General features: G+C 59.8%; 108 protein-coding genes and 6 pseudogenes (2 of these 114 running past the window's edge). 47 read left to right on the plus strand and 67 right to left on the minus strand.

Annotated elements, in window-relative coordinates; all coding sequences use genetic code 11:
- The 3 genes in view from ACSQ9D_RS08960 to ACSQ9D_RS08970 are tightly spaced (each overlapping or abutting the next) and all read right to left on the minus strand, a layout consistent with a single transcriptional unit that may run on beyond the window.
- Positions 1-333 carry the 5' portion of a Fur family transcriptional regulator gene (locus ACSQ9D_RS08960; RefSeq protein WP_024312884.1) on the minus strand. It extends 66 nt beyond the left edge of the window, so the window shows 333 of its 399 coding nt (coding positions 1-333); it begins with the start codon at positions 331-333; the stop codon falls past the left edge of the window.
- Positions 330-1,145: a zinc ABC transporter permease subunit ZnuB gene (znuB, locus tag ACSQ9D_RS08965; protein ID WP_436281935.1), complete on the minus strand. Its 816-nt coding sequence runs from the start codon at positions 1,143-1,145 to the stop codon at positions 330-332. The genes ACSQ9D_RS08960 and znuB overlap by 4 nt, the downstream gene beginning before the upstream one ends.
- Positions 1,138-2,055 carry an ATP-binding cassette domain-containing protein gene (locus tag ACSQ9D_RS08970; protein WP_436281936.1) on the minus strand — a complete coding sequence of 306 codons (918 nt, stop codon included), beginning with the start codon at positions 2,053-2,055 and terminating at the stop codon, positions 1,138-1,140. The genes znuB and ACSQ9D_RS08970 overlap by 8 nt, the downstream gene beginning before the upstream one ends.
- A 101-nt stretch (positions 2,056-2,156) precedes the next feature.
- Here ACSQ9D_RS08970 and znuA point away from each other — a divergent pair, with 101 nt between their 5' ends.
- Together znuA and zigA are read left to right on the plus strand one after the other, a co-directional pair.
- Positions 2,157-3,143, plus strand: a complete 987-nt coding sequence (gene znuA / locus ACSQ9D_RS08975) for a zinc ABC transporter substrate-binding protein ZnuA (RefSeq protein ID WP_436281937.1) — start codon at positions 2,157-2,159, stop codon at positions 3,141-3,143.
- 75 nt (positions 3,144-3,218) lie between these two features.
- Complete coding sequence (gene zigA, locus ACSQ9D_RS08980) at positions 3,219-4,424, plus strand: zinc metallochaperone GTPase ZigA (RefSeq protein WP_436281938.1); 1,206 nt, start codon at positions 3,219-3,221, stop codon at positions 4,422-4,424.
- Positions 4,425-4,637: 213 nt separating this feature from the next.
- On the opposite strand, the gene ACSQ9D_RS08985 is transcribed toward zigA, so the two are convergent.
- The 10 genes from ACSQ9D_RS08985 to ACSQ9D_RS09030 form a co-directional block, all read right to left on the minus strand.
- Entirely contained in the window at positions 4,638-4,949 is a 312-nt protein-coding gene (locus ACSQ9D_RS08985; protein WP_436281939.1) for an RcnB family protein, read from the minus strand.
- A gap of 163 nt (positions 4,950-5,112) precedes the next feature.
- A complete protein-coding gene (locus tag ACSQ9D_RS08990; protein ID WP_436281940.1) occupies positions 5,113-6,726 on the minus strand; it encodes a glycoside hydrolase family 43 protein in 1,614 nt (537 codons plus the stop codon).
- A gap of 92 nt (positions 6,727-6,818) precedes the next feature.
- Positions 6,819-7,850 carry an L-glyceraldehyde 3-phosphate reductase gene (gene mgrA / locus ACSQ9D_RS08995; protein WP_436281941.1) on the minus strand — a complete coding sequence of 344 codons (1,032 nt, stop codon included), beginning with the start codon at positions 7,848-7,850 and terminating at the stop codon, positions 6,819-6,821.
- Between the two features lie 67 nt (positions 7,851-7,917).
- On the minus strand, positions 7,918-9,051 hold the full coding sequence (locus tag ACSQ9D_RS09000; RefSeq protein WP_436281942.1) for a Gfo/Idh/MocA family protein: 1,134 nt from the start codon (positions 9,049-9,051) through the stop codon (positions 7,918-7,920).
- A gap of 8 nt (positions 9,052-9,059) precedes the next feature.
- Positions 9,060-9,821: a sugar phosphate isomerase/epimerase family protein gene (locus tag ACSQ9D_RS09005; protein WP_436281943.1), complete on the minus strand. Its 762-nt coding sequence runs from the start codon at positions 9,819-9,821 to the stop codon at positions 9,060-9,062.
- 42 nt (positions 9,822-9,863) lie between these two features.
- Complete coding sequence (locus ACSQ9D_RS09010; RefSeq protein WP_436281944.1) at positions 9,864-12,329, minus strand: beta-mannosidase; 2,466 nt, start codon at positions 12,327-12,329, stop codon at positions 9,864-9,866.
- Between the two features lie 124 nt (positions 12,330-12,453).
- A complete protein-coding gene (locus ACSQ9D_RS09015) occupies positions 12,454-13,539 on the minus strand; it encodes an ABC transporter ATP-binding protein (protein ID WP_436281945.1) in 1,086 nt (361 codons plus the stop codon).
- Positions 13,540-13,542: 3 nt separating this feature from the next.
- The gene (locus ACSQ9D_RS09020; RefSeq protein WP_024312896.1) at positions 13,543-14,481 is read right to left on the minus strand and encodes a carbohydrate ABC transporter permease; all 939 of its coding nucleotides are present in this window, start codon (positions 14,479-14,481) and stop codon (positions 13,543-13,545) included.
- Positions 14,474-15,379 carry a carbohydrate ABC transporter permease gene (locus ACSQ9D_RS09025; protein WP_037119360.1) on the minus strand — a complete coding sequence of 302 codons (906 nt, stop codon included), beginning with the start codon at positions 15,377-15,379 and terminating at the stop codon, positions 14,474-14,476. Before ACSQ9D_RS09025 ends, ACSQ9D_RS09020 begins: the two co-directional genes overlap by 8 nt.
- 213 nt (positions 15,380-15,592) lie before the next feature.
- Positions 15,593-16,828, minus strand: coding sequence for an ABC transporter substrate-binding protein (locus tag ACSQ9D_RS09030; protein ID WP_436281946.1), 1,236 nt, complete (start codon positions 16,826-16,828; stop codon positions 15,593-15,595).
- Positions 16,829-17,299: 471 nt separating this feature from the next.
- On the opposite strand from ACSQ9D_RS09030, the gene ACSQ9D_RS09035 reads away from it, so the two are divergent.
- Positions 17,300-18,340, plus strand: coding sequence for a LacI family transcriptional regulator (locus tag ACSQ9D_RS09035; protein WP_037119362.1), 1,041 nt, complete (start codon positions 17,300-17,302; stop codon positions 18,338-18,340).
- Positions 18,341-18,409: 69 nt separating this feature from the next.
- Positions 18,410-18,967, plus strand: coding sequence for a cysteine hydrolase family protein (locus ACSQ9D_RS09040; RefSeq protein ID WP_436281947.1), 558 nt, complete (start codon positions 18,410-18,412; stop codon positions 18,965-18,967).
- A gap of 73 nt (positions 18,968-19,040) precedes the next feature.
- Here ACSQ9D_RS09040 and gndA read toward each other — a convergent pair whose 3' ends face one another.
- On the minus strand, positions 19,041-20,492 hold the full coding sequence (gene gndA, locus ACSQ9D_RS09045; protein ID WP_436281948.1) for an NADP-dependent phosphogluconate dehydrogenase: 1,452 nt from the start codon (positions 20,490-20,492) through the stop codon (positions 19,041-19,043).
- A gap of 125 nt (positions 20,493-20,617) precedes the next feature.
- Between gndA and ACSQ9D_RS09050 the strand changes: the two are divergent.
- The 3 genes and pseudogenes from ACSQ9D_RS09050 to ACSQ9D_RS09060 all read left to right on the plus strand — a co-directional run bounded on the left by ACSQ9D_RS09050 (position 20,618) and on the right by ACSQ9D_RS09060 (position 22,236).
- A pseudogene (locus ACSQ9D_RS09050) lies at positions 20,618-21,405 on the plus strand (helix-turn-helix domain-containing protein).
- Positions 21,406-21,474: 69 nt separating this feature from the next.
- Positions 21,475-21,873 (plus strand): polyketide cyclase, encoded by a 399-nt coding sequence (locus ACSQ9D_RS09055; RefSeq protein ID WP_047519588.1) that lies wholly within the window; start codon positions 21,475-21,477, stop codon positions 21,871-21,873.
- Positions 21,874-21,882: 9 nt separating this feature from the next.
- Positions 21,883-22,236 carry a VOC family protein gene (locus ACSQ9D_RS09060; protein ID WP_037123817.1) on the plus strand — a complete coding sequence of 118 codons (354 nt, stop codon included), beginning with the start codon at positions 21,883-21,885 and terminating at the stop codon, positions 22,234-22,236.
- Here ACSQ9D_RS09060 and ACSQ9D_RS09065 read toward each other — a convergent pair whose 3' ends face one another.
- The 13 genes from ACSQ9D_RS09065 to ACSQ9D_RS09125 all read right to left on the minus strand — a co-directional run bounded on the left by ACSQ9D_RS09065 (position 22,237) and on the right by ACSQ9D_RS09125 (position 34,408).
- Complete coding sequence (locus ACSQ9D_RS09065) at positions 22,237-22,956, minus strand: PAS domain-containing protein (RefSeq protein WP_436281949.1); 720 nt, start codon at positions 22,954-22,956, stop codon at positions 22,237-22,239.
- A 184-nt stretch (positions 22,957-23,140) separates the two neighbouring features.
- A complete protein-coding gene (locus tag ACSQ9D_RS09070) occupies positions 23,141-24,073 on the minus strand; it encodes a lipid A biosynthesis lauroyl acyltransferase (protein WP_436281950.1) in 933 nt (310 codons plus the stop codon).
- A gap of 4 nt (positions 24,074-24,077) precedes the next feature.
- Positions 24,078-25,106, minus strand: a complete 1,029-nt coding sequence (locus ACSQ9D_RS09075; RefSeq protein WP_436281951.1) for a zinc-binding dehydrogenase — start codon at positions 25,104-25,106, stop codon at positions 24,078-24,080.
- Between the two features lie 54 nt (positions 25,107-25,160).
- Positions 25,161-26,447 (minus strand): beta-ketoacyl-ACP synthase, encoded by a 1,287-nt coding sequence (locus ACSQ9D_RS09080; protein ID WP_037123809.1) that lies wholly within the window; start codon positions 26,445-26,447, stop codon positions 25,161-25,163.
- Between the two features lie 11 nt (positions 26,448-26,458).
- Positions 26,459-27,655 carry a beta-ketoacyl-ACP synthase gene (locus tag ACSQ9D_RS09085; RefSeq protein WP_436281952.1) on the minus strand — a complete coding sequence of 399 codons (1,197 nt, stop codon included), beginning with the start codon at positions 27,653-27,655 and terminating at the stop codon, positions 26,459-26,461.
- Positions 27,652-28,134: a 3-hydroxyacyl-ACP dehydratase FabZ family protein gene (locus ACSQ9D_RS09090; protein WP_436281953.1), complete on the minus strand. Its 483-nt coding sequence runs from the start codon at positions 28,132-28,134 to the stop codon at positions 27,652-27,654. Before ACSQ9D_RS09090 ends, ACSQ9D_RS09085 begins: the two co-directional genes overlap by 4 nt.
- Positions 28,135-28,247: 113 nt before the next feature.
- Positions 28,248-28,526, minus strand: coding sequence for an acyl carrier protein (locus ACSQ9D_RS09095; RefSeq protein WP_007533215.1), 279 nt, complete (start codon positions 28,524-28,526; stop codon positions 28,248-28,250).
- 171 nt (positions 28,527-28,697) lie between these two features.
- Positions 28,698-29,678: an adenosylcobinamide-phosphate synthase CbiB gene (cbiB, locus tag ACSQ9D_RS09100; RefSeq protein ID WP_436281954.1), complete on the minus strand. Its 981-nt coding sequence runs from the start codon at positions 29,676-29,678 to the stop codon at positions 28,698-28,700.
- Entirely contained in the window at positions 29,675-30,679 is a 1,005-nt protein-coding gene (gene cobD, locus ACSQ9D_RS09105) for a threonine-phosphate decarboxylase CobD (protein WP_436281955.1), read from the minus strand. Before cobD ends, cbiB begins: the two co-directional genes overlap by 4 nt.
- Positions 30,676-31,983, minus strand: coding sequence for a cobyrinate a,c-diamide synthase (locus tag ACSQ9D_RS09110; protein ID WP_436281956.1), 1,308 nt, complete (start codon positions 31,981-31,983; stop codon positions 30,676-30,678). The genes cobD and ACSQ9D_RS09110 overlap by 4 nt, the downstream gene beginning before the upstream one ends.
- Positions 31,980-32,816, minus strand: a complete 837-nt coding sequence (cobA, locus tag ACSQ9D_RS09115) for a uroporphyrinogen-III C-methyltransferase (RefSeq protein WP_197066015.1) — start codon at positions 32,814-32,816, stop codon at positions 31,980-31,982. Before cobA ends, ACSQ9D_RS09110 begins: the two co-directional genes overlap by 4 nt.
- 147 nt (positions 32,817-32,963) lie before the next feature.
- Positions 32,964-33,914 carry a nucleoside hydrolase gene (locus ACSQ9D_RS09120; RefSeq protein ID WP_436281957.1) on the minus strand — a complete coding sequence of 317 codons (951 nt, stop codon included), beginning with the start codon at positions 33,912-33,914 and terminating at the stop codon, positions 32,964-32,966.
- A gap of 74 nt (positions 33,915-33,988) precedes the next feature.
- Positions 33,989-34,408, minus strand: a complete 420-nt coding sequence (locus ACSQ9D_RS09125; RefSeq protein WP_436281958.1) for a cobalamin biosynthesis protein — start codon at positions 34,406-34,408, stop codon at positions 33,989-33,991.
- Positions 34,409-34,510: 102 nt separating this feature from the next.
- Here ACSQ9D_RS09125 and ACSQ9D_RS09130 point away from each other — a divergent pair, with 102 nt between their 5' ends.
- Positions 34,511-35,296, plus strand: a complete 786-nt coding sequence (locus ACSQ9D_RS09130) for a TSUP family transporter (RefSeq protein WP_436281959.1) — start codon at positions 34,511-34,513, stop codon at positions 35,294-35,296.
- A gap of 90 nt (positions 35,297-35,386) precedes the next feature.
- On the opposite strand, the gene cobO is transcribed toward ACSQ9D_RS09130, so the two are convergent.
- From cobO to cobU, 4 genes are read right to left on the minus strand one after another with little or no spacing between them, the layout of a single operon-like run.
- The gene (cobO, locus tag ACSQ9D_RS09135; protein ID WP_436281960.1) at positions 35,387-36,019 is read right to left on the minus strand and encodes a cob(I)yrinic acid a,c-diamide adenosyltransferase; all 633 of its coding nucleotides are present in this window, start codon (positions 36,017-36,019) and stop codon (positions 35,387-35,389) included.
- Between the two features lies 1 nt (position 36,020).
- Positions 36,021-39,788: a cobaltochelatase subunit CobN gene (gene cobN / locus ACSQ9D_RS09140; protein WP_436281961.1), complete on the minus strand. Its 3,768-nt coding sequence runs from the start codon at positions 39,786-39,788 to the stop codon at positions 36,021-36,023.
- A 9-nt stretch (positions 39,789-39,797) separates the two neighbouring features.
- Entirely contained in the window at positions 39,798-40,847 is a 1,050-nt protein-coding gene (cobW, locus tag ACSQ9D_RS09145) for a cobalamin biosynthesis protein CobW (RefSeq protein ID WP_436281962.1), read from the minus strand.
- Between the two features lie 5 nt (positions 40,848-40,852).
- A complete protein-coding gene (cobU, locus tag ACSQ9D_RS09150; RefSeq protein WP_436281963.1) occupies positions 40,853-41,377 on the minus strand; it encodes a bifunctional adenosylcobinamide kinase/adenosylcobinamide-phosphate guanylyltransferase in 525 nt (174 codons plus the stop codon).
- 769 nt (positions 41,378-42,146) lie between these two features.
- Here cobU and ACSQ9D_RS09155 point away from each other — a divergent pair.
- A complete protein-coding gene (locus ACSQ9D_RS09155) occupies positions 42,147-43,937 on the plus strand; it encodes a chloride channel protein (protein ID WP_436281964.1) in 1,791 nt (596 codons plus the stop codon).
- Here the strand turns inward: ACSQ9D_RS09155 and ACSQ9D_RS09160 are convergent.
- Positions 43,934-45,388 (minus strand): cobyric acid synthase, encoded by a 1,455-nt coding sequence (locus ACSQ9D_RS09160; RefSeq protein WP_436281965.1) that lies wholly within the window; start codon positions 45,386-45,388, stop codon positions 43,934-43,936. The genes ACSQ9D_RS09155 and ACSQ9D_RS09160 overlap by 4 nt on opposite strands.
- Before the next feature lie 566 nt (positions 45,389-45,954).
- Here ACSQ9D_RS09160 and ACSQ9D_RS09165 point away from each other — a divergent pair.
- Positions 45,955-46,953, plus strand: coding sequence for a glycine betaine ABC transporter substrate-binding protein (locus ACSQ9D_RS09165; RefSeq protein ID WP_436281966.1), 999 nt, complete (start codon positions 45,955-45,957; stop codon positions 46,951-46,953).
- Between the two features lie 180 nt (positions 46,954-47,133).
- Positions 47,134-47,480: pseudogene (locus ACSQ9D_RS09170) on the plus strand (hypothetical protein).
- Between the two features lie 7 nt (positions 47,481-47,487).
- Here the strand turns inward: ACSQ9D_RS09170 and ACSQ9D_RS09175 are convergent.
- Complete coding sequence (locus ACSQ9D_RS09175; RefSeq protein WP_007788385.1) at positions 47,488-47,643, minus strand: entericidin A/B family lipoprotein; 156 nt, start codon at positions 47,641-47,643, stop codon at positions 47,488-47,490.
- A gap of 92 nt (positions 47,644-47,735) precedes the next feature.
- The gene (locus ACSQ9D_RS09180) at positions 47,736-48,677 is read right to left on the minus strand and encodes a LysR family transcriptional regulator (protein WP_024312926.1); all 942 of its coding nucleotides are present in this window, start codon (positions 48,675-48,677) and stop codon (positions 47,736-47,738) included.
- A gap of 321 nt (positions 48,678-48,998) precedes the next feature.
- On the opposite strand from ACSQ9D_RS09180, the gene ACSQ9D_RS09185 reads away from it, so the two are divergent.
- The 3 genes from ACSQ9D_RS09185 to ACSQ9D_RS09195 all read left to right on the plus strand — a co-directional run bounded on the left by ACSQ9D_RS09185 (position 48,999) and on the right by ACSQ9D_RS09195 (position 51,690).
- Positions 48,999-49,805, plus strand: a complete 807-nt coding sequence (locus tag ACSQ9D_RS09185) for a class I SAM-dependent methyltransferase (RefSeq protein WP_436281967.1) — start codon at positions 48,999-49,001, stop codon at positions 49,803-49,805.
- A 320-nt stretch (positions 49,806-50,125) separates the two neighbouring features.
- Positions 50,126-50,353 (plus strand): hypothetical protein, encoded by a 228-nt coding sequence (locus ACSQ9D_RS09190; protein ID WP_436281968.1) that lies wholly within the window; start codon positions 50,126-50,128, stop codon positions 50,351-50,353.
- A gap of 182 nt (positions 50,354-50,535) precedes the next feature.
- Complete coding sequence (locus tag ACSQ9D_RS09195) at positions 50,536-51,690, plus strand: glycosyltransferase (RefSeq protein ID WP_436281969.1); 1,155 nt, start codon at positions 50,536-50,538, stop codon at positions 51,688-51,690.
- Positions 51,691-51,910: 220 nt separating this feature from the next.
- Here the strand turns inward: ACSQ9D_RS09195 and ACSQ9D_RS09200 are convergent, their stop codons facing one another.
- The 7 genes and pseudogenes from ACSQ9D_RS09200 to ACSQ9D_RS09230 form a co-directional block, all read right to left on the minus strand.
- Complete coding sequence (locus ACSQ9D_RS09200; protein WP_436281970.1) at positions 51,911-54,103, minus strand: putative bifunctional diguanylate cyclase/phosphodiesterase; 2,193 nt, start codon at positions 54,101-54,103, stop codon at positions 51,911-51,913.
- 274 nt (positions 54,104-54,377) lie between these two features.
- Entirely contained in the window at positions 54,378-54,638 is a 261-nt protein-coding gene (locus ACSQ9D_RS09205) for a DUF2934 domain-containing protein (protein WP_436281971.1), read from the minus strand.
- 463 nt (positions 54,639-55,101) lie between these two features.
- Complete coding sequence (locus tag ACSQ9D_RS09210) at positions 55,102-55,545, minus strand: YybH family protein (protein WP_436281972.1); 444 nt, start codon at positions 55,543-55,545, stop codon at positions 55,102-55,104.
- Positions 55,542-56,069 (minus strand): LysE family translocator, encoded by a 528-nt coding sequence (locus ACSQ9D_RS09215; RefSeq protein ID WP_436281973.1) that lies wholly within the window; start codon positions 56,067-56,069, stop codon positions 55,542-55,544. Before ACSQ9D_RS09215 ends, ACSQ9D_RS09210 begins: the two co-directional genes overlap by 4 nt.
- Before the next feature lie 59 nt (positions 56,070-56,128).
- The gene (locus ACSQ9D_RS09220) at positions 56,129-56,383 is read right to left on the minus strand and encodes an EamA family transporter (RefSeq protein ID WP_436283799.1); all 255 of its coding nucleotides are present in this window, start codon (positions 56,381-56,383) and stop codon (positions 56,129-56,131) included.
- A 12-nt stretch (positions 56,384-56,395) separates the two neighbouring features.
- Positions 56,396-56,534: pseudogene (locus ACSQ9D_RS09225) on the minus strand (DUF2277 family protein); the annotation flags it as partial.
- Positions 56,535-56,605: 71 nt separating this feature from the next.
- Complete coding sequence (locus ACSQ9D_RS09230) at positions 56,606-56,887, minus strand: GYD domain-containing protein (RefSeq protein ID WP_436281974.1); 282 nt, start codon at positions 56,885-56,887, stop codon at positions 56,606-56,608.
- A 435-nt stretch (positions 56,888-57,322) separates the two neighbouring features.
- Between ACSQ9D_RS09230 and ACSQ9D_RS09235 the strand changes: the two genes are divergently transcribed.
- Positions 57,323-58,513: an aminotransferase class I/II-fold pyridoxal phosphate-dependent enzyme gene (locus ACSQ9D_RS09235; RefSeq protein WP_436281975.1), complete on the plus strand. Its 1,191-nt coding sequence runs from the start codon at positions 57,323-57,325 to the stop codon at positions 58,511-58,513.
- On the plus strand, positions 58,482-59,498 hold the full coding sequence (locus ACSQ9D_RS09240) for a CHAD domain-containing protein (protein ID WP_436281976.1): 1,017 nt from the start codon (positions 58,482-58,484) through the stop codon (positions 59,496-59,498). Before ACSQ9D_RS09235 ends, ACSQ9D_RS09240 begins: the two co-directional genes overlap by 32 nt.
- 173 nt (positions 59,499-59,671) lie before the next feature.
- Here ACSQ9D_RS09240 and ACSQ9D_RS09245 read toward each other — a convergent pair whose 3' ends face one another.
- Together ACSQ9D_RS09245 and ACSQ9D_RS09250 are read right to left on the minus strand one after the other, a co-directional pair.
- On the minus strand, positions 59,672-60,994 hold the full coding sequence (locus ACSQ9D_RS09245; protein WP_436281977.1) for a TadE/TadG family type IV pilus assembly protein: 1,323 nt from the start codon (positions 60,992-60,994) through the stop codon (positions 59,672-59,674).
- Between the two features lie 453 nt (positions 60,995-61,447).
- A pseudogene (locus tag ACSQ9D_RS09250) lies at positions 61,448-61,683 on the minus strand (c-type cytochrome); the annotation flags it as partial.
- On the opposite strand from ACSQ9D_RS09250, the gene ACSQ9D_RS09255 reads away from it, so the two are divergent.
- Together ACSQ9D_RS09255 and ACSQ9D_RS09260 are read left to right on the plus strand one after the other, a co-directional pair.
- The gene (locus ACSQ9D_RS09255; RefSeq protein WP_436283891.1) at positions 61,670-61,849 is read left to right on the plus strand and encodes a hypothetical protein; all 180 of its coding nucleotides are present in this window, start codon (positions 61,670-61,672) and stop codon (positions 61,847-61,849) included. The pseudogene ACSQ9D_RS09250 and the gene ACSQ9D_RS09255 sit on opposite strands and share 14 nt — an antisense overlap.
- Positions 61,850-61,911: 62 nt before the next feature.
- Positions 61,912-62,229: a hypothetical protein gene (locus ACSQ9D_RS09260; RefSeq protein WP_436281978.1), complete on the plus strand. Its 318-nt coding sequence runs from the start codon at positions 61,912-61,914 to the stop codon at positions 62,227-62,229.
- A gap of 261 nt (positions 62,230-62,490) precedes the next feature.
- Here the strand turns inward: ACSQ9D_RS09260 and ACSQ9D_RS09265 are convergent, their stop codons facing one another.
- Positions 62,491-62,835, minus strand: coding sequence for a hypothetical protein (locus ACSQ9D_RS09265; RefSeq protein ID WP_436281979.1), 345 nt, complete (start codon positions 62,833-62,835; stop codon positions 62,491-62,493).
- Between the two features lie 486 nt (positions 62,836-63,321).
- Between ACSQ9D_RS09265 and ACSQ9D_RS09270 the strand changes: the two genes are divergently transcribed.
- Positions 63,322-63,501 carry a hypothetical protein gene (locus ACSQ9D_RS09270; protein ID WP_436281980.1) on the plus strand — a complete coding sequence of 60 codons (180 nt, stop codon included), beginning with the start codon at positions 63,322-63,324 and terminating at the stop codon, positions 63,499-63,501.
- A gap of 31 nt (positions 63,502-63,532) precedes the next feature.
- Here the strand turns inward: ACSQ9D_RS09270 and ACSQ9D_RS09275 are convergent, their stop codons facing one another.
- The 8 genes from ACSQ9D_RS09275 to ACSQ9D_RS09310 all read right to left on the minus strand — a co-directional run bounded on the left by ACSQ9D_RS09275 (position 63,533) and on the right by ACSQ9D_RS09310 (position 71,114).
- On the minus strand, positions 63,533-64,054 hold the full coding sequence (locus ACSQ9D_RS09275; RefSeq protein WP_436281981.1) for an EF-hand domain-containing protein: 522 nt from the start codon (positions 64,052-64,054) through the stop codon (positions 63,533-63,535).
- A 271-nt stretch (positions 64,055-64,325) separates the two neighbouring features.
- Positions 64,326-65,393 (minus strand): IS110 family transposase, encoded by a 1,068-nt coding sequence (locus ACSQ9D_RS09280; protein ID WP_436283783.1) that lies wholly within the window; start codon positions 65,391-65,393, stop codon positions 64,326-64,328.
- Positions 65,394-65,617: 224 nt separating this feature from the next.
- Positions 65,618-67,840 carry a copper-transporting P-type ATPase gene (locus ACSQ9D_RS09285; RefSeq protein WP_436281982.1) on the minus strand — a complete coding sequence of 741 codons (2,223 nt, stop codon included), beginning with the start codon at positions 67,838-67,840 and terminating at the stop codon, positions 65,618-65,620.
- The gene (locus ACSQ9D_RS09290; protein ID WP_436281983.1) at positions 67,833-68,510 is read right to left on the minus strand and encodes a methyltransferase family protein; all 678 of its coding nucleotides are present in this window, start codon (positions 68,508-68,510) and stop codon (positions 67,833-67,835) included. Before ACSQ9D_RS09290 ends, ACSQ9D_RS09285 begins: the two co-directional genes overlap by 8 nt.
- A complete protein-coding gene (locus ACSQ9D_RS09295; RefSeq protein ID WP_436281984.1) occupies positions 68,503-68,766 on the minus strand; it encodes a DUF2933 domain-containing protein in 264 nt (87 codons plus the stop codon). The genes ACSQ9D_RS09290 and ACSQ9D_RS09295 overlap by 8 nt, the downstream gene beginning before the upstream one ends.
- Before the next feature lie 56 nt (positions 68,767-68,822).
- Positions 68,823-70,298 carry a multicopper oxidase family protein gene (locus ACSQ9D_RS09300; protein WP_436281985.1) on the minus strand — a complete coding sequence of 492 codons (1,476 nt, stop codon included), beginning with the start codon at positions 70,296-70,298 and terminating at the stop codon, positions 68,823-68,825.
- A 110-nt stretch (positions 70,299-70,408) separates the two neighbouring features.
- Positions 70,409-70,786, minus strand: coding sequence for a hypothetical protein (locus tag ACSQ9D_RS09305; protein WP_436281986.1), 378 nt, complete (start codon positions 70,784-70,786; stop codon positions 70,409-70,411).
- A gap of 22 nt (positions 70,787-70,808) precedes the next feature.
- Complete coding sequence (locus ACSQ9D_RS09310) at positions 70,809-71,114, minus strand: hypothetical protein (protein WP_436281987.1); 306 nt, start codon at positions 71,112-71,114, stop codon at positions 70,809-70,811.
- A gap of 825 nt (positions 71,115-71,939) precedes the next feature.
- On the opposite strand from ACSQ9D_RS09310, the gene ACSQ9D_RS09315 reads away from it, so the two are divergent.
- Positions 71,940-72,773 carry a universal stress protein gene (locus ACSQ9D_RS09315; protein ID WP_436281988.1) on the plus strand — a complete coding sequence of 278 codons (834 nt, stop codon included), beginning with the start codon at positions 71,940-71,942 and terminating at the stop codon, positions 72,771-72,773.
- A gap of 82 nt (positions 72,774-72,855) precedes the next feature.
- Positions 72,856-73,668 (plus strand): universal stress protein, encoded by an 813-nt coding sequence (locus tag ACSQ9D_RS09320; protein WP_436281989.1) that lies wholly within the window; start codon positions 72,856-72,858, stop codon positions 73,666-73,668.
- Here the strand turns inward: ACSQ9D_RS09320 and ACSQ9D_RS09325 are convergent.
- A complete protein-coding gene (locus tag ACSQ9D_RS09325; protein ID WP_436281990.1) occupies positions 73,665-75,530 on the minus strand; it encodes a heavy metal translocating P-type ATPase in 1,866 nt (621 codons plus the stop codon). The two genes, ACSQ9D_RS09320 and ACSQ9D_RS09325, sit on opposite strands and share 4 nt — an antisense overlap.
- 138 nt (positions 75,531-75,668) lie before the next feature.
- Here ACSQ9D_RS09325 and ACSQ9D_RS09330 point away from each other — a divergent pair, with 138 nt between their 5' ends.
- Positions 75,669-76,115: a hypothetical protein gene (locus ACSQ9D_RS09330; protein ID WP_436281991.1), complete on the plus strand. Its 447-nt coding sequence runs from the start codon at positions 75,669-75,671 to the stop codon at positions 76,113-76,115.
- Here the strand turns inward: ACSQ9D_RS09330 and ACSQ9D_RS09335 are convergent.
- From ACSQ9D_RS09335 to ACSQ9D_RS09345, 3 genes are all read right to left on the minus strand, one after another.
- Positions 76,069-76,818, minus strand: coding sequence for a response regulator (locus tag ACSQ9D_RS09335; protein ID WP_436281992.1), 750 nt, complete (start codon positions 76,816-76,818; stop codon positions 76,069-76,071). The two genes, ACSQ9D_RS09330 and ACSQ9D_RS09335, sit on opposite strands and share 47 nt — an antisense overlap.
- Before the next feature lie 189 nt (positions 76,819-77,007).
- Complete coding sequence (locus ACSQ9D_RS09340; RefSeq protein WP_436281993.1) at positions 77,008-77,439, minus strand: ArsR/SmtB family transcription factor; 432 nt, start codon at positions 77,437-77,439, stop codon at positions 77,008-77,010.
- Positions 77,436-78,074, minus strand: a complete 639-nt coding sequence (locus ACSQ9D_RS09345) for a peroxiredoxin (protein WP_436281994.1) — start codon at positions 78,072-78,074, stop codon at positions 77,436-77,438. The genes ACSQ9D_RS09340 and ACSQ9D_RS09345 overlap by 4 nt, the downstream gene beginning before the upstream one ends.
- Positions 78,075-78,189: 115 nt before the next feature.
- Between ACSQ9D_RS09345 and ACSQ9D_RS09350 the strand changes: the two genes are divergently transcribed.
- The 11 genes from ACSQ9D_RS09350 to ACSQ9D_RS09400 all read left to right on the plus strand — a co-directional run bounded on the left by ACSQ9D_RS09350 (position 78,190) and on the right by ACSQ9D_RS09400 (position 87,214).
- Entirely contained in the window at positions 78,190-79,128 is a 939-nt protein-coding gene (locus ACSQ9D_RS09350; protein WP_436281995.1) for an MBL fold metallo-hydrolase, read from the plus strand.
- 6 nt (positions 79,129-79,134) lie between these two features.
- Positions 79,135-79,563, plus strand: coding sequence for a YeeE/YedE family protein (locus tag ACSQ9D_RS09355; RefSeq protein ID WP_436281996.1), 429 nt, complete (start codon positions 79,135-79,137; stop codon positions 79,561-79,563).
- Positions 79,563-80,003, plus strand: a complete 441-nt coding sequence (locus ACSQ9D_RS09360; RefSeq protein ID WP_436281997.1) for a DUF6691 family protein — start codon at positions 79,563-79,565, stop codon at positions 80,001-80,003. The genes ACSQ9D_RS09355 and ACSQ9D_RS09360 overlap by 1 nt, the downstream gene beginning before the upstream one ends.
- Before the next feature lie 37 nt (positions 80,004-80,040).
- Positions 80,041-80,832 carry a sulfite exporter TauE/SafE family protein gene (locus ACSQ9D_RS09365; protein WP_436281998.1) on the plus strand — a complete coding sequence of 264 codons (792 nt, stop codon included), beginning with the start codon at positions 80,041-80,043 and terminating at the stop codon, positions 80,830-80,832.
- Positions 80,833-81,049: 217 nt separating this feature from the next.
- Complete coding sequence (locus ACSQ9D_RS09370) at positions 81,050-81,316, plus strand: PepSY domain-containing protein (protein WP_436281999.1); 267 nt, start codon at positions 81,050-81,052, stop codon at positions 81,314-81,316.
- Between the two features lies 1 nt (position 81,317).
- Complete coding sequence (locus tag ACSQ9D_RS09375; protein WP_436282000.1) at positions 81,318-81,884, plus strand: cytochrome b/b6 domain-containing protein; 567 nt, start codon at positions 81,318-81,320, stop codon at positions 81,882-81,884.
- Positions 81,881-82,558: a response regulator transcription factor gene (locus ACSQ9D_RS09380; RefSeq protein ID WP_436282001.1), complete on the plus strand. Its 678-nt coding sequence runs from the start codon at positions 81,881-81,883 to the stop codon at positions 82,556-82,558. The genes ACSQ9D_RS09375 and ACSQ9D_RS09380 overlap by 4 nt, the downstream gene beginning before the upstream one ends.
- Positions 82,555-83,904, plus strand: coding sequence for a sensor histidine kinase (locus tag ACSQ9D_RS09385; RefSeq protein ID WP_436282002.1), 1,350 nt, complete (start codon positions 82,555-82,557; stop codon positions 83,902-83,904). The genes ACSQ9D_RS09380 and ACSQ9D_RS09385 overlap by 4 nt, the downstream gene beginning before the upstream one ends.
- Positions 83,905-84,275: 371 nt before the next feature.
- Positions 84,276-85,673, plus strand: coding sequence for a trypsin-like peptidase domain-containing protein (locus ACSQ9D_RS09390; RefSeq protein ID WP_436282003.1), 1,398 nt, complete (start codon positions 84,276-84,278; stop codon positions 85,671-85,673).
- A 350-nt stretch (positions 85,674-86,023) separates the two neighbouring features.
- Entirely contained in the window at positions 86,024-86,479 is a 456-nt protein-coding gene (locus ACSQ9D_RS09395; RefSeq protein WP_436282004.1) for a host attachment protein, read from the plus strand.
- Between the two features lie 45 nt (positions 86,480-86,524).
- Positions 86,525-87,214, plus strand: a complete 690-nt coding sequence (locus ACSQ9D_RS09400; RefSeq protein WP_436282005.1) for a CBS domain-containing protein — start codon at positions 86,525-86,527, stop codon at positions 87,212-87,214.
- 12 nt (positions 87,215-87,226) lie between these two features.
- On the opposite strand, the gene ACSQ9D_RS09405 is transcribed toward ACSQ9D_RS09400, so the two are convergent.
- Complete coding sequence (locus tag ACSQ9D_RS09405; RefSeq protein ID WP_436282006.1) at positions 87,227-89,131, minus strand: PAS domain S-box protein; 1,905 nt, start codon at positions 89,129-89,131, stop codon at positions 87,227-87,229.
- A gap of 13 nt (positions 89,132-89,144) precedes the next feature.
- On the minus strand, positions 89,145-89,885 hold the full coding sequence (locus ACSQ9D_RS09410; protein WP_436282007.1) for a Crp/Fnr family transcriptional regulator: 741 nt from the start codon (positions 89,883-89,885) through the stop codon (positions 89,145-89,147).
- 149 nt (positions 89,886-90,034) lie between these two features.
- Here ACSQ9D_RS09410 and ACSQ9D_RS09415 point away from each other — a divergent pair, with 149 nt between their 5' ends.
- Entirely contained in the window at positions 90,035-90,163 is a 129-nt protein-coding gene (locus ACSQ9D_RS09415; protein WP_436283800.1) for an ATP-binding protein, read from the plus strand.
- 336 nt (positions 90,164-90,499) lie between these two features.
- Complete coding sequence (locus ACSQ9D_RS09420; RefSeq protein ID WP_436282008.1) at positions 90,500-90,847, plus strand: c-type cytochrome; 348 nt, start codon at positions 90,500-90,502, stop codon at positions 90,845-90,847.
- A 1,046-nt stretch (positions 90,848-91,893) separates the two neighbouring features.
- On the opposite strand, the gene ACSQ9D_RS09425 is transcribed toward ACSQ9D_RS09420, so the two are convergent.
- From ACSQ9D_RS09425 to ACSQ9D_RS09435, 3 genes are all read right to left on the minus strand, one after another.
- Entirely contained in the window at positions 91,894-92,352 is a 459-nt protein-coding gene (locus tag ACSQ9D_RS09425; RefSeq protein WP_436282009.1) for a pyridoxamine 5'-phosphate oxidase family protein, read from the minus strand.
- A 1-nt stretch (position 92,353) separates the two neighbouring features.
- Positions 92,354-92,542, minus strand: coding sequence for a hypothetical protein (locus ACSQ9D_RS09430; RefSeq protein ID WP_436282010.1), 189 nt, complete (start codon positions 92,540-92,542; stop codon positions 92,354-92,356).
- A gap of 67 nt (positions 92,543-92,609) precedes the next feature.
- Entirely contained in the window at positions 92,610-93,260 is a 651-nt protein-coding gene (locus tag ACSQ9D_RS09435) for a BON domain-containing protein (RefSeq protein WP_436282011.1), read from the minus strand.
- Between the two features lie 222 nt (positions 93,261-93,482).
- Between ACSQ9D_RS09435 and ACSQ9D_RS09440 the strand changes: the two genes are divergently transcribed.
- Positions 93,483-94,130, plus strand: coding sequence for a BON domain-containing protein (locus tag ACSQ9D_RS09440; RefSeq protein ID WP_436282012.1), 648 nt, complete (start codon positions 93,483-93,485; stop codon positions 94,128-94,130).
- An 81-nt stretch (positions 94,131-94,211) separates the two neighbouring features.
- Positions 94,212-95,378 (plus strand): IS110 family transposase, encoded by a 1,167-nt coding sequence (locus ACSQ9D_RS09445; RefSeq protein ID WP_436282013.1) that lies wholly within the window; start codon positions 94,212-94,214, stop codon positions 95,376-95,378.
- Between the two features lie 541 nt (positions 95,379-95,919).
- Here the strand turns inward: ACSQ9D_RS09445 and ACSQ9D_RS09450 are convergent.
- Positions 95,920-97,470, minus strand: a complete 1,551-nt coding sequence (locus tag ACSQ9D_RS09450) for an AAA family ATPase (RefSeq protein ID WP_436282014.1) — start codon at positions 97,468-97,470, stop codon at positions 95,920-95,922.
- Positions 97,471-97,916: 446 nt separating this feature from the next.
- Between ACSQ9D_RS09450 and groL the strand changes: the two genes are divergently transcribed.
- Positions 97,917-99,533, plus strand: a complete 1,617-nt coding sequence (gene groL, locus ACSQ9D_RS09455) for a chaperonin GroEL (protein ID WP_436282015.1) — start codon at positions 97,917-97,919, stop codon at positions 99,531-99,533.
- Positions 99,534-99,670: 137 nt separating this feature from the next.
- On the opposite strand, the pseudogene ACSQ9D_RS09460 reads toward groL, so the two are convergent.
- Both ACSQ9D_RS09460 and ACSQ9D_RS09465 read right to left on the minus strand, forming a co-directional pair.
- Positions 99,671-99,793, minus strand: a pseudogene (locus ACSQ9D_RS09460) (phosphoribosyltransferase); the annotation flags it as partial.
- A 335-nt stretch (positions 99,794-100,128) separates the two neighbouring features.
- Positions 100,129-100,452 (minus strand): ATPase inhibitor subunit zeta, encoded by a 324-nt coding sequence (locus tag ACSQ9D_RS09465; RefSeq protein ID WP_436282016.1) that lies wholly within the window; start codon positions 100,450-100,452, stop codon positions 100,129-100,131.
- 537 nt (positions 100,453-100,989) lie between these two features.
- On the opposite strand from ACSQ9D_RS09465, the gene ACSQ9D_RS09470 reads away from it, so the two are divergent.
- The 8 genes and pseudogenes from ACSQ9D_RS09470 (at position 100,990) to ACSQ9D_RS09505 (ending at position 110,411) form a co-directional block, all read left to right on the plus strand.
- Entirely contained in the window at positions 100,990-101,514 is a 525-nt protein-coding gene (locus ACSQ9D_RS09470; protein WP_436282017.1) for an Hsp20/alpha crystallin family protein, read from the plus strand.
- 425 nt (positions 101,515-101,939) lie between these two features.
- Complete coding sequence (locus tag ACSQ9D_RS09475) at positions 101,940-102,305, plus strand: SPW repeat domain-containing protein (RefSeq protein ID WP_436282018.1); 366 nt, start codon at positions 101,940-101,942, stop codon at positions 102,303-102,305.
- A gap of 4 nt (positions 102,306-102,309) precedes the next feature.
- Positions 102,310-102,696 carry a DUF5335 family protein gene (locus ACSQ9D_RS09480; RefSeq protein ID WP_436282019.1) on the plus strand — a complete coding sequence of 129 codons (387 nt, stop codon included), beginning with the start codon at positions 102,310-102,312 and terminating at the stop codon, positions 102,694-102,696.
- 65 nt (positions 102,697-102,761) lie between these two features.
- A complete protein-coding gene (gene mgtA, locus ACSQ9D_RS09485; protein WP_436282020.1) occupies positions 102,762-105,386 on the plus strand; it encodes a magnesium-translocating P-type ATPase in 2,625 nt (874 codons plus the stop codon).
- A 189-nt stretch (positions 105,387-105,575) separates the two neighbouring features.
- Positions 105,576-106,511 carry an ABC transporter ATP-binding protein gene (locus ACSQ9D_RS09490; RefSeq protein ID WP_436283801.1) on the plus strand — a complete coding sequence of 312 codons (936 nt, stop codon included), beginning with the start codon at positions 105,576-105,578 and terminating at the stop codon, positions 106,509-106,511.
- 378 nt (positions 106,512-106,889) lie between these two features.
- The gene (locus ACSQ9D_RS09495; RefSeq protein ID WP_436283802.1) at positions 106,890-107,426 is read left to right on the plus strand and encodes a 3'-5' exonuclease; all 537 of its coding nucleotides are present in this window, start codon (positions 106,890-106,892) and stop codon (positions 107,424-107,426) included.
- Positions 107,427-107,756: 330 nt separating this feature from the next.
- Positions 107,757-108,296 (plus strand): annotated as a pseudogene (locus tag ACSQ9D_RS09500) (phosphoribosyltransferase); the annotation flags it as partial.
- A 186-nt stretch (positions 108,297-108,482) separates the two neighbouring features.
- The gene (locus ACSQ9D_RS09505) at positions 108,483-110,411 is read left to right on the plus strand and encodes an erythromycin esterase family protein (RefSeq protein WP_436283803.1); all 1,929 of its coding nucleotides are present in this window, start codon (positions 108,483-108,485) and stop codon (positions 110,409-110,411) included.
- A gap of 183 nt (positions 110,412-110,594) precedes the next feature.
- Here ACSQ9D_RS09505 and ACSQ9D_RS09510 read toward each other — a convergent pair whose 3' ends face one another.
- The 3 genes from ACSQ9D_RS09510 to ACSQ9D_RS09520 form a co-directional block, all read right to left on the minus strand.
- Positions 110,595-110,816, minus strand: a complete 222-nt coding sequence (locus tag ACSQ9D_RS09510) for a hypothetical protein (protein WP_436282021.1) — start codon at positions 110,814-110,816, stop codon at positions 110,595-110,597.
- Between the two features lie 94 nt (positions 110,817-110,910).
- Positions 110,911-111,294 (minus strand): phasin family protein, encoded by a 384-nt coding sequence (locus ACSQ9D_RS09515; protein ID WP_436282022.1) that lies wholly within the window; start codon positions 111,292-111,294, stop codon positions 110,911-110,913.
- Between the two features lie 39 nt (positions 111,295-111,333).
- A complete protein-coding gene (locus ACSQ9D_RS09520; protein WP_436282023.1) occupies positions 111,334-111,771 on the minus strand; it encodes a universal stress protein in 438 nt (145 codons plus the stop codon).
- A gap of 197 nt (positions 111,772-111,968) precedes the next feature.
- Between ACSQ9D_RS09520 and ACSQ9D_RS09525 the strand changes: the two genes are divergently transcribed.
- Positions 111,969-112,121, plus strand: the 5' end (the start) of a protein-coding gene (locus tag ACSQ9D_RS09525; RefSeq protein WP_436282024.1) for an ATP-dependent metallopeptidase FtsH/Yme1/Tma family protein. Its footprint extends 363 nt past the window's final position; 153 of the gene's 516 nt are visible here — the first part of the coding sequence; it begins with the start codon at positions 111,969-111,971; its stop codon lies beyond the right edge, outside the window.

Below are 112,121 nucleotides of genomic sequence, written 5' to 3' on the forward strand. Positions count from 1 at the left end.
GCCGCGGGTCCAGTTCATCAGGCGGTGATCGACCTCGTGGTCATGGAATTCCATGACATGCCCGCAGCTTTCGCAGATCGCGAAGGCGACGATGCCGTGGCTATGGCAGTTCTGGTCCGGATGGGCGCAGGCAACGAAGGCGTTGATGCTCTCCAGCCGGTGGACGACACCATACTCAAGTAGCTTCTCCAGCGCGCGGTAGACTTGCAGCGGTGCGCGAAAGCCATGGTCGCGCAGCTTGTCGAGGATCGTGTACGCGCTGAGGGGTCCGTCTGCCTTCTCGAGCACCTCGAAGACGAGCGCCTGGTTTTTGGTCAAAGCAGGTGCGTTCATGAACGTTGTCCTTCCAGGGCCTGCCCGCGCCCGCGCTTCGGCAGCAGGCTCGGGATGAAGAGGATCAGGGCAGCCACGACGATCGACGGGCCCGAGGGCGTATCATAGGTCAGCGAGCCGAACAGCCCGCCGACGACGGCGACGGCACCGATTAGCGAGGCGAAGACGGCCATGACCTCAGGCGTCGAGGCGAAACGGCGCGCTGCGGCCGCCGGGATGATGAGCAACGAAGTGATCAGCATGATGCCGACGATCTTCATCGCGATGGCGATGACGACAGCCATCAGCAGCATGAAGAAGAGCCGCGCCCGCTCGGGCTGCAGTCCCTCGGCCTCGGCAAGCTCGGGATTGACCGTAGAGGCCAGCAGCGGACGCCAGAGCCAGGCAATCGCCGCCAGCACGAGAATGCCGCCACCCCAAATCATGACAATATCAGTCTTCGAGACCGCAAGGATATCGCCGAACAGGAAAGCGATGAGGTCGATACGCACCCAGCTCATGAAGGCGACCATGACGAGGCCGATCGCCAGCGTCGCATGCGAGAGAATCCCGAGCAACGCGTCCGCAGATAGCGCCTGCCGCTTCTGCAGGAACAGCAAAAGGATCGACACGGTCGCCGCAACAAGGAACACGGCAAGCGTCAGATTGAACTGCAGGAGCAGCGAGAGCGCTACGCCGAGCAAGGCCGAATGGGCGATCGTATCGCCGAAATAGGCCATGCGCCGCCAGATGATGAAGCAGCCGAGCGGGCCGGTCGTCAGCGCCAGCCCGACGCCGGCAAGGATCGCGCGGACGAAGAAATCGTCAAACATGGCGTTCTCCTGCAGGCTGCCTGTGATCGTGGTCATGTTTGGGATCATCGGTATGATGATCACCGGCGGCATGGGTATGATCGTGGTCGTGGCCCTCGTGGCCGAGATGGTGCCCATCATCGGGATGGCAGTGATCGGTCACTGAGCCGTCCGAATGCAGCACACGGCCATCCGGCAGATGTGTGTGATCGTGGTGATGGCTGTAGACCGCGAGCGCCTGCGCTGCGCGGCTGCCGAACAGACGGACATACTCCGCACTCTGGCTCACCGCCTGTGGCGTGCCGCGGCAGCAGACATGGCCGTTGAGGCAGATAACGGTGTCCGTCGCCGCCATGACGACATGCAGGTCGTGCGAAATCAGCAGGATACCGCAGCCGGTCGTGTTGCGGATCGACCGGATCAGATCGTAGATCGCAATCTCGCCGGAGAAATCGACACCCTGAACGGGTTCATCGAGGACAAGGAGATCGGGCTTGCGGGCGATCGCCCGCGCCATCAAAGCCCGCTGAAACTCGCCGCCGGACAGATGCTGCACTTCCGCACCGAGCATATGCGACAGACCGACAGCATCGAGTGCAGCGGCCATGTCGCCTTCGCAGAGCGGCCCAGTCAGCGTCATCAGCCGGCGAACGGTGAGCGGCAAAGTCCAATCGATCGCCAGCTTCTGCGGCACGTAACCAACCTTGAGACCAGAGGCACGTTCCACCCTGCCCTCGTCCGCCTTCAGGACGCCGATCGCCGTCTTGACCGTCGTAGACTTGCCCGATCCGTTGGGGCCGATCAGCGTGACGATCTCGCCGCGCGAGACGGAGAAATCGACGCCGCGGACGAGCCAACGGCCGTCGCGTCGGACGCCGACATTGGAAAGCGACACCAACGGCTTCGCTTCGGAATTTGCAGGAAAGGACATCATTTTTCCGAATGTGCTGTTGCGACTTGCTATCGCACACGTTATAGCATAACGCAATTGATGTAATAACATTACAATAGCAATTCAAGCGGAGCACACAGATGAAACTCGCGACGGCCCTTATCCTCGCAGTCCCCGCCATCCTGTTTGCCGAGGCGGGCAGAACGGCCGATGCGCCTGTCGTCGTGACCTCGATCAAGCCGGTGCATTCCCTCGTATCGGCTATCATGCAGGGCGTCGGCACACCCGAACTGATCGTCGACGGTGCCGCCTCGCCGCATACCTACAACATGAAGCCCTCCAACGCGCGTGCGCTTCAGAATGCCAAGGTCGTCTTCTGGGTCGGCCCTGGGCTCGAAGCGTTTCTGGAGAAGCCTCTCGAGGCGATCGGGTCCGATGCGGTCGTCGCCGAACTCGACAAGGCTCCCGGTCTAACGAAGCTCAAATTCCGCGAAGGCGGTGCGTTCGAGCCGCACGATGACGGCGACCACAACGATGGAGACCACCACGACGGCAACGGGCACGACCACGCCCATGCGGATGAGGATCACGACCACGAGCACGGCGCGTTCGATACCCATCTCTGGCTCGATCCGCAAAATGCAAAAGCGATGGCAGCCGAGATCACTACTACTCTGGTCGCAGCCGATCCCGCCAATGCCCTTACCTATCAGGCAAACGCGAAGACGTTGGACGACCGGCTCGACGCACTCGACAAGGAGGTCGCCGGCATCGTGTCACCGGTAAAGGACAAGCCGTTCATCGTCTTCCACGATGCCTATCAATATTTCGAACACCGCTACAATGTGCGGGTCGCCGGCTCGATCACCGTTAGTCCCGAAACGATCCCAGGCGCCGAACGCATCGCGGAAATTCACAAGAAGGTCGGTGAGTTGGGTGCCACCTGCGTTTTCGCCGAGCCGCAATTCCAGCCGCGATTGGTCGACGTGGTCATAGAGGGCACCAAGGCGAAGGCCGGTGTGCTCGATCCCGAAGCGGCAACGCTTGATGCCGGGCCGGACCTCTATTTCAACCTCATGCACGGCATTGCAAACAGCATGAAGGACTGCCTCGCGCGAGAAAGCTGACACAGAAAAGGCGGGCCCGGAGCCCGCCTTTTCCAGCTAATCAAATGTAATATTATAACATATCGGAGATCAAAGATGGATAGGAGACTTCCCGTAACGGTCTTGTCTGGTTTCCTCGGAGCCGGCAAGACAACGCTGCTGAACCACATCCTCGCAAACCGGCAAGGCCTGCGCGTCGCCGTCATCGTCAACGACATGAGCGAGGTCAACATCGACGCAGCCCTCGTGCGCGACGGCGGTGCCAACCTGTCACGGACCGGCGAACAGCTCGTGGAAATGACGAACGGCTGCATCTGCTGCACGCTGAGAGATGATCTCCTGAAGGAAGTCCGCAACCTGGCGGAACAGGGGCGCTTCGACTACCTCCTGATCGAATCGACTGGCATTGCCGAACCTCTGCCGGTGGCGACGACGTTCGAATTCCGCGATGAGAACGGCGCCAGCCTCTCCGACGTTGCGAGGCTTGACACGATGGTGACGGTTGTGGATGCCGCCAACCTGCTCTCGGACTATGCATCCGCAGACTTTCTAGCTGATCGCGGCGAAACCGCGGGCGACGGCGACAATCGCACCATCATCGATCTGCTGGTCGAGCAGATCGAATTCACCGATGTGATCATCCTCAACAAGATCAGCACCGTGACGCCGGCACAACGCCAGGCAGTGCGTCAAATCATCGTCGGACTTAATCCCGACGCCAGGCTGATCGAGACCGACTTCGGCCAAGTGGATCTTGGTGAGGTCCTCGGGACAGGACGTTTCGACATCGATCGCGCCGAGACGCATCCGCTCTGGTACAAGGAACTGCACGGCTTTTCCGAGCACTTACCTGAGACGGAGGAGTACGGCATCCGCTCCTTCGTCTATCGGGAAAGACGGCCCTTCGACCCCACCAAGCTGCAGCGCTTCTTCGACTCTGCCTGGCCGGGCGTTGTCCGAGCGAAAGGGTTCTTCTGGCTTGCAACGCGCCCTCATCATGTCGGCGAAGTCAGCCAAGCCGGGGGGCTCCTGCGAACAGCGAGGATGGGGCTCTGGTGGGCGTCGGTGCCGCGTGAGCGATGGCCGGAGGACGAGCGCTTCCTGGCTACCATATCTCCCTATCTTGACGCGGTCTGGGGCGACCGCCGACAGGAGATCGTCTTCATCGGCAGCGATCCGATGGACGAAGATTGGATACGGCAAAGGCTTGACGGCTGCCTTGTGCCGGAAGAGACCTTTGCACCGGAAAAGTGGCGCGCACTGCCGGATCCGTTCGCGAGCTGGGGAGAACTCGCCGCGTGACGACAAAAGCCGCAAAAGCCTATCGCTGCCGTTGTGAGGAGTGTGAGCAGCTTCCCCCGATAGACGGACTGACGGCGCCGCCGCCGGTCGAAACACAGTCTGGCGCTGCAAACCTGCTGGCCGCTTTCGTACAGCGTCTGCTGGAGACCCGCAAACAAGCGTCCGATTGAATGAGAAGGGCGGCACCGGAGCCGCCTTTCCTGACGTGGCCGTTTAGCGAATGACGACGTTCGCGATCACACCGTTGACGGCGCCGATGAGCAGGAAGTCGTTATCGACCCGCACCCAGCGATAACCGCGTGGCGGAGCCGACAAGCGATAACGGTGATAGTCGCGCACGTCACGCATATGGCGGCGTTCGACGGGTGTCATGCGGTGACCGCGCGTCCAGCGATATTTCGTAACGTGAACGTCGCGCTCCACGACAACCGGCCGACGATGATCCTGAGCGCTCGCTTCGGTCGTTGCCAGCAGCGGAGCAGCAAGTACGGCAGCAACGAGAAGGACGGTGGTGAGCTTTTTCATGGGAGGTTCCTCGTGTTGAACACGGCCCGAACCTAGGCTCCAAATGATGAACTGAAACTGAAGTTTAAATTAAACTTCTGTAATAATAACATATGCTTAGAAGCATATTCTAAATTAAAGATTGCGACATCGCCCGGCATTTCCGGGCGATGTCGCATATCTATCAAAGCTCTTCGTAGTTGAACCAGTCGAAATCCGCTGTCTTCGCGCGGCCTGAGGTATCGAAGGCAAAGACCCCGGCGAATGCGCCGGTAAAGGAGCCATGCTCGCCTCGCCCGCCCTCATCGGAAACGATGCCCGCATCGAGCACCGGACCGATCGGCTGCCACGCGCCCTTCCCTTCCGTCTGCCAGAACAACTGCAGGTCGTTGTCTCGGATCTCCATGGAAAGCTGCACGCGTCCCTCGGCCGGAATGGCAACGCCGCTGCCGGCCGGGAAGCTGAGGCGGCTGTTCGGATAATCGCCATCACACGAAAAGACCGTGACACACCGTCCAAGCTTCTCGTGCAGGGTGACGCCGATCGCATGGAACTTATACCTGTTGTAATAGTGGGTCAGGCCGGCAACCTGCTGGTAGGTGTCGGGATCGAACTCCACGACAGTCTCCGCCCGGAAGCTGTGGTTCTCCTGGCGACGGGCAACGAGAGACTGTTCGAACCACGAGCCGATGCTTTCGCGCGCGATCAGTCGCAGATGACCTGCGCGATCGGTGAGGTTGAAGATGCGCTCAGGCTTTGGCGTTCGAAGCCACTGGAAATCTTCAGGCAGAGTGACACCATCGAAGGAGTATTCGCTGCGCACCGGCTTCTCGACAGGCACTGCACCAGTCAGTCCCGGCACGGTGACATCCGGAACAGTCGTGCCGTTTTCGAGATAAAGCCAGCCATCCTCCTTCCACACGCACTTCTGCAGGCTCGTTTCGCGGCCGAGCGTGCAGCGACGCTTGGGCGGCATCGGGCGGCCGCAGAGATGGGTGTGGTAGACCTGACCGTCCGGCGTCTCGACATACTGGCCGTGCCCTGCCCGTTGCAGAATGGCTTCGGGATGATCCCTTGACGTGATCAGGTGCCTGTTCGGATGCAGCTCGTAGGGGCCGTCAATCGTCCGCGAACGAGCCATCGTGACGGCATGATCATAGCCGGTGCCGCCCTCGGCGGTCGTCAGGTAGTAATAGCCGTTGCGCTTGAAGAGATGCGGGCCCTCGACCAAGCCCAGCGGGCTGCCGGCGAAGATGTTCTTGGTCGGCCCCTTCAGCGAATTTGTCGCCGCGTCCCACTCCTGCAGCAGGATGCCGTCGAAGGCCGGCGATTTCGGCGCACCGCCGAAGCTCTCGGTGCGATGGTTCCACTGCATGTTGAGGAACCACTTGCGGCCGTCCTCGTCGTGGAACAGCGAGGGGTCGAAACCGGAAGAGTTGACGTAGACCGGTTCGGACCACTCGCCCGCGATATCAGCCGAGGTGACGATGTAGTTGTGCGCGTCCTTGAAATTGCCGTCGAAGCGTTTGACGTCGGTATAAACAAGCCAGAACAAACCGTCGGCATAGGAAAGACAGGGCGCCCAGACGCCGCAACTGTCCGGATTGCCGCGCATGTCGAGTTGCGACTGGCGCTCAAGCGGACGCCGCACCATCGTCCAATTGACCAGATCGCGCGAGTGGTGAATCTGCACACCGGGATACCACTCGAAGGTCGAGGTGGCGATGTAATAATCGTCGCCGACGCGGCAGATCGACGGATCGGGGTTGAAGCCCGGCAAAATAGGATTGCGGATCATGGTGACATCTCCTCCCACACACGCTGGATTTGCAGCACGTACATCAAAATGCATATGAAAAACGCCCGGAAGATCGTTCCGGGCGCTAGGATTTATTCCCGTTCCGCAGACTTTGCCCAGAGATTGATGTCAGCCTCGCGGGCGTAGCCATCGATCTCCTTGAGTTCGTCTGCCGTGAATTCGAGATTATCGAGCGCTTTGACGCAATCGACGATCTGCGACGAGCGGCTGGCGCCGATCAGCGCCGACGTCACGCGGTCGCCGCGCAGCACCCAGGCAATCGCCATCTGCGCCAGCGTCTGACCGCGGCGTTCGGCGATCTCATTGAGCTTGCGGATATTGTCGATGATTGCGGGACGGATGAAGTCCTTCTTGAGGAAGTGGTTCTGCGCCGCGCGGCTATCCTGCGGAATACCGCCGAGATACTTGGTCGTCAGCATGCCCTGCGCCAGCGGCGAGAACACGATCGAGCCCATGCCCACCTCATCCAGCGTATCCAGCAGCTTGTCGTCCTCGACCCAGCGGTTGAGCATGGAATAGCTCGGCTGGTGAATCAGGCATGGCGTGCCGAGATCCTTGAGGATCGCTGCCGCTTCACGCGTACGCTGCGAATTGTAGGAGGAGATGCCGACATAGAGCGCACGGCCCGAACGCACGATATGATCGAGCGCGCCGCAGGTCTCTTCGAGCGGCGTATCCGGGTCGAAGCGGTGCGAATAGAAGATATCGACATAGTCGAGGCCCATGCGCTTCAGGCTCTGATCGCAGGAAGCGATCAGATACTTGCGGCTGCCCCACTCGCCGTAAGGGCCCGGCCACATGTCGTAGCCGGCCTTGGACGAGATGATCAGCTCGTCGCGCAGGCCGGCAAATTCGGTGCGCAGGATCTCGCCGAAGGCGGTCTCGGCGCTGCCCGGAGGCGGGCCGTAGTTGTTGGCGAGGTCGAAATGGGTGATGCCGAGGTCGAAGGCCGTGCGGCACATGTCGATCTTGCGGTCATGCGGCGTGTCGCCGCCGAAATTGTGCCAGAGGCCGAGGGAGACGGCCGGCAGCTTCAGTCCGGAACGGCCTGTGCGGTTATATTTCATCTTTGAATAGCGGTCGGAAGCCGGTTGCCAGCTCATAATTCTGATCCTTTAAGCAAAAAGGCGCGGGCTTGTCGCCCGCGCCGGACCATAGTCCTTTGGTCGCTTACTTCAAGAGCGCCTGCGCCTCTTCGATGCCGAGTGCGGCCGGCTGCGTGCAGGTCGTCGTCAGCTCTATGAAACGGCCATCCTCGCCCGACTTCAGGATCGAGGTCATGACATCGACGCCGTGCAGCGTGCGGTCGAGCGAGCAACGCGCATCGCGGCCCTCGATGATCGCCATCGCCATGTCGGCAAGACCTGCGGTGCGGTAGTTTGCGCGCGGTCCCTGCGGGCTCTCCTGGTTGAAGATGCCGAACGGATGCTCCCAGCCGACGAGCGCCTTGATCTCCTTGTCGCGGCCGCTGGCCTCGACGACGCCGCCGAAGAAGTTCGGATCCGGCACGTAAAGTGAACCGTCGGTACCATAGAGCTCCATGTTCGCATGGCGGTGAGACCATACATCCCAGCTCGCCGTCAGCGTGACGGTCGCGCCGCTCACAAATTCGAGGATCGCCTGGATCGTCGTCGGCGTCTTGACCGGGATGATCTCGCCGCTGCGCGCCGCACTGGTGATCGTGCGGGTTTCCGATGCCATGGAGGTCATGGCGCCGACACGCTTCACCGGACCGATCAGGTTGATCAGGTTGGCGATGTAGTACGGGCCGAGATCGAGGATCGGGCCACCGCCGGGCAGGAAGAAGAAGTCCGGGTTCGGATGCCACATCTCCATGCCCGGGCTCATGACGTAGCAGGCACCCGAGGTGACGCGACCGATGCCGCCTTCGTCGATGTACTTGCGGGCAAGCTGATGCGCGCCGCCGAGGAAGGTATCCGGCGCGCAACCGACGGAAAGGTTCTTCTCCTTGGCAATGCGTCGCAGCTCCTCACCCTGTTCGAGGGTGAGGACCAGCGGCTTTTCTGAATAGACGTGCTTGCCGGCTTCGAGGATCGCCTTCGAAACCGGAAAATGCGCGTCGGGGATCGTCAGGTTGACGATGACGTCGATCTCATCATTGGCAAGAAGCTCGTCGATCGTCTGCGCCTTGACGCCGTATTCTTCGGCGCGGGCCTGGGCAGCCTGCACGTTGATATCGGCGCAGGCCAAAACCTTCAGCCCCTTGAACAGGGGCGAAAGCGAGAAGTAGGTGGTGGAGATGTTGCCGCATCCGATGATGCCGACGCCAAGTTCCTTGGTCATGGTGTGCCTCAGTAGGTCTTGAAGGATGCAATCGAGCGGGTGATCAGGCGATCGACATCGGCCGGATTGTCATGCTCGACGACGTAGTGCTTGGTCGTGGTGTCCTTGAGTGCTGCGATGAGCTTTGCCCAAGGCAGTGTGCCGTGGCCGACATCGGCCCAGCCGTCCTCGCTCTTGTTCTCACCTGATGGGGCGATGTCCTTGACGTGGGCCGAGGTGATGCGCGAGCCGAGCTTTTCGATCCATGCGAAGGGATCGGCACCGCCGCGGACGACCCAGGCGATATCGGCTTCCCAGGAAATGTCAGGGGCGCCTTCGAAGATGCGCTCGATTGGCAGCGAGCCGTCGGCGAGCTTCACGAACTCGAAGTCGTGGTTGTGCCAGCCGAATTCATAACCGGCGTCCTTGTAGGGCTTGCTCATCTCATGCAGGCGCTTGCCGAATGCGAGCCAGCCGGCACCGTCGGTCGGGCGCTGATCGGCCGCCAGATGCGGAGCATAGATCGAGTCCATGCCGAGGATCTTTGCAATGTTCAGCGACTTCTGAACTTCGCCATCCAGGAAATCCGGGCTGAAGTGGCCGCTTGCCATCGTCAGGCCGTTCTTGTCGAGTTCCGCGCGCAGGCTCTTCAAGCCGGCATCGTCGAGATCCGCGTAGATGCCGCCAAAGCCTTCGACTTCCTGATAGCCGGCCTTGCCGAGCTTTTCGAAGATCGCCGAATAGGGCTGGAAGTTGCGGGCGCTGTAAAGCTGGAAACTCAGTTTCGTCATCATTCCTCCTCGGGCCTCGTGCCCATTGCATTTCAGTCAGGGTTAATCCACGGACTGACAAGATTGCAGGTCGTAGAAACGGAATTCCGGCAGTGTGCCGCCCTCGAGCGGCCTGGCCGGGGCGAAGGTGATGCGGCGCGTCTCGCCCGCCGCCAGATCGAAGGCGTTGTCGGAATACTTGCCCTCGGTGTCGGTCTCGATCATCACGAAGAGCGCAAGTCCCTTGGCGGTGACGTTGAGGCAGACGGAGCCGGCCTCCTCGACATATTCGTGCGTAACCATCAGGCCGGCGGGCTCGAGTTCCAGCGCCTTATAGGTGCCATGGACATAGTGCCCCTCGCCGCCCATGCCGTTCGACGCCGTGAAGCGCCACGCAAGCAGCGTGCCCGCAGGCAGATCTGCCACATCGATGGATGCGGCGGTAACCGCGGCATCCGGCGTGCAGACGGCCTGGACGTCCCTCAGGTGGTTGCGCTCGCCCTTCATGTCGAGGATCGAGATCGACAGGTCGACGCTGACTTCGGCGAGCGTATCGTTGACCAGCGAGAAGCGGATCTGCTTGCCATCCTCGGACGGGATCGCCGCGACCGCGACCGGCTGGAAGAAGCGCTTCACCAGATAGTGCATCGCCTTCCAACGCCCGCCGTAGTCGAGGCTCGACCAAGAGGCGACAGGCCATGTGTCGTTCAGCTGCCAGTAGATCGTGCCCATGCAATGCGGCTTCAGCGACCGCCAGTATTCCACCGCCGTCTTGATCGCCAGACCCTGCTGGATCTGTGAGAGATAGACGAAATTCGGAAAATCCTTCGGGAAGCGGAAGTATCGGAACATCGTGCCGGCTATGCGCTCGTTGCCGCCGGCATTCTTCTGGTGCAGCTCCATCACAGGCGAAGCGACGTTCATGTCCTTCGCGTCGGCATACGTCTTGATGACGGGCAGCGACGTATAGGACTGGAAGCCGAATTCCGAGCAGAAGCGCGGGCGCACGGTGCGGTAATTGTCGAACGACTTGTTCTCGTGCCAGACCGACCAATAGTGCATATCGCCGGAACCGTCGGCATGCCAGGCATCGCCGAAATCAAGATAGCCCGACGCCGGGCTCGACGGCCACCAGATGGCATCGGGTGCCGCCTTCTTCATCGCCTGCTCGATCGTCCGGTTGAGGCGATCGTAGGAAACGAGATAGCGGTCGCGGTCCTTCCTCGATTCCTCGAACCAGGTCAGTGCGCCAACCAGCTCGTTGTCGCCGCACCAGAGTGCGATCGAGGGATGCGAGGACAGCCGACGCACCTGATAATCGACTTCGAGCGTGACGTTGTCGAGGAAGTCCTCGGTCGAGGGATAAAGGTTGCAGGCGAACATGAAGTCCTGCCAGACCATGAGGCCGAGCCGGTCGCAGAGATCGTAGAAATGGTCGTGCTCGTAAAAGCCGCCGCCCCAGACGCGGATCATGTTCATGTTGGCGGACTTGGCCGACTGTAAGAGATCCTCGGTCTTCTCCGGGCTGGACAGCGAGAACAGCGCATCGGCCGGGATCCAGTTGGCGCCGCGGCAGAAGATTTCGCGGCCATTGACCTTCAGCGCAAAGCGGCTGCCGGCAGCATCGGGCGTCGTGATGAGTTCGACCGTGCGAAGGCCGATCTGCTTGGTCACCGCATCCGTTGGCAGATCGACCGTCAGTGCATAAAGCGCCGGCTCGCCGCTGCCGGCAGGCCACCAGAGCCGCGGCTTGTCGATCTCGAAGACATGATTGACCACCGTCTCGCCGGTACCGACGCCGACGTCGAGGCGAACGCGCTCGCCATCAAGCGAGAAATGTAGCGGCACGATGCCGGGGTTCTTGGCAAACAACGTCGCGCTGACCTGCAGATCCACGGAACCGTCGAGATTGTGAACCTGCCGCGTCGTGACGTGCTCGATGCGAGCCGTCTCGAGCTTGCGCAGGGCGATCGTGCCATAAAGCCCAAGCGGCGCAATCGCGATGTTCCAGTCCCAGCCGAAATGGCACTGCGGCTTGCGCAGCATGTTGCCGTTGGGGATCGGCGAATTGCCCGTCGAATAGGGAATGTAGAAAGGCTGCCTGGCCTGTCGGTCGGCACCGGCTGCAATGCCTGAATGCAGGACGACGCGAATAACGTTGTCGCCGGCCTTCAACTGGCCGCCGACGTCAGGTCGATAGCGCCGAAAGCTGTTATCTGCGAGCAGCACTGGCGAGCCGTTGATGAAGACGGCAGCCACGGTATCGAGATAGTCGATATCGAGAAACCAGTCGCCGTTTAGCTCCGACAGTGTGAAGCTACGCTCAAGCACCCAGTCGCGGTGCGCCACCCACTGAACGACCTCCTCGTTGCGGCCGAAATATGGATCGGGAATGAGCTCGGCGGCATGAAGTGCCGTGTGCACATCGCCCGGCAGCGTGATGGATGTCGTGACATCGCCCTCGGCTGAGGTGAGCGTCCACGATCCGGACAGGTCGAGGTTAAACCCATTTGTCGGCAAGGATGTCATAGCATTATCCCGATCGGGCTGCGCTTGGGAATGCCCGCACCCGCGGGCCGCAGCCGAACTTGGTGGCCTGATGGCCGATTTGACGAACGGGCGGAACCGGTGGCTCCGCCCGCATTTGCGGTTTCTAAAGGCGAAGCTCGGTCTCGGCATCGAAGATCGACGCCAGCGACATATCGAAGCCGAGCTTGACGGCAGAGCCAGGGTTGAAGCGGCGTGCGCCGTTGATGCGCACCGACATCGTGTGGCCGGCGTGCTTCAGCCACAGCAGGTTGTCGGCGCCCATGGGTTCCTCGATGTCGACGGTCGCATCGTGAACCTCGGCACCGAGATTCTCGTTGACCTTCACATGTTCCGGACGAACGCCGAGGATAACCTTGCGGCCGGCCCGCAGCACTTCGGGTGTGTTATAGTCTGCGACAGAGAAGTTTACGCCATTGGCAGAAAAGAACGTCTGGTCGCCCTGCTTGGTGATCTCACCGCGCAGGAAATTCATCGACGGCGAACCGATGAAGCCGGCAACGAAGAGATTGCGCGGCCTGTTGTAGATCGTCGTCGGATCGGCGAGCTGCTGGATGATGCCGCTCTTCATGATCGCGATACGATCGGCGAGCGTCAGCGCCTCGATCTGGTCGTGGGTAACGTAGATCATTGTGTTCTTCAGCGACTGGTGCAGGCGCTTGATCTCGACGCGTAGTTCCGACCTAAGCTTGGCATCGAGGTTCGAAAGCGGCTCATCGAAGAGAAACACGTCGACATCGCGCACCAGCGCACGACCGATCGCCACGCGCTGACGCTGACCGCCCGAAAGCTCGGCCGGCTTGCGCTTCAGAAGCGGCTGGATCTGCAGGATTTCCGAAGCGCGTGCCACGCGCTTGTCGATCTCGGGCTGCGGGATCTTGGCGACCTGCAGGCCGAAGGACAGGTTCTTCTCGACCGTCATCTGCGGATAGAGCGCGTAGGACTGAAACACCATGCCGATGCCACGATCCTTGGGTTCCTCCCAAGTGACGTTCTTGCCCTTGATGAAGATCTGACCGTCGGACGCGTCCAGCAGACCGGCAATGCAGTTCAGCAAGGTCGACTTGCCGCAACCGGACGATCCGAGCAGCACGAGGAATTCACCGTCATTGATCTCGAGATTGAGATCCTTGAGAACGCTCACCGCGCCGAAGTTCAACGACAGATCTTTGATGGAAACGCTCGAATTCATGGATCAGCCTTTCACTGCGCCAGCGGCAATGCCGCGGACGAAAAGTCGCCCTGACACGAAATACACAACCAACGGCACCAGACCCGTGAGGATCGTTGCGGCCATGTTGACGTTGTATTCCTTCACGCCCTGGACAGAATTGACGATGTTGTTGAGCTGGACGGTCATCGGATAATATTCCGGCCGGGTGAAGACGACGCCGAAGAGGAAGTCGTTCCAGATGCCGGTGACCTGCAGGATCATTGCGACGACGAAGATCGGCAGCGACATGGGCACCATGATCTTCAGGAAGATCTGCCAGAAGCCCGCGCCGTCGATGCGCGCCGCCTTGAACAGCTCCTGCGGCAACGATGCGAAATAGTTGCGGAAAAGCAGTGTCAGAATCGGCATGCCAAAGATGCTGTGGACGATAATCAGGCCGGTCAGCGTGCCGTAGATCCCCAGTTCACGCAGTACGATGACGATCGGATAGATCATGACCTGGTAGGGAATGAATGCACCGATCACGAGGATGGAGAAGAACAGCTCCGATCCCTTGAAGCGCCAGTTGGCAAGCGCATAGCCATTCACCGAAGCGATTGCGATTGAGCCGACCACGGAAGGAACCGTGATCCGCACCGAGTTCCAGAAGCCACGCGAAAGGCCGTCGCAGTTGAGGCCGGTGCAGGCTGTCGCCCATGCTTTGACCCAAGGCTCGAAGGTGATTTCGACCGGCGGTGAGAAGATGTTGCCAAGACGGATCTCGGGCATCCCTTTCAGCGACGTGACAATCATCACGTAGAGCGGCAGCAGGTAATAGGCCGCAGCGACGAAAAGGGTGCCGTAGAGCATGATATTGCGCGGAGAAATCACCCGCTTCGGCTTCGGGCCACGCGGCCCGGAAAGTGTCTTGTCCGTCACGATACCGGTATCCGTGTTCTTGAGAGCAATGGTGTCAGGCACGTTTACGCCCTCCCCCGAATTCCAGATAAGCCCAGGGAACGATGATAATTGCGACGGTCACAAGCATCATGGTCGATGCCGCGAAGCCTTGACCCAGATTCTGCGCCTGGAACATGTAGTCGTAGACGTACTTGGCGGGCACTTCCGACGAAATACCGGGACCGCCGCTGGTTTGCGCCACCACGAGGTCGTAGACCTTGACAATGCCGCTGGCGATGATGACGAGCGTGGTAATGAACACCGGCCGCATCATCGGAATGACAATGAACAGATAGGTCTTCCACATCGGGATACCGTCGACGCGCGAGGCCTTCCAGATATCCTCGTCGATGCCGCGCAGACCGGCGAGCATCAGGCACATGACAAGCCCGGTTCCCTGCCAGAGTGCTGCGATCAGAACACCGTAAATGACGATGCTCGGCGTATAGAGCGGATCGAAGGTGAAGCTCGTCCAGCCGAGCGAACGCACCACCGACTGGATGCCAAACTCCGGATTGAGAACCCACTGCCAAACGAGACCCGTCACGATGAAGGACAGGGCAAAGGGGTAAAGGAAGATCGTGCGGAACGTATTCTCGAACCGGATCTTCTGGTCCATCAGCGCCGCCAGCACGAAGCCGATGACAAGGCTGAAAATGAGCGAGAGAACGCCGTAGACGGCAAGGTTCTCGATGGAGACGATCCAGCGCGGAGCAGCCCAAAGGCGCTGGTATTGATCGAAACCGACGAAGTTCAACCGCGGAAGAAGCTTCGAGTTGGTGAATGAATAGAATACCGTCCAAACCGTGCCGCCGAGAAAGATAACGAGGGCGGTGAGGATCATGGGGATGGATGCAATCTTCGAATTCAGATTGCGCAGTAACTGATTTGGCCGGCCTGCTTTCGCTTGACCCGTCATTGTAATTCCTCCTGAATCGCAATTCCTCTGTGATCCAGAGCGGCGAACCTCCTGCCGGTCGCCTCCTCTTCTCACTCCCGCACCGAAACCGGTCGACCGTGCACAGCACGCGCCGGCATCGAGCGCTGCAGCCACCCGGATCACGATGGGAATTCCGGGCAAACCCGGCTCCGTTGAACGGAGCCAGGTAGCAACAGCGTCGGAATGCGACGATCAGTCGGCAGAAGCGATGATTTCGGCAAAGCGCTTCTGAGCGGCTTCCGGCGTCATCGACGGATTTGCAAAGAACTCGGAGAAGAGGTCTTCCTTCTGCTTCTGGCTGTCAGCCGACAGAAGTTGGTCCGTACCTTCGATCACGTTACCCTTGGCCAGAATATCGAGACCCTTCTTCATGCAGTCGTTGGCGGCTGCGAGGTCGACGTCGCCGCGCACCGGCAGCGAGCCCTTCTTCAGGTTGAAGGCAACCTGCGTTTTAGGATCGAGAAGCGTCTTGGCGAGAACGTCCTGCGCCTTCGACTTGGCTTCGTCCTTAAGCAGCGGGAAGTAGAAGGCATCACCACCCGTGGAGATGATCTCGTTCACGCCGAGGCCCGGAAGGCAGGTGTAGTCGGAACCGGCTTTCTGACCGGCCAGCTGGAACTCGCCCTGCGCCCAGTCACCCATGATCTGGCCACCGGCCTTGCCTGTTATGACGAGGTTGGTTGCCTGGTTCCAGTCCTGAACGTTGCTACCCTTCGACATCTTGCGAGCATCGTCGGCAGCCTTGAAGACCTTAGCGATCTCCGGACCGGCAGCCGTTTCAGCGTCCTTGTCCTTGAATACCTTATGGAAGGTATCCTTGCCGGCGATGGCAACCATCAGCACGTCGAACGCGCCGGCAGCCTGCCACGGCTGACCACCGACGGCGAGCGGGACGATGCCGGCCTTCTCAAGCGCCGGAGCAGCAGCGACGAATTCGTCCCAGTTCTTCGGTACTTCGACGCCGGCCTTCTTGAAGGCTGCATTCGAGAGCCACAGCCACTGCCAGGAGTGGATGTTGACCGGGGCGCAATAGATCTTGCCGTCAATCGTGCACGAATCGAGCAAGCTCGACGGACGGATGATGTCCTTCCAGTGCTCGGCAGTAGCGACATCGGTCAGATCGCGCATCAGCCCAGCCTGAACCAGTTCTTCCGCCTGGCGGCCGTGGTTGAACTGTGTCGCACCCATCGGGTCGCCGCCGGTGATGCGGCTGATCATGATCGGACGCGCGGTACCGCCGGAACCGGCGATTGCGCCGTCGACCCACTTGTTGCCGGTCGCATCGAATGCCTTTGCGAGTTCCGCCACGGCAGCAGCTTCGCCGCCGGATGTCCACCAATGGGTGACTTCAAGATCGGTCGCGTTCGCCGCACCGAGCGGCAGTACGACGGAAGCGGCAAGTGCAGCCGCCATCAAACGAAAATTCATGAGTTCTCCTCCCTCACTGAAACGTTGCCGGAAAAACTTAGTTCAATCGATATTTCGGCGCAACAGCCCGCCTCGAAAATTTTCCTCCTGGCGACCATTTGCTACCAGTGCCTGTTGGAATGTGCTGATTTTCGACAGGTCGCCTCAAAGGTGAGCAAACGGAACGAGCATTTGCACAATTTAACTATATAACTGATAAATATGAATTTTTATCAATCATGCGGCAACATTCCACCGGGCCGTCCTTCGCACATGCACAAAATTCGGGAAAAATTAGCGATTTCAACCAATACGGGCACCTATAATCTGCCCTCAATAAAAAGTGCTCGACATTTCAACTGTATCGTTACAGATTTTGCTTCTTAGAGGAGGAGCGGCTTTTGCGTTCTTCATGCTTACAGCGCTCCATGCTTACAGCGCTCCGAAAAGACACTATAAGCGGGACCAAATCGCGCGGGACGGTCTAGAGGGATGGAAAACAAAGCGAATTTTGCAGGAGCGGTCTCCGAGGCAACTCGAGAGCGGCCGACACTGAAAACGATTGCCTTCATGACCGGGCTCGGCGTGACGACGGTATCGCGCGCGCTCAAGGATGCTCCTGATATCGGTGCGGAGACCAAGGAACGCGTGCGCATGGTCGCCCGCCAGCTTGGCTACCAGCCGAACAGGGCCGGCGTGCGCCTGCGAACCGGCAAGACCAACGTCATTGCGCTGGTGCTGAGCATCGATGAGGAAATCATGGGCTTCAGCAGCCAGATGGTATTCGGCATCTCGGAGGTGTTGACCGGGACACCCTACCATATCGTCGTCACGCCGCACTCCCACAGCAAGGATCCGATGCTGCCGGTACGCTACATCCTGGAAACGGGGTCCGCCGACGGCGTCATCATCTCGCGCATCGAGCCCGACGATCCACGTGTTCGCCTGCTCACAGAGCACAATATGCCCTTTGCCACGCACGGGCGCACCGATGCCGGCCTCACCCATCCGTTTCACGACTTCGACAACGAGGCTTTCGCCCATCAGGCCGTCGAGAAGCTGGTCGGCAGGGGCCGCAAGCGCATTGCGCTGCTCCAGCCTCCAAGCAAGCTGACGTACTACACGCACACGCGCATCGGATTTCAGACCGGACTGCATGACTACGGAGCCGAGGAAGTGCCGTTACGCGTCACGATCGACAACCCGCTAGAGGAAATCCGCAATGCCGTCGAGGTGATGATGCGCGCGCCGAATGCGCCTGACGGAATCGTGTGCTCAGCCGGAAGCGCCGCCATCGCCGTCAACGCCGGTATCGAGGCCGCCGGCAAGCGACTTGGCCACGATGTCGACATGGTCTCCAAGGAATCGGCGCCGATCCTCAACTGGATCCGTCCCGAGATCATCACCGCCTATGAGGATGTCCGCCATGCCGGGCGGGAAATGGCCAAGGCGGTCATCGCGCGCATCGACGGAATCGAGCCGGAGCTGCTGCAAAGCATCAGCCAGCCCGTCTGGTCGCGGAGGAGCAGATAGACCATCGGCGCGCCAACCCTATCTGGTGGCGGTAGAGTGACAAGCAATCACAGCGGAGACGCACTGGATATGACGACGGCACTGCTGATCATCGACGTACAAAACGCCATCCTTGCGGGAAAAGGCACTCCCGAGCGCCAACCCATCATCGATGCTGCGCTGAATGAAACGGTTTCACGGCTCCAGTCGCTTCGTGCCGAGGCCCATCGCGTCGAGGCACCGGTCGTGCTCGTCCAGCACGACGGCGATCCCGGTCATCGACTGGCTGTTGGCACTGACGGCTGGGCCATCCGGTCGGAACTCTCGCCTGCCGAGGGCGACACCGTTGTTCACAAGAAGAGCTCGGACTCGTTTTTCGAAACGGATCTTGCCGACCGATTGGCAGAGCGAAATGTCACGCATCTGATCGTTGGCGGCTGCATGACGCAGTTTTGCGTCGACACGACAGTCAGGCGTGCGGTGTCGCTGGGCTTTGATGTTACACTGGTTGGTGATGGCCATACGACGGCCGATTCCGATACACTGAACTTCGCCGATATCGTCGCGCACCACAACGAAACGCTCGACGATTTCGATGCCGGCAGCGCCCGCATCCTGGTCCGCCCGATGGCGGATATTCGCTTCTGACACGGCATTCCCGGCGTACCAATCCTAGGAACGCCTGGCCAGCCGGGCAAACCCGGCTGGTCTTTTAAAAGACTTAGTACGTCGCCGCACCACTGCCCCACGGGCCATGGTGGAAGTCCTTGCCGTCGAGGCGATCAAAGCCGTGTGCGCCGAAGAAGTCGCGCTGCGCCTGGATCAGGTTGGCAGTGCCGCGGCCCTGGCGATAGGCATCGAAGTAGGTCAGAGCCGAGGTGAGCGCCGGAACCGGCAGGCCGGCCTGCAGTGCGGCACCAACCACGCGGCGCAGGGCAGGCAGCGATTCCTTGACCATCTCGGAGAAAGCCGACGTCACGATCAGGTTTGCAGCGTCCGGGGCCTTGGTAAAGGCCGAGGTGATCTCATCGAGGAACTGCGAACGAATGATGCAGCCGGCACGCCAGATCTTGGCGATAACAGGCATCGGCAGCGACCAGTTGAACTCGCGCGACGCTTCCGCCATGACCGCGAAGCCCTGCGCATAGGCACCTATCTTGGCGGCAAACAGCGCCAGTTCCAAATCCTTGTTGAGCTCCGGTCCGTAGGCGATCGGGAACTTGTATTCCGGCTTGCCGAAGATCTTCTCGGCGGCTTCGCGCTCGGTCTTCATCGATGACAGGCTGCGAGCGGCGACGGCGGCCTCGATCGCGGTTGCCGGAATGCCCATGTTCTGGGCTTCGATCGCCGACCACTTACCGGTGCCCTTCTGACCGGCCTTGTCGAGAATCATGTCGACCATCGAACCGCCGGAAACCGGGTCGGTCGCGGCCAGCACCTTCTCGGAGATTTCGATAAGATAGGAGTTCAGGCGGCCCTTATTCCATTCGCCGAAGATGCCGCTGATGTCCTTGGCGCTCTTGCCGAGACCGTCGCGCAGGATGCCGTAGATTTCGGCAATCATCTGCATGTCGGCATATTCGATGCCGTTGTGGATTGTCTTGACGAAATGGCCGGCGCCGTCATTGCCGAGCCAAGCAACGCAAGGGTCGTCGTTGTACTTGGCGGCGATCGAGGTCAGAACCTTCTCGACGCGCTTCCAGGAGTCTTCGGTGCCGCCGACCATGATCGAAGGACCATGGCGCGCCCCTTCCTCGCCACCCGACACACCCATGCCGATGAAGGTCAGGTCGGTGTTCTTCAGGCGCTCGAAACGTGCGATGGTGTCGCGGAAGTTCGCATTGCCGGCATCGATCATGATGTCGCCCTTGGAGAGATGCGGGCGCAGCGCTTCCATCTGCTGATCGACGGCCTCGCCGGCTTTGATCATGATGATGATGGGGCGTGGCGGGCGGATCGCGTCGACGAATTCTTCGATCGTCTTGCAGGGAATGATCTGCTTTTTGAGATCGCCGGCGCTTTCGTAGAATTCATCCGTTTTCTCAGGCGTGCGGTTGAAGACGGCAATCTTGTTGCCTTTTTCCGCAATGTTGAGCGCCAGGTTGGAACCCATAACGGCAAGGCCGATCAGCCCGATTTCTGCCTTTTCCACGATACACCTCCGATGAGTCATTTTGGACCGGTGTTGTGGCACTCTCTGGCTCAAACGGCAAGTTCGATTCGGCTTCGAATCGGCCTCGTATTGCCGGCACTGCAAACTAAGCCATATTCCCTCTTGGTCCCACAGGAAGAGAACGGATGAGCAGCGCAGCACCACAAGAGGATGCCGTTCTGGCCACACGCGCTGGCCGATACAGGGAGTATGCGCCCTCGCCTGTGCTTGGACCCCATTTTTGCTGCCTTTGGTCACATGATATCCGTGACGGAGCCAATCAGAGGATCGCGATCGTGCCGGACGCTATTGCGACATCGTCTGGATGGGCGGCAGGCTTGTGGTCGCAGGGCCGGACCGCAGCAGTGCTTTCCCGTTCCTTGCCGGTGGCGAGAGAATAATGGGCGCGCGCTTCGCCCCGGGCGCAGCGGCCGAGTGGCTCAAGGTGCCGCTCTGCGACATCGTCGGCCAGTCAATTCCTCTGGAGGATTTCTGGGGCGCGCCGGCGCTGAGATTGAATGAATTGCTGAGCGGCTGTGCCGAACCGCATGAACGGCTGCTGCAGTTGAAGGCGGCGCTCGAGCAGAAAGCCACCAAACGCCAGCCACCGGCAAGCGATATGGGCTCAGTATTTGCGCGGGCGAGCGATATTTCGAAGTCCGAGAACGTGGCCGATGTGATGCTCGACGAACTCTCCATCGGCGCGCGCCAGCTTCGCCGACGTTGCCACACTCATTTCGGCTACGGGCCGAAGACGCTCGTCCGAATTCGCCGGTTTCAGGGCATGCTCGGCCTCTGCCGGAGCAGCAAGGTCCTTCCGCTCGCGGCGTTGGCCGTAGCGGCCGGCTATGCCGATCAGGCTCATATGACCCGCGACGCACGGGAAATCTCCACGCTGACACCAATGCAGCTTCAGCAACAGATAGCCGGCTGAATGTCCGTTTTCTTCAATACGAAACGGTCTGTTCTGCTATCTCCATTTAGAGCAATACGGGAAAGCGCCATGTCTACGATGCCCGCAAGGATCATTCACCGTTCCATCGACAGGAATTGGCGTGACGTATATGCATTTGCCGCCGCCCCGGAGAATATGCCGCTCTGGGCGTCAGGATTGGCCTCAGGGCTGGAGCGCAACGGCGATGACTGGATTGCCACAGGCGCGCTCGGCACGGTGAAGGTCAGTTTCGTCCCGCACAACGAGTTCGGCGTCATCGACCATACGGTGACGATCGAGAGCGGATTGCGCGTCTACAACGCTCTCCGGATCGTGCCAAACGGCGACGGCTGCGAGGTCATGTTCACGCTGGTGCGTATCCCGGGCATGACGGATGAGCAGTTCGAGGCCGATGCCGCCCATATCGCGAAAGATCTCGCGGCATTGAAGGCATTGATGGAAGGATAGGAGACAATCATGACGGCAGCAACGGACGACCGACGCATCGACTATGTCGAATTCAACGTCGGCAATATAGAAGCCTCCAAGGCATTCTACGGCAGGGCTTTCGGCTGGTCTTTTACCGACTACGGCCCCGAGTACTGCGAATTCGATGACGGACGACTAAAAGGTGGCTTTACGACGCTGGGCACTCCGAGGCCTGGCGGACCGCTCGTGATCCTTTATGCGCACGATCTGGAAGCCGCCCTTTCAAGCGTGGAAGGTGCCGGCGGAAAAATAGTTCGCCCGATCACCGGCTTTCCCGGCGGTCGCCGGTTTCACTTCAGCGACCCGAATGGGTATGAGCTTGCCGTGTGGACGAAGAGTTGATTAGGCAGCGACGGTCGAGGCCGTCGCCCCCGCATGCTGGAGAATGATAAGCGCCCCGATCACGCCCCCTGAGGAATCGTGCAGCGGCGACATGCGACAGCGAACCGTCTTCACGGCGTCGCTGTCGCGGCGTTCGTAAGCGTAATCGCTCCCGCACCCGGCAAAACAAGCGTCGAGCTTCGCCTTCGCGCCCTCGTAAAAGCGCTTATCGCCAATGAACTCGATCACGTGACGGCCGATCATATCGATCGGCTTCCTGCCGAGATATGCCGAGTTGACCGTGTTGGAATAGAGATAGCGATAATCCCGCGTCAGCACCGCGACGCGGTCCGGTATCGCCTCCAGGATCGCGGCATTCAGGAAGTTGCCGTTGTCGACGTTCGGCGTAAACGCAAGGGGGGCAGCCACAGGCAGCCGCTCGACGGGCGGCATGCGCCAACGCGGTGTCGCTCCGCCGAAGTACTTTTCCAGAAGGTCGCAAAGCAGCGCGACATAGGCGCGCACAGATTCGCTGTCTTCAGAATACTGGTCGATAAGGCAGCCGACGAACTCGAGCTGCGTATGAACTTCGAGAATATTTGCGGCTTTGTATCCAAGGATAGCATCGACAAGAGGCTCGATTGAGCAATCGAGCGTGTTGACGCGCGCATCGTCGCCCGCAGCGATTGCTGCGTCGATCTGCGCACAACACAATGAGAACGCCCGAAAAAGCCCTAGCAAGACGCCTCCAATGCATTCCTTAAGGGAATGCGACCGAGAGATCGGCTGAGCTTGCGTTACGGAAGTTGAAACCGCCGACGCCTAGCCACTCGCCTTGATGGTAATCGGTAACATGACGCATGTTCATATTCAATGAACGCATGCCCCTCTTTTTCAATGATAAGATGTAGGGATCGACGCCGGCCTACAGCACGTCGTGCTTTATCTTCCAACGATCGTGATACCAGAGCCACTGTTCGGGATATTCCCGCACCCAGCTTTCCACCTTGTCGTTTAGGAGTTGCGCCGTCGCGACCATATCGAGATTGCCGTTGGCATCCCGAGGCATCTCAATCTTCGGCTCGATTTCCAGCCGATAGCGGTTGCCCGGCAGCCGGATGCAGCGCGCCGGATAAACCTCGCAGTTGAACTGGCGCACGAGCTTGCCGAGCAGCGGGTTGGTCTTCACATCGAGCCCGAAGAACTTGGTGTTCAGACCTTTGCGGAACTTCTGATCGACCAGCACGCCCACGCCCTGCCCGGCCTCCAACTGCCGCGCCAACGCAAAAGACGAGCCGGCGTGAGACGGCACCAGCTTACCCATTCGGGCGCTCCGAAAATCAAAAACTTTCTGCGCGACATACGGATTGTTCGGCGGACGGAAGAGGACGGACACATAGAGACCGAACGCCGCGCCGGCCACCGGCAGCAGTTCGAAATTGCTTGTATGCCCTGTGAAAACGATAAACGGTCGCGGATTGTCGCGCAGATCGAGGAAGATCGGTATCCCCGAGACTTCCACCCTGCCCGGTTCATTGCGTTCAGGATCGAAGTCGAACAGCCTGTCGAGGAATACATACTCGGCAGCAAGCCGCCCCATGTTTCCCCAACTCGCCAACGCAATCTCCTGGATCTCCGCCTCGCTCTTCTCAGGAAAGGCGTTGCGGAGATTGGCGAGCATCAGGCGGTGGCGCTTCATGCGTGGCCCGAGTTTGCGCGTCAGCCAATCCGCAAAGTTGATCGCACCGTCGGCGGGAAACAGCTTCAGGAAGTTCAGGAAACCGAACATGGTCTGCGCGATCAACCACTGGCGAAAGTGATCGAGCGCAAGGACGATCCGCGTGATGAAGAGCTTCAAGGGCTCAATCCATCTTGAGGATGATTTTGCCGAAGATCTGACGCGATTCCATCCGCTCCAATGCGCGGTCGATGTCAGCGAAGCTTACTTCGGTGTCGATGACAGGATGGACCAGTCCGCGCGCCATCTTCTGCATGGCGTCAGCCATGTTCTCCATACGGCAACCAAAGGAGCCGAGCAGCTTCAGCTGTTGCTGGAAGAGCATCATAAGGTTGATGTCGGTAGAAACGCCGGAGGTCGAACCGCAGGTGACAAGACGGCCGCCGCGCTTCATCGAGAGCATCGAACCGGCCCACGTATCCTTGCCGACGTGCTCGAAAACGACGTCGACGCCCTTCTTCTTGGTCAGCTTGCGGACGACGCCTTCGAAGCGGTCGGTGCGGTAGTTGATGACGTGATCGGCGCCGAGCGCCTTGGCTTTCTCGATCTTGTCGTCGGAGCCGACAGTCGTGATGACGGTGCAGCCGATCTTTTTGGCCAGCTGGATCGCCGCAGTGCCGATGCCGGAGCCGCCCGCGTGCACCAGGATGGTTTCACCCGGCTCGAGCTTTGCGTTGTCAAACAGCATGTGCTCGACCGTTCCAAAGGTTACCGGAGCAAGTGCCGCACCGATGGCGTCGACGCCGGGAGGTGCCGGAACGAGCAGGCGTGCCGGCAGGTTCACCTTCTCCTGCGCGAAACCATCGAGATGGAAACCATGAACGCCGGAAACATGTTCGCAGAGATTGTCGCGTCCCTCGCGGCACGGACGGCAGAGGCCGCAGGTGCGCGCGCCGTAGATCGAGACCAGCTGGCCAGGCAGGACATTGGCAACGCCGGGTCCGATCGATTCGACAACGCCCGCAGCTTCCGCACCGATAACGAGCGGCATCTTGCGTTTCGCAAACGCCATGCCGCGCCAGCCCCAGACGTCGATGTGATTGAGAGCCACTGCCTTGACGCGCAGTGTAACCTCACCTGCGCCCGGAGCCTCGGGTTCCGGCAGGTCGGTGATCTCAAGCTTGCGATCGTCAATCAGTTGCAAAGCGCGCATAGCAAAGTCCTTCGCCGCGAGGGCGTTCTATCTCGATGTTTTGTTGGGAACCGATTAAGCCGGTTCGAGCGCCATGACAAGGCTGGCGTTCTGCCCGCCGAAGCCGAAGGAGTTGGACAGTACGGCGCTGACCTGGCTCTCCCGCTTCTTGTTGGGCACCACGTCGATAACGATCGATGGATCGGGGTTGGTGTAGTTGATCGTCGGCGGCAACGTGCCGGTCAGCATCGTCTGCAACGAGAACACCGCTTCAACCGCACCGGCGGCCGTCAGCGTGTGGCCGATCATCGACTTGTTGGACGACAGCGGAATGGACGCCATCCGCTCACCGAATACCGCCAGCATGGAGGCATATTCCATCTTGTCGTTTTCAGGCGTCGAGGTGCCATGCGCATTGATGTAGCCGATATCGCCCTCACCCATGCCGGCATCGGCCAGCGCTGCGCGGATCGTCGCGATCGCCGGACCGCCATCCGGAGAGGAACGGGTGCGGTGGAAGGAGTCGGCCTTTTCGCCGGCGCCCTTCATGATGCCGAGAATCTTCGCGCCGCGCGCGACGGCCGCTTCGAGAGATTCCAGCACCAAGGTGGCGGCGCCTTCGGCGATGACGAAGCCGTCGCGATCCTTGCTGAACGGCTTGGAGGCCTTGGTCGGCGGATCGTTTTGCGTGGAGAGTGCCGAAAGCAGCGAAAAGCGGATGAGTGCCTCTGCGCTTACCGAGCCGTCGGTCGCGACAGCGAGTGCGCGCGAGGTGCGGCCCTGGCGGATTGCCTCGATGCCGAGCTGGATCGCCGTCGCCCCCGACGCACAGGCCGTCGACAGCGTTACCGGCAGGCCGCGTGTGCCGAACCGATCAGCAAGGCGTTCGGAAATTGCACCGAACAGCGATGCCTCATGGAAAGCAGCATCAGGACGCTGGCGCATGGCAGCCAGGAACCGGTCATAGGCGTCTCCGGCGTGATCGGCCGGCGGCGAACGGTCGGCGAGTTCGAAACGCGCACTCCATTCCGGTTCGATCGGCGGCGCGGCCAGGAACAGCGGTCCGTCAAAATCACCGCTGATACCAGCATCGGCGAGCGCTTCGATCGTGGTTTCCCGGGCGAACGCATAGGAGCGTTCGACAGCGTTTGCGACCGGAATGTCGATGAAATCGACGGTGCCAGCGATGCGGGTCGAAAGCCCCTCGGTCGGAAAGCGATTGATCGCATGAATGCCTGAGGTACCGGCCGTCAGTGCCGACCAGTTGTCCTTCAGGCCCTGCCCCAGCGAGGTAATGATACCGACACCCGTCACTGCGACGATCGGGCGGCCTAGGTGATCCTTGTAAGCCGAATCTTTCATTTGCACACTCCTCACGCTTCGGCGGAAAGAACCGCGACGCCTTCGCCGCGCTGATGACCGACTGTCGTAACGATGGCTGCCTTGGTCGCGGCGCCCATCGGCTTTTCGTGGGTCGGGTCGAAGACCGGGACCTTCGCCTTGCTGTCGATGGCCAATGCCGCCAGCGCCAGACCGAGCGTGAAATGCGCCTCAAGTCCATGGCCGGTAACGCCGCCGAAACCGCGGATAGCCGCGCCTGGCAGATGACGTTCGAGAACCGCCTTTTCGCGCCTCGCCAAGTCGGGAATACCTGTCGAGCCGGAGAAGATCGCCGTGGTTTCCGCCGGAACGTCGACCGCGGCTTCCAGCAATCGCTCGAGGCGCTTCTCAAGATTGCCGGGATTGCGATTGCCGCGATCGCCTTCGATGGAGGACATCGACGCGTAGATATGCGCGCCGCGTGCCTCAGCATGGGCGCGCGATTCCAGAACGAGGAATGCGCCGAGCGAGCCGGAAATGACACCGCCCTGGTCGCGCGACCAGAGCGGCTGCCATTCGTTGCGGCTGTGGGAGTTGATGGCTTCGAACAAGAGCACCATGTCCAGACGCTCCGCCGAGAAAGCTCCGCCAACCAGGGCGTGCGTCGATTCACCCGACTTGATACGATAGAAGGCCGTTTCGACTGCCGAAATGCCGGCAGATTCTTCGCCCATGAAGGTCCGCGAAGAGCCCGTTACCTTATGGACGATGGAAATGTTGCCGGCGAGCAGATTGGACAGCTGCGCCAGAAAGAGCGTCGGACGCAACTCCGTCGTCAGCTTCTCGTTCAGAAGAACCTCACGGTCGTTGCGCTTCAGGCCCTCGTCAACAATCAACGTATCGACGTTGATGTCGCGCTCGCCGCCGCCAGCCGCGACGATCATATCCATGCTGCCGCAGGCTTCCGCATCATCCTTGAAGCCGGCGTCATCGAGGGCGAGGCCGGCTGCAAAGACACCGATGCGCTGCCAGTTTTCCATTTGCCGCTGATCGCCGCGCTTGGCAATCTGCTGCGACCAATCGATCTCCGGCAGCGGGTGGACCGGATACGGCTTGAACTTCTCAAGCTCGACGATCGTCTGAGGCGCGCCCTCGGCGTTGAGCAACGCAACATGCGGCTCCTTGCCGACGCCCTGGCACGTTACAATGCCGACGCCCGTGATCACGACATCATTCTGAGCCTTGCTCATCCATTCACTCCCTGCGCAGCGATCGCATCCATCAGGCCAACTTCACCGGCACGTTTCTTGACGATATCCCCGAGCGGAACTTCGCTGAAAGGCATTGTCCGCAGCTTCAGCTGCGCGTCGCAAACCTTCTTGCCGCCGCTTGTGATCTTCGCCTTGGTTACCGCAAATCCCGAGCCGTCATGCTCCAGAAATGCCTCGATATCCAGTACCGCCTCCGGTTCAACGAAGGTACGCATCTTGGCGCCGTCGACGGACATCAGGAACGGCATGGCCGCAAAATCAGTGGCCGCCAGCACGAGCATGCCGGATGCCTGCGCCATCGTTTCGATCAGCAGCACGCCGGGAACCAGGGGCATACCGGGAAAATGACCTTCGAAGACCGGGCTTTTCGCCGGCACGACGGAGCGCGCCCTGAGCGTCCCCTTCTGAAGGTCGACCGCCTCGATGCGGTCTATCATCTGGAAGTATTCCAGTAGCATCGGATCCTCCGGCCACAAGGACACCTTGCCCCGCGGCTAGGCCTACTTAGGAACGAAACCGCCCGGCCGCCAGGTTAACAGCGGCAGGGCGGAGAAAAAGATGACGGTGCCGATCAGGCCTTGGCGGCGCGCAGCTCGTCGATCTTGGCACAGAGGTTCTTCAGCACGAAATATTCTTCCGTGGAAACCTTGCCTTCGTTGACTTCCTGTGTCCACTTCTCGAGCGGGATCTTGATGCCGAATTCCTTGTCGATCGCAAAGACGATATCGAGGAAATCGAGGCTGTCGATACCGAGGTCGTCGATCGTATGGCTCTCCGGCTTGATCGTATCGCGATCGATCTCGCTGGTTTCTGCAATGATGTCGGCAACTTTATCGAATGTAGCGGTCACGCCTTTACCTCATGAAATGACGATTTAACCCTCCTCATAGGCAAATCCATTTCAAAAGCCAATGCTTTCATCCGTCTCGGCACGCAATTTGCAAGACCAGTGTTGCTTAAACAGCAGTGCATAACGCGCCGTTTGTCGCGCAATGCATTGGCAAAACACCCCTGTTTGCGCTTAGAGCAGCACTAGGAAAAGAACCAAGGCGGCCGCGGCAAGGATTGAACAGCTCGCATAGAAGACCGAGACGCCATCTTCGATATCGGCCACCGTTGCCGAATCGCGCCCGCCACCGTTGATCATCGGCTCCATGACGACAACCCCGGAATAAACGCGTGGTCCGGCGAGCTGCACATTCAGTGCCCCCGCCATTGCCGCCTCCGGTCGCCCGGAATTCGGTGAGCGATGCAGGCCCCCGTCGCGCGCGGCAATGCGCAGCGCCTCCCGGCAGGCTGTGCTTCCTCGCCGCAGCCAGGCTCCGGCCGCAATCAGGAGAATCGAAATGCGCGCCGCCGGCCAGTTGGCGAAGTCGTCCAGGCGCGCGGCCGCCCAGCCGAAATCGGCGTATCTCTCGGATTTGTGGCCGATCATCGAATCCGCCGTATTCAGCATCTTGTAGGCGAAGAGGCCGGGCAAGCCAAAAACGGCATACCATAGAGCTGGAGCAACCACGCCATCTGAAAAATTCTCGGCAAGGCTCTCAATCGCGGCGCGGCAGACGGCGGGCTCGTCCAGTGTTTCCGGATCCCGCCCGACGATTCGCGAAACAGCCAGTCGGCCACCGCCGAGGCCTCCGGTCTTCAACCCAGCGGCAACAGCTTCCACATGATCGGCAAGGCTCTTCTGCGCCATGAAGACGGCAACGCAAATGACTTCCAGGAGGATTCCAGGAAGGCCGAACAGCGAGAAGAACCAATGCAGCACAAGACCAGCCACACCGCTTAGGAACAAGAGACCGGCGATCGACCAGACGCCGTTGCGCCGACGATCGCGTTTGTGGAGCTCGGCTCGATTGAACATCCGGTCGACGCGGGAGATCGCGTTTCCGAACAGCACGACGGGGTGCGGTACCCGCATCCAGAGCGCATCTGGATCCCCGACAATCCTGTCGAGCAAAAGGGCCAGAACCAGCACGAGAAGGTTATGGTCGAGTGTCATGACGTATAACTCTGCAATGCATCCGAAAGCCGTTGGTCGCCAGCCGTATCGGCGGTGAGACCAAAACGCAACCAACGCGGCTGATAGTCGAATTTGCGGACCAGAATATGATGTTGGCAGAGATGCCGATGTAACTGGGCGGCCTGCTTATGGTCGACAAGCGCAAAGAGATCGGTTCCGCCAATAATGCGCAGACCGCCTTGATCGAGAATCTTGCGCAGCGCACCGGCCCTGTCTGAGATCCGAAGCTGTATCGGCGCGATGTCCGATCGGAGGAGGTCTACTGCGATCGAGAGAGCAGGACCGGACACAGCCCACGGGCCAAGCAAGCCTTCGATGCGCTCCACGATCGGCAGAGCGGCCACGACAAACCCAAGGCGCAACCCTGCCAGCCCGAAGAACTTGCCGAAAGAACGGGAGATGAGAACGTTCGGCATTTTCGAGGCAAGAGGGACCAGGCTCATCTGAGGGCATGTATCCCCGAAGGCTTCGTCCACAATGACAACACCACCCCTAGCCTTCATCTCTTCGCTGAGTGCGACGAGCCTCTCCGGAGCGTAGATGCGACCATCAGGGTTGTTCGGATTGACGATGACGACAACTGCGTGATCGGCTCTGACGTCATCCAGACCGGCGATAAGATCAACGGAACAGCCTGCCATCGGGAACGCGCGCTCATATTCGCCGTAGGTCGGGGCGAGAATCGCAACCCGCTTGCCGCCCCCGTCGAAAAGCCGCGGCAATAGCTGGATGAGGGATTGCGTGCCGGGAACAGGCAGCGGGAGAATGTCGCCGCTGCGATAATAGCTCTGCGCCGCCGCGCGCGCCTGATCAATCAGATGCCTGTCGGGCAGCCGGTGCCAGGCGCGCATCGGGATCTCGGGCACAGGCACCGGGCACGGATTGATTCCCGTTGAAAGATCAAGCCAGTGTTCTGCCTCGCCGCCGTAGATTGCAGCGGCAGCGGTGATGCCGCCTCCATGAACGATCGGGGCGTTCATCTTGCCCCCTCGGCAAGGTCGATCAGATGCATGTATGATCCCGCAATCTGTCCACGCTGAAGGCCGGCTTGCCCGAGGTCGTTGCCCAACGCATCCGTCACCTGAAACAGACGATCGGCCCCGCCCTCGGAAACCACGGCCGAATAGTGGAACTCGTGCGCGGTCATCAGCTGTTCGAAGTAGGCAGCGTTCAACGGCTTGACTCGCCGATAGCCGAGATGCCGTTTGCGCTCCTCGTAGCTGGTGACTACGGGCAAGAGACCGAGCATCTGATGACGCTCGCCGGCGACGTCAACCAGCCCTTCGCCGAGAACCATGTATCCGCCGCACTCTCCATAGATTCGCACGCCCTTTCCCGCGGCGTCGATAACCTTTGCCCTGAAGTTGCTGGCAGACGCGATCCGCCCGCAATGAAGCTCGGGATAGCCGCCTGGCAGATAGATCGCGTCTGCAGCGGGATCCGGCGCCTCGTCGGCAAGCGGCGAGAAGAACGAGATTTCGGCACCGCGCCGACGCCAGCCGAGAAGCATGTGCTCGTAGGAGAAAGCAAAGGCGACGTCGCGCGCCACGGCGATCCTGCTGCCGAGCGGTGGCAACCGGGCGATGTTGGCAGTAGATGGACGATTGAGCCCTTGACGCGCGATGCGCAGCAGGAATTCGAAATTGCATTCATCGGACACCGCATCCGCTGCATGCTCTATGAAGCTCTCGAGCGTCTGATGTTCTCCCGCCTGGACGAGACCGAGATGCCTTTCGGGAAGGGCGATGTCATTGTCGCGGCGGACGACGGCAACGATCGGCATGCGGACCGCATCAAGCGCCTTGCGAAGCATCATCTCATGGCGTTCACCCCCAACCTTGTTGAGAATCACGCCGGCGATGCGAACATCGGCCCGGAAGCCAGCAAATCCAGTCACCAGTGCCGCCACCGACTGCGACATATGCGAGGCATCGACGACGAAAACCACGGAAAGACCAAGCATGGCGGCAAGATCGGCTGCGGTCCCCTTCCCGTCGGTCGCTCCATCGAAGAGCCCCATCATCGCCTCGATGACGAGGATGCGGTCGCCGGAGCGATGCAGGGTCGCATTGGCGGCAATCAGTTCCGGGCGCATCGCCCATGGATCGAAGTTGAGACAGGCAACGCCGCTCGCCGCGGCATGAAAGGCCGGATCGATATAGTCGGGGCCCGCCTTGCCGGGTGCTATCGCAACACCGCGCCTTCGAAGCGCCCGTAGAAGCCCCAGCGTCACCGTCGTCTTGCCCGATCCGGAGGACGGGGCCGCAATCAACAAACCACTCATGCCGTCTCCCTGCTGTTGGAGTCCCGGAACGGATCAGAGCGCAACTTGCGTCCCGCAAGAGCACCCAGCCAATCAAGCGATTGCCTCAGCCGCACCACCTCCCCGACCACAACAATCGCCGGCGGCTCGAGCCCCGAGGCCGCCAAAGGTGCCTCGCCAAGTGTCGTTTCGAGCACTTGCTGATCGCCCGTCGATGCGTTGCAGACGAAGGCGACCGGTTCTTCCGGGGACCGCCCCGCTGCAATGAGATTTCTGCTGATCTGGGCGATATGCTTCATCGCCATATACATGACGATCACAGGCGAGGCCTTGCCGATGGCCTCCCAATTGATGGCATCCGGCACGATGCCTGAGGAGTCATGCCCCGTGAGGAATGTAACCGCGTGGTTGACATCCCTGTGCGTTACGGGAATGCCGGCATAGGCCAATCCGCCGATGCCGGCGGTGATGCCCGGAACGATGCGAAACGGAACATTGTGCTCGACCAGCGTCAACGCTTCCTCGCCGCCACGCCCGAAGACGAAGGGATCGCCGCCCTTGAGACGCAAGACGCGCATACCGGCGCGGGCAAGTTCAACCAACCTCAACGAAATGTCGCGCTGCTTGGCGGACGGCTTTCCACCTCGCTTTCCGGCATATTCCAGCAACGCGTCCGGCCGCGCGAGCTTCAGGCAATCGGCGTTCACAAGTGCATCGTGAACCACCACGTCGGCCTCCGCCAGCCCCTTGGCGGCAAGAAGCGTCAGCAATCCGGGCTCGCCCGGACCCGCACCAACAAGCCAGACGCTGCCCGGCTCAAGAGCCGGCAGCTGTGAAAAGGCAGCTTCGATCATTGGCATGATCTATGCTCCGCAGGTGGCGAGGTCAACGCCGCTGGGCAACAGAAAGATGTGAAAGGCAAGCTCTCTCAAACCCCTCTGTCGGTCCAACGGACGCACAAAGATTCGCGGCCCGACCGCGGCGCGACCGGGCGCAAGTTCTCACGCGCGCAGAACCGCATCGCGTATGAGAGTGATCACCCTTTCGGAGTCGATGCCAGTGCAGACAACCTGGCTTGGTAGGCCGTCCCAACCACCTGGCGGGAAGCGGCGGCCGTCCGGTTTCACAATCGTCTGTCCGTCGGCAATACCGCCGCAAACGACGCGAACCGGACCATGGATGGTCGAAAACAGCTCGGGAGCGACGACGTAGACACATGCACAACTGTCGTGAACCATCATCCCGTCTTCGACGGCGTGCTTGTAGAAATCAATGTAGTCCTGCGAAAGATCGTTCAGCAGCTTCACGGCGCGGTCGCCCTTGGCCGCAACGTCGGCGAGGTAGCTGCGGCTCATCGTCGTGATCGCGGTCACGTCGAGACCAATGACGGCGACCTTCCAGGGCGCGGTCAGGACGATGTCGGCCGCTTCCGGATCGCCATGGATGTTGGCTTCCGCGACCGGCGACACGTTGCCCGGAACGTAGAAGTTGCCGCCCATGATGACGACGTCCTTCACGAGACCGGCAATCTCCGGGTCCTCTTTGAGCGCCACGGCCAGGTTGGTCATGCGACCGACGGCAACCAGCCTGACCTCGCCCGGATTGGCGCGGACCGTATCGATGATGAAGCGGTGCGCAGGACGCGGATCGAGCGGCAGATCGATCGTTTCAGGCACCTTGATATTGCCGAGGCCGTTCTCGCCATGCACGAAGGTCGGCCACGCCCCTTCCCGACGCTCCGGATCGATCGTCACGCTCGCCCCCTTGGCGACGGGAGCAGGAATGTTCCATTCACGCTTCAGGAACAGCGCGTTGCGCGTCGTCGTCTCAACCGACGCGTTGCCGAAGACCGTCGTGATGCCGATCAGATCGATCTCGGGATGGCGGTGAAGGAAGAGCAGAGCCATTGCATCATCGACGCCCGGATCCGTGTCATAAATGACCTTGTGCATGAGTGTGCCTCTTTTCGTTATTGTCGTAGGGCAGCCGGACGGCGCCACGAAATCGGCGGCCACCATAGCGCCCGCTAATCTTTCTGCAACAGGGCACACGCAATCGCCGCAGTGGCACGGCGCGACTTGATCTTCGGGACGATGAGCTCCGCATGCGGTCCGATCACAGCCAGCGCAGCCGATTCGGCGACGCCGTGACATCCGACGCGGGCAAACACGATCGCCGAGGGATTTTTCAGCCGCGGCGTCTCTTCTTCGAGCCGTGCGGCAGCGAAGAATAAGAGCGGCGCACCGAGGTCACGCGTTACTGCAACGATCGCGGCTTCATTGATGCGAGTGTCGATGGTGGCGACGGCCGCTAGCTCGACTTGGTCAATGCCCGCTGCCGCCAATGCCGTACGGGCAAGCTCGTTTACCTCGTCCTCCGACGTTCCGCGCTCGCAGCCCAGACCGAGCACGTACCGGCGCGTCCTATCAAATACAATTCCAGTCACGTGCGACAATGAAACCGGCCCCTGTGTCCCTCGAGCCATTGCAGCAAGGGACCGGAAATGCAACATGCGTGCGCCGCATACTGCATTCCAGAGTTTCCTCCCTTGTCCGACCTTGCCCCTCATCTGCTCCTCATGCTGGCCGCAGCCGGCTTTTTCGCTGGATTCGTCGATTCCATCGCTGGCGGCGGAGGCCTCATCACGGTCCCGGCGATGTTGATTGCGGGTATTCCACCGCTGCAAACACTGGGCACCAACAAGGTGCAGTCGGTGTTCGGCGCAGCCTCCGCCACGATCGCCTATGCCCGAAACGGACATGTTCATCTGCGTACGCAGCTACCGATGGCGCTGATGGCAATCTTCGGCGGCTCCCTTGGAGCCGCTTTGGCAACGATCGTGCCTGGTGACGTACTGCGGGCAATCATGCCGGTCCTTCTTGTGGCGATCGCGCTCTATTTTGCGTTGAAGCCAAACCTGAACGACGTCGACAAGCATCGCCGCATGAGGCCCTTCGTCTTCGGCCTGACGCTGGTTCCGGCAATCGGATTCTACGACGGCGTCTTCGGTCCGGGCACCGGCTCCTTCTTCATGCTATCCTTCGTGTCGCTGGCCGGCTTCGGTATGCTAAAGGCCACGGCGCATACCAAGCTCCTGAATTTCGGCTCGAACATCGGCGCGCTCGTCGTCTTCGTCTCCTTCGGCGCGATCCTTTGGAAGATCGGGCTAATGATGGGCGTCTGCCAGTTCCTCGGGGCCCAGCTCGGCTCGCGGCTTGCGATGCGCACCGGCGCGCGCCTGATCAAGCCGCTGCTCGTCGTCGTCTGCGTCGCCTTCACGATCAAACTTCTGGCCGATCCAGCCAATCCGATCCGCGTCTGGCTGGAGATTTGACGCTGGCGCCCGGTGTGCCGGCCTGGCTCCTAGAAGAGCGTGAGCAACAGCGTCCCGCCGGCGACCGGCGGCACCCCGAGGCAGTTCCTGTTAGAACTCCACGCCCGGCTGCCCCTTGATGCCCGAGCGGAACGGATGCTTGATCAGCTCCATCTCGGTGACGAGATCGGCAATTTCGATCAGTTCGTCCTTCGCGTTGCGCCCGGTCAGAACGACGTGAGTCATATACGGCTTTTCGGCCTTCAGAAATTCCACCACCTCGTTGATGTCGAGGTAGTCGTAGCGAAGCGCGATGTTGATCTCGTCGAGCAGCACCATCGAATTGCGCTCGTCCCGGATCAGCTCTTTCGCCTTCTCCCAGGCCGCGGATGCGGCGGCGACATCACGGGCGCGATCCTGCGTCTCCCAGGTGAAACCCTCGCCCATGGTGTGGAACTGGCAGATGTCGGAGAAGTGCTTCTCGATCAGATCGCGCTCGCCGGTCCACATCGCGCCCTTGATGAACTGCACGACGGCGGAGGGCTTTCCATGCGCGATATGCCGGAAAATCATCCCGAACGCCGAGGAAGACTTGCCCTTGCCTTTACCGGTATGGACGATGATGAGGCCCTTCTCATCGGTCTTTGAGGCCATGATCTTGTCGCGGCCGGCTTTCTTCTTGGCCATCTTCTCGGCGTGGCGTGCGTCGTCGTGGCCAGCCGGCTCAGTGGTTTCGTCAGTCATCTCAAATTTCCCCGGATGCAAGCTTGAATGTGTCTGAAAGATCGAACCGCGCCGAATTGCTGCGCGGCGTCCAAAGGCGGCGATCGATGGCCTCGAGCAGCCGCTCCTTCATGTCGTCGAAGGCGGCCGGATTTTTCTCGACCATGAAATCTCGCACCTTCGGATCGACTACGAAGGCCTGATAGACGGCTTCGAAATGATGATTGCCCACCGCGCCTGTCGTCGCAGAAAAGGCGAAGAGGTAATCGACGGTCGCGGCGATCTCAAAGGCTCCCTTATAGCCATGGCGCATGACGCCATTGATCCACTTCGGATTGACCACGCGGCCACGCACGACACGCCCGATCTCCTCTTCCAACGATCGGATGACCGGCTTTTCCGGTCGCGAGTGGTCGTTGTGGTAGATCGACGGTCGGTCACCCGAAAGCATCTCGGTCGCGGCAGCCATGCCGCCCTCGAACTGGTAGTAGTCGTCGCTGTCCAGAAGGTCGTGCTCGCGGTTGTCCTGGTTCTGCACCACCGCCTGGATCGAGCGCAGGCGCTCTTCGAAGACGCCGCGCTCCGCCTGGCCTTCCTCGCCGGCGCCGTAGGCATAGCTTCCCCATACGAGATAGGCTTCGGCGAGATCGGCCCGGTGTTCCCATCCCTTCTCGTCGATCAATGCCTGCAAGCCGGCACCATAGGCGCCCGGCTTCGAGCCGAAGATACGATAGCCGGCACGGCGTCGGGCTTGTGCCGCGTCCAGCCCGGCAGCCTCGAGCCGCGCCGCTTCGCCGCACATGCGCTCGGCAATCGGATTGTCCGCCGAACCCTCGTCCAGCGCACCGACGGCACGGATCGCCTTGTCGAAGAGCGCGATCTGTTCGGGAAACGCATCCCGGAAGAAGCCGGAAATGCGCAACGTCACGTCGACACGCGGGCGGCGCAGCAGCGCCGGCGGGATGATTTCGTAACCGGTGACGCGCCGCGAGGTCATGTCCCATACCGGCTTCACGCCGATCAGCGCCAGCGCCTGGGCAATATCATCGCCGCCGGTGCGCATGTTCGATGTGCCCCAGGCGGTCAGGCCGAAGGATACCGGCCATTCGCCGTGATCCTGCACATACCGGCGGATCAGCAGTTCGGCGGACTTTTTCCCGAGTTCGTAGGCCGCCGGCGTCGGAACCGCACGGCTGTCTACCGAATAGAAGTTCCGCCCGGTCGGCAGCACATCCGGGCGTCCTCGCGTCGGCGCCCCCGACGGCCCGGGTGGCACGAAACGACCGTCGAGCCCCCGCAGCAGGCCTTCGATCTCCGCGGCCCCGCATGCAACGATGGCAGGCTTGAGCCGCGTTTCGATCATCGCCAGGACGGCGCGCGTGGCTCCCCAATCTTCCGGGCAAGCGACTTCGCCGGCGACGAGCCGTGCCGCAAGCAGTTCGATCCGCTCGACCGCATCGCCATTCGTGCGCCAGACACCGTCCATGGCCGCCGCAAGGATATCCGGGAACGGCCCCGGCCAAGACCCGGCCATGTCGCAGTCGAGAGGGTCGAAATCCAAGCCTACATCGGCAGCAATCGCCCGCTGTAGGCTGCGGTCGCCACCCTGGCCAAGGCCACGCGGGACCCGAGCCAGCGCCACGGTCAGATCGGTCAGCAATCGACCCTGCGGCGAGACACCGAAGACGTGCAAACCATCGCGGATCTGCATTTCCTTGAGATCGCAGAGATAGGAATCGAGCTTCTTCAACGCCTCGTTTTCGCTCTCGCCCTTGTCGATACCAGCATCGCGGTCGAGACCGATATCTGCGACGAGATCGAGAATCTGCTTGCTGAGAAGCCGAATGCGGCGTGGATCGCCACCTGACGCCTCGTAGTATTCGTCGACCAGCGCCTCCAGATCCTTCAGGGGCCCGTAGCTCTCGGCACGCGTCAGCGGCGGGGTCAGATGGTCGATGATGACAGCCCCGGCCCGCCGCTTGGCCTGCGTTCCCTCGCCGGGATCATTGACGATAAACGGATAAAGGTGCGGCATAGGGCCGAGGATCGCCTCTGGATAGCATTCCTCGGAGAGCGCCAATGCCTTGCCTGGCAGCCACTCGAGATTGCCGTGCTTGCCCATGTGGATGACGGCGTGAGCGCCGAACTCGTGGCGAAGGAAAGCGTAAAAGGCGAGATAGCCATGCGGCGGCACGAGGTCCGGCGAATGGTAGCTTTCCTTCGGATCGATATTGTAGCCGCGCGCCGGCTGGATGCCGACGAGCACTTCTCCAAGCCGCAGGAACGGCAGTGCAAAAGCGCCGTCCAGCACATAGCGATCGGTCTCAGGCGCACCCCAACGCGTGCTGATTTCGTCCTGAATCTTTTTGGGAAGACTTCTGAAGAAGGCATTGTAACGACTCAATGAAAGCACTTCGCGTACAAGCTTCCCATCCGTACCGGAATTTGTCGGTCCTTCCATCAGGCGCCGGATCAGGGAGTCGCCATCATCCGGCACAGCCGCGACTGTGTAACCGGCGGCACGCATTGCCTTTAGCACCTCGACCGTGCCGGCAGGCGTATCCAGCCCGACGCCATTGCCGAGCCTTCCGTCTCGGTTCGGATAGTTCGCCATCACGAGCGCAATGCGCCGGTCGCCGGACGATGTCGTGCGCAGCTTCGCCCAGTTGGCAGCAAGCCGGGCTGTATAGCGCATTCGCTCGATATCGGGCTCGCTGCCGACGATGTTGGCCTCGACCCTCGCGTCATAGCGGGCAGCTGATTTGAACGAGACCGCACGGGCAAGCACCCGCCCATCAACCTCCGGCAGAGCAACATTCATTCCAAGGTCGCGCGCGGAGAGCCCCTGCGAGGAGGAAGTCCATGCCTGCCGCGACGACGCCGAAAAGATCGCCTGAAGCACAACCGCGTCGTTGGCCTCAAGCACGGTCGGCTTTCGATCCGCACCGGGCGCAGATACTGCAAAGCCGGTCGTGTTGATCACCACCTTGGGCTTGATGGCGTCAAAGACGCTTTCGAGAATGCCCTTCGAGACGGGATCCTTGAGACTATAGGCAAACACCGGCAGCGGCCGGATGCCCTCGGCCAGCAGCGTATCGATCAACGCTTCGACCGGCCGCGTCTCGCCGCTCTGCACGAGCGCGCGATAGAAGCTGACTGCCACAACTGGCGAATGCGGCACCTCCTGCAGGAATCGAACCCGCTCGTCGCACGCAGACTTCCACTCCTCGACGCCGACCACGCCCTTGCCCGGCCACCAGATCCCAGCCTTCATCAGCGGCGAAGCCGCCTCTGGCTTTTCCGCGCCTAAGAGCATCGCGCCGGCATAGGAGAGAAACGCACGCGAATTGGCGTCGCCACCTTCGATGAGATAGGCCCAGAGGGCATTTAACTCTTCAAGCGGCACATTCGAAAACGGTGTCAAACCCGCGTCCGGCTTCGAATCTCCCGGCAGTACGGCGATAAGCGCGCCAGAGCGCGCTGCCGCCGCATGAAGCGCCTCCAGCGCATAGTGAAAATAGCTGGCACCACCGAGCGCCCTGACGACTATCACCTTCGCGTGCCGGGCTGTCCGCTCGATATAGGCATCGACCGACATCGGATGTTTCAGGCTCATCAGGCTTGCGAGCCGCAGCGAAAAACCGGCGGCCGCACCATCATACGCGGCCGCCATGGCGGCAAGCTCGGTATCGGCGGCCGACAGGAATAGGACATCGCCGGGAGATTGACCGAGATCGATCGCCTCCTCGCCGTCGCTGATCGTTCCCTGCTGTGCCAGGAGCAGATGCATTGGTCTGCCTTATACCAGCGCTTCGATTGCCGTGCGAACTACCGCCTCGTCCATGTCGTGCAGGCCGATCACGACCAGGCGGGTTCCGCGTGCTTCGCCGGGTGCCCAGGCGCGATCGAAATAATGGTCCACACGGCTTCCGACCGCCTGCAGCTGCAGGCGCATCGCCTTGCCGAGAACATCGACGAAGCCCTTCAGCCGCAGCACGTCATGTTCGCCAATGACGCCCTTCAGCGCAGCCACGAACGCGGCAGGATCGGCAACAGGGCCGAGTTCCACGACGAAGCTATCGAACTCGTCGTGGTCATGCGGTACACCATCCTCGTGCTCGAGCTCATGGTGGGATTTGCGGTTGGCCACGTCATCCTCGGTGCCGACCCCGAGCCCGAGCAACACGCTTGCAGGAACCTCGCCGTTGCGCGCCTCGATCATCACCGGCTTGCGGGCGATACGGGACGCGACCTCATCGCGCACGCGACCGAGGCCTGCCGTGTCAAGAAGATCGGTCTTGTTGAGCACGATCAGATCGGCGCAGGTGAGCTGATCTTCGAAAAGTTCTTCGATCGGGCTTTCATGGTCGAGCGATTCATCCTCCACGCGACGGGCTTCCACGGCATCGTGATCGTCGGCAAAACGGCCGGCCGCCACGGCAGCGCTATCGACAACGGTGATGACGCCGTCGACGGTGACCTGCGTGCGAATGTCAGGCCAATTGAAGGCCGCCACGAGCGGCTGCGGCAGCGCGAGACCGGAGGTTTCGATGACGATGTGGTCGGGGCGCTGTTCGCGCTCCAGAAGCTTGGTCATCGTCGGAATGAAGTCGTCGGCAACCGTGCAGCAGATGCAGCCATTGGTGAGCTCGATGATGTCATCTTCGGTGCAATTCTCGGCACCGCAGCCCTTGAGCACCTCGCCGTCGACGCCGAGATCGCCGAATTCGTTGATGATCAGCGCGATTTTCTTGCCGTTCGTGTTGGAAAGCAGGTTGCGGATCATCGTCGTCTTGCCGGCGCCGAGAAAGCCGGTGATCACGGTCGCCGGGATTTTCTGCTGGTTCATGAAATTCAACCCTTCATCTTCAGCGGCAGACCTGCCGCGATAAAATACACGTCCGCAGCTTCCGCCGCGATCATTTGATGCAGGCGGCCGGCATGATCCCGGAACTCCCGCGCCATGCGGTTTTCCGGGACGATGCCGAGACCGACCTCGTTGGAAACGATGACGAGGCACGCGCGTGCCGTAGGCACGTAGGCGGCAAGCGAGGCGAACTCCACCCCCATGTCGCGCTCTTCCATCATCAGATTGGTGACCCAAAGCGTCAGGCAATCCACCAGGATCGCCCGTCCTTCGCCATCGATTGCCCGCAGGCATCCGACAAGATCGAGCGGCTCTTCATGGGTGTGCCAGAGATCGCCGCGGTCGGCTTTGTGGATGTCGATCCGGGAGCGCATTTCCTCATCCCAAGCCCGGCCCGTCGCCACATAGTGGCGCTCCAGGCCGCTCGAAACGACCAGTTGCTCGGCAAAGCGCGATTTTCCCGAGCGCGCACCGCCGAGAACGAAGGTCGTGCCAGATGATATCAGGCTCATGGAAAATACTGTCCGATCTGCGGACGCCTTCCGCACGGAACCGGAACGGCTGCACGCAGCCTTAAAATCTTACTTTCAGCCATGACAACCTCCGTGCTGGCAGCGGGCATCGCCCAGGGATGGGCTTTTCGCCCGGCACGATTGGCAGGTCTCCTGGCTCGCGGGTTTTGGCCGCGATCGGGGCAGACCGGAAACCGGTCGCCCCTGATCGTGCCAGCGGATTTTCCTCGTCTTCCCGGTTGCATTTCATGAAAAGGCGGACGATTCGTAGACTTGAGAGGCGTCCAGCCCCGGTTGATCATGATGCACTGCCAGTGACTTTTCCGTCGCCGCTTCCCCGCCGCCCGCCTGCACTGTTGCAGACTGTCAACCACGAGGAACCAACGCCGGACGGAAAACCCTGACCGCTCTACAGTCGCGGGGTCGGCTATGATGACGGCGCCCGGATTGGGTCCACCGCTTCACATTCCCTTTTCATCCGCACCGATTCAACCGGTCCGGAACCATCCGTTATGGAGTCATCGTTAGGCAAGGCCCCTGACGAAGTCAATCGTAAGCCGTCGTCTCGCATTATGACATCGCATGCCTGAAACGCGACCAAGGCGACCTTCTCTACCAACTTTATCGTCTTTTATCAGTAGCTTACGTCACAAATAATTGTTGCCGGCGCCGGTCTTTTGCCGCAATTGCGTCGCAAGCGGGTCGCGCCACTGATTTGCCCGTCCCTCACCGCACTTGATCGCGCCTACACCTGCCTAGTTTTCCTGTCATGCTCCTAAAAATCGATATCCGCCGTTTCGGTCCGTTTCATACCCTTCTCGATATCGGGCGGATGCGCGCTCTGCTGCGGCGCAGCGAGATGGGAATGGTCATCGCCGGCGCGATCGTCGGGGTGATCTCCGGCCTGGCGGTGACGGGGATGAGCCTCGTTTCCCGCGCAATGCACAGGCTGATCTTCGGAATCAGCGACGTCGAGAGGCTGAGCTCCTCCCAGATCGATGACAAGTTCTTGCTGCTGACGGCACCGGTTTGCGGCGGCATCCTGCTCGGTCTTCTGCTGTTCATCCTCGCCAAGACCCGTAAGAAGCCGATGGTCGACCCGATCGAGGCGAACGCATTACATGGCGGACGCCTGTCGCTGACCGACAGCATTCTCGTTGCCGTTCAGAACCTCATCTCGAACGGCTTTGGTGCCTCCGTTGGTTTGGAAGCCGGCTACACGCAGTTGGCAGCCGGTCTGGCCTCAAAGCTTGGCCTGAAGTTGCAGCTTCGCCGATCGGACCTGCGCGTTCTCGTCGGATGCGGCGCGGCCGGTGCGATTGCGGCGGCCTTCAATGCGCCACTGACCGGCGCTTTCTATGCCTTCGAGCTCATCATCGGCACATACACCATCGTCTCGCTGACACCAGTCGTCGTGTCCGCGCTGGTGTCGACCCAGATTGCGCGGCTGCTGGCCGGCAGTGATTTCCTAATCGATGTCGGGGAATTCGGCTCCGTCATGCCGGCCGACTATGTCCCGGCGCTGCTGCTCGGTGCCGTCTGCGCCGGCGTCGGCATTCTCATCATGCAGGGCGTCGCCGCGATCGAGGAACTGGCGCGCAGGAGTTCCATCGCAACACCGCTGCGCCCTGCCCTTGGCGGCATCGTCGTCGGTCTCCTCGCCCTTATCACGCCGCAGGTTCTGTCAGCGGGACACGGAGCGCTGCACCTCAATCTCGGGCGTGATGTCGCGATTCCCGTCCTCCTTGGGCTGTTTCTCCTCAAGGCCTTCGCCTCCGCGATCTCGATCGGCTCGGGTTTCAGAGGCGGCCTCTTCTTCGCGTCGCTGTTCATGGGGGCGCTGCTCGGCAAGCTATTTGCCTATTCCGCGCCCTATTTCGCCCACGCGACGCTGACACCCGTTATCTACGCGGTCGTCGGCATGAGTTCGCTCGCAGTCGCCGTTATTGGAGGCCCCCTGACGATGACGTTCCTGGCGCTGGAGATCACGGGCGACTTTCCGATCACGGCACTTGTCCTTGCGGCCGTCATTACCTCCTCACTGGTCGTGCGCAGCACCTTCGGTTACTCCTTCGCAACATGGCGCTTTCATCTGCGCGGCGAGAGCATTCGCAGCGCCCACGATGTCGGCTGGATTCGCAACCTGACGGTCGGGCGGCTGATGCGCGCCGACGTCAAAACCGCCAAGGCCAGCCTTTCGATCCAAGAGTTCAAGGAAAGCTTCCCCATTGGCTCGGCGCAGCGCGTCGTCCTGGTGGACGACACCGGCAAATACAGCGGCCTAGTGCTCGTCCCGGATATTTACGCGAACCTGACCGACACCGACGACACCGGCGAGGATCTCAGCGAATTCATCCGCTACAAGAACGATTTCCTGCAGCCGCAGATGAACGCCAGGCAGGCAGCCGCCATCTTCGACAAGACCGAAAGCGAAGCGCTCGCGGTCGTCAACAATCTGATCGAGCGGAAGGTTGTCGGGCAGTTGAGCGAGGCATACACGCTGCGCCGCTACAGCGAAGAACTCGATCGCCGTCGCCGCGAAATATCCGGCGAGATCTAGCCGAAGAGCTCATCAAGCCAGCGCCGGTCAAGACAGGCTTCCAGCTCGGCCGCAACGTCGTCTAGAGCTTTCTCGACACCGGCGCGGTAATCGTTCGTCTCACCCGAAAGACCGAAACTCCACAGCAAACCCGAACGATAGATGTCACTCGCAAAGAGCCCGTGCAGATACGTGCCGGCAATCCGACCGTCGGCCGATACGGCACCATCCGGTTCTCCATCGACGATCGCGAATGGCCGGCCGCAATCCTCTCCTACGGTGATGCCGAGGTGGATCTGATAGCCGGTAAGCGGTGCGCCGTCTTCCGCCGCCACGGCGACGCTGTTCCGCACCGTCTTTTCCGGCGCCATCTCCGTCTCGACGTCCAGCAACCCGAGGCCGGTGACCTCCGCGGGGTCCCCCTCGATGCCCAGGGGATCATGCACCTTGCGTCCGAGCATCTGATAGCCGCCGCAGATGCCGATGACCCGCCCGCCCCGCTTCACATGGGCCAGAAGATCGGCATCCCAACCCTGCACGCGCATATCCGCCAGGTCGGCGATCGTCGATTTCGAACCGGGCAGAATCACCAGTCGGGCATCCGACGGCAACCGCTCGCCGGCGCGAACAAAAACCAACTCGACATCCGGTTCTGCCGCCAGCGGATCCAGATCGTCGAAATTCGCGATGCGGGGAAAGACCGGTACTGCGATCTTCAGCGCGGCCGCGCTGCCTCGTGCCAGGCTCTCCAGCGCCACCGAGTCCTCGGCGGGCAACCGCCAAGCGTGCTTCAGCCATGGCACGACGCCGAAGCATGGCCATCCCGTAAAACGCCGCACCGCATCGATTCCGGCATCGAAGAGCGAAACGTCACCACGAAACTTGTTGATGATGTAGCCGGATATCATTGCCCGGTCGTCATCGGAGAGGATGGTATGCGTGCCGACCAGCGAGGCGATCACGCCGCCACGATCGATGTCGCCGACCATCACCACCGGCACGCCGGCGCGCGTCGCAAATCCCATATTGGCGATATCACCGGCCCTGAGATTGATTTCGGCAGGCGAGCCCGCACCTTCCACGATCACGAGATCCGCTCCGACCGAAATCTCCGAAAAGCTCTGCATCACGTAATCGAGGAGTGTCGGCTTGAGCTTCTGATAGTCCCGTCCCTTGGCCTGCCCCCAGACCTTGCCCTGAACGATGATCTGGCTGCCGTATTCGGTTTGCGGCTTGAGCAACACAGGGTTCATGTGCACCGAGGACGGCACCCGCGCAGCGAGCGACTGCAGCCATTGCGCCCGGCCGATCTCACCGCCGTCGTCAGCGACAGCGGCATTGTTCGACATGTTCTGCGGCTTGAAGGGACGGACCGCAAGGCCGTGATTGGCAGCAAGCCGGCAAAGCCCCGCAACAAGAACGGTCTTGCCGACATCGGAGCCGGTACCCTGCAGCATGATGGCCTTGGTCATTGTCGCGGAACTCCGGAGAACTCCCCTCGGCCTACAACGACGTCTCTGTTGCGGTCAATCGCAGGCGTCGAAAATGCGAAGGCCGCGTCAACCGTTGAGGGTTGCGCGGCCTGCCGAAATACGCTGGCGCGTTCGCCCATACACGGCGACGCTCACGTTCTCCGGGACGCAATACCTGATCCGGAGAAGCAGCGGTGTCCCCCGCTACGCAACAACAGATAGCGCCACATTGTTACCGGAGGGTTAGCAAGTCCTTAAGCAAAGGTGAATTTCGGCACTTTCTCTCTCTTCTTCTCGATCAGCGCGTCGCTGGCAAGCATGCCAGCACGATCTTGGAACGCTCGCGGCCACCTTTTGATGAGACTAGCATTAACGATTTCAAATCAGGCGTTTATGCTTCACGCCTCAACCACAGAAGACAATTGATTTCCGCAGCCGAACGCGTAGGCTGCCTTCCAAGGTGCCAGGACGAGCGCCACAGCTACAGCCCGGACAAACAGCACGAGGACCTCCGCAAGGTGGGAACGCCTAGGTTGTGGCCGCGGCAGCAAGAATGGGAACGCAAGATGAGACTTCTCTGCACGTCAATCCTGCTCGCCGCAGGAGTTTGTGCAGCCGCCGCGACTGCGCAGGCTGCCGAATGCGGCAACGTTACCGTCGCTGAAATGAAATGGGCTTCGGCCGGTATTGCCGCCAACTTCGATAAATTCATTCTCGAGAAGGGTTACGGCTGCTCGGTTAGGATCGTCCCGGGCGACACGATGCCGACCTTCCTGTCGATGAACGGAAAAGGTGAGCCGGATATCGCTTCCGAATTCTGGATCAACTCAGTGCGTACCGAGCTCGATAGCGCGGTCAAGGAAGGCAAGCTGATCCAGGCGGCCGAAATCCTCTCGGAGGGCGCTGTCGAGGGCTGGTGGATTCCGAAATTCATCGCCGACGCCAACCCGGATATCCGCAGCGTAGAGGATGCCCTCAAGCATCCCGAACTCTTCCCGGCGCCGGGCAACTCATCACAGGGCGCCGTCTATAGTTGTCCCGTCGGCTGGAGTTGCCAGATTTCGACGTCAAATCTGTTCCGCGCGCTGGGCGCCGAGAGGGAGGGGTTTGAGCTTATCGAAACCGGGAGCCCGCAGGACCTCGATGATTCCATCGCAAACGCATTCCAGAAAAAGGCCGGCTGGCTTGGCTACTACTGGGCCCCGACGGCTATCCTCGGAAAACACGACATGACGCGCCTGAGCTTCGGCGTCGCTCATGACAAGGCAGAATGGGACAAATGCACATCGGTCCCCGGCTGCGCTCGGCCGCAGGTGAATTCCTATCCCGTCTCTCGGGCCTACACGATCGTGACTAAGGCCTTCGCCGAGCGAGCCGGACCGGCCATGGATTACCTGAAGCTCCGCTCCTGGGACAACACGACGATCAACGAAGTGCTTGCCTGGCAGGATGGGAACCACAAGAGCAACGAGGACGCCACGATCTACTTCCTCCAGAATTATGCCGACCTGTGGACCAAATGGGTTCCCGCCGATGTCGCCCAGAAGGTTAAGGCTGGGCTTTAAGGCGAGCAAGGCAATCCCTCGCCTGCCGATGCGCCCTTCTCGATAGGAACTCGCACAACCGCGCACGCGATCGATCGGCATCGAGAACGTCTTCCCTGTGGAGGTATGGGTTTCCTATAAGCAGCGACTGCTTGCTTGCCCGAATCGCGCCAAGCCGCTGCCCAGACGAGGAGAACAAAGATGACATCCGCTCCGTTTCCCCCCGCGACACAATCGCATCAAAGCTTGCGGGCCTTGGGGAACGGGAGAAATCCTACGTCGTCCTGCTGATGGGAAATGCGGCGCAGGACGAGAACGTCATCGATGGTCTTCACCGCCACCTGAACAACGCGGCAAGCGCACCCGTTCTGAACACGCTGAAACTCGAGAACCTTGGAAAATGGATTGGCGAGGCGGCGCCGGCCCGCCTGCAGATACGTCTCACGGAGGCCGCAAAATCAAGCCAGCATTCGGCCTATGTGGCGTTGCGGACCGGGCTTTTGCGTTCCGGCGGGCTGGAGAATGCCTACCCACCGGCAGCGATTTGATGGTGTACTACCGCGTCGCCGCGCGGCCGACCGAACGGCCCGCATCCTGAGTCGCGTTCACGGCATTTGCCGTATCGCGACCGATGCCGCGGATCGTATTCCCACACGAGGAAAGCACGAGCAGAATTGCGAGGGCGGAGCCGATTTTGGCCATTGTCGTCATTGCGAAATCCTTTTTCTCAACCGTCCAGGGCGCGGCGACAGCCGCCGCGCGCGTTAAACGCCGAAGGAAGAAAGGAGGTCACCGCAAACTTGTCAAGCAGCAACGGCCTTGGCTTTTTCCGCAAAGGCAAAGCGGATGCTTTCGGCCACTGCCCGCATCGGGCCATTCATCTGCGACGCAGTGAGAAGCCTAATGTCGAAGGAGCCGAGTTCAGGCAACCCCTCCTGCACGCCGAGGATTGTCATCTCATCGGTGACATAGGAGCGCGGCAGTGGCGCGATCGCCAGGTCGGAAACCACAGCCGCTCGCTGGGCCATGGTGTGGCCGCTGAGGAAAGCGACACGATAACCGCGCTTCATGCGCTCAAGTTGAGACAATGCCTCGGAGCGCCAGATGCAGCCATCCTCCCAGATCGAGATCGGCAGCGGATCGCGGCGGTGCGCCGTACCGCACTTGGCGCCGGCCCATATCAGCCGCTCGCGAAAGACGATCTCGCCATCCGTCGGCAGGGGACGCGTCGCGCAATTGATCAGTGCCAGGTCCAGCCGCTGCTCTTCCATACGTTTCTTGAGGCCGATGCTCATGTCGATGGTGACATCGACCATGATGCTCGGGAAACTCTCGGCGAAGCTTTTCAGGATGCTCGGCAGCAGTCGTTCGCCGATATCCTCCGGTGCGCCAAGCCGCACGACGCCGCTGAGATCGGGCATAATGAATCGCGAAACCGCCTCGTTCGACAAAGCAAGCATGTTGCGCGCATAGGAAAGCAGCAGTTCGCCATGTTGGGTCAGGCTGACCGACCGCGCATCCCGCAGGAAGAGCGTGGCACCGAGCTGTTCCTCCAGCTTCTTGATCTGCATGGAGACGGCCGATGGTGTCCGATAGACAGCCTCGGCGGCCGTGGAAAAATTGCCGGTCTCTGCGATGGCAACGAACGTGCGCAGCACGTCGTTATCAAGCAAAGGAATGGGACGGCGAAAGGGAATGCTCATCGTCGCATCTTTCAATTTTTCTGAATTTGAATTCCATATCATTTTGTTTGATTGAAAGTCAACCGGGCAATACCCTTCGATCGTAGTGGCTAGTACCGATGAAAGGAGGCCGCGATGAGCACTCTCAACGCAATCTTCGACATCTTCTACGCATTCAGATCGCGTCAAATCACACGTCAGGCACGCAATCGAACGCGAGACCAGTTGGCACGACTGCCGAGACATCTCGCCGATGACCTCGGTCTGCAAGCTTTGGATATGACATACCCTCATTGAGCACGCAGCGTATATCCTTGCGCCTTCAAAGATGCGGTGAAAGGCTCTAATATACGCTCCGGGGCGCGGCTACGGAGCGGAACGACCATGGCGATGAACGACGCGTGTTTCCAAGGTGATATCCCTGCAGCCTATGATCGGTATCTGGTGCCGATCCTGTTTGACCCTTATGCGGCCGATCTGGCGCAGCGCTTGGCGTCGCTTCATCCGCACCGCGTTCTCGAAGTCGCAGCGGGGTCCGGCGCTCTGACGCGTGCGATATCGTCGGCGCTTCCGCACGCCGAAATCATCGCTACCGATTTGAACCAGGCCATGCTGGATGTCGCCGCATTGAGACATTCCGGAGGGCATGTCGCATGGCGACAGGCCGACGCGTTGAGCCTGCCCTTCCCCGATCAGATCTTTGACGCCGTCACAAGCCAGTTCGGCGTCATGTTCTTTCCCGACAAGCACCGCGCCTACCGCGAAATCCTCCGCGTGCTGAAGCCGAAGGGGACGCTCCTCTTCAACACCTGGGACTCCGTCGAGAACAACGATTTCGCAAAGGCTGTCAAGGCTGCGACGGATGCGCTGTTTCCAGACGATCCGCCGGATTTCTTCCGGCGGACACCGCACGGCTACTTTGATGCCGAGGCGATCCTATCTGAACTCGAGCGGGCCGGCTTCCAGTCGGCGACCTTCGCAAAGGTCGAAATGACTGCCCGTGCATCCTCGGCAAGGGACGTGGCGACCGCCTTCTGTAAGGGCAGTCCGCTCCGCATGGAAATCGAAGCACGCGAACCGAAGGTCGATGTCTTGGCACGGGTAACCGAGATCCTTGAACAGATCTTTGGCAAAGGTCCGATCGAAGGGCGGATGTCGGCGCTCGTGTTCAGCGCCGAGGCGCCACGCTAGACCTAACAAGCTGTTACCAACCGCTATTTCCATGGCGCCAAAACAACCGCCAATTGTCGACAACGCACCGATAGGCCGTGGGCGGAACATTCAACGCTGAGCGGCGTTCTTTCTAGGCAACGCAACCCTTTGTCGTTGCACCGACTGCATGTCCCTCAACTGCAGTCACATAGGCCCGGCGCTGTCCAAACCAGCACCGGGCTGTGCCCGTTATCTCGCGCACGACATTCACCCTTCGAATAATTCAGCATCAACTAAAATAGAACTTGAAATCGTGGCTTCGGAAACGATGATGCTTGCCCTCAGCTAGGAGGGTAGCGATGTCACAGTACCAGGAGACGCGGCGGTTCAAATGCACGGGTGACGCTGGAAATCCCTGCATCGTTATTGAACAGATCAGGGTTGCCGATGAAGCCATCGCCAGCCCTAGAACCGACTACATGACAGTGGATGGCGAGGTTGCCAATCGCCTCGACAGGAAGCACTTTCTGATCTTGATGAAAGGTGAGGTTGTGAAGATTCAGAGGGCTATGAGGAGAAAACATTGAGCGAGGCCGGTCGCCGTCGGCATCGCAGCAGGCGCCAGACACCTGGTCGGACCGTCCTCCGCACGGGCTAGGACGCCGCCGCCGGGCAGATGTCATCATCGCGTCATGTGACGGTGATGTCTTAACGCACCGGGCGCTGAGACTCGTTTTCATTCCGGCGCTGTTCACCGCTGGAATGACTGATGCTGTATATCATTGCCGTCGCCGGTGCCCTACTGGCAGTCAATACCCTCAGCCTTATGATCGCGGGATGGCGGATTCGATCGCGCCAAGACGAAACGCCAAGCGTCCCCGCGCGTCCGCCTGTCTCAATCGTGGTGCCGCTTTGCGGCGTGGAACAGTTTTCGCGAGAGACGCTCGAAAGCGCACTGAGCCTGGACTGGCCCGAGTACGAAATCATCTTCTGCATTGCCGACAAGACCGATCCGGTTGTTTGCCTGGCTGAGGAGGCGCTCCGAAAAAAACCGCTGACAAAGGCGAAGATTCTCGTCGGGGATGATCGCATCAGCGCAAATCCGAAACTCAACAATTGCGTCAAGGGCTGGAACGCGGCGTCGCATGAGTGGGTGGTTCTTGCCGATTCCAACGTCTTGATGCCCGCGGACTATCTCGCACGCCTGATGGCCGCATGGCGGCCTGATAGCGGACTTGTCTGCTCGACGCCACTCGGCTCCCGTCCGAACGGATTTTGGGCGGAGGTCGAATGCGCGTTTCTCAACACGCATCAAGCGCGTTGGCAATATGCGGGAGAGGCCCTTGGATTCGGCTTCGCGCAAGGCAAGAGCATGCTATGGCGCAAGAAAACCCTCGACTCCCACGGCGGCATCCAGGCACTTGCGGCTGAAATCGCAGAAGACGCCGCCGCTACAAAACTTGTGAACACGATGGGCCTTAAGGTGCATCTCGTCGCCGGGCCGTTCGAGCAGCCCCTGGGAAGGAGAACCTTCCGCGACGTGTGGGCCAGACAGTGCCGTTGGGCTCGGTTGAGACGCGTCACCTTCCCTCATTTCTTTGCGCCGGAAATCCTGCTTGGCGTGGTTCCGCCACTATTTCTATGCATGAGCGCTGCGTTTATTTCCGGGGCCGGTCTTTTCGCAGCAGCCTTCGCCGTTTTATGCGCCGCCTACACGCCAGAGCTTATTCTTGCAGCCCGCAAGAATTGGTACCTCACCCCGCTATCGCCCGTCGCAATGGTTACGCGCGATGTCCTGCTCCCAATCATCTGGATAAGGAGCTGGTTGGCCGGGAGCTTCGATTGGCGGGGAAACAGGATGGTGATCGGATCGCAAGAGTCTCGTCTCGAAGCTGGCGTGGCCGGACCAATTGCAAGCCCCTAGCAACTGCGGGCGCGTTCGAGAACTCCTCGTCCTCATTTCGAGGCTGCCCATTCCAGGTCAGCGGAGCCGAAATTCTCAGGGTTTGAACTCAGCTTGGCAAAGGCACCGATCAGCCGCTCATCCGCGAAATTGGCACCTGTTGCCGATCGCGCTTCGCGCCACGAGCCGCTAGATGGGAGCCCTGTCTGGCCCGCGTGTTTTTCCGGGCGCGCATGTCAACTTATCGCTTCGCCTGCAAATCAATGACATTTGCACCAACCATCATGTCGAATGCGTCCTTGGTCATGGGCTTCGACAAGAGGTACCCTTGCAGATGATCGCAACCCAGTTCTTTGAGGATTGCCCGCTGCTCTTCGGTCTCCACGCCTTCCGCAGTTGTCTTCAGCCCCTTGGCCCTTGCCAGCCTTATCATCGCCTCGACGATAGCTCGGTTGTCAGCCTCTTGGCTGCCGAAGCCGTCCACGAAGCTTTTGTCGATCTTGATACGATCGACTGCGATATACTGTAGGCGACCGAAGGAGGAGAAGCCCGTGCCAAAATCGTCCAGCGCGAAGCGGACGCCTATGGAGCGAAGTGCCTCAATATTCCGCTGGCATTCCCCTACGCTGTCGAGAAGCGTGCCCTCGGTTATTTCGATCTCCAGCCGTGTCGGATCGATCCGATGATTGTTCAAAGCCGCAGTGACCCTGAACGCATACGCCTCGCTTCGAAGCTCGACGGGTGAGGCGTTGATTGCAATCTCGAGATTCGGCCACCGCTGGGCCGCCAGGCAGGCCTCCTCAAGAACAAGATCGCCAAGTTGGGCGATGACGCCGCACTCCTCGGCAATAGGGATGAACACCTCCGGGCTGATAAGGCCTCTTGAGGGGTGCTTCCACCGAAGGAGCGCCTCAGCGCCAAACAAGGCTCCATTCGGGGCAGCGTAGACCGGCTGAAAATGCACCTCTAGATCTCTGCGATTCTGGATCGCCAGCCGCAGGTCGCATTCAAGTTCGCGGCGGTCTTGGACCAAGTCGTCCATGTGGGGGCCAAAGATCGCAAAGCGGTTCCTGCCCGCCGCCTTCGCATTATAGAGAGCGATGTCAGCCTTCCGCGTCAGGTCGGGAGGATCAACATCAGGTCCGATACCAATCACAACGCCAATGCTCGCACCGATGCTGATTGGCGTTCCGTTGATCTCGAACGGACGCCGCATGGATTCGATGACTCGCTTGCACGACTGCGAGATCTGATCGTTCGTGACATCCGTGATGACCGCTGTAAACTCATCGCCTCCGAGCCTGCCAACGACACTGTCCGGAAAAATCTCGCGCAACCTGTCCGCTACGAGCACGAGGAGCCGATCGCCAACGGGATGCCCCAATGTATCATTCACCTGCTTGAAACGATCAAGATCCATGAACAGGACCGCGTTCGACTGGGTCGCGGCAGACCCCGAGATCACTTGAGCCAAATGCTCGGCAAACCGCGCCCGGTTCGCCAGTCCAGTGAGGGTGTCGTGCCGAGCGAGATGTTCAAGCTCGGCCCTGCTCTGCCGTAGCTTCCGGTTTCGCGCACCAATCATCGCCCCCATTCCTGCCAGCGCGACGAACACGGATACTCCGACAGCACCTAGAGCCGGGCGAACTGACTTGGCGACCGCTTCCCCGGGTTCAAAGGGACGCCAGGAGAAGTATCCGAATTCTTTGCCATCAGCACTTCTAGTTGCCGCGAAAGACCGTTTGTCTTGCGGCGACTTGGTCCGGGCAAAGGTGAGGTCATCAAACTGATATTCGCTCGACATCCCCGTCAGGAAGCTGCCATCGAGATAACGAATGGCAACATGGAAATATATCTCCGAGGGGCTCTGCTTGATGTTCCCGGTGTCGGAGACGATCGGCTTCACGCTGACAATTGCCGGGTGGCTGTTGACGGTTGAGAGATCGCTTTCCCCAATACTCAAGACTTGGTCAGAAATCCCGGTGTCGTCACCGTCAACGAGCCTTGCGCGCAGCCGGTCCGCCAACGGCGACACGACATCGCGGACCTGTTGGTACGCTTTCGCCGAATTCGCCTCGTCCGAAGCAAAAACATATACTGCGCGACCATCCGGAGCGATCACATAAGCGCGGTCGTGCTGAAAGTAGCTGAACATCCACTTGCCGAGGTTCATCTCCATCCAGTCCGTATTGCCGTCGCTGACGTTTTGAACCGCATCGTCCCAGACAGTCGCACTCTCCTGGTCGTGGGCCACCGCCGCCTGCATTTTCGAAACGAGCGTCTCGGCAAGATGCTTTTGGCGCTCGGCTGCGATTTTATCGCTCCTTTCGGTGGCAAACTCCAGAACCGCGACGAGCCCAGTATAGATCGAGAGCGCAGCGAAAAGAGGAAGAACGAAGAGGAGGAGAAGCGGTCGCAAGCGCGCGTATTTCATACTCAGGAGCCCTTTTTATGTCCCGGTACTAGCACACGAACATTAAGGCGCGCTTTCATTCAAACCGGAACTCCAGAATGCAGCGAGCAAACATCTCGAATCAGCTGGCTTCGTTCCCTCTGCATGCACCCCAAACACGGTGCAAATAGGTTGGCTCTGCCGCGACTATGCAATCAATTCAAGCCGATTCAGCCAAACCGTTGAATTTGCTGCAACCGAGAAAAATCTGATTCAAGCATGGACGAAAAATCGATTCTGAAATCGTAAAAACGATTCAAATGCTGAAATAATTCTGGGCCGAGCGGCCGACCGACGACGGGGCTGATCCTCGAGGGTGGGGGACGTTCGCGATAGAGCCGGACTTGCGATCGCCATCGAACTGTGCGGAGGCATTCTGGTTCGCTTCCGTGACGTCGGCAGCCTCCTCTGCCGTGGGCTGCTCTTCAGCCCGCCTCCAATGACCTTCGTGAAAGCCGTCAAGACGGCCCTCCTCTTCCCAGATCTTATTTGCACTCTCCCAACCCGACGTAGTCATCGACGTGATCCGCAAGGCTGCGGCCGCAGTCCAGAGCCGCTGACTTACGCAACATTCGCTATTGAAAGGCCGTCGCAAGGCGGCCTTTGTCTCGTAGATTAATTCGTGGCGTCTGGTCGATCCGGATAGCTACGAGCGCATACTCGACAAGGAGGCCTTATGCAGATTCGTCGCAACCCCGCGGGATGCGTGCCAGCAACATACACGCACGCATCGAGGTTCGGCTCAATGAGCACTTCCACCATAAGATGCCGTGATCAATGTCGTCGGAGCGGGTTTTTGAAGAGGCGGACCGCAACTGCAGCCGAGCTTGAAGCCATCGCGACGATCGGCGCACCTCTCAATGAAAGCGAAAAGCATCGCGAAGAGGCGCTGAGATTGGGCATCAGAGCCTGGACCTCTCATCGGACAAAGTAAAACTCCACCGTTGGCGGCCTGGGGACATCGATATGAGGCCAGCCGTTTAAGGTTTGAGATCGAGCAGAGCGCGACCGCTTCCATCCATGGCGAATGGCACGGATGCATGTTGGTGGGACACCATCCAGCGGCCATCGCACTTCACCAGGCCAAGGGTTTGACGAAACCAAAGATCGACCTCGGTGCCGTCGGTCTTAGTTCCCGTCATGCGCGTCAGACCACTCCAGAAAGCAACGTCTCCGCCGACCGTTAGCTTGGCATCGCAAACATCGCCACCGATCGGACCTTCCCAGGTATTGAACCACGCCTGTAGGCCTGCCTCGTCCTTGCCGTGATAGACGAGCGGCGGCGCTAGCGAAAACTCGACAGAATCCTCGGTTTCGTAGGAAAGTGCGCCCTTGGCATCTTTTTCGCCGAGCGCGGAAGCGCGCATCGCTAGCATGGCGATAATCGTCTCTTCTTCGATATTGACTTTGGTTTCGCTGCTCATTGGCCGTTCTCCTGTGCTGTTGAAGCAGAGGACGAACGGGGGAACGACAATCCGACACCGACACACGAAGCTAGTGGAAATTTCGCGCCTGCACCTTCAAGATGTCGATATGGAGGTCCGGGATTTATCCCGAGCCGGAGACTATGCCGAAGCAGGATGCCACTTGCGCCACCTAACCAGACTTTCGGATTGAGCGCTTGAAAGAACAGCGCCTGAATAAAGGTCAGGGGTTGGGCGCTATCCGCATCTCCTTGGGATGCTGCGTCGGGACGGCTCGTGGCGATCTTAAGAGCGAGCCAAGCGAGGTAAACGACGCCACCCCACTTCAGCACGTTCCGAAAGGTCTCATTCTCCAACAATTGGCTGCCAAACACACCAAGTCCCAGAAAGATGATACAGATGCCGACGCCCGTGCCAAATACGTGCGGCAACGAACGCGCGAAGCCGTAGTTTGCGCCGGTTGTCGTCAGAAGCATGTTGTTCGGTCCCGGCGAGCCGGATGAAGCGATGGCAAAGAGGACCACAGATAGTATCCAATTCAAAGTCAAAGCCTAGCCTCTCCCAATTTTGGCAGTCGCGCCTGTCAGCATCCTGATCCGCCATCCCGTGACAGACCAAGGGGATGGTCGTAGATCGCCCAGTCGATGACGGCGGCGACAATCGGGTAGATGAAACTCAGCATACCGATGACGGGGGTCGAGAGCTGTGGATAGGCCGAGTAGATGATGACCCAAGCAATGCCCGTATGAATGATGCCAATGCCGAGAAGCCAGCCCCAGGACGGCGGCGAAATGGATTGGCCGAAGTGAACGAACGGAGCGAAGATCAGAACGCCCATGATCGTCTGGCAGAACCGGATCGCCGTTCTCGCGCGCGCCTTTGCCGCTACTTCCTCGCGATCGCGAGGAGGTTGAGAGGTCTCCAGCGAATCGAGCAGCTCGCGGGCATGCCGCAATCGAACTGACCGCGCGCTCGAATGCGGCCTCATTGAGCGCCAACACATCGTTTCTGGCAGCGGAGGTTCGATCCGCTGCCAGAGATGTTTCAACCAGGGACCTGCCTATTTTGCCGGGGGCTTGTAGGTAGATGCGATTGTGCCCGCCTTCTCTTGCGCAGCCTTGAATTCCGCGCCCGTGTAGGCTCGCACGGTTTTGACATTCGAGACGGCTCCCGATGCGCCGATGACGAGAAGTGCGGGGATCAGGTCAGCACCATCGTCGAATTCCGTGATTGCCATCCAGTCGGTTTCGCCGGTCGTGACGTAGAAAGAATGCAGTTTCCCGCCCGCTGCTTCCATGATGCCACGGGCCGCCTGTTCTCGGTTCGATGGATTGTCAATCATTCCCTTCGCCGACGTGGTTGTATAGCACCCTGTTGTTACGAAAAGTGGCATAGGACATCCTCCCTCGATAACGGGCAGATCGGGTGATCTGCCCAACACTCACTATCTCAAAAAACTTGGTGTTAGACGAGCGTGGGACCGCAGAGCGCCAATTTAGGTGACCTCCCTGGAGAGGCCGCCCGACGTGTCGCTCCATGTGCACGCGGGAAGGGCTCCTGGAAGCGCTGGCGCGTCAGCCGCAAACCGGCGTTACCGCGGTACGCCGTTGCATATTGTCCGATCCGCCAGGCCCTCAAGGCCATCTGCAGGATCCGCGCCCTGGCGTCGGGAAACCGACGAGAACTTTCCTGCGACTGGGAGGCAGACAGATGATACTGTCGGGGTCGGGCGGCGTATTTGACCGAGGGACAGGCGCCGCCCGCAGGGAGGTGCGCCATGCCGATCGCCACCGTGTCCAGCCGGATGCTCGCCGTAACAGAGGAAATGCGCGCGGTCATGGACTTCGCGCAACGGGTGCTCGAAGGAGATGGCCTCGGTCCAGATGCTTGCGATTTCATGTTCGGCAATCCGCAGGAGCCACCGTTGCGCGGCCTCGTCGATGCGCTGGTCCGCCACGCCGAGCCGCAGGACGTTCACTGGTTCGGCTACCAAAAATACGATGCCTTGGCGCGCGAGACGGTCGCTCGCAAGCTGAGCGAAACGCGCGGCCGCTCCTACGAACCGGCCGACATCGCCATCACCGCCGGAGGGTTCGGCGCGATAGCGGCGGCGCTGCTCGCCGTGCTCGAGGTGGGCGACGAGGTAATCTATCCGCGCCCCGGCTGGTTCGCCTATGGCGCTCAGATTCGCGGAGCCGCCGGCACGCCCGTTGCCGTGGACCTGTCGCCCGTCAATTTCGATCTCGATATTGAGAAGATCGCGGCCTCGATCACGTCGCGCACGCGCGTCGTCGTGGTGAATACCCCGCACAACCCAACCGGTCGAATATTCCCGCGCGCTCAACTCGATGCGCTCGCCGATATGCTTGCCGCGGCATCCGAGCGACACGGCAAGGTGATCTACCTGCTTGCCGACGAGCCTTATGCGCGGCTAGTGTTTGGCGGTAACGCCCATATCAGCCCGGCCGAAAGCTATCCGCACACGCTGATCGCGTACTCCTACGGCAAGACTCTGCTTGCACCCGGCGAGCGCCTCGGCTGGCTCGCGCTCGGGGCGGACATGCCAGAGGCCGATCGCATGAGGCTGCGCGAGGCGGTCGACATAGCTCAGGTATCGCATGGCTGGGCCTTCGCCGGTCGAACCCTGCAGCGGGCCCTGCCCGATCTTGAGAAACTCTGCATCGATGTTACCGCCCTCGAGCGGCGCCGCGATCGTATGGTCGAAGGCCTTAGGGCAGCAGGCTACGATCTACCGGTGCCCGAAGGCACCTTCTATCTGATTCCGCGATCTCCGATCCCGGACGACATGGCATTCGCGGCGCGCCTTGCGGCCGACGGCGTCTGGGTTCTGCCGGGGAGCGTCGCGCAGTTGCCCGGCCGCCTGCGGATCAGCCTCACCGCGAACGATGTGATGGTCGAGCGCTCGTTGCCCGTCTTTGCGCAAGCGATTAGGGAAGTCGCAGCGTAGAGATGGCGACCGAAGAGACCTGTTCATCCTGGCGCGCAAGGTCGACGGGATCGTCCCGTCCCGGTTCGGCGTCCGCTCCAAGTCGGAAAAAGGATTCGCGCTCGTTGATCAGCAGAGGTCCGTCTTCAAGGCGGAGGGTCTCGATCTCGACCGCAATATGCCGGCCGTGGCAGCCTTCGAGACGATCGCCTCGTCCTGCTTCCGGCAGTTCCGCCTCAATGAGGACGTCCTCCTGCATCGACGCAATCCTGAAGCCGTGCACCAGGCTCGCGTGGCGCTCCGGCGGTTGCGTTCGGCGTTTTCGCTGTTCAAGCCAATCCTGTCGGGCGAGGAGCCAGGGCGACTGAACGCCGAGATGCGATGGCTGGCCGGCGTACTAGGCGAAGCCCGCAACATCGACGTCCTGCTCGCGAAGGCTAAGGACGCCGGTCTGGTCAGCAAGCTGACAGACGCTCGCAGAGACGCGTACGACGATGCGATCGTGACGCTGAACTCGTCGCGCGCTCGGGCGCTCGCGCTTGATTTCAATGACTGGCTTCAGTGCGGCGAATACCTTGAATGGATAGCCACCGACGATCGGCCAGGCATCTCGGCGTCGGAGTTCGCCGCCGAGGCACTCGACAAGATGAGAAAGAAACTGAAGAAGCACGGCAGAGCGCTGGCGGCGGTCGACGACGAGCATCGTCATGAGGTTCGAAAGGACGCAAAGAAGCTTCGCTATGCGGCGGAATTCTTCGGTTCTCTGTTTGACAGCAAGCGTGGGGCACGGCGGTCCAAGGAGTTCATCGCCGGCATGGCGGATCTTCAAGACTATCTGGGGGCGCTCAATGATTTGGCGATCGGTCCCGACGTCCTCGAGAAGTACGCTTTGGCCGACCATCCGGCTCGCGACAGCGTCCTGTCCCATGCCGACAAAGACGTCCTCATTGATAAGGCGCAGGACTCGGTGGACAACATCCTCGATGCGAAGCGGTTCTGGCGATAGACGCATTCATTTGGCCGGGCGTCCCATCCTGCTGCTCAAGGACGTCGCGTTCGTCGCCATAGGGTGGCAAGGATTCCCGCCGACGTGCTGCCCCGCACCACATTCATCTGTGCCGACGTCGAAATCGGACAAGAAACGTACACGGTTACCCGGCAGTCGCCGATTGTCTGCCCTCATTCGACAAGTCGGATGGCACCGGGATTGTTGATCTCGTTGTTCGCCAGTTCCGACTTGCAATCCAGCTTGAACGTGCTGTTGCCGATCATTGTGATCTCCTGTGCGATGATGCGGACGCATTCGCCACCCGTCCCGCCATTGCCGGCGTACTGGACTTCCTGGGCCGCCGGCATGTAGATGATGCCGTTGAGGTGCGAGTTGCTGTTCCCGTTGATGACCGCAGGAGCTGTGTTGCTCCGGTCGGCGACAATCGAGAACCCGGCCCATGCGCCCGATGTCGGGGCGGTGACGTTGAAGGTCGAGCCGCCATGGATGTCGATTGCAGCACCGTTCAGCAGGAAGAAGGTGACCTGATCGCCGGTGAGGACCGACTGGCTGGCAAACTTCAATGTGCCGCCGTCGATAATGTAATTGCCGGGCTCCAGCTTCACATTGCCCTTGATTTCCAGACCGTCGTACGTCCCCGGCTTCAGCGTCACGGCATATCCTTCGGGAGGTTTGTTTGGTGTCTTGCCCGTACCATTGCACGTGCCGCCACCGCCGCCGCCGCCGACAAAGTTCTGTCCGCATCCGGACAGATCCACCGCTTGTCCGGCAGTCGGCATTGTTTTGCGCTTGAACGGGTCGATGGCCACAGCGCTTCCTTCGCGCGGTTGGCCGCACGCAAGAGTAGTGCTGCTTGGCGACGCCGAGACCTTGCCCGGCGTATAAAGACACTCCGTCTTCAGGGTTCCCGACCCGCCGACATAGATGGCTTCGTCGCTGCTTGAGTTTGCGGTGATCGTGCAGCCAGACGTATCGACCCTGGAACTACCGCTCACCTCGAACGCGCGGTCGGCTGTCCGATTGAGCGCCAGGATGCAGGCTTCGCCGCCCGTCTGGTAAGAAGCGCTGCTGTGGCGCGAGATAGGGAACGATAAGCGAGTGAGAAACACCGGCTGGTAGTCAAAAGAATAGTCGGCCGCCGCCGTTATCTGCTGTCCCACCTCCGAGTAGAGGATATTCAGGGACGGGGGAAGCACCACCGCGGGGGGTTCCCCGTTGCGTTGAGAGGGGTCCCAATTGCCGAAGAACGTCTCGTTCGCCATCTGAGTGGCTTCCGCCTCGGTTTGGCCCTCGCCGTAAAGCCGGACCGCCCTGAGCGCAGCGCTATCCAATGCCTCCTGCAGCTTGTCAGCCTCGAAACCGGCATTGGCGTAGTCAACCGCAACGGAAGCCGCCGCGAGTAACGGCACCATTGCCAGCGCAGTCAGAACTGCGAAGTTGCCGTCATTGTCGCGAACAAATCGATGAGCATGCCGACTGAAAAACTCAAGCATCGTTGCGCCCCGGATCCAATACAGCCACGAGGCACATTAATATATATCGATATAAGTATTGATTGCTTCAACTATTCGAATTCTACGTATCCTAGAGATATATTCCACCCCTCATACGGTAGCGCCCGCTCTTGCGCATTCCGGGAACAGGAAGACCTATTCAGCGCAAGTGCTCCAGGCCACCAATTTGCTCGGCAAGTAGCAGTCACGCGGGAAACACCGAGCACGTGCTCCGACCTACAAGGGCCACGGCGGCCGAGGTCGATCAGTTCCGCGGCGGAGACCGTGCATGGGCCGCTCAGGAGCGAGACCAGACACAAGGCGCAGTAACATCTTTTGAGTTCGGGGTTTCGCCCGCCGATAGGCGTTGGCAGCCCAATCGGATCGGTCGTCGAAACTGTTGGAATCTTCGTGGCAAAACGTCGCTGCGGAACCGGAGCTCAATGCCGGCTGCTATCGCATCGAAGCATAATAGGTCGCTGCAGCGTCTATTTCCTCTGGCGTCATGGCCGTGCGATATTTCGCATCTGCTCGCTGGTGTCATTCCGCCGAGATCCGGAAGCGAACGCCTCGAGCTGCGCCTTGATGTCGACAGCGGACTGACCGCCGAGCCATGGGCTACCAAGCTTGTTCTCGATGTCGCCGTGGCAGGACCCACAAGGCGCGATGCCTCTCATGGGCGATCCGCTGAGCACGACCGCTGGCACCGGGCCGGATCCGCCAGCCAAGGTCGCCGCTAAGATCGAAGAACTGCTGCGCGATCAGATGGACGACGCCGCCTTTGAGCTGCAACACATGATCTCGGGATCTGGCGATGCACGAACAGAGTGTTTCGAGACTGATACCAAGAGATAGATTGCTGATGCCCGTCCCAGGACATACGTAGACCCATCATAAATTCTTCAGGCTAAACGACTATGAAAGTCTCCGAACTCTCCTCGAGGCAAAACGTGCAGTCGAAGAAGGGCGCCGCTCTCAAACTGCACCTTCTAGCGCCTGCCAACTCGAACATCCCCGTGCCTCGCACCACGCCGCGGACGTTGCGGGAATCCGATGATCAAGCGAGCGCCCGTTCGCCCGCTGATCAGATCGAACCATCAGCTCTCCTTTCTGTCGCTCTGTTTTCGCTCAGCCTCGCGATCTTCGTCGTAGCGACATCGACCATGTTCGATTCCACTTGGTCCCAAGCCCTTCGTGACGCCGTTATCAGCCTCCCGGCCAGCTTGGCGATGTAGGGAGGCCAACTTCTCCACCGGATATCTTTTCGAGACAAAAAGTATCGGCGTCCCCTCGGAGAGCCTGAACGAGGTGATCCAAACGCAGCCGGCATGAGGTGATATCCACCTGTCAAAAGAAAGCCATGACCGCAATTGGCGGTGGGTTCAACTGATCGCTGCAACAGCGGCGGGAGGTGGCCACGGAAGGTCGGGTTAACCCCGGCTTTTTTGCATCTTGGTCGCCTTTCCGGGAGCCGCCTCGGTATAGCCGCTTCCCAATCACGTCGGATGTGCCTGAAGGGCTGCATAAGCGGACGATTCCGCCTTCTTCTTCAGCTTGCGGAGAACTGGGGTTTTCTCGGCAGGGTTCTCCCGATCGTCGGGATCGTACGCGGAGCCGACCTCATCCATTCGGTGCTTTATCGCGAGCGCGTAGATGGTATTCAGGATATGCGGATCCTTTACATGAGGATCTGTAAGCGCCAGAAGCGAGGCACGCACAATCTTCTTGCTGCTCGCTTGGGGACAACGGTTCAATACGAAATCGTAAAGCCCCTTGCCGGAAAGACCTTCTGTGGCGCCATCCAAAAGCGCTTCATAAACGCGTTTCCGCTTCTCACCCATGTTCCGCCTCCCTCTTGAACTTGTCGTGACAAACTCTGTCATAAAAACGTCATATGCAACAGACTGCAGCGCGCACTAGGGCGAGCTCTCCCAAACCCCAACCTCCAAGACAAAAGCTCCACTCGCATTGGCGCGCCGGCGGGACGGTTTTCGTGGAGGTCTCCCCAACATCGCACTGAGCGCGCGGTCTCAGGGAGGCCCGCAGAACGCACGTCAGGCGTTTGCGTAAGTCGCCGATCGCACTCCTGGGAATCCCTAGGCCGGCTCGCTGACCTCACCAAGTCCGGTGATAAATGTCATCCTATAGGACGCGCAGAGGTCTTTCACCCGGTGCTCGTTGCCGCGAAAGCCCTCACCGCGGGACAGCGCACGCTGCAATCGCAGGCACGGCACGATTTAGTTTTCGCGAAGGCCCATTTTGACGAGCATCAAGGAAACGTTTTACGAACGCGGTAGGCTCACCCTCATCTAACGGACGGGAGTGCCATGAGCATCAAAACCGCCATGTGCGTCTTCAGCGTCGACCGCTCGGACCAGGATATCAAGTCTGCTATCGAGTTCTGCGAAACGCAGGGCGCGCATATGACCGCGATGGTGGCGTCGAAATCGAAGGCTGGGTCGAGGGAAGGTCTTCCCCGCAGCAACGCCGCCCGACCGCGGTCGTAGCGATCGGGCGGCACCATCGTCGATCCTCGACCTATTGCCCCCAGAACGCCTGCAGCTCGTCGGTCGTGACCTTGCCGTCCTTGTTCGCGTCCACGCTGTCGAATATCCGCTTGTGGATCGCCGTCACCTCCTCGAAGGACAGCGCGCCGTCTCCGTCGGCGTCGGCGACCGCGAACATGATCTTCATCGTGTGCCCGCGCATCGCCATCATCGGCATGCCGCCGCCCATCATGCCAGGCTGCATCGGCATGCCGCCCGTCGCGCCGGGCTGCATCATCATGCACTGCATACCGCCAGGCATCATGCCTGGTCCGCCTTGCATTGTACCTTGACCCTGTCCCATCATGCCAGGCTGCATCATGCCCGCTCCACCCGGCATTGTGCCCTGGCCTTGTGCCATCATGCCCTCCATTCCTGACGGCGGGATCGCCTGCGACGAGTTCGCGGGATGATGGGGATCCGCCCCACTCGGCTGTGCGAAGATTGAGCCGGCTCCGCCGATGGCGATCGTCGCGGCCAGCAGAACCGCATTTGAAATTCTTGTCGTTCTCATGCCGTTTCTCCAATGAAAGAACACAAGGGGTAAAACACCAGCATTTGCGGGCTTTTCCTTGGGTTCTGTTGTTATTTGACCGGCATTTTCGCCGATCGGCTAAATCTCTTCCCTCCGCCGGACAGTTGTTTGCGTCCTTCGGTTCTCGAACCATTCTCCAATGCGTGACCCTGATGCTTGTGGCTTCGGTCACAGAGTGGCGTTCGGCTCCCGGCTTCCCATTCTCCTTGAGGAGCGCAGCCCAGATCCTGCCGGGCTCGCTAAAACACCATCAGGACAGCCGGGATATCGTCGACGCGCCTTCCGTGGTGCCAGTGCCGCGCGGCTCGTAAGCGCGCTGGTCACGCAGAATCTGGAAGGCGATCGTCAAAAGCTTGCGCGCGATGGCAACTCGCGCCTTGTTCACTCCTCTGATCTTCAATTGTTCATACTGGGCGCGAAGCTGCGCATCGGTGGCGATGGCGGGGGTGACGGCTTCGACGAAGGCCCAGCGCAGCCACTTGTTGCCCTGCTTGATGATCTTGCCGTGGAAGGTCTTGCCGCCGGAGGAATAGGTCGAGGGCACGAGCCCGGCATAGGCGGCAAGCTTCTTCGGGTTGCGGAAGCGCGATATGTCGTCGATCTCGGCATCGATCAGCCGGGCGAAGAACTCGCCAATGCCGGGGATCGTCTTCAACAGCTTGACGTTGGCATTGGCCTTGGTCATCGCCCGGATCGTTGCTTCCGACTGCTTGATCCTGATGTCAATGTCGCCGATGAAGTCGAGGCCACGGTCGATCTGGATGCGGTCGATCTCTGAGACGTTGACCTGCGCTAGCTGGACACGGCCGGCCCTGCCGAACAGATCGCCGAGCTTCTTGAGCTGGGCTGTCTGCTCCGGATAGCGATCAAACACCGTGACGATGCGGTTCTTCGTCATTGTGCGCAGCCGCACGTAAAACATCCGTTCGCGCAGCGCGACGCGAAGCTCCCGAGATTTTTCGCCGGGTGCCCAGGCCTCCGGCACCAGGTCGGCTCTAAGCAGATGCGCCAGCACCGTCGCATCGATCTTGTCGGTCTTGATCTTGGCGTCGGCAATCGCCTTGACCTTCCACGGATGGGCGAGAACGACATCATCACAAATGTCGTCGAGCCAGTCATACATCACCATCCAGTTGCGGGTGGCCTCGACCACGGCATGCGAGTTCTCCCGATACCGCTCCAAAAAGCCGCCAAGCGACTGACGGTCATTCTTCACACGGCCAGAGCGCAGCGTTTTACCCGCCGAATCCTGCACCACCAGATGGCTGTAGGATTTGTGGTAGTCGACGCCGATATGGTATTCATAAGAGGCAGTCATGCTTCCAACTCCCTTATTGAGATCTTCGAAACCCCAATAAGGTAAGCCGAAAGGCTGGAAGTGTGACTGTCCCTCGATCATCACCTGCATCTCAGTGATCCGTTCTCTCAGCGGGCGCGGCCTCTTTCATGCCACCTCCTTTGGCTTGGTTTGTATCCGCCTGCTTCCTGAAGGGGAGCAGGATGAATTCGAAGTCCTGTCCGGCGGACGCGCCGCCAAACCACTTAGTCGATCGACGAACGGCGCAGCCTGAGCGAGTTGCCGATGACGCTAACCGAAGACAGCGCCATGGCGGCGGCCGCGATGATCGGCGAGAGCAGCAGCCCAAGGGCCGGATAGAGCACGCCTGCCGCCACGGGCACCCCCGCCGCGTTGTAGATGAAGGCAAAGAATAGGTTCTGGCGGATGTTGCTCATCGTCGCGTGGCTGAGCTTGCGCGCCCTCGCGATACCCTGCAGGTCGCCCTTCAGCAGCGTCACGCCGGCGCTCTCGATCGCGACGTCCGTTCCCGTGCCCATGGCGATACCGACGTCGGCGGCCGCGAGCGCCGGAGCGTCGTTGACCCCGTCGCCGGCCATGGCGACGACACGACCTTCGCTTCGAAGCCTCGCGACCACCTTGCCCTTGTCCTCCGGCAGGATCTCCGCCTCGACCTCGTCGATGCCGAGCCGGCGGGCGACCGCCTGCGCCGTCGTCCTGTTGTCTCCGGTCAGCATGACGACGCGGATGTTCTCCTCCTTGAGCGAGCGCAGCGCCTCGGGCGTCGTCGCCTTGATCGGATCGGCGATGGCGACAAGACCGCCCACCTTGCCGTCGACGGCGACATAGATCACCGTCGCGCCTTCGCCGCGCAACGCCTCCGCCTCCGTCACCAGCGCCGAGAGGTCGACGCCCTCCTCCGCCATGATCCGGTGGCTGCCGATGACCAGCTTCCTGCCATCGACGGTTCCCGTGACGCCCTTGCCGACGGGGCTGTCGAACTCTCGGGCCTCGCCCAGGGCAAGGCCCCTCTCCTGCGCCGCGGCGACGATGGCCGCGGCAAGGGGATGTTCGCTGGCACGCTCGAGGGTTGCGGCCAGCCGCAGGAGTTCCGCTTCGTCGAATCCTTCGACGGCATTCAATGCGGTCACCTTCGGCCTGCCTTCCGTCAGCGTGCCGGTCTTGTCGACGACAAGCGTGTCGATCTTTTCGAAGCGCTCCAGCGCCTCGGCGTTCTTGATGAGGACGCCCATTCGCGCACCGCGTCCGACGCCCACCATGATCGACATCGGCGTCGCTAGGCCGAGCGCGCATGGGCAGGCGATGATCAGCACGGCAACGGCGGCGACGAGGCCGTGGGCGAAGCGCGGCTCCGGTCCCCAGACGCCCCAGGCCACAAAAGCGGCGACCGCGATGAGGATCACAGCCGGGACGAACCAGCCCGACACCTGGTCGGCCAGCCGCTGGATCGGCGCTCGGGAGCGCTGGGCGTCGGCCACCATGCGGACGATCTGCGAGAGCATCGTGTCGCGTCCGACCTTGCCGGCCTTCATGACGAAGCCGCCGCTCTGGTTCATCGTGCCACCGATCAGCTTGGCGCCGACCTCCTTGGTGACCGGCATGGATTCGCCGGTGATCATGGATTCGTCCACGGAGCTGCGGCCCTCCAGCAACTCCCCGTCGACAGGGACCTTCTCGCCGGGCCGTACGCGCAGACGGTCCCCGACCGCGACGACGTCCAGCCCGACGTCCTCGTCCGATCCGTCTTCACGGATGCGGCGGGCGGTCTTCGGTGAGAGGTCGAGCAGCGCCCGGATGGCCCCGCCGGTCTGCTCCCTCGCACGGAGTTCGAGAACCTGGCCGAGCAGCACCAGCACGGTGATGACCGCGGCGGCCTCGAAGTAGATCGCGACGGAACCGTCGGCGGCGCGGAACGTGGCAGGAAAGATGTCCGGCGCCGCCGTGGCGACGACGCTGTAGATCCAGGCCACGCCCGTTCCCATCGCGATCAGCGTGAACATGTTGAGGCTGCGGTTGAGGAGCGAGGCCCAGGCCCGTTCGAAGAATGGCCATCCGGCCCAGAGCACGACGGGCGTCGCAAGCACGAGCTGTATCCAGTTGGCGAGCCGCGCGCCGAGCAGCATGTGCAGGTTGGTGAGATGGCCGCCCATCTCGAGCGCGAGAACAGGCAGCGACAAGGCGAGTCCGATCCAGAACCGCCGGGTCATATCGACAAGTTCGGCGCTCGGCCCGGTCTCCTTCGTCGTGACCTCCGGCTCGAGCGTCATGCCGCATATCGGACAGGTGCCGGGGCCTACCTGCCGGATCTGCGGATGCATCGGGCAGGTATAGATCACGCCCTCCGGAGCCTCCGGCTGCCTAGTGGCCGCTTGCGTGGCCGGCCGCCCTTCTTCGTGATGGTGATGGCCGCCATGGGCATGGCCTTCATGGATGTTGTGGTCAGTCATGGACAGCTCCTCCGCGATGGCTTCCAGCGGCATCCGTTCCGCGGCCGAACCTCGGAAGGAACCGGGGAACCGCTCTGGCATAGGCGTCCCACGCAGCTCCGAACTCGGCCCGCGAAGCCTCCTCCTCCCGCTTCGCCAGGCGCACGTACACCCAGACCATCACCGGGAACATGGCGAGCGTCACCAAGGTCGGCCACTGTAGCAGGAATCCGATCATGATGACGACGAAGGCGTCGTATTGCGGGTGCCGGACCCGCGCGTATGGTCCCGTGGTCGCCAGACGGTGATCGCGTTGGGCTGCGTAGAGCACATGCCAGCTTGACGCGAGCAGCCAGAAGCCGGCGACGATCAGGATGTTGCTCAGGAGATGGAACGGCCCGAAATGCGGGTTGACGCGCCAGCCGAACATCATTTCCAGCAAGTGGCCGGCGTCGTGGGACCAGAAGTCGACGCCGGGAAACTGGCGCCCGAGCCAGCCGGATAGCAGATAGATGGTGAGCGGGAAGCCGTACATCTCCGTGAAGAGCGCCACGACGAAGGCGGAGAACGCTCCGAGCGATCGCCAGTCGCGCTTGGTCTCGAGCCTGGTGAAGCTCGCGGCGAAGACGATGAACACCACGGAGTTGATGATCACCAGACTCCAGAGTCCATAGGCGGGGGTGTCAGACATCTTCTTTCTCCTTCGGCTTATGCGGCGTCATGCCCGCATCGTGGCCGGAATGATCATGACCGGAGTGGGCGCCGTGTCCGTGATGCATGAACATGTGCATGAGCGGACAGGCCAGAATGAGAAGCCAGGGCAGGACGCCGAGCACATGCACGCGGTGCTCGTAGGCGATGAGCCCTGCCGCGATGACGGCGAAGGCGATGAAGACGGTTCGGCTGTACGTGCTCCAGGCCGACGGAGAGGAATGGTTCTGATTCATGAAGATGCCTCGGTTCCTTAGAGTTGGAGAAAGGGCTTCGCGGCTTCGAGAACGCGTCAGCCGATGCCGTCGTAGGTCACGTAGGCCATCATGCCCGTCGCCATGTGGTAGAGGTGATGGCAGTGAAGCGGCCAGCGGCCGGGGTTGTCGGCGTCGAAGGCGAGGACGACGCTTGCCATCGGCGGCAGCAGGACGGTGTCCCTGACCGCACCTGCGACCGGGGCTCCGTTGATGCCGATCACCTGGAAGTGATGCCCGTGCAGGTGCATCGGATGCGCCATCATCGACGCATTGCTGATTGTGACCTCGATCCGCTGGCCGCGCTTCACGACGAGACTGTCTGCGCCGTCGACGCCCCAGCTATAGGCGGCCATGTCGCCCGTCAGCGACAGATCGAAGCGGCGGTCGGCCGCACGGGTCGCCAGGGGACTGACGGGACGCAGCCGCCGCTCGAGGTCCAAGCCGAGAACCGGCCCCTTCGCGTCGCCCACGACGGCAATCTTTCGAATATCCGTCCCTGCCGTGGCCAGGACTACGCCCGTGCGCTCAACCGCCCCTTCGCGAAGGGCGAGGACTGGGAAGGCGCCGCCCTCCTTCGGCAGGCTCAGCCTGATGTCGAGGCGCTGGCCCATGGCGACGGGAAAGGATGTCCCGGCGACAGCCTCCACGCCCTGTCCGTCGACGGCGACCAGTTCTCCGAAAAGGCGGCCGGTGTCGATGGTGAAGGCGGTCGCCGTCGCGCCGTTGATAATGCGCAGACGGACACGGCCGCCTTTATCGACCCTAACGACTTCGGGGTCGTCGAGCGTGCGGTCGTTCGCGAGATAGGCGTCGTAGTCGATGTCGTTGAGGTCCATGGCCGCCATCCCCGGCATCGTCATGCCACCCATGTCGTTGCCCGGCATCATGTGCTGCATGCCGGCCATGCCCTGCATCGAGCCGTGGGCCATCGGCATGGCGCCGGGCGCGGCATTCCCTTTCAGCTTCGCCAGTAGTTCCTCCGCCGACAGGAAGGAGAAGTCGTGCAGCAGGACGACGACCTCCTGCTCGTCCCGTTTCCTATCGTCTGCGGTCCGCACGATCAGCGGGGCGGCGAGCAGGTTCTGCTCCTGAAGCGTATGGGCGTGCATCCAGTGCGTGCCGCCCGCACCAACAGCAAAGGTGTAGCGGCGGGTTTCGGACGGCTGGAGCAGTGCCGCCGGATTGTCCGGCACCCCGTCGGCCGCCCAGGGCGGCGTGAGCCCGTGCCAGTGGATCAGGGCCGGTTCGTCGATGGCGCTCGACAGAGCGACGTCGAATTCGGTTCCGGCGTCCAGCGCCAGTCCCGGCCTGCCGTCCGGCTGGACAAGGCCGAAGACTCGGGCGGATCTGCCCTTGACGTCGATGGTCCTGTAGCCGACGGACAAGGCGCGTGGCGCGGGAGACGTTTTGGCCGTCTCCTGCGCAAAGGCGCGCATGGGGCGAAGGATGGCCGATGTGCCGAGCGCGGCTGCGCCGACCATCAGGTCGTTGAGAAATTCGCGGCGTTTCATTGTAGTTGGTCCTGCTTTCCGGGTCGGCTGCGCCGACCATTGGTCGTGGACGTCCGGAGGGAGGCCCGTGGAAGCAACCGGATGCCGCGACGAGGCGGCCTCCGGCATCCTCAGACCGGAAGACGAGGAGGACCGAGCGTCGGCGGAAGCGCCAGACCGCTGCCGGTCTGGTCGCCCCATGGGAAACGAAGGAACGTGGCCGTGGCTGCGGGAGCGTCCGTCCTGTCCATGCTGGCCAGGACGATGCAGAAGCCGCATGGGACGGCGCAGCAGCCCTTGTGGTCGGGAGTGTGAAGGCCGCTTGGGAGCGAGACGTGGGCGTCCTTTGTCAGCACGGAGGAATGCTCGAGCCCTGAGTGTCCGTGGGCCGGACGTTCATGGCACTGCATCGCCTGCACGCCCGCCACGGGCGCAAAGAGAAGCGCGAGTGCGACCAGGAAGGTCAGCACTGCGTTCATCCATGTGAACCTGCGGCGGTCGGCGGCCATGTGCTCGGCTCCGTTCCCCTGATCAGCCGAAGCGTCGGCTGATCACGTTGAAGATAGCGGCGATCAATGCTCCCGCATAGCCGCCGAAGATGACACTTTGGATGATGCCCAGCGCCAGGCTTCGAAGATCGAAACCGGTCAGTCCCAGGTAGAACTGCAGCCACGGCCTGTGGAGCCCCCAGTCGGGAGCGACGAAGCCGAGGAGCATGCACAGCAGGAACGACACGATTGCAAAGATAGCTAGCGTCGCACCGAGCACCGGAACGGAAACATGTGCTGGCGTCGCCGAAGACGGCTCGGGAACGGAGTGCAGAATCGTATTTGCCATTGGTAACCCTCCGATGCAACTGTCCATGCCACTACGACGACTACGAATATTGGACCTCTCCGAGCGGGCGATCCTTGATTCAGATCAATTGTACTCGAGTGGTATCGACAATCTTGCTTCAAACGCCTGAAAACGTGCCGGGGTGCATCGGCGGCGACGACGCGCAGGGATGCACAACTGAAGTCCAAGAAGTCGTTGACAGTGGCTCTCAGCCAGGTGCTCTGTAAGCGTAAGAGCCTGGAAACGGCGCCCCCGCCAGGATATGTCACCAGCACTGCGCTACCGGGTATAGTCTCTGTCTTAGACAATCCCTGGCGAACTGACTTGCGGGTCGGACCTACGGGCGCCGGCCCTCTTCTGCTTTTGAAGTATCCGCTGCCGACTGGGTTCACAGTATGGGTTATCCGATCCACGTGGGTGGCATCGAGAGAGGAGGTTTCCTGTTTGATTTCAATGCGGCTGGTTCAGGCGTATGGGCCATTCGTCAGACTTTGACCACTGGATTGTAACGATGATTTCGCCGCGGGCACTGGATTGGGCGACAAGGGAACTTTGCTGCGCTTCGCTCCTGCTTCGCCGGAAGCATGCGGCGAGATATCATGAGCGCCAAGTGCTTGTTAAAGCAGGCTCGTGCACAAGGGTTCAGAACGGAGTTCGTCGGGCTTGGCGGGATGGAGGTCTTTTAGCCCAGCGAATTTCAAGACCCTTGGGAACCAAGTGCGGGGCACTGATCCATCCGAATACGGATCGCATCGACTTTGACGAACATCAAAGAAACCTTGCAGGAACGCGATACGATCCAGCTCTCAACATGGAGGCAGTGCGATGAGCATCAAAACCGTTATGTGCGTCTTTGACGTCGACCGCTGGGACCAGGACGTCAAGTCGGCGATTGAGTTTTGCGAAACACAGGGCGCCCATATGACCGCCCTCGTAATCTGCATGGGCGGCGTGCCAGCGATCGCCACCTACGAAGCGATTTCTACGACCTGGCTCGAAGGCCAACAAAGGGAAATCGACCGCCTCGCCGAGGAGACGACGGCAGTAAAAGAAGTCCTAGGGAAAACCGAGCTGTCCTTTGACGTCCAGGAGATCTACACAGAGTTCGCATGGGCTGAGGAAGACATTGCTCAGCATGCGCTTTACGCCGATCTCGTCCTTGTTGGAGCGCAAGCTGCTGGCAATGAGGATCTTCAGAGACGTATCATCGATGGCGCGCTGTTCCAATCTCCGACGCCGATCCTGATTAACCCACGTATGCAGGCCGTTGCCTCGTTTCCAAAATCGATTCTGCTTGCCTGGGATTCAAGCGATGAGGCCGCGCGGGCGGCCCGCCAATCCTTGGAATTCCTCAAGGGTTGCGATGCCGTGCATGTGACGCTCGTAGATCCCGTCGCAAGGAGCTGGGAGAACGGTGAAGAGCCGGGATCCGACATCGCCATGTTTCTCACTCGCCACGGCGTGAGGGTCGAGGTTGACCGGGTGGCCAGCGGCGGACGCCGCGTGGACGAAACCCTGCGCCAACATGCGACGGACGTGGCAGCCGACATGGTGGTCATGGGTGCCTATAACCACCCGCGGATACAGCAACGCCTGTTCGGAGGCGTCACCCGTTCGATGCTGAAGGACAGCCAGGTTCCGCTCTTCTTATCGCGGTAAATGCATACTTCTAGCGGCCCTGTCGTTCGGGCTTGGCCGCTAGAAGCGATGACAGTGTCGTGTTTGCGTCCGGGAGGGCGTCATGAAACCACAGTTCCATCTGCCATTGACCACGCATCCGGAAGCGAGTTCGTTTGCGATAATCGAGAACGCTATCCAGTTTTCGTTACATCAGGGTGCCGATCTTGTCGCCAGCCTTGCTGCCGCACGGCGCCATGGCCACGAAGCTGCCGAGACTTATTCAGACGACGACGAGTTCCAGGCCGACCGCTTTGACCGGGATGTCGCAGCTCAGCTCGTCAGGCATTTGCGAGAGCGGGCCGAACGGGTTGCTCTCGACGTTAGGCTCGTCCCCGCTGAGGCCGAGGCGATGTCGGCGACTATGCGGCTGGCCGAACTTGCTCGCGCCTACGACGTTACGATCCTGGAAAACACCGAGCTGGCGAGGCCGATCATTGAAAGTCTCTTCTTTGACAGCGGTCGCCCGCTGCTTCTCCTACCGTCGGGGGACTTCTACGGTCGCATCGACAATATCGCGATCGCATGGGATGGGAGTGCAACGGCGGCCCGCGCGGCTTCCAACGCATATCCGATGATCCAATCGGCCACGAAAGCGACAGTGATACACGAGTGCGCTGCGGCTCCGTGGAGCGAGGATCTCCTTGATCGCTACGTGGAAGCGCTGAAGCATTCAGGGCTCGAAGTCGCGTTGGCTGCCGTGCACAGCGATGGAGAGGATGTCTCTACCGTCATCCAGGACACCGCCATCGAGGGCCATGCCGACCTTCTTATCGCTGGTGCCTATGGGCACACCAAGCTGCGCGAGGCCTTGGTCGGCGGTGCGACACGCAGCCTACTCGACAATCTCCGTATTCCGACCCTGCTATCCCACTAGGTTAGGGCTCGAAGGGCGTTCAAGACTACCGCGACGTCGATCGCCTCCTGGATCAGAGCGCCCTGGACCGGCGGCAGAAGTCCAACTCCGGCGAAAACCATCGCGACAGCAGACAAGCCGATACCGGCTGCTACGCTTTGAAGCGCGATCGTTTTCGACCGCCTCGCCACCTCCAAAGCGGTCACTACGCCGTTCAAACCGCTCTGCAGAAGCACGACGTCCGCAGCCTCAGCCGCCGCAGCCAAATTACCGCGGGCGATGGCGAGTCCGACGTCGGCCGCCGCCAGTGCCGGGGCGTCATTGACACCGTCACCCACCATCATCACTCTGCCGAGCGCCTTCGTCCTTCTGACGATTTCGACCTTGTCTGCCGCACTGAGATCTGCCTCGACAGCATCCATTCCAAGACGATCGGCGATTGCCTTTGCGACCTCGAGCCGATCGCCGCTTGCGAGCGAAATATGCTTTATGCCGAGCTTACGAAGATCTTCGATCGCATAAACGGCATCCCCCCTCAGAAGGTCTTCGAAACGTATTGCCCCTAGAACCCGTTCACCCACGCATACAAGCGCACTGGCCGAGGCGTCGGGAGCCGACATCTCCGGCTCGATACCCTTTGACCTGACGAAGGCAGGCCCTCCGACAAGAACACGTCGCCCTTCGATCATCGCCTCGACCCCCTCTCCCGCCACCTCGGCCGCCTGCTCCGGCTTGCTGAGCAAAAGATGCCGACTTTGCGCTTCTGAGACGATGGCCCGGCCCAATGGGTGAGCCGATGCCAGCTCCGCCGATGCGGCCAGCCGCAACAGCGCGTCTGGGTCGTCCGTGCCGAGAACGTCAGAGACTGTCGGCTGCCCAATCGTCAGGGTGCCCGTCTTGTCGAAGATGATGATCTCGATCTTCGACAAGGATTCGAGCACGCCTGCGCCCTTGATCAGGATTCCTCCGCGGGCCGCCTTCGATATCCCCGCCACCAGAGCCACAGGAACGGCCAGGATGAGGGGACAGGGCGTCGCGACGACGAGGACCGCCAGGAACCTGACGCTGTCTCCCGATGCAGCCACTGCGGTTGCCGCGACGAGAAGGGTGAGTCCCAGAAACCAGATTCCCATCCGGTCCGCGACCCTGTAAATTGGCGCCTTGGATTGCTTCGCCTGCTCGACGAGCCGCAGAACATGCGCATAGGTACTGTCTTTGGCCGTCTTCGATGCGATCAGATCGAATGCGTCGCCGGCGTTGGATGCACCACTCTGCACGACCTCGCCCTGCGTAAAGCGGACGGGCAGCGGCTCTCCCGTCAGTGCGGACTGGTCGACGACGGCCGTACGCCCATCCACCGTCCCATCGACGGGAACGACATCGCCACGCCGAATGAGGAGGTGGTCTCCGGGCGCGATCGCATCGATGGGAATCTCTATGAAAGCGCCGTCGTTGACGCGCAGCGCGCTGCGGGGCACTCGTGAGAGAAGGTCAGTCATACCGCTTTCGGCACGACGATGCGCATAGAATTCGAGGAAGTGTCCGCCGGCGTACATGACCGAAACGATCGCGCCAGCGAGGTATTGGCCGAACCACAGCGCCGTGGCCATGGCCAGGGCCGCGATGAGATCAAGTCCGAATTCTCCCCGTCGAAGCTTTGAAACAATTTCGAACAGCAGGCAGGAAAGAACGATGACGTTGCTTGTAACGAGAAGAACGTTCGCGGCGAGTCGAACTTCCAGCAGTGCAAAGATAAGACCGCTCGTCAGAAAAGTGAGAGCGGAGCAAAACAGGATAAGGGGCCAATACCGCTCGACAAGGAACTTCGCGCGGTTTGCGAACGCAGCCCACTTGTCGATTGATGCGGCTTCGAGCGATTGCATGCCGCTCGTCCTCCTTGAAAGCTGCGCTACGGGAGAAACCTGTCATAAACCAAGTTGGCTTCCTTGATCTATGACAATGAACGAGAGGGACATTCGCGGGAAAAATTGTGCCAGTTGCCCGTCACCGGGGAGGACGCCATGCCTTATGACTATGTCGTTGGCGAGTTGTTGCGAGATGACGAACTTGCGGCTTTCGCCCTTATCTGCAGCGTCGCACCTGCCTTCGAGGAAAAGGACTGGGCGGCGTTGTGCGATGACACTCGGAACTGGCACTGCATCAGCGCCAGCGATCTGGCGGGGCGCGTGAGAGGCTTGGCCGTTTTCAGGCTTCGAATGCACCCGGAGGCGGGCTTGCTCATGGATGTGCCGATCTTCATCGCCCTTAGCGCTGCTGATCACCACGGGATCGCCGAGAGCCTGTTTTCATCGCTTGAGGCTCAGGCGACTGCGTGCCGGTTCATGCGCGTCTGGACCAACCTACCCGGTAACCTGCAAGAACTGGAGGATCCCGTCCTTTTTCGCCGTTGGGATCATGGACTTATCTATCGCGTCCATCCAAAGCCGCAAGAACCGGCTTGGCGGTGAAGACGTAGCCGACCGACCGAACGGACTTTATGAGCTTCGGTCGCGCCGGATCGATTTCGATCTTTCGTCTCAATCGGGAAATCTGTGTATCAATCGAGCGGTCAAAGGGATCCCGCTCCCTGTGTCGCGTGAGATCCATCAATACGTCTCTGCTCAGAACCCGACCCGCATTGTGGACAAATGCGTCCAGCATCTCGAACTCCCCGGTGGAAAGCTCCACCTCGACGTTCTCGGGATTAAGAAGCCGTCGTTTTTCCCTGTCGAGGCGCCAGCCTTCGAAAGCCAATACTTCATCGGCGTTCGGCGCCGGTTTTCTGGCTGTTTGACAACGGCGTAGAATCGATTTGAGCCTCGCGTGAACCTCACGCAGATGGAACGGCTTCACGACATAGTCGTCCGCGCCGACCTCGAGGCCGACCACGCAGTCGACGACGTCCTCGCGTCCAGTGAGTATCATTATCGGCACGTTCGAAACGCTTCGTATCTCTCGGGCCAGATCTATCCCGTCCTGGTCAGGAAGGACGAGGTCAAGAAGCACGATGTCGAAAGGTTTCGCGCTTAGCGCCGATCTCATTTCCTTGCCGTTTGTGACGCAGGTGACTTTGTAACCTTCGTGTTCGAAGTACCGCTGAAGCATCTGCCGGATGCGGGGATCGTCGTCGACCACAAGGATTTGCGTTTCTACTGGAGACCCCATAGTCATCACCGCTTCTGGATCACTACTGTTGAACGAGCCCTTGGATCAGGCGCAGAACGCCTGGGCAAGTCCTGTTGGTCAACTGCGCCTCTGGTTGCTAGCACCGGACCGGACATGACTGAGCGACGCTTCGAAAAGGGATCAGCGCACCAACCGTCATTGGCTATAGGCATCTCCATCCGGCATTCTCCAAATTCAGTCCATCTTTTCCAGTCGCGCCCAGCGCGCCATTTCTCCCAGGACAGCAGATCCGGCGCCCCCACGGGATTGTCGTTTGACGGGACTAACCGGAGCGATTTGCGCGTCACTTGTCGGTGCAACCTCGCAGAACATTTGCATGAGCATGTTCATGACGACCGCGACGCGCCCATCGGAGATCGAGTAGTAGACTTGGCGCGATTGGCGACGGGTCTCGACCAGTCCCGCCTGGCGAAGTTCCGCGAGTTGCTGCGAAAGCGCCGGCTGCTTAAAGCCGAGTTCCTCCTGGATTTCGCCAACGGAACGCTCTCTTTGCGCGATGTAGCAAAGAAGCATCAGCCGGCTTGGCGTGCTGAACAGCCGCATGAACTCCGCAGCCTCGACGGCCTTCTCCTGCATTTCTTCAAGGGGGAGAGCGGCACCACTCATCCGCGCCGCTCCCGGTAGTACCAGGACTCGCCTTTGCGAAGTTCGTTGGCTTCCTCCATTGAGGTCGTAGCAGGCTCCAGCAGCGGATCGCCATGCTTCCAGCCCTCGGGCGTGAGAGCCCCTTCCCTTTCCGAGGTCTGCAATGCCTCGACAAGGCGGAGGAGTTCGCCAACCGATCTCCCGACGTTCATCGGATACCAGACGATGGCGCGAATAACGCCTTTCGGATCGATCACGTAGGTGGCCCGCACAGTCCCGCTGTTCTCGGAAGAATTGTCCAACATGCCGTAAGCTCTCGCGATCACCATCCCCGAATCTTCGATCAGAGGGAACGGCACCTTGACGCCGAAGCTACGTTCGATGTCACGCAGCCATGCGACATGAGAATAGAGGCTGTCGACCGACAGGCCAAGGAGATCGCAGTTCAGTTCGGAAAAGCTCGCATGGGCACGAGCGAACGCGATGAACTCGCTGGTGCACACCGAGGTGAAGTCGGCCGGGTGAGAGAAGAACAAGAGCCATCGTCCCCGATAGCTCAAGAGGGACACTTCCCCAGTAGTCGAGCGGGCGGTAAAGCCAGGGGCCCTGTCGTTGATCCGCAAAGCCGCTGACGCGGCCTCCAAATTTTCAGTCATCCCGTCCATTTCTACCTCTGTCCATGGCCAGCACGGCGAATCCGCCAAACGTCAAAATACATACTTGTATAATTAATGTAAATATATATTTTAGTGATTGCAAATGGAGAAGGTCATGCCCCACTCGGCTATCGCCACCCACCTTTCACACGCGTCCGGGATCGTCCGACAAGCTCTTCAGGATCATTCCAAGCGGCCTGCAGTTCGATCGTTCTTCGATCCCGCGACGTTCACCGTCAGCCATGTCATCCGCGATCCGAACTCGAAGGCCTGCGCCATCGTCGACAGCGTGCTCGACTATGATCCGGCGTCCGGGCGAACGGCGAACTTATCCGCTCGCGCCCTTGTCGATTATGTGAAGTCCGAAAGTCTGGAAGTTCAATGGCTTCTCGAGACGCATGCGCATGCCGACCACCTGTCGGCCGCGCCGCTCCTGCAGGCTGAACTCGGCGGCCAACTCGCCATCGGCCGCGAGATCGTTCGCGTTCAGGAGGTCTTCGGTAAGATCTTCAACGCTGGCACGGAGTTTCAAAGAGACGGCAGCCAGTTCGACCAACTTTTCCGGGACGGCGACCGCTTCAAGATCGGAAATCTGGATGCGACGGTTCTTCACGTTCCCGGCCACACGCCGGCTTGTCTGGCCTATATCGTCGGCGACGCTGTCTTTCCCGGCGACACTCTGTTCATGCCCGACTACGGAACGGCGCGCTGCGACTTTCCCGGCGGCGACGCACGGACGCTCTATCGATCTATTAAGCGCCTAACCCAGCTTCCCGACGAGGCGCGCATGTTCATGTGCCATGATTACAAGGCATCGGATCGCGACGACTACGCTTGGGAGACGACCATCGGCGCCGAACGCGCAGGCAACATCCACGTGCATGAGGGAGTGACCGAAGACGAGTTCGTCAAGATGCGCAACGATCGCGATGCCACTCTGGCCATGCCGAAGCTGATCCTCCCCTCGGTGCAGGTGAACATGCGTGGGGGCAAGCTGCCCCCGGCCGAGGACAATGGCATTCACTATCTGAAGATTCCAATCAACGCACTATAGGCACACATGTCTCACTTGAACTACATCTGGCCGCTTTCCGGCGGCCTTCTGATCGGCCTGTCAGCAGCACTTTACTTGCTACTCGACGGCCGCATCGCAGGCATATCCGGCTTGACCGCCTCTGCCTTCGGCTGGACCGGTGCGGGCATCAGTCCCCTTGGCATCGGCTTCATTGGCGGGATCGTCGGTGGCGCCGCCATCGCGTTCACCTATATTCGGCATGCCGAGTTGACGATCGTATCGTCACCGATGCTTCTCATTGCCGGCGGCCTGCTCGTAGGCTTCGGCACACGACTGGGCTCGGGCTGTACCAGCGGTCACGGCGTCTGCGGTCTGGCAAGATTGTCGCCGCGTTCGCTCGTTGCCACGGCGACTTTCATGGCTGTTGCGGCAGCGACTGTCTACGTGATGCGCCATCTGATCGGAGGGCTGTGATGACCAACCGTATCCTTGCTTCGGTCTTCTGCGGCATTCTCTTCGGCATTGGCTTGGTCGTATCGGACATGGTCAACCCGGCTCGAGTGCTTGCCTTCCTCGACGTCGCCGGAGACTGGGATCCGTCTCTCGCCTTCGTCATGGGCGGCGCGTTGATCCCCTCGTCCGTAGCCTATGCGATCAAGCAATATCGATCGCGCCCGGCGTTCGATACAGAATTTCATGTTCCGACCAGCCGCTCCATAGATGCCAGGCTCGTCTCCGGCGCGGTTCTCTTCGGCTTGGGATGGGGCCTGGTCGGTCTCTGCCCCGGCCCTGCGATCGCATCACTCGTCATCGGCCGTTGGGAGACCGTTCTGTTCGCTGTGGCCATGATTGCGGGCATGTTCGCCTACCGCATCGCCCAATCCGGGCAAGGCGCGCCGCTTCGCCTTCATTGAGCATGAGGAGGCCGCGCGGCGGCACAAAACCATCGCCATGTACCTCGATCCAATGCAATATATTCTTGGGGCCGTTTCCGGCGGACTTGTAGGCTTCACGCTTGGGATGTTCGGCGGTGGCGGCTCGATCCTTGCCGTTCCCCTAATGGTCTACTTCGTCGGCGTTCCGAGCACTCACCTCGCAATCGGGACGAGCGCCTTTGCAGTGGCCGCCAATGCGTTCGCAAACCTCCTCGGGCATGCGAGGCTCGGCAATGTCAAATGGCGATGCGCAGGCGTCTACAGTGTCGCGGGCATCGTCGGAGCCTTCATCGGGTCGACCGTCGGCAAGATGATCGACGGACAGAAGCTGCTTGTATTCTTCGCACTTCTGATGCTCGTCGTCGGTTTCCTGATGCTCCGTAGGCGCGGAGCGGAAGGCGATCCAGGAGCGCAATGCTCACGAGGGAACGTGCACAAGGTGGTCGGTTTTGGCGGACTGACAGGTGTGTTCTCCGGCTTCTTCGGTATTGGCGGCGGCTTTCTCATCGTTCCAGGCGTGATCGCCTCGACCGGAATGCCGATCCTCTTCGCAATCGGATCGTCACTCGTCGCCGTCACGGCATTCGGATTGACGACTGCGCTCAACTACGCCCTATCCGGATATGTAGACTGGTTGCTCGCAGCGGTCTTCATCGCCGGCGGCGTGGTCGGAGGATTGGTTGGTGCCAATCTCGCCCGACATCTTTCGGCGCGTAAGGGGCTTTTGAACAGCCTGTTCGCCGCCCTAATCTTCGTCGTTGCCGCCTACATGCTTTATCGAAGCGCCGGTCAGACATTGAGTGCCTAATATCGGACACGAAATCGAACCTGGCCTGTCGGTCGGATTTTCCGCTCGCTGCCGTGGCCCATTGTCATGCTCGGGCTAGCCGACCGGAACGCAGCGTCGGCGAGAGCGGCAAAACAGCGCTCGGCGGATCATCGCGCATCGGACAGGAAATCGACAGCTTCGCAGCCGTATCGATGTCCCTGTCACCCGCAACGGGTACCAACAGAGGACATTGTTCATGACGCTGAAACTTATCGCCGCTATCGCCATCGCATCCGCAACGCCCGCCCTGGCGCTCGCAAGCCCGAGCTGCACCGGTGAACCGAAGTCCAAATGGATGTCCGAAGAGGCCATGAAGGCGAAGATCGACGCCATGGGCTACAAGGTCAAGACGTTCGAGGTTACGGGCAACTGCTACGAAATCTACGGCAAGGATAAGAGCGGCAACCGGGCCGAGGTCTATTTCAACCCGGTTTCCGGGGTGATCGTCCAGAAGGGCGACTGAGATGACGATGGTCTCATCGAAGAGGGAGGGCTTCGCGCCCTCCACCACCGTCCAGCGCACGATCCAGGTTTGGGATCCCGTTGTCCGGGCATTTCACTGGACGGTGGTCGTGGCATGCATGCTCAACCTCTTCGTACTCGAGGAGGGAAAGTACTGGCACCGCGTCACAGGATACGTCGTTGTCACCGCAATCCTCGTCCGCGTCATCTGGGGGTTCATTGGCACGAAACACTCCCGTTTCAATGATTTCTTGCCGACGCCTTCGAAGGTGATGGATCAAATCCTGGACATCCTCGATCGGAACGAAAAGCGCTACATTGGCCACAACCCTTTAGCTTCGGTGATGATGCTCTGCCTGATGGCATTGCTGGCGGCAACGGCACTGACGGGCTGGATGACGACGCTCGACGCCTTCTGGGGAGAAAAGTGGCTGGAGGAATTGCACGGCGCAATCGCCAACAGCATCATGGTCCTCGCTTTCATCCATGCCGGCGCCGCTGTCATCGAAAGCTGGAGGCACAGGGAAAATCTGGTCTGGTCGATGGTTACAGGTCGAAAGAAGGCATGAGAATTCTGCTGATCGAGGACAGCTTACGGCTTCGCGACCTACTTTGCGAAGCTATCAGGAGCGTCGGTTGGAAAATCGACGCCTTCGCGACGGCGCAGGAAGGACGTCTCGCTCTCAACGGAGCGGAGTACGATCTTCTCCTTCTTGATCTCGGCCTGCCCGATGAGGACGGAATCGATGTTCTGAAATCACTGCGAAGTTCAAAGGTTCAGACGCCCGTTCTCGTGTTGACGGCACGCGGCGCGATCGACGAGCGTATCGTTGGCCTGGATGCAGGCGCGGATGACTATCTTGCGAAGCCTTTCCACAATGGCGAACTGATCGCGCGCATTCGTGCTCTCATGCGTCGAGCTCCCCTCACCACGATGCCAATATTGGAGTTCGCTGCCCTTCAACTCGATGTCGCTTCGCGATGCCTATCCTGCGCCGGCACCGAGATCGCACTGGCCCCATCGGAAAAGGATCTGCTCGAACTTCTGATGCGCAATGGTGGCAAGGTGGTCTCCAAGGCTAAGATAGAGCATGCATTTTCAGAGTTCGGCGACGAAAGAAGCAGCAATGCGGTCGAGCTGGCGATATCGAGGCTACGCAAGAAGCTCGATGGGCATCCGACCGGCTCTTCGATCGAAACCGTCCGAGGCGTCGGCTACATGATGCGAGAGGAAAGCGCGTGAGCCGCTCACATCCTACCCTCGGTGCGATCCTGACCAGACGGATTGCGTTCTTTGCATTGCTCGCGATGGTCGTGCAACTCTCCGTCATATTCTCCGACTACTACTGGAACGTCGGCGAGCTATCGCGCCTGTTTGTCGAGCAGGAAACCGAGCGTCTAGCCTCAGGCATAACCGTGGATGGGGAAAGCGTCCGATACCAGCTTCCTGAGAATATCAAGCAGCGCTATCAAGAGCCATCGTCCGGCTACGTCGCGAGAATACGCGATGCCACTGGCGCACTTGTGTTCGAGTCCTGCGACGACGCCTGCGAAAGCCGGTTTCTTCCAGCGGATGTGAATCCACCGGATTTTTGGCTGAGGTCGCTGAAGCCAGGTAAGCCGTTGACCCTGGTCGGCGGTCGCGCGTTCGTGGTTGGAAATCAACGGTTCGTCGTCGACGTCGCAACAATCGACGATCCGCAAAACGTAGTCTCCTCCGTCTTCTGGAAGGAAGTCATCGAACATATGCTGGTGCCGATGAGCATCTTGCTGGTCCTGGTTCTCGGCGCCACCCTGCTCTCCGTACGACAGGCATTGAAGCCGGTGCGTGCCGCAGCCGACGCGGCTGATAACATCGATCCGATGGATGCACGTTCGCACCTGAATTTCGACGAGATGCCGCGCGAGGTCGCCCATCTCGCTATCGCCGTCAATCGCGCTTTCGAGCGCGTGGGCGAACTGATGACGTCACAGAAAGTTCTTACATCAGGCATAGCTCACGAAATCCGCACGCCACTTGCGGCCATAAAGCTTGAACTGGGAAACATCGACCATCCGCGTGCCCGCAAAGCGGAAGCCGATCTGGATGACCTCGTACGCTTCGTCGCAGAACTGACGACCCTCGCCCGACTTGATAGCTTCGACCATGGCATGTTTGAGACCGTCGACCTCGTCGCGCTTTCGTCCTCAGTCGTCGAGCAACTCGCTCCGTGGGTCTATGGGCAAGTTCATTCCCTCGAGTTTTGCCCTCAAGTCGAAACCGCCCTCGTTCAAGGGGCGCCGGCGCTGCTGAAGGATGCCTTGCGTAATCTCGTCGAAAACGCCGTGCGCCATACGCCAGCCGGAACTGATATTCTTGTGTACGTGGGGAGCAATACGGTTCGTGTCGAGGATCGGCATCGAGGTGGTATGCGGCGAGAAACCAGCGCGTCCCACTGCAGTGACAGCCTGGGCATCGGTTTGAAGATCGTCAGACGGATAGCTGAACTGCACCGAGGCTCGCTTCGCCAGTCCACTTCCAAGCTGGGGCACGTCTTCGAGATAAATTTCGGCGAACAATGCCCGAAACCCAAGTCCCTCCACCACTAGAGAATAGCAATTTGGCTGACCATCCGCTCACATATTTGTGAAAAAGAATACGCCTAGCGTTGCAAATCACATCTAAATCGCCAACTGATTGCACCCAAGGAAGAATTCTCCTCCGCGAGAAAATGTCGTATCGCGTCTGTTCTACGTTGTGGCAATTTTGATAGTAGCGGGCTTTCTGATGGAGTTGGCCGTGAAATGGTGACCACCCGTTACTGGCGTCGGTCTTAAGATAGCAAGTCCAGCTCTGGCGACCCGCCGCCTCTTGCTGAGCCTCCAGTCGTGCGCATGTCCGCAATTTGCGCTTAATCAATGCGCCCACATTCTTTCTCCTCGATCTTGGTCCTGCACACTGGTGACACAGGAGATGAGGCATGGCTGGCGGCTACTTCCTTTACAGATTGAGGAGCATGGCATTTGTCATTGGCGCACTCGGGCTCGCTATCGGGTCCCTCGAGACCGCCGACGCAGGGCAATCAGTGACCCCGTCGCTAGCGCCGATGCTCAGCCGTGTTATTCCAACGGTCGTCAGCATATCCGTGCGTGGAAAATCAAACGAAGAGCAGGATGACACTTTCTACCCGACGCCCGGTGCTCAAAACAAATCGCCCCCGAGCGAAACGGCTGTAGGTCAGATCTCCGAGACGGCAGGAACCGGGGTCATAACGGACGCACACAACGGCTACATCCTCACGAACAATCATGTGATCGAGGGCGCCACGTCCATCAAAGTGACGATCGCCAATGGCGAAAGTTACGAGGCGGTCGCCGTCGGCGCCGACGCCCAGACCGATCTGGCCGTCATAAGGATCAGCGCCGTCGGATTGAGCCAGGCAGTGCTGGGAGATTCCAGTTCGTTGAAAGTCGGCGACTACGTGGTCGCCATCGGCACTCCATACGGCCTGGGGAAGTCCGCGACGTTCGGCATCGTCAGCGCGCTCGATAGATCCGGGCTGGGGTTGGATTCCGAAGAAGGCTTCATCCAGACCGACGCATCCTTGAACCCTGGCAATTCCGGAGGCGCCCTCGTCGACCTCGAGGGCAAGGTGGTGGGCATCAACACAGCGATGCTTGGACCATTGGGAGCAAACATAGGGATTGGATTTGCCGTCCCAATCAATATGGCCAGTGCGATCATGCGGCAGCTCGTCGCGCATGGAGAGATCCGCCGCGGCCAGCTTGGCGTGCAGGTTCAAGATAGCAGTGCTGATTTTGCAAAGGCCCTTGGAGTCAACGCCTCGACTGGAGCCTTGGTAAATGAGGTGCGGCCTCAATCCCCCGGTGCCAAGGCCGGCATCGTCGTTGGTGACGTCATCGCCGCGGTCGACGGACGTCCGGTCTCGGGCTCCACGCAACTACGAGCGCGCATATCTGCCCTTCCGCCAGAAACGGTCGTCAAGCTGACACTTCTGCGACGTAGCGGCAGTATCGAGGTTGTCGCGACGCTCGCGGCGGCCACGGTGGCAGAGCCGCCGGTCGAAACTGTCGACTACGTCGATGGAAAGGGGTTGCTCGATCTGGTCACGCTCCAAACCCTCGACGCCGCATCCGACTCATTCGGAAAGGTTCAAGGTGCCGTGATATCCTCGATTTCAGACAGTAGCCCCGCCGCGGCTGCTGGCTTGCAGCCCGGCGATATCATCACCAGCGTCAATCAGACGAACGCAACGACGCCGCAGATGGTGGTCGAGCTATCGAAGGCTTCGACAGACCTTCTCCTTCTCGGCATTTTCAGGGACGGTCACAGAAGCTTCCTCATCGTCAAACGATAGACTGATCGGCTGGATCCCATGTCTGATGCCATATCACCTCTGTGCCGCATAGGCGAAGAAATGGCGAAACGCGGTTTCCCTGCGCGCTGGCAACGGCTGAAGAAGCGTCCGTTGTCTCGGCTCTGTCGCGGACTTGTCCCCGGTGGAAGACGACGATCGAGGCGAGTCGCCACGGCCTCGCAGGCGGGAGTATCGGGGTTTCGGCTGCCGCGATGTTCCTGTTCGGATGAGGCTAGTTTGATCCAGTGCAATGTAGCTCGCCCAGTCGAACGATAGACTAGGTTTGTGAAGTCAGAGGCAGGTCGTGCGATCCCGCATTTCGTCTGCCTTTGCGAAGGAGGACGACGAAAATGGATAAAATACGGATTCACTCGAAGGACTGGATTCTTGTTTGTGACGGATCGAAGGCACTCCTCTTGCGCAACGACGGAGACGCGCAGAACTTGAACCTCGTCGAGATCCGCCAAACAAGCAACGAGGGCGTACCGACGCACGAACTGGGAGATGATCGGCCAGGACGTGTCTACGGAGCGGCAGATGGCATCCGGAGCGCCGTCGAGGCGCCGGACCTGCACGAGCGCGAGGAGCGGAACTTCCTTGCCGGCGTCGCCCAGGAGATGGAGAATGAAATCGCCCGAGGCGCCGTGCAGCGGCTGTTTCTCATCGCACCTCCCCGTGCGCTTGGGCTGTTGCGATCACATTTCAATCCTGCGTCAAGACACGCGATAGCCGGAGAGATCGCCAAGGACTTCACGAAGATGCCTGTCTACGAGATCGAAACGCGGCTACAAGCTGACAATCAGTAAAGGTGGCCTGCCCATCCTCGTCGATCAGGCCAAGGAGGTATCGCAATGTTTGCCAAGGACATCATGACCAGTCCGGTGACGACGATCGGCGAAGACCAGAACGTCCGGCGAGCGATCGAAATCATCAACGCAAGCAAGATCGGCGCCGTCCCGGTCGTCGATGACAAGGGCAAGGTAGTTGGCATCGTCACGGAAGGCGACCTTCTTCGCCGCATCTCCTCGTCGAATGGAACGCGACCCGTTCCCCACACTCGAGGCCGGGCTGAGGCGCTCGGGAACTACATCAAGGCGAGGAGTTGGAGGATCAAGGACGTCATGACTTCGCCGGTCGTCAGTGCGCTTCCCAGTGCGACGACTGCCCAGGTTGCCGATCTCCTGCACGCCCGCGCCATCAAACATATTCCGGTCGTCGACGACGGACGCCTAGTCGGCATGGTGAGCCGCCGCGACCTCATGCGCGCCATGATCGACACGCCCGGACAATTCGCGGCAGCGGGAGACGACGCCCTTTGCACCGCGGTGCGAGCGAGACTGGAAACCGATCTGGGCATCTTTTCCAAAGATGTCGAGACCTCGGTCAAAGAAGGGCATGTGTACCTGCGAGGAGAGTTGGAAAGCTCGGTCGAGCGAGACGCGGCAAGAGTTGCCGCCGAAAGCGTTCCTGGCGTTCAGGGCGTGTCGAACAACATCCAGATCGCCTATCGCATGATCAGCCGGATGAAGCCGCCGACATGATGTCTACGCGCTTCAATCAAGAAGCTGCCGGAGCCGGATTGCGAGTTCCTGAGCCGTGTATGGTTTCTTCAACCAACTGGTCGTTGGAATTGAATGGTTGGCTATGCTCGGTTCAGCATACCCTGATGTGAACAGCACCTTGAGGCCGGGTCTCAGCAGCACTGCCTGCCTTGCCAGCTCGTCGCCAGTCATGCCGCCCGGCATTATGATGTCCGTGAACAGCAGATCGACCGGCTCGCTCGTCGAGAGCACGTCGAGGGCCCGAGCGGCGTCACCGGCCTGCAGGACGGAATAGCCCGCCGTCATAAGCCTTGCCACCGCGACCCGCCTCACCCGCTCGTCGTCTTCAACGACCAGGATACGCTCGGTGCCGTGAGGAGGCGCCTGGCGGGCCACCTTCCGGAATCTCTCGACACCCGCGGAGTCTACGGCAGGAAGATAGATTCGGATTGTCGTTCCCTTGTCAAGCTCGCTGTAGAGCTGAACGTGCCCCCCCAATTGCTTGACGAAGCCGTAGACCATGCTGAGGCCAAGGCCGGTCCCAACACCGACACCCTTGGTGGTAAAGAACGGTTCAAATGCACGGGCTTTCACCTCTTCCGGCATCCCTTTGCCCGTGTCCGTCACGGCGATCAGGATATAGTCGCCGGGCCTTAGCTCGGGATACATCTGGGCATAGTCAGTATCGAGCAGCACCCGTGAGATATCGAGCGTCAGGCTTCCGCCAATCGGCATTGCGTCTCGAGCGTTCAAAGCAAGGTTGAGCAAGGCGCTCTGAAGCTGTGACTTGTCGACCAAAGCGGTGTGGCTGCTTCCTTTGATGTTTGTGCGAAGTTCGATCGTTTCCCCAAGGGTCCGTCGCAGAAGCTCGGAGAAGCCGGATACGAGGGATCCGACATCGACGCTCTCGGGTTTGAGAGGCTGACGCCTCCCAAAGGCGAGAAGCTGTGTCGTCAGTTTTGCACCGTCGTCCGCCGCCTCCTGAGCCTCCCGAAGCAGCTCGCGCTGTTCATCATCGGCAAGCAGCGGCTCTAGCATTTCGAGATTACCGCTGACCACTGTCAGCAGGTTGTTGAAGTCGTGTGCCAGTCCCCCGGTCAACTGCCCGACGGCTTCCATCTTTTGGGACTGCCGCAACTCTTCCTCGATCCGTTGTCTGCTTGTCAGGTCACGAATGAAGCCGGTGAATATCCGTCTTTCGTTCGCCACTGCTTCACCCACCGACAACTCCATTGGGAAAATCGATCCGTCCTTTTTGCGTCCCTTCACGACTCGCCCGAGGCCTATGATCTTCGCCCTGCCGGTGCCAAGGTAGTCTGCGATGTATCTGTCATGTTCGTCGCGATATGGTGACGGCATAAGCATGCGGACGTTGCGGCCGATGACCTCGCGGGAGGAGTAGCCGAAGAGCTTTTCCGCCGCGCTACTGAACGAGGTGACCGACCCCGCCTCGTCGATCACGACCATGGAGTCCGGGACGGTGGCAAGGATGGACCTGAGATGCGCCTCGCGTTCGGCAAGGTCGTCCTGGATCTTTCTTGTTTCGGATACGTCCGTGTTCGTCTGGATGACGACAGGGGCCGACGATGCGGCATCGAAGACGACCCATCGCGTCGCGATCGTCATCGGATGTCCGTCCCGGTGGTAGTGGACGATGTCGCCCTCCCAGGCGAGGCCGGCGTAGACGTCCCTTAGGATATCCTCGATCGGCCTACGGAATTTCGTCCGGAGTAACGTGTGAACCACTTTCCCCACGGCCTCGATGCGTTTCCATCCGTAGAGACGCTCGCACCCCGACGTCCAGTGGCTGATGACGCCGTCCACGCCGTGAATGATGACACTCGTATCGTCGAAAACCCGCGCGATGACGTCGAGATCCTGCGTCGGAGCTGGTGGAACTATGGCATCGTCTGGCATCACGGCCTGCCTTCTAATGATGATAGTACCTTGCCGTATCGTCGAGACTGTCATCGACGTCGGCTTCGTCTTCTCCGGCCCGTTGCACAAGCGCCGACTTCTTCAGCACGAGAATTTCATGTCTACGGCCCGCCGATAAGATACCCTGCCCTGCCAGCTTCGTCACCGTGCGCGAGACTGTCTCGATCGTCAGGCCAAGATAGTCGGCAATATCAAGCCTGGTCATGGGCAGATTGACCACGTTTGGCTCACAGCCTTCGGTTGTGCTTTTCTGCAACCGGGCCAATAGGAAGCTGCACAGACGCTCTTCGGCGCTCTTGCACGACAACAGCACCATCTGATCTTGCGCTGCTGCCACCTCGTCACAAAGCTGAGAGAGAAGCACTGGTCGCAGATCGGGGCGAGCGAGAAGCTGCTTTTCGAATGCCACCCTAGTCTGCCGCTGGAACGCGACATCGTCCAATACCTCGGCACTATAGAGGTAGCGGTTCTTGAACGAGACGCCGACAATGTCGCCCTTCGTAAGAAAACCCGTAACAACGCGACGCCCGTCGTGAAGCTGGCGACAAATTCTTAGGTTGCCCTCGCGGATCGCAAAGACATGGAGGGCGCGGTCGCCTTCAAAAAAGACGATCTGGCCCGCCGTCGCACGCTCTAGTGGACTACGGTCGAAAAGCGTGCCGAGGCTGCATTCCTCGCGCGCCGGGCCGGCTTCTTCAAACAGGGGACGGACGTTGAGACTGTTCGCGAACATGAACTTGCTCCCTGCAATCATGAAGATCGCAGTAGACGATCGCAACGTCACATCCGGATGCCACTTCCGTGCCAATTGGTCTAAGTTTGTAACAGTCTGTGACAGATCCGCCGCGGCAATGCCCGGATTGCAGATGCTGCCTTGGCTCGCTGTCGACGAGGCTAAGCGCGGAGCATTGGTACGACGTGATCGGTAATCCAACCATCGCCGATGCCATCCTGGACCGCCTCGTGAAAAATGCTTATCGCATCGAGCTCAGCGAGAGTATGCGAAAATAGAAAAACCGCGGCCAAACAACGGCGGCGTGACCGCAAGGCGGCGTCAGTTCAAAAATCCACACGACTCAAGGGCCGACTGCCCGGCATCGACTAGCAATCCCCTCCGGCATCGCCGAAATACGTAGACGGTCGTGCTCGGCCCTTCTAATGAAGTTCGGGGGCCCGAATCCGGACAAGAGTCCAGATGCATTGATCAGCATCAAAGATGCGTATGCCAACTATCTATAGCATCCAGCGCGTTCAAGCGATCTTCGTCGCCCAACAAGGTGCCGATCGATAGCCGGTTTCACGAAGAATTGCCTCACTCGATGAGCCTAGCTGAGGATGACACGACCCATGACCCGAAAAGGCATTTTGCCAGGTGCGATCGCCATTGCTCTCGTTTTGGGGTTCTTTGATGAGGGCGCCACGGCCGATCTTGCTCGCGGACGCGGCATCGCTCTGCGCTGGTGTGGCGAATGCCACGTCGTTGCTCCCGGACAGGCTCATGGCTCGGATTCCGTGCCAACGTTCGCTCAGATTGGTGGATCCGAGCACTTCAACGAGAAGCGATTGTCGGACTTCTTGGCATCTCCCCAGCACTCGCGAATGCCCAACCTCTCACTGACACGCTTGGAGATCGCTGATCTCGTGGCCTACATCAAGGCGCAGCAGCACCACTCGCAAAGCCCCAAAGCGCAATGAACAAAGTTTCCTTGGATCAAGAATGCTCGGCGAAATAGGAAAGGAGCCAGCAAATGCTAAAGATCTCCGTGATATGCCTTGCGATAGCGGCGGCGGTTCGTGTTGACTATACCGTCATAGCAAAGACGCGCGGAGAAAGCCGGGCAGTCGGTGCCCAATCACAAAAGAAACCACCCAAACTTGGATATCCGGATCTGTTCATTCCGCCGACCAAGGGAAACGGGTTCTAACATCTCATTTTTTGCCCAGCGTGATGCTCAGCAAAGAATGCTTGCAGATCGCCGTTCTGATGTCCGGTGTCAATGCTTTGGGCGCGAGGTATCTCCAATTCCAAAGAATGGCTGTTCGTATCCTTGTGGGCAAGGTCAGCTTTTTGCACACGCATCAAAATGCACGACGGCGTAACGATCACTTGCGGCAATCCAAACGGTTACCCCTCACGCACGCTGTGCACGTGAACACGATGTCTTTGACATCAGTCAAGGTCTTCTCCGCGAAGATGAGGAAGTATCGCGAATACTTCCGACATCTGGAGAGCCGCAGATGAGCCATCTGTCTCTAACCCCATCGGACTTGAACAAGCTGTCTGTCGCAGTTCAGAATTGGTATCGACACTACAGTGTGCCGTTAGATGAGGCGGTTTCTTCCCACGTTTGCGCGCTAGCGATCCAGATCTACCAACACGGCATCAGCAGCGTAGATGATATTTCGCGGATACTCATTGCGAGACTTCGCCAGAAAGCGCTTCGGGGAAACTGTTTTCAGGCACCGTTCACTAGGTCACGAGATTCAAAGTCAGAGCGAAGGGCTTCCGAGCGAAGCCTTCACGTGGCTATCCAAACTACCCAATAGATCGGCCTTGAGAAGGGGGCCTCCAATGGCAGGAGCGGCCATTGATGGCGCCGGCCACCAGCCTCGTGGATACCTTGGGGGCCCATTACAGACAACTCTTGGGCCGCTGGAATTCCAGGGAAACAGAGCCCGCTGAACTCCCTGCGGGAGGCCTTTGTGTTTATGGGTGATCAAGGACATCGCTAACTGCACGTTCACCCAATCTGCATCGCGGCTCGGCCGGAGACATCGTTCATATAGATGCCGTAGAAGAGATGGGTAGAGGCATGCGCTGGCGGAACTTCGTCGGGCTTCAGCGAGCCGATCTCCCACCAATTCATGTGTTTCTGCAGCAAAGACCACGCGTGAAGACGTTCCTCGTGCCAGGCATCGTCGTCAGGAAACTCCTGGAACTTTCCAGTGAGCACTACGCTTCTCCAACTGCCCTTCGATGGCCATTCCTCGACCTGAAGGCATACCTTCGGATTCTGTCGCATCCACTCGACTTTGCGTCCGGGCATGGAGAAGCTGTAGGCTACTCTTGACTGGAACGCAAAGTAGATGGGAACGACGTAGGGTTGCCCGTCGGTGCTGCAGGCCAGATGGCCAAAGTGCCCTCCTCTCAGCATGTCCAAGCATTCCGCATGCGTCATGTTTTTCAATGCCATTGACATTTCAATCGCTCCGTTCCTCAGAAAGCCGGTCCTCGATCGATCGTTGCAAACGAAAATCCGAGCGGGTGACACTGTCTGCACGATACAAGAGCACGCTGAACACCGTCGCGATCATCACGATGAGAACCAGCAGCAACGCGTGGTCAAGGATCAACCAGCGCAGCCATTTGTAGCCGTCTTGAGCGTGCATATTGGCAATCCTACTTAGTCAGCAAGGCTTCATTCAGCCTTGCCAATTCTGTTCGAGATGTCCCGGATCAACCTCTGACCGCGAGATCGTTGGTGACGCTGACGACTCCAGGAATCGACCAGGCCGCCCGCTCCGCAGCATTGCGTTCCCGCCAGCCGGTTACGCCACCCTTCAGCGTGACGTTGCCACCGGAAACGTCGACCTGGATTCGGTCCGCCTCTACCTCGGCATTACGTTTCAGCGCACCCTCGATGCGGTTCTTGACATCGGGAATGGATGCGGCGGGCTTGATCGACAATACGTTTGTCACTCCGACGACGCCGCCGAGTTTCATGACCGCCTTTTCAGCCGCCACCCTCTGGAAATGCCACGGCACCTCCCCTGAAAGCGTCACCCAGCCTTTTTGAACTTTGACGCCGATCGCGCCGTCCGGCAGAAGCGCGTCCCATTCAATGATGTCCAAAGCCCGCGCCGCGATCTCGTCGTCCGCATGGTGCTTGCGGCCCGCGTACCGGACCTCAAGGGTCTCGGCGAGCGCACGCACGCCCTTGACCCGCTTCACGGCCATTTCAGCAGCGATCTTTTCTGCGTAACTGCCAACATGGCCTGACAAAGTGACGACGCCCTCCTCCACCGCGACGCCGATGTTAGCCGCATCGACGCTCGGTTCGAACCCGAGTTCGTCGATGATGTTTTGGCGTAATGCGAGATCGTTCATGACAATTCCTCCATTGACCAAAATTCCTCGAGGGAAGACCTCGCGTTCATGATCCGTCTCTTTTGCCAGGGCTACATTGCGCTTGATCAAACGAGACGAAATTGTGCACCGGCTTTAATGGCGCCGCGGGAGCCGACGCGCGCTATTTTGAGACAGGTCAAAGTACGAGCTTCTATTTGTCTCTAAGATCCACGCCGTCGAACCGTGGAAGGAGGCTTTCCCATGACAGACGCTACGTTGAGACAGAATGTGCTGGACGAGCTGGAATTTGAACCGAGCATCGATGCGGCCCATATCGGTGTCACGGCAGAAGGTGGTGTGGTCACGTTGACCGGCCACGTTGCTACCTATTCCGAAAAGGACGCCGCCGAGCGCGCGGCACGACGAGTGAAGGGCGTGCATGCCATCGCCCAGGAAATCGAAGTGCGCCCCTATGGCATGCACATCACCGCGGACGACGAGATCGCGAAGCGCTCCGTCAGCACGCTTGCATGGCGCACCACCGTACCAAGGGATGCGGTCACTGTCAGGGTCCAGAACGGCTGGGTAACGCTCGAAGGCAAGGTCGAATGGCAGTATCAGAAAAACGCAGCGGCAAGCGCCATTCGTGATCTGGCCGGCGTCGTCGGCATCTCCAACCTTATCGCAGTTGCCCCTCGCCCAACCTCGAGCGACGTCAAACGGCGGATCGAAGAAGCGTTCCGGCGCGACGCAGAACTCGAGGCTCAAGCCATCCAAGTGAACGTGCTTGACGGCAAGGTCACGCTTGATGGAACCGTCAAGCGCTGGTCCGAGCGGCAGGCCGCCGAACACGCCGCCTGGTCGGCTGCAGGCGTAAAGTCGGTCGAGGATCATCTGCGTATCGGCTAAAGCTTGAGATCCCATCAGGGGTGAGTAGCGGCCTGCACCGTGGCAGAGTGAGGTCGCTAGAAAACTCTCTGGAGGCCAATCATGCCGATGACAGCAGATCAATCTCAAGCACAGACCGCTACCCCCGTCGATCTTGGCGCAATTTTCGTCTCGTTGGAATTGAGCAAATCGACATGGCTCGTGACAGCTCTGTCGCCGGGAAGCGAGAAGCTGTCCCGTCATACGGTGACCGGAGGCGATATCGCCGGCTTGTTTTCGTGTTTTGCCACCCTTCGTCAGAAAGCCCAGCGGCGTAAGGAAAGACTTTATCCGCTGGTGGTGATCCAGGAGGCCGGACTTGATGGCTTCTGGCTGGGGCGAGTGCTCAGCAAGGAACCCTGGATCGAGAGCCATATTGTGGAGGCCGCATCCATTGCGATGCCCCGCCGCCATCGCCGGGCAAAGACGGATCGGATTGATGGAGAAACCTTGATCCGCGCTTTGATGGCATGGAAACGTGGCGAGCCGCGTGCGTGCTCGATGGTCAAACTCCTCACACCTGAGGAGGACGATAACCGTCGGATCGGGCGGGAGCGGAAAACCCTGATTGCGGAGCGGGTCTTCCACGTCAATCGCATAAAGGGGCTGCTCTTCACGCAAGGAATACGAGGGTACGAGCCTGTAAATCGAGATCGTCGCCAGCGTCTGGACGCGCTTCGAACTGGAGATGGCCGTGCGCTATCAAAGCATTTGAAAGCAGAGATCTGCAGAGAGCTTGATCGCCTCGAATTGTTACTTACACAAATCAAGGCCGTAGAAGCAGAGCGAGATGCGTTGATCGTGCAGGAGACGCCGGAAACGCCGGCAGGAGCGACGGCGCTTTTGGGGATCAAAGGAATTGGTCCAGAGTTCGCTACGATACTCTACACGGAAGGCCTGTTCCGACACTTCGACAATCGACGGCAAATCGCCTCTTACGCTGGCCTCGCCCCCTCCCCTTGGCAAAGCGGCAACGTCAATCGCGAACAAGGTGTCTCGAAGGCGGGAAATCCGCGTTTGCGAGCGACCATGGTCGAGCTCGCCTGGCTATGGTTGCGGCATCAACCGAAATCGGCGTTAACGTTATGGTTCAAGGAGCGCATCACTCGCAACGCGGGCCGCCTTAAAACGCCGATGATCGTGGCGCTGGCCCGTAAACTGCTCGTTGCACTGTGGAAATACGTGAGCTCCGGCGTCGTAATCGAAGGCGCAATCATGAAAACCGCCTGAAATGCAAACGCCGCTAGCTTTATCAGAAGACCCATCCTCAGGGCCTGATCAGTCCTGACGGATCCAGGTGGACGGACCGGGAATCCTTTTGGCTCTCAAACGCCGATCTTGAGTTTGGTCCCGTTCTCCTGAGCCCGTGCCCGTCGAAAGCGGGATAATGGTGCAGCCGCTACGGACGGCGACCGTATGTGAGATTGTACAGGCCCGCGAACGGGCCGGTAATGACTATGGGCTCAGACCGTGGATCCGCCTAAAACGGAGAAATTCGATGCCCCTTGAATGACCAATTGACAAAAATCCTGATGTGAAAGGATTCGAGGCGCCAAAGGTTTAGAGTTCGCGCCTCGAGTTCTTGCCGCTCAGCTCCGGCGCTTGGTGGTATTCTACAGTCACGTTTCTCACATGATGCAGGCGATGGATCAGGCGCCCTTCGGCGTCGAAAATGGGACGCTTTACAGGCTTCCAGAACCGGGTGACGAAGCTGCAGGTGAATCGCGCACGTCGTAACGTTGAACAGCCAATTTTTAGATCGAACGCATTTTTAGATCGAAGCGTCGAAGTTTTCTCCTACTGCGTCGTGTGGGCGAAGTATCTCATCAATCAGAACATTGATAGGCTTTCCTGCGTCAAACCGCTTCCATTCTATAATGCCTAGCGCGTGATCAAGCTGTTGCTCCAAGACCTCAATCCCGGCGTCCGAGACGCCCCTTAAGCGGTCGACTACACGCCGTCTAAGAAGTACTGGATCAGCGTCAAGCCAGACACCCTGAAAAATTCGTTCATCCCCGATGCACGACTCCTCAATTAACTTGCGATTCCGCGGCTTGTCGAAGACGCCGTCAACGACCACGCAACCGCCAGCCTTCAGGTGGAGCCGCGCACGCCAAGCCATCTCCCGGTAGACCTTCGCCGAGATTTCTGGTCGGTAAGCTGCCGCCGGCAGTTTTGTCTCGGGAGGAACCCCGTGCAGTGCCTTTCGGAGCCTGTCGCTTTCGATTATTCGGGCGCCTGGTGCGGCGCCGATGAGCGGTGCCAGGGCTTCCGCAAGCGTCGTCTTGCCTGAGCCGCTGAGGCCCCCTATCACTATCAGACGGGGCGGTTTCGCACGCAGCATCGAGCCTCCGAGCTGAAAGTATGATCTTGCCTCTTTGATGATGTGATCGCCCTGCTGCGGCTGCGCATCCGTCGCACTGGTGGCAAGAACGTGGGCGCGAACTGCAGCGCGAAGTGCCAGGAAGAACGGAAGCGTCTCGAAGCCTTCCTCGTCGTCCGTCTCATCGAAGTAGCGATTCATCAACCGGTTCGCCAGCGTATACTCTCTGCGATGCCATAGATCCATCAGCAAGAACGCAAGGTCATAGAGCACGTCGCTCGTGGCTATCCGATCATTGAATTCGATGCAGTCGAACAGGCGTGGCTCGCCGTTCAGCAGGAAGATGTTTCTGAGGTGAAGATCGCCGTGACACCTGCGTACTTTTCCTTCCTGTCCGCGTTGTTCAAGGATATCTGCAAGACCTCCCAGGGATCGATAAAAACTCGATGTGAGCTCTCGCACTTCCTCTCGAGAAAAGACATTGCTTGTTGCAAATCCGGCTTCGTTGATCTCGAGAACCGACGAGACGGCTCTTCGCCCTGAAACTGTGTCGTCAGGTTTCGCGCCACGGTGATACCGCGCGATTGCGTATGCCAATGAGTTGATCAATTGAGGCGTCAAGCCGCCCGACCTGGCGACGTTGTCGAGCAGCGCCGACTGATCAAAACGACGCATTTCGACGAGCGCTTCGCGCGTCGGGCCGCTGCCATCGATACTGTAGTGGCCGGCAGCCTCTTCTGTGATCAATCTGACGCCAAGGTAGGTTTCCGGCGCGGTGACGCCGTTGAACTCGATCTCCTTATAGCATGCAACCAACCGGGCCTCGATCGAAGAGAAATCGACATAAGGAAGTTTGACGGCGCGCTTCATTTTATAAGCGCGGTCCCCCGACAGGAAGATGATGGAGATATGCGTATTTACGACCTCAACAGGAAGCTCATCCCTGCGCAAGGCTTCCCTAAGAAACGCCACGATTGCGGATTGGTCTTGGACGAGCATCGAGATCCTCCTTCTTCAAACTGCAGATCCTGGTCGACGTGCTCTAGTTTCGCATTGACCCTGGTCAATGCGCACAGTTGCCCAGTGCGTCTGAATGACATTTGGCGGAGACTCGATCTCGAGAATTACTGCGAGGCTTTGATGCAAGTGGTCCGGTGAGCGGGCAAAGCTGCATATGCCTGCCCCTAACGGCATCCTGGTGGCCGTTTACTCCAACATGAACATTGCGCCGAGGGCACGATGACGGACTGCTTGTGATCGGGACGCCCGAACTTGCTGCCAGGGTTCTCACCGCCGCCGTCCACCGGGTAAAACTGACGGACTGTCGATCTGATCACATGGCGCTAGTTTGATACTGGTCAAACAATCTCGGCTTGAAATGCGCCATTCTCAACAATGCAGATGGGAGGCTTTGGACAAAGCCCGCTACGCGTTGGGAGGCTGTGATGCCATACAAGCAGATCCTTTTCAGAACGGAAGCTCGCGGCAAGGTGTTGCAGGGAGCTACCAAGCTTGCGGACGCGATCCGCCTCACACTTGGACCTAAATCGAAGTCCGTCCTCATCGAAAAGAAATGGGGTACGCCCATCGTCTGCAACGACGGGGTTACAATTGCGAAAGAATTCAGCCTCAGGGATCCCGAAGAGAACCTCGGCGCCAGAATGTTGCGCACGGCGGCCGAGAAAACAGGCGAGGTCGTGGGCGACGGCACGAGCACATCGACGATTCTTGCTCATGCGATGTTGGCGGACGGTCATCGCAATGTCGTTGCAGGCGCCAATGCGATTGACCTTAAGCGCGGTCTTGACCGAGGCGCGGCCGTAGCAATCAAAGCCCTAGGAGAGCTCTCCCGCCCGGTGACGACGGACAGGGAAAAGGAGCAGGTGGCAGCGATCTCCGCCCACAACAATGAAATGATTGGCAAGCTCGTTGCCACTGCGATGGCAAAGGTCGGGAAGGACGGCGTAATCACCGTCGAGGAATCAAAAACGATGGAAACCCAGCTCGATGTCGTCGAGGGCATGCAATTCGACCGCGGCTATATCTCACCCTATTTCGCCACCGAGTCCGAAAAGATGGAAACTGTCTTGGAAGATGTGAGGATTCTGATCTTCGATCGAAAGATCTCAGCCCTCAATGATCTTGTTGGCGTTTTGGAGGCGATCGCGAAATCAGGCAAGGCGCTTTTGGTGATCGCCGAAGACACCGACGGGGAGGCTCTCGCTACTCTCATTGTAAACCAAATTCGTGGCACTTTGCATAACTGTGCCGTCAAGGCACCCGGCTTCGGCGATCGTCGAAAGGAGATGCTGCGGGACATCGCCATTCTGACGGGCGGACAGCTCATCTCCCAGGATCTTGGTTTTAAGCTCGAGAATATCACGCTCGATCATCTTGGCACTGCCTCGCGTGTGATTGTCGACAAGGACACGACGACGATTATTGGTGGCGGCGGCAAGCAGTCAGAGATAAAGGGGCGCGCCGACCAGCTCCGTAGAGACATTGAAAAGAGCACTAGCGACTATGATCGTGAGAAGATGCAGGAGCGCTTGGCGAAGCTTTCCGGTGGCGTTGCTGTTATCCGGGTCGGCGCGCCGGCCGAAGCCGAGATGAGGGCAAGGAAAGAGGCCCTCGACGACGCAATAAACGCGACCAAAGCTGCCGTTCAGGAAGGGGTGGTCCCTGGGGGCGGACTAGCGCTGTTACGGTGCGTCAGTGCCGTTGCCGCGGCGGAAGCTCTCTGCGAGGGTGACGAGCGAACTGGCGTTCAGATCCTCCGACGGGCACTGGAGGCGCCAGCGCGCCAAATCGCCGAGAACTCGGCTGTCGACGGCGGAGTTGTCGTTGCCCGGATGCTGGAAAGCCAAGGCATGATTGGTTTCGACGCCGCGCGCAACCGCTATGTTGATATGCTCGAGGAAGGTATCATTGATCCAACGAAGGTTGTGCGTGTGGCCTTGGAAAATGCAGTATCGGTTGCCGGCGTGCTTCTTTTGACGGAGGCAACAATGACGGAAGTTCCCGAACCTCCCCCGTCACAACAGCCCGAAGCTGTCGCGTAGACTGCCGAAGACCCGCGCGAAGGCAGTTTGTGGGCGGCGCCGCTGTAGCGGACAGGAGATAACTAACGGACTAGAGCAGCCGGCCACTTTGGGAGCCCGCCGCCACCGCTCAGCAGTTGCCAGTTGCCTACAAATTTGACTTCGACTGCTACGGGCACCCCGCCGCGCGGCAAAGCGAGCACCACAACATCATTGCCCCGGTATTTTTCGAGCGCCAACGCTAGATGCTTTCCCGCATCGGATCGATCAATGAATGACAACGTCAACTCCCTAGATCACGTTCAGCGAGATGTGGTTGAACCAAGCTGTCGACTGGGCGGTCACCGCATTCGCGCCGAATTTCGAAAGCAAACGACTGAAAAGTACGACCCTGGCGCGTCAGCCTTGCAAAACGGCTGTTCGGCAACGGAAGTACACGCCAGCACCAGCAGTCATTTTCTCAACTCCATTGCATGCGGTTTTCCACGACGGTAACACCGGGCATCTCCGCCTCCTCAGCGGCGCGCGGTCCATTCCAACTATCCACATCGTCGGCGGCGACCCAGTTTGTCTCCCCTTCTGGGGACGGTGGGCGTTAGGCGGTCGAGCGGGATTTTCAAAGCTTTGCGCTTTCACGCGCCATATCCTCGGCCGCTGTAAACATTAGTTCATGCATCTTTTTCTCTATTGTCGCCCCACCGACGTCCTCACCAGCATCTTTGAGGTCTTTCAGGACCTTTTTCAGAATGATTTTGTCTCCCGGCGCCGAACTAGCTGCCTCGATGACTTCGGCAACGTAAGCATCCCTGTCATTTCGTCCGATCAAAGAACATACCCACTGCGCCAGGAGCCAATTTCGACGCGACCGCACTTCGAACAGTCTTTCAAAATCAAGAATGTATCGATCCTCGAGTAGTCTCCATCTCTCGTCGCACTCCATCATGGTCCTCCAACCTTCATGGTCGGTCCGCGGGCCCCAAGCAAATCGGCCCATCGAGTTCCGATAGGTTTCCGATCATCAGCCAAGGTCTAACGACTCTAACAGGAACCATTATTGGTCATTGGGGAACGGGTGCGCATTGACATGGGTCAATATCCAACAGGCCACGATGCTCCAAGAGGCAGCGACCATCGGAGGTGTGAAAACAATGCGGATTTGTCGCTTCCCAGTTTGCTGTCCTTGGCGGGTATCAGAGCGGAAGGGACTACTCGGTGCCATGCGACTTTCTACGCTTTACCTCGGCAGGATCAACGAAATGCAGCGGTTTAACCTGCATCTGACGTCGCTTCGAGCATGGGCTGAGCACTACAGGTTGGACGCGACAAGTGTGGCAAGCGGAGCAAGCTAGGCTCGTTCTTTGACCGGAATCAAAGTTCGAAGATGTTGAACGTGCTTTGATGACTGGGCTCAATGTCGAGCACAAGCAACTGTAATGGGATCCGGCTTCCGGACCTCCTTGGAAAACAGGAGACGATCATGCCCGATAAGTTCCCCGTTAAGACAGAACCCAAGAACCCCGCTCCGGCTCAAGGTGGCTTCTGGTCGCCCTTTGAGTCCCTTCGCACGGAAATCGACCGTCTATTCGACGACTTTGGTCCCTCTTCATGGCGCCCTTTGGCCCGGCCATTGCTAGGACGCATATCTGGCGCATCGAACGGCGACTGGGTAGTGTCACCCGCCGTTGACGTCGTAGAAAAGGACGACGCCTTCGAAATCACGGCGGAAGTCCCCGGCCTCGATGAGAAGAACATCGAGGTCAAGCTCGCGAACGGCGTACTGACCATCCGCGGCGAGAAGACCGAGGAGAAGGAGGAGAAGGATAAATCGTATCACGTTTCCGAACGTCACTACGGCTCCTTCCAGCGCTCCTTCCAGCTTCCGGAGTACGTCGATACCGACAAGGTGAGCGCCGCCTTCGCGAAAGGCATCCTTAAGGTGACGCTGCCCAAGACCCCCAATGCGAAGAGAAACGATCGGAAGATCGAGATCACGGCGGGTTGAGAAGCGACCCGCGTCCTGGCGTTGGAACCAAATTGAGGCGACGGCGTTTAAACTGGTTGGTAACGCTTGCCTTCGATGTGTCGCCAAGCGGTGCCTTTCCTTATGTCCAAACTGCTCAGCCCCGCCAACCGCGGGGCCTTTTTTGTTTGCAGGCGACTTGTTTGACGGTCCGCGTCGTTGCGGCGTTTGCTCAGATCCATTTCTTTTGAGGAGATCCGCGACCCCCACTATGCCGATCGTCGGGTTTGATGCGTCCCGCTCGATCGCTCCGACAGCGTAGCTCTAATCAGGCGCTGCTCAAATCGCGCAGGTACCCTGGCGCTCGGATCCTCTCTCGCCAATCGGTCATTTTGATCGAGCGCAATGTACTGTGCAGGAAGAGGTCTATCCTGACAGCGTCACGAACTCGGCCGTGGGAGGATTCAATGAACGAACCAGGCTGGCAGGATCCGACGATAGTTACACTGGGAACATTCGTGTTCGCAGTCCCATGGTTGCTACCGTCCACCTTCGGGGATCCCATGGCGGGCGACAGGATGGCGTGGGCCCTTCTTCTGACCGGCCTGGCAACCGGGTTGATCGCAGTCGTAGGCATTGTGCTTCCTGGCAAATGGGAAGCTTTGATCGAGTTTGCGCTCGGCATCTGGCTCATGGTCTTGCCGTGGGTCGTCGAGCCGTTCACAGAGCCGACTGCAGCAACCTGGGCCGCCGTTGTCGTGGGGGGCATCATGGTCGTTCTTTCAGGCGTTTCCGCATTCTCAGGACGCGGGCATCGCTCAAGGCAGGAGTAAGACGATGACCCTTCACACGTCGCGCACGACAGAAGCCCTGCTCTCCGCGGCAGGATACCTAAAAGAAGGAGATGAAAACATGGGCGTTACAGTGCTCCCGAAATCCGAATGGACTGCTTATTTCTCGCGCCTTCACAAGGAAGTGGAAGGGAAGGAAATCAAGATCGAAGTCCTCGGCGCAACGATTGGCGACCAGATCCTGGTGAGATCGGCACCCCTACTCGGTGCCACCTATGAACCGAAGGAAGACGCTCTCGAAATATCGGTCAAGGGCATGACGCACGTCGTCGATCGCCCGCAGAAGATCTCGATACAGGATGACAATGGAAAAATCTTCGCCATCGAAGTTATCGACGTCGGAGACAGACATCAGCTCATGACGTTTGCCTAGTTGCGGCATCGTCTGAGCGACTTTCCGGCTAGCGGTCTCACGCAAAAATTGGAGGCTCGAGCGGCATGATGAACGTGAGAGCTGGAACGCGGATTGCCGACGCCATATACTCGCCCACACCTCCTCTCGAAGACCTCGGGACGATTAGCGAGTGCTCGCAGGACAAAGCTTGCGAGCTGCTTCGTTCAGGCCATTCTGGCATCTCGTCCGCTGAAGCTCGACTGCGGCGAGAGCAATATGGCCCGAACGTGGTTAGTCGTGAGCGGCGCGTGCCACTGCTCAGCGAGATCTGGTCGCGTGCCAAGAGCCCTCTAAACGCCCTATTGCTGACACTCGCGCTCGTCTCGTACGCCCTCGGAGATATCCGGGCTGCAATCGTCATATCTGCGATCGTCGTTCTCTCCGTGGGCATGGCATTCGTCCAAGAGCATCGTTCCAGCCAGGCCGCCGCGAAGCTCCGCGAGATGGTAAGGACAACTGCAAGCGCTCACCGTCCTGGCGAGGCGCATCCCAAGACTATAGATACCGCTGTCGAAGACCTCGTACCTGGAGACGTCGTGGTACTGTCGGCGGGCGATCTCATACCCGCCGATCTCCGCCTCCTCGAGGCCACGGATCTCTATGTGAACCAGTCGGCGCTTTCCGGCGAGGCAATGCCCGTCGAAAAGCAAGCAACTCCCTGCCGTGATCGGATAGAGGGCCCCTTGGACCGGAGCAATCTCTGCTTCATGGGTTCGAACGTCGTGAGCGGGTTCGGTCGAGGCCTGGTGATCCGAACAGGGGCAAACACCTTCTTTGGAGCACTGGCCGAGAAGGTCGTGGCACAGCAGGAAGAGACGGCGTTCGATCGCGGGATCAAGCGGTTTACCTGGTTGATGATCGGCGTGACTCTCGTTCTCGGCCCCTCGGTATTCCTCATCAACGGGATCACCAAGGGGGACTGGCTGCAGGCTCTGTTGTTTGCCGTGGCGATCGCCGTCGGGTTGACACCCGAGATGCTCCCGATGGCAGTCACCGTCAACCTCGCCAAGGGCGCGCTGGCGATGGCTAGGTCCAAGGTGATCGTCAAGCGTCTGGATGCGATCCAGAACCTTGGCGCGATGGATGTCCTGTGCACCGATAAGACTGGGACGCTGACGCGGGACAAAATTATCCTGAAGCAGCACGTCGACATCCATGGCGCGGATTCGCCGCGCGTGCTGCACTACGCCTACCTCAACAGCTACTTTCAATCAGGACTGAAGAACCTCCTCGATGTCGCCGTTCTGGAGCACGGCGACGTCCACGAGACTCTTGGAGTCGACGAGCATTTCCAAAAGATCGGCGAGATCCCATTCGATTTCTCTCGTCGTCGGCTGTCTGTGATCGTCTCCGACGGAGGCGACAAGCGCATTCTCATCTGCAAAGGGGCCGTCGAGGAGATATTCGCGGTTTCGACGAGATACGAAGATGCTGGAGCCATCGGGACGCTGGACGCGCGACACCTGGAGACGGCTAAGGAAGAGACCGTACTGCTCAACAAGAGCGGCTTCCGAGTCGTCGCGGTCGCCTACAAGGAGATGAGCGAGACGAAGCCGGACTACGGCGTCGAAGACGAAAGCGACCTCGTTCTGCTCGGCTATATCTCGTTCCTCGACCCGCCAAAGGAGAGCGCCTCGAAGGCCATCGCCGCACTGGAAGCCAGCGGCGTCCGCGTGAAGATACTTACAGGAGACAACGAGGTCATCACACGGAAGATCTGCGGCGACGTCGGAATCCAGGCCCAGGACGTCCTTCTCGGCCCACACCTCGACGCAATGACGGACGTCGAGCTTACGATGACGGCAGCGTCCGCCACGGTTTTCGCGAAACTCACTCCAGGTCAGAAGGAGCGCATCGTCCGGCTCCTACAGGCGAGCGGGCACGTGGTCGGGTTCCTCGGTGACGGCATCAATGACGGCCCGGCACTCAAGAGCGCGGACGTCGGCGTCTCGGTAGACAGCGCCGTGGATATAGCTCGGGAGTCGGCCGACATCATCCTGTTGGAAAAGAACCTGCTGGTGCTGCGAGACGGCGTCATCGAGGGGCGCAAGGTGTTCGCGAACATCACCAAGTACATCAGAATGGGCGCGAGCTCGAATTTCGGAAACATGTTCAGCGTCCTTGGTGCGAGCATCTTCCTGCCGTTCATGCCCCTGACAGCAATCCAGGTTCTCACCAACAACCTGCTGTACGACCTCTCGCAAACGGCCATTCCGACCGACACGGTCGACGAGGAATACGTCGTATCGCCGCGGCGGTGGGACATAGCTGGCATCTTCCGTTTCATGCTGGTGCTCGGACCGGTTAGTTCGATCTTCGACTATCTGACGTTCGCCATGATGCTGTTCGTGTTCAAGGCGTGGACGACCCCCGCCCTTTTCCAGACGGGGTGGTTTGTGGAGTCCCTGTTGACGCAGACGTTGATCATACACGTCATACGGACTGCACGCATTCCCTTCATCGAAAGCTCAGCCAGCTCCGCCCTCGTGACAACGAGCCTCCTCATCGCGGGCGCCGGCATTTTCCTACCTTTTACTGGCGTCGGAAGCGCGCTGGGATTCGTGTCCCTGCCTCTTCTGTACTGGCCAATGCTGACGGCAATCCTCTTTCTCTATGCAACCCTCGCACATCTGGCGAAGGTTTGGTTTGTCCGAAGATGGGGTTTGTAAGAATAGGCGCTCGACCTCCGCGTGACCTACCGAGCGGCAGCGAAATTGCGGTGGGTCAATGAAGCGCAGGCCAGGATCTGGCTGAATGTCCTCGCAGGAGGACGCGCAATGGGATTTGAGGGCAGACTACACGAGGCACCCGCACAGGAAGACACGGAGGCGGATATGCCATCTCGCAAGGAAGAACCTATGCCGCGGAGGCTTTCCGGTTTCATCTTGATGATGGGACGGGGCCATCAGGCGTTGTTGGTGTTGCTGTCGGTAGTCTTGTTCGCCGTGGGAATTCTGCCGCTCGAGGTTCAACGGCGCATCGTAAACGGCGCGACGCAGGGAGCAACCCTGAACACGATCCTCGCTCTCGTGCTAGCCTACCTGGCGCTGGTCCTGAGCGAAGGCGGGATCAAGCTCGTGTTGAACATCTACCGCGGCTGGATCGGGGAAGTCGCCGTTCGATGGCTTCGCATGACAGTCATCGATACGAAAGAGCGTCATCCCGACGATCTTACGACCTTGGCCGAAGGCGTCGAAATGTCGATCGTGCTCGCAGAGGCGGAACCTGTGGGCGGGTTTGTCGGCACCAGCATCTCCGAGCCGATTCTCCAGGCAGGCATCCTCCTGGCAGTTGGCAGCTACATGATCTACCTTCAGCCACTTCTCGCTCTCGCCGTCATCGCCGTATTCGTTCCGCAGTCCGTCCTGGTCCCTGTTCTCCAAGGGCTCATCAATCAACGGGTCAAGACGAAGATCACCGTCATGCGCCACCTTAGCGAGGAGATGGTCGACCACACCTCGCCGAAATCGCCCAAGCACCAGGCCGCCCGTGTTCAGCGACTATTCGCGACCAACATGAGCATCTACAAGCTGAAGTACGCGCTCAACTTCCTGATGAACCTGATGTTTCAGCTCGGTTTTGCCGGAATATTCGCGCTTGGCGGCTATTATGTCATAACGGGCAAGATCGAGATTGGGACAGTCGTCGCCTTCATTGCGGGCCTCAACAAGGTGTCGGATCCCTGGGGAGCGCTCGTCGACTGGTATCGCGACTTGAGGGTCACGCAAGTGAAGTACGAGCTTATCCGCGACGCGAGCACGCTGGACTCGCGCCAACCAAGTGTCGCGCCGTAAACTCACGGCCAACCCACCTGAGAGTCCGAATGTTCAGGACGTTGTCTGCCACCAACTTCAATGCCTCGTTGCAAGAGGAGTCGAGGTGGCGGCAACCGATAACCTAGTGTCCCTCCACGGTCATCGCACCACTGGGTTGACGGAACCCGCATATCGCACGGTTCTTACAGATTCGTCGCCAACCCTCTCCTCGCGGCGACCGTCCTCACGATCGATTTCCGCCGCCTCCTCGATCCGATGGTCGTGGCCGACGTTGACGCGTTCGAGCTGGGCTGGCCTATCGAGAGCTCAAGGAGAGCGGGATCCGATCGTGATCTTCCCGTCGGTGGGTTTCGATCGGGCGTTGCGACCAACTCGGTCCCGCTCTACCTACTGGCCATGATCATATTCCTTGACTTCGAAGCCTCCTCCCTTGGCAAGCACAGCTACCCCATCGAAATTGCCTGGGTCTTCGAGGACGGTCGCTCGCGGTCGTTCCTGATCAAGCCAAAGCCCGGATGGACGGACTGGTCCGCAGATGCGGAAAAGGTCCACGGTATCTCGCGCGATCGCCTGCAAGAGGAAGGAAGCGACGTCGAACTCGTCGTCAGGGAACTCATGGCGGAGCTCTCAGGAAACGAGCTTTATGCGAGTTCGCCTTCGTGGGACGGGAAGTGGCTCAGCGCGCTACTTCGAGGAGGAGGAATGCCACGTCATGCGTTGCGACTGCGGAAATCCGACGATCTCTTTGCCGAGGTGGCGTCAGCTATCCTCAATACGGGTGGCACTACAGTCGACGTTCCGGCTTTGGTCGCCAGTGTCATCGCACGGTCGGAGCCCGCCAACCCGGCTCATCGCGCCCTTCCTGATGCACTCCTCGAGCTTAAGCGGCTCGGTCTTGTCCAGGATACAGCAAGGAAGATTGCCGCCTCCTGACAGATACGGTACTCGGTTGACAGGCCGGTGGGAACAATTCGGAACCGTAGAGTTTTAGAGATTCCGCATTTTAGTGGCTGGGCCGTTTGGCTGTCTTCTCTATACCGTGAGGCACTCGGCGACCATTGTCGGGCGTCGCCCAATGCGCGTTGTGGGTGTCGATGCATTGGGGTTGGTGACCGCGGCCCACGTTCAACGACATTCACGCTGACTAGGGAGCCTTTAGGCCGGAGCCATCAAGGTTTGTGAGAGCATTGGATCTGATCTCGATCTTAGAAGTGGTTTGACTTCGCTCAATGCAGCAAATTAGAGATCACGTATATTCATTTGATGGATCAACAACACTTTCAGTTCCTGGACAGGGTAGATGCTGGTCGTCAGCTTGCAACCAAGCTCGTCAAGCTGAAGCTCGATCGTCCAGTTGCCTATGCCTTGCCACGCGGTGGGGTGCCGGTGGCGCTAGAAATCGCGCGCGCCCTAAATGCTCCGCTCGATTTGATCCTTGTACGTAAGATTGGCGCGCCAGGCGCGCCTGAAGTCGCGCTGGGCGCCGTTGTGGATGGTGAAAGCCCGGAGACGGTCATTAACCAGAATGTGCGGCTGGGGAGTGGTGCTGACGATGCCTACCTTGAACGCGCCCGACAGCGCGAACTTGTCGAACTTGAGCGCCGCCGCGCGCTGTACCTCGGCAACCGCGCGCGAGTAGACCCCAAGGGTCGCACCGTAATCATTGTCGATGATGGACTTGCCACAGGGGCGACGGCGAAAGCGGCGCTTATTGCTATGAGAGGCCAAGGTGCCGCAAAAATCGTTCTCGCCATTCCAGTCGCGCCGGAAGAAACACTCGCCGAGATGCGTCAATATGCCGACGTGGTCGTATGCCTTCATCCCGCCAAAGATTTCTGGGGCGTTGGCTCCTTTTACGAGGATTTCCACCAGCTCACCGATGAAGAGACGATTGGACTTCTGAGGCAGGGATGGACCGAATCCGCGAAAGCCGAGCCGAGCCCCAGCAAACGGCAGATTGCTGTCCCGCCACTCGGTCTGGTTGGCGATTTGAGCGTTCCGCCGGACCCGCGCGGCATTATCCTGTTCGCTCATGGCAGCGGGTCGAGCCGGCTCAGTCCGCGGAACATTGCCGTCGCCGACAGCTTGAATGACGCGGGCTTCGCAACCCTTCTCTTGGATCTGCTGACGGCGGATGAGGCAGGAGACCGCCGCAACGTCTTTGATATCCCGCTTCTCGCGGAGCGCTTGCTCGAGGCTGCGATCTGGATCGGTGCTGAGCCGGACATCGCTGATTTGCCGTTAGGCCTGTTCGGAGCAAGCACCGGGGCAGGAGCAGCAATGCTAGCATCGGCGGAGCTTCGGGAGCGGGTATCGGCGGTAGTTTCGCGTGGCGGTCGTCCAGATCTGGCCGGGCGACGGCTGACCGAGGTCGAAGCGCCAACGCTATTCATTGTCGGTGGCCATGACGAGCAGGTTCTTGCTTTAAACCGCGAAGCCCTTGCCGCCCTGACCTGCGAGAAACTGTTGAGGGTCGTCCCCGGCGCCACGCATCTGTTCGAGGAACCTGGCGCACTTGAGGCGGTGACCGAGATGGCAACTGCTTGGTTCCAGCATTACCTCGCCCCGAAAGCCCTCAGCCACGGATCCGCGGCCACAGCAACGCAGCCAGTATCGCAGGCATCGATAGCGGAAGTACTACGATCCGCCGCCGAGCCGTTGCCCGCGCTGGACGATCCGGCCTTCGCCGACGCCTTCGATCGGTTCGGCCAGGCTCGTGTAGTGTTGCTCGGCGAAGCGTCCCATGGAACCTCGGAGTTTTACCGGGCGCGCGTTGCCATCACGCGCCGGCTGATCGAGAAACACGGCTTCACGATTGTCGCAGTCGAAGCTGACTGGCCGGATGCCGCAGCAATCGACCGTTACGTGCGGCGGAGCCCGCATCGGCCGATGAACCCGATGCCGTTTACCCGCTTTCCGACCTGGATGTGGCGCAACAAGGATGTTGATGCCTTCATCGGATTTCTGCGTACCCACAATGCCTTGAAACCGCTAGGCGAGAAAGTCGCATTTTATGGCCTCGACCTCTACAACATGACGGCATCGATGGCCGCTGTGCTTGCCTATCTCGATCGCGTCGACCCTCAGGCCGCGAAACTGGCACGTGGGCGATACGCGTGTCTCTCGCCGTGGTCGCGAGAGCCGGCCGCCTATGGCCGCGCATCACTGAGTGAAGGCTACGCCCTATGCGAGGGACCGATAATAAGGATCCTGATCGATCTTTTGCAGAAGGAGCTTCAGTACGCCAGGCAGGATGGCGCGGACTTCTTCGACGCCGTGCAGAATGCCCTCTTAGTAGCAGATGCGGAGCGCTATTATCGCGCCATGTACTACGGCGCCCACGAGTCATGGAATCAGCGTGACAAGCACATGTTCAACACGTTGCAGAACATCCTTGAGAAGACAGGCTCAAATAGAAAAGCCGTCGTTTGGGCACATAACTCTCATATCGGAGACGCCCGATTTACCGATATGGGTATGGAGCGGGGTGAACTGAACCTCGGCCAGTTGTGTAGACAGACCTACGGAAACGATGCAGCCCTGATCGGCTTTGGCACGCATACCGGTACCGTCGCGGCAGCGTCGGAGTGGGACGCACCGATGGAAATCAAGGCCGTCCGACCGTCTCGCCCCGACAGTTATGAAGCGCTATGCCACGACGTCGGCACCGAGCGTTTCCTTCTGGATCTTCGCGCCGGGAAACATGAAGATCTTCGCCGCGTCATGGCTGAACCACGACTTGAACGCTACATCGGCGTTGTCTATCGGCCAGATACGGAGCGCTGGAGCCATTACAGTTATGCGTCGATGCCCGGCCAGTACGACGCGTTTGCGTGGTTCGATCAGACAAGTGCTGTGGTTCCACTGCCGACACAAGTAACCACCGGCGAGGATGAGACTTATCCGTTTGGCGTATGATCTTGCAAGAAAGCATTGACAAGCAAGCAACCCGCGTTGAGAGCTCGGGTTGGGAACCGTCCTCTTGTGTTTTTTGGGCTGAGCGAGGCCCTCATGCCCAAAGCTCCCTCTCCTTCATCCGTGCAAACGCTGTCTGATCTTTCGGCGGATCTTCGGCGTCGGGATCGGGATCTTGTCCTCGACTCAGAGGACCTCCTCGATCTCGTGACCGGCGAGGCTTCCCCGGTCGATGAGATCCATCCAGAGGCGCTCGACTTGCTTGCGCCGGCATTCGATGATGGCGCGCTGGAGCTGCTCGTGCAGCACGGGTTCGATCCTTCGCAGCAGAGGGCTGTCGTGCCGCCGGACGTCGTTGATCAGACGCTCGTCGAGCATCATCGGCCACGCGTTCAGGACGCCGTTCATGCCGAGATGGCGGTCGATGATGATAGCCAGCCGGGTCGCCCCGCCAACAAATTCAATAGCGGCATTTTACGGATATGGAACAGCCTTCAGAGGGCTATGCGACCGTGCGCGCAGCGCTGTCCTCCAACGTCGTACGGGCCTCCTCGCGCATGCGATGCGCTGCCTGAGAGGCCAACTTCGAACCAATCATGAGCATATTGCTCGCTTCGCCGGCGTAGTCGATTTTAGCAACTCGAACGAAGTCGCCGATGGTGTCGAGAGCGTCGTTGTATCCTGCGCTGCCGACGAGGTCACCAACTAACCTCACCTGCTGCTGGTAACGTCGCATCAGGAAATCGAAGGACTCGATCTGGAGGCGCGACGCCGCGTTCAAAACCTGGACCTGAAAGCCGACGCCTGCCTCCAGAAGCTTCTCCGCAGCCGCAATAGCCGGAAGATTCGAGGGGATGGGATAGATTTGATCGGTGTCTTGGATCATTTCGTTTCTCCAGTTGGCGGGTAAATTCCCCCGATCCCTTCATCGATATACGAGCACGGGGATACGCGAATGACTGAGGACTTTGTTCGTGACGCTGCCGAGGATCAACGCGGCGACGCCGCCGCGACCATGCGATCCCATTGCGATCAGATCGCATCCATTCTGAATGGCCGTTTCGACGATGGCTTCGTGCACCTCATTGCTTCTGAGCTTGACAGTATAGCAGGCAACCCCCTGATGACGAGCGCGCAATTCGACCTCGTCTAGGAATTGAACGGCTTGTGCATCGGACAGCCGATCATAGTCTTCCTGGCTTGCAGCGAGCTTGTCGCTGTCTGTCGTGAAAATCCGAAACGGTTCGATTACGCAGATGAACACGACCGATGCGTTCGCGTCTCTGGCAAATGCCACTGCCTTCTCTGCGGCCGTGACCGCAAGTCTGGAGCCGTCCGTTGGGATGAGAATCTTTGCAAACATGGTATTCCTCCTCCTCACGTAGATATTACGGCAGGTCGGTCTCCCGTCTTTGATCCTTGTCAAAATTCGTTGAGGGAACTGCGCTCGTTGCCCTTTTGCCAATTGCTCCTCAAGCAACCTCCACCTTGACCAAGGTCAAGGAATGCAAGGAGCAGATGTGCGAAGAAGCCTTGAGGAAACAGCTAGGCGGAACCGCGATGAAACGTGAGAGGGTCATACGGATCGGATATCTGGTCGCAGCCTTGGCGATCTGGGCATCGGTCGCATTCTGGCTGGCCTCGCGCGACGTTGCGCATGTCCCTTACAGCGACGTGATGCGGATGGTCGCCGAAGGCAAGGTTCGGTCGGTG

This window comes from Rhizobium sp. LjRoot258, from assembly GCF_964254185.1.
In the GTDB taxonomy this organism is placed as follows: domain Bacteria; phylum Pseudomonadota; class Alphaproteobacteria; order Rhizobiales; family Rhizobiaceae; genus Rhizobium.

What these genes read in the sequence shown, in the direction of transcription:
- ACSQ9D_RS09195 (WP_436281969.1), top strand. Translation starts at nt 50,536, where the DNA reads ATGCTGTATATCATTGCCGTCGCCGGTGCCCTACTGGCAGTCAATACC.
- znuB (WP_436281935.1), bottom strand. Translation starts at nt 1,145, where the DNA reads ATGTTTGACGATTTCTTCGTCCGCGCGATCCTTGCCGGCGTCGGGCTG.
- ACSQ9D_RS09495 (WP_436283802.1), top strand. Translation starts at nt 106,890, where the DNA reads ATGATCATATTCCTTGACTTCGAAGCCTCCTCCCTTGGCAAGCACAGC.
- cobU (WP_436281963.1), bottom strand. Translation starts at nt 41,377, where the DNA reads ATGAGCCTGATATCATCTGGCACGACCTTCGTTCTCGGCGGTGCGCGC.
- ACSQ9D_RS09005 (WP_436281943.1), bottom strand. Translation starts at nt 9,821, where the DNA reads ATGACGAAACTGAGTTTCCAGCTTTACAGCGCCCGCAACTTCCAGCCC.
- ACSQ9D_RS09300 (WP_436281985.1), bottom strand. Translation starts at nt 70,298, where the DNA reads ATGAAACGCCGCGAATTTCTCAACGACCTGATGGTCGGCGCAGCCGCG.
- groL (WP_436282015.1), top strand. Translation starts at nt 97,917, where the DNA reads ATGCCATACAAGCAGATCCTTTTCAGAACGGAAGCTCGCGGCAAGGTG.
- ACSQ9D_RS09425 (WP_436282009.1), bottom strand. Translation starts at nt 92,352, where the DNA reads ATGTCAATGGCATTGAAAAACATGACGCATGCGGAATGCTTGGACATG.
- cobD (WP_436281955.1), bottom strand. Translation starts at nt 30,679, where the DNA reads ATGAACGCCCCGATCGTTCATGGAGGCGGCATCACCGCTGCCGCTGCA.
- ACSQ9D_RS09235 (WP_436281975.1), top strand. Translation starts at nt 57,323, where the DNA reads ATGCCGATCGCCACCGTGTCCAGCCGGATGCTCGCCGTAACAGAGGAA.
- ACSQ9D_RS09275 (WP_436281981.1), bottom strand. Translation starts at nt 64,054, where the DNA reads ATGAGAACGACAAGAATTTCAAATGCGGTTCTGCTGGCCGCGACGATC.
- cobW (WP_436281962.1), bottom strand. Translation starts at nt 40,847, where the DNA reads ATGAACCAGCAGAAAATCCCGGCGACCGTGATCACCGGCTTTCTCGGC.
- ACSQ9D_RS09420 (WP_436282008.1), top strand. Translation starts at nt 90,500, where the DNA reads ATGACCCGAAAAGGCATTTTGCCAGGTGCGATCGCCATTGCTCTCGTT.
- ACSQ9D_RS09180 (WP_024312926.1), bottom strand. Translation starts at nt 48,677, where the DNA reads ATGATATGGAATTCAAATTCAGAAAAATTGAAAGATGCGACGATGAGC.
- ACSQ9D_RS09520 (WP_436282023.1), bottom strand. Translation starts at nt 111,771, where the DNA reads ATGTTTGCAAAGATTCTCATCCCAACGGACGGCTCCAGACTTGCGGTC.
- mgrA (WP_436281941.1), bottom strand. Translation starts at nt 7,850, where the DNA reads ATGAGCTGGCAACCGGCTTCCGACCGCTATTCAAAGATGAAATATAAC.
- ACSQ9D_RS09440 (WP_436282012.1), top strand. Translation starts at nt 93,483, where the DNA reads ATGACAGACGCTACGTTGAGACAGAATGTGCTGGACGAGCTGGAATTT.
- ACSQ9D_RS09360 (WP_436281997.1), top strand. Translation starts at nt 79,563, where the DNA reads ATGACCAACCGTATCCTTGCTTCGGTCTTCTGCGGCATTCTCTTCGGC.
- ACSQ9D_RS09335 (WP_436281992.1), bottom strand. Translation starts at nt 76,818, where the DNA reads ATGACTATGGGGTCTCCAGTAGAAACGCAAATCCTTGTGGTCGACGAC.
- ACSQ9D_RS09365 (WP_436281998.1), top strand. Translation starts at nt 80,041, where the DNA reads ATGTACCTCGATCCAATGCAATATATTCTTGGGGCCGTTTCCGGCGGA.
- ACSQ9D_RS09080 (WP_037123809.1), bottom strand. Translation starts at nt 26,447, where the DNA reads ATGAAAGATTCGGCTTACAAGGATCACCTAGGCCGCCCGATCGTCGCA.
- ACSQ9D_RS09030 (WP_436281946.1), bottom strand. Translation starts at nt 16,828, where the DNA reads ATGAATTTTCGTTTGATGGCGGCTGCACTTGCCGCTTCCGTCGTACTG.
- ACSQ9D_RS09390 (WP_436282003.1), top strand. Translation starts at nt 84,276, where the DNA reads ATGGCTGGCGGCTACTTCCTTTACAGATTGAGGAGCATGGCATTTGTC.
- ACSQ9D_RS09165 (WP_436281966.1), top strand. Translation starts at nt 45,955, where the DNA reads ATGAGACTTCTCTGCACGTCAATCCTGCTCGCCGCAGGAGTTTGTGCA.
- ACSQ9D_RS09155 (WP_436281964.1), top strand. Translation starts at nt 42,147, where the DNA reads ATGCTCCTAAAAATCGATATCCGCCGTTTCGGTCCGTTTCATACCCTT.
- ACSQ9D_RS09265 (WP_436281979.1), bottom strand. Translation starts at nt 62,835, where the DNA reads ATGGGTGAGAAGCGGAAACGCGTTTATGAAGCGCTTTTGGATGGCGCC.
- cobN (WP_436281961.1), bottom strand. Translation starts at nt 39,788, where the DNA reads ATGCATCTGCTCCTGGCACAGCAGGGAACGATCAGCGACGGCGAGGAG.
- ACSQ9D_RS09055 (WP_047519588.1), top strand. Translation starts at nt 21,475, where the DNA reads ATGTCTACGATGCCCGCAAGGATCATTCACCGTTCCATCGACAGGAAT.
- ACSQ9D_RS09515 (WP_436282022.1), bottom strand. Translation starts at nt 111,294, where the DNA reads ATGATCCAAGACACCGATCAAATCTATCCCATCCCCTCGAATCTTCCG.
- ACSQ9D_RS09370 (WP_436281999.1), top strand. Translation starts at nt 81,050, where the DNA reads ATGACGCTGAAACTTATCGCCGCTATCGCCATCGCATCCGCAACGCCC.
- ACSQ9D_RS09040 (WP_436281947.1), top strand. Translation starts at nt 18,410, where the DNA reads ATGACGACGGCACTGCTGATCATCGACGTACAAAACGCCATCCTTGCG.
- cobA (WP_197066015.1), bottom strand. Translation starts at nt 32,816, where the DNA reads ATGATCGAAGCTGCCTTTTCACAGCTGCCGGCTCTTGAGCCGGGCAGC.
- ACSQ9D_RS09085 (WP_436281952.1), bottom strand. Translation starts at nt 27,655, where the DNA reads ATGAGCAAGGCTCAGAATGATGTCGTGATCACGGGCGTCGGCATTGTA.
- ACSQ9D_RS09375 (WP_436282000.1), top strand. Translation starts at nt 81,318, where the DNA reads ATGACGATGGTCTCATCGAAGAGGGAGGGCTTCGCGCCCTCCACCACC.
- ACSQ9D_RS09410 (WP_436282007.1), bottom strand. Translation starts at nt 89,885, where the DNA reads ATGTTCGCGAACAGTCTCAACGTCCGTCCCCTGTTTGAAGAAGCCGGC.
- ACSQ9D_RS09190 (WP_436281968.1), top strand. Translation starts at nt 50,126, where the DNA reads ATGTCACAGTACCAGGAGACGCGGCGGTTCAAATGCACGGGTGACGCT.
- ACSQ9D_RS09210 (WP_436281972.1), bottom strand. Translation starts at nt 55,545, where the DNA reads ATGAGCAGCGAAACCAAAGTCAATATCGAAGAAGAGACGATTATCGCC.
- ACSQ9D_RS08990 (WP_436281940.1), bottom strand. Translation starts at nt 6,726, where the DNA reads ATGATCCGCAATCCTATTTTGCCGGGCTTCAACCCCGATCCGTCGATC.
- cobO (WP_436281960.1), bottom strand. Translation starts at nt 36,019, where the DNA reads ATGACTGACGAAACCACTGAGCCGGCTGGCCACGACGACGCACGCCAC.
- ACSQ9D_RS09280 (WP_436283783.1), bottom strand. Translation starts at nt 65,393, where the DNA reads ATGACTGCCTCTTATGAATACCATATCGGCGTCGACTACCACAAATCC.
- ACSQ9D_RS09175 (WP_007788385.1), bottom strand. Translation starts at nt 47,643, where the DNA reads ATGACGACAATGGCCAAAATCGGCTCCGCCCTCGCAATTCTGCTCGTG.
- ACSQ9D_RS09430 (WP_436282010.1), bottom strand. Translation starts at nt 92,542, where the DNA reads ATGCACGCTCAAGACGGCTACAAATGGCTGCGCTGGTTGATCCTTGAC.
- cbiB (WP_436281954.1), bottom strand. Translation starts at nt 29,678, where the DNA reads ATGACACTCGACCATAACCTTCTCGTGCTGGTTCTGGCCCTTTTGCTC.
- ACSQ9D_RS09400 (WP_436282005.1), top strand. Translation starts at nt 86,525, where the DNA reads ATGTTTGCCAAGGACATCATGACCAGTCCGGTGACGACGATCGGCGAA.
- ACSQ9D_RS09260 (WP_436281978.1), top strand. Translation starts at nt 61,912, where the DNA reads ATGAAAGTCTCCGAACTCTCCTCGAGGCAAAACGTGCAGTCGAAGAAG.
- ACSQ9D_RS09340 (WP_436281993.1), bottom strand. Translation starts at nt 77,439, where the DNA reads ATGAGTGGTGCCGCTCTCCCCCTTGAAGAAATGCAGGAGAAGGCCGTC.
- ACSQ9D_RS09310 (WP_436281987.1), bottom strand. Translation starts at nt 71,114, where the DNA reads ATGGCAAATACGATTCTGCACTCCGTTCCCGAGCCGTCTTCGGCGACG.
- ACSQ9D_RS09255 (WP_436283891.1), top strand. Translation starts at nt 61,670, where the DNA reads ATGGGCGATCCGCTGAGCACGACCGCTGGCACCGGGCCGGATCCGCCA.
- ACSQ9D_RS09320 (WP_436281989.1), top strand. Translation starts at nt 72,856, where the DNA reads ATGAAACCACAGTTCCATCTGCCATTGACCACGCATCCGGAAGCGAGT.
- ACSQ9D_RS09435 (WP_436282011.1), bottom strand. Translation starts at nt 93,260, where the DNA reads ATGAACGATCTCGCATTACGCCAAAACATCATCGACGAACTCGGGTTC.
- ACSQ9D_RS09380 (WP_436282001.1), top strand. Translation starts at nt 81,881, where the DNA reads ATGAGAATTCTGCTGATCGAGGACAGCTTACGGCTTCGCGACCTACTT.
- ACSQ9D_RS09205 (WP_436281971.1), bottom strand. Translation starts at nt 54,638, where the DNA reads ATGACTACGTCGGGTTGGGAGAGTGCAAATAAGATCTGGGAAGAGGAG.
- ACSQ9D_RS09245 (WP_436281977.1), bottom strand. Translation starts at nt 60,994, where the DNA reads ATGCTTGAGTTTTTCAGTCGGCATGCTCATCGATTTGTTCGCGACAAT.
- ACSQ9D_RS09285 (WP_436281982.1), bottom strand. Translation starts at nt 67,840, where the DNA reads ATGACTGACCACAACATCCATGAAGGCCATGCCCATGGCGGCCATCAC.
- ACSQ9D_RS09290 (WP_436281983.1), bottom strand. Translation starts at nt 68,510, where the DNA reads ATGTCTGACACCCCCGCCTATGGACTCTGGAGTCTGGTGATCATCAAC.
- ACSQ9D_RS09230 (WP_436281974.1), bottom strand. Translation starts at nt 56,887, where the DNA reads ATGATTGACAATCCATCGAACCGAGAACAGGCGGCCCGTGGCATCATG.
- gndA (WP_436281948.1), bottom strand. Translation starts at nt 20,492, where the DNA reads ATGACTCATCGGAGGTGTATCGTGGAAAAGGCAGAAATCGGGCTGATC.
- ACSQ9D_RS09325 (WP_436281990.1), bottom strand. Translation starts at nt 75,530, where the DNA reads ATGCAATCGCTCGAAGCCGCATCAATCGACAAGTGGGCTGCGTTCGCA.
- ACSQ9D_RS09035 (WP_037119362.1), top strand. Translation starts at nt 17,300, where the DNA reads ATGGAAAACAAAGCGAATTTTGCAGGAGCGGTCTCCGAGGCAACTCGA.
- ACSQ9D_RS09120 (WP_436281957.1), bottom strand. Translation starts at nt 33,914, where the DNA reads ATGCACAAGGTCATTTATGACACGGATCCGGGCGTCGATGATGCAATG.
- ACSQ9D_RS09470 (WP_436282017.1), top strand. Translation starts at nt 100,990, where the DNA reads ATGCCCGATAAGTTCCCCGTTAAGACAGAACCCAAGAACCCCGCTCCG.
- ACSQ9D_RS09305 (WP_436281986.1), bottom strand. Translation starts at nt 70,786, where the DNA reads ATGGCCGCCGACCGCCGCAGGTTCACATGGATGAACGCAGTGCTGACC.
- ACSQ9D_RS09160 (WP_436281965.1), bottom strand. Translation starts at nt 45,388, where the DNA reads ATGACCAAGGCCATCATGCTGCAGGGTACCGGCTCCGATGTCGGCAAG.
- ACSQ9D_RS09090 (WP_436281953.1), bottom strand. Translation starts at nt 28,134, where the DNA reads ATGCTACTGGAATACTTCCAGATGATAGACCGCATCGAGGCGGTCGAC.
- ACSQ9D_RS09075 (WP_436281951.1), bottom strand. Translation starts at nt 25,106, where the DNA reads ATGCGCGCTTTGCAACTGATTGACGATCGCAAGCTTGAGATCACCGAC.
- ACSQ9D_RS09060 (WP_037123817.1), top strand. Translation starts at nt 21,883, where the DNA reads ATGACGGCAGCAACGGACGACCGACGCATCGACTATGTCGAATTCAAC.
- ACSQ9D_RS09200 (WP_436281970.1), bottom strand. Translation starts at nt 54,103, where the DNA reads ATGAAATACGCGCGCTTGCGACCGCTTCTCCTCCTCTTCGTTCTTCCT.
- znuA (WP_436281937.1), top strand. Translation starts at nt 2,157, where the DNA reads ATGAAACTCGCGACGGCCCTTATCCTCGCAGTCCCCGCCATCCTGTTT.
- ACSQ9D_RS09295 (WP_436281984.1), bottom strand. Translation starts at nt 68,766, where the DNA reads ATGAATCAGAACCATTCCTCTCCGTCGGCCTGGAGCACGTACAGCCGA.
- ACSQ9D_RS09220 (WP_436283799.1), bottom strand. Translation starts at nt 56,383, where the DNA reads ATGGGCGTTCTGATCTTCGCTCCGTTCGTTCACTTCGGCCAATCCATT.
- ACSQ9D_RS09405 (WP_436282006.1), bottom strand. Translation starts at nt 89,131, where the DNA reads ATGCCAGACGATGCCATAGTTCCACCAGCTCCGACGCAGGATCTCGAC.
- ACSQ9D_RS09445 (WP_436282013.1), top strand. Translation starts at nt 94,212, where the DNA reads ATGCCGATGACAGCAGATCAATCTCAAGCACAGACCGCTACCCCCGTC.
- ACSQ9D_RS09330 (WP_436281991.1), top strand. Translation starts at nt 75,669, where the DNA reads ATGCCTTATGACTATGTCGTTGGCGAGTTGTTGCGAGATGACGAACTT.
- ACSQ9D_RS09475 (WP_436282018.1), top strand. Translation starts at nt 101,940, where the DNA reads ATGAACGAACCAGGCTGGCAGGATCCGACGATAGTTACACTGGGAACA.
- ACSQ9D_RS08985 (WP_436281939.1), bottom strand. Translation starts at nt 4,949, where the DNA reads ATGAAAAAGCTCACCACCGTCCTTCTCGTTGCTGCCGTACTTGCTGCT.
- ACSQ9D_RS09350 (WP_436281995.1), top strand. Translation starts at nt 78,190, where the DNA reads ATGCCCCACTCGGCTATCGCCACCCACCTTTCACACGCGTCCGGGATC.
- ACSQ9D_RS09315 (WP_436281988.1), top strand. Translation starts at nt 71,940, where the DNA reads ATGAGCATCAAAACCGTTATGTGCGTCTTTGACGTCGACCGCTGGGAC.
- ACSQ9D_RS09270 (WP_436281980.1), top strand. Translation starts at nt 63,322, where the DNA reads ATGAGCATCAAAACCGCCATGTGCGTCTTCAGCGTCGACCGCTCGGAC.
- ACSQ9D_RS08970 (WP_436281936.1), bottom strand. Translation starts at nt 2,055, where the DNA reads ATGTCCTTTCCTGCAAATTCCGAAGCGAAGCCGTTGGTGTCGCTTTCC.
- ACSQ9D_RS09450 (WP_436282014.1), bottom strand. Translation starts at nt 97,470, where the DNA reads ATGCTCGTCCAAGACCAATCCGCAATCGTGGCGTTTCTTAGGGAAGCC.
- ACSQ9D_RS09395 (WP_436282004.1), top strand. Translation starts at nt 86,024, where the DNA reads ATGGATAAAATACGGATTCACTCGAAGGACTGGATTCTTGTTTGTGAC.
- ACSQ9D_RS09110 (WP_436281956.1), bottom strand. Translation starts at nt 31,983, where the DNA reads ATGAGTGGTTTGTTGATTGCGGCCCCGTCCTCCGGATCGGGCAAGACG.
- ACSQ9D_RS09480 (WP_436282019.1), top strand. Translation starts at nt 102,310, where the DNA reads ATGACCCTTCACACGTCGCGCACGACAGAAGCCCTGCTCTCCGCGGCA.
- ACSQ9D_RS09185 (WP_436281967.1), top strand. Translation starts at nt 48,999, where the DNA reads ATGGCGATGAACGACGCGTGTTTCCAAGGTGATATCCCTGCAGCCTAT.
- mgtA (WP_436282020.1), top strand. Translation starts at nt 102,762, where the DNA reads ATGATGAACGTGAGAGCTGGAACGCGGATTGCCGACGCCATATACTCG.
- ACSQ9D_RS09490 (WP_436283801.1), top strand. Translation starts at nt 105,576, where the DNA reads ATGCCGCGGAGGCTTTCCGGTTTCATCTTGATGATGGGACGGGGCCAT.
- ACSQ9D_RS09345 (WP_436281994.1), bottom strand. Translation starts at nt 78,074, where the DNA reads ATGACTGAAAATTTGGAGGCCGCGTCAGCGGCTTTGCGGATCAACGAC.
- ACSQ9D_RS09000 (WP_436281942.1), bottom strand. Translation starts at nt 9,051, where the DNA reads ATGACCAAGGAACTTGGCGTCGGCATCATCGGATGCGGCAACATCTCC.
- ACSQ9D_RS09510 (WP_436282021.1), bottom strand. Translation starts at nt 110,816, where the DNA reads ATGAACGGCGTCCTGAACGCGTGGCCGATGATGCTCGACGAGCGTCTG.
- ACSQ9D_RS09010 (WP_436281944.1), bottom strand. Translation starts at nt 12,329, where the DNA reads ATGACATCCTTGCCGACAAATGGGTTTAACCTCGACCTGTCCGGATCG.
- ACSQ9D_RS09015 (WP_436281945.1), bottom strand. Translation starts at nt 13,539, where the DNA reads ATGAATTCGAGCGTTTCCATCAAAGATCTGTCGTTGAACTTCGGCGCG.
- zigA (WP_436281938.1), top strand. Translation starts at nt 3,219, where the DNA reads ATGGATAGGAGACTTCCCGTAACGGTCTTGTCTGGTTTCCTCGGAGCC.
- ACSQ9D_RS09465 (WP_436282016.1), bottom strand. Translation starts at nt 100,452, where the DNA reads ATGGAGTGCGACGAGAGATGGAGACTACTCGAGGATCGATACATTCTT.
- ACSQ9D_RS09355 (WP_436281996.1), top strand. Translation starts at nt 79,135, where the DNA reads ATGTCTCACTTGAACTACATCTGGCCGCTTTCCGGCGGCCTTCTGATC.
- ACSQ9D_RS09025 (WP_037119360.1), bottom strand. Translation starts at nt 15,379, where the DNA reads ATGACGGGTCAAGCGAAAGCAGGCCGGCCAAATCAGTTACTGCGCAAT.